A 110,745-nucleotide genomic window follows, 5' to 3' on the forward strand; every position below is an offset into this window, starting at 1 on the left:
GCGGTTGCCGAAGACCACGGGCTGCCGGTGATCGTCTCGACCCATCCTCGCACTCAAAAACGGATCGACGAGCGAAAGGTGACGTTTCATTCGGGCGTTCGATTGCTCAAGCCGCTTGGCTTTTCGGATTACGTCAAGCTGCAGGTCTCCGCGCGCGCGGTGATATCCGACAGCGGCACCATCAGCGAAGAATCATCGATCCTGAATTTTCCGGCGCTGAATCTGCGCGAGGCTCATGAGCGCCCCGAGGGCATGGAGGAGGCCGCGGTCATGATGGTCGGCCTTGATGCCGATCGTGTCCGCCAGGGGCTCGCCATTCTTGCCGATCAGCCGCGCGGCGAACGGCGCGGGCTCCGGCTAGTCGGGGATTACGCAGTTCCCAACGTCTCGGAGAAGGTTGTTCGAATCATTCATAGCTACACAGACTACGTCGATCGCGTGGTCTGGCGTAAGTACGACTGATACGATGCTAATCGGTGTTGAGGTCATTACTGTTGCAGCGTTTCCCTGCGTGCTAAGCTGAGTCTGATCCACATCCAAGGAATGCGAATACTGTTTATCACCCAATGGTTCGAACCCGAACCGACGGTTAAGGGCATCATGTTTGCGAAGGCTCTTGCCGAGCGCGGGCATCACATCGAGATCGTTACGGGCTTTCCCAATTATCCGGCCGGCAAGACCTATCCAGGATACCGTGTTGAATACTACAAACGAGAGATCATCGACGGAATTACCGTTCATCGGGTGCCGCTGTACCCGAGTCACAACAATTCCAGCGTTGGCCGTATTTTGAATTATTTGACCTTTATGGCGAGCGCCGCGCTGTTCTCTGCATTCCGCGCGCGCCGCTTTGATGTGGTCTATTGTTATCCGCCGATAACGGGCGGTCTTGCTGCGATCTTCGCCACTTTACTTTCGCGGCGCCCATTCCTGATCGATATACAGGACTTGTGGCCGGATTCCGTGGTGAAGTCCGGTATGGCAGGCACGCGGAAGATGGAGAAAATTCTCGCTCTGATGTGCGATTTTGTGTACCGCCGCGCGGCGGGAATCGTTGCGCAATCCAAAGGTATCAAGACCCGGCTAATTGAGCGAGATGTCCAGCCCGACAAGATATCCGTTGTCTATAACTGGGCGGATGAGCGGGCGGCAGCACCCGCCGGGCTGGCGGACCTTTCATCCTATGGATTCGATAACAAGTTCAATATCGTTTACGGCGGCAATCTCGGGCGTGTCCAGGGATTGGAGGTTATGGTACGGGCAGCACACTTTGCGCGGCGAAAGGTACCCCATTTACAGCTGCTGCTGATCGGAGATGGGATCGAAAGCGATAGTTTGAAGCAATTAGTGCAGCAGCTCGGCGCGGAAAATGTGCGAATAGCGCCGGGTGTTCCGCGAAGGATGATCGGCGACATCTTCGCGGCTGCGGATGTCCTGGCCATGCATTTGTGGAGCGATCCATTGTTCAGGATCACGATTCCTCAGAAAACCCAATTCTATATGGCAATGGGGAAGCCGATACTGATCGGAGTGGAGGGCGAAGCGGCCGACTTTGTTACCCAAGCTGGTGCCGGGGTCGCAGTGCCTTCCGATAATGTCCAGGCAATGGCGGATGCGATGATACGGCTGTCGCTGATGCCGAAGGAACTGTTGACGGACATGGGTCGGCGCGGGCACGAGGCATATTGGAGGATATTTTCGTTCTCGACCGCGATCGCAGAAACCGAATCAACTCTTCAGAAAGCCATTCAGGATATTCGCGGCAACGCTGCATAAGCGATTGGGCTAGACCGAACTTAATCACACACTCCAATACCCCCAACAATGGTCCGCTCAGACATGATGAAAGGAATTGCGTATGGACTCGCATTCAATCTCCAAGTCTGACGAACGCATGCTTGAAGATCGCGAGTTGGACTATTGGGGGATGTTTCTCGATCTTATTCCATCCTTCTTGCAAGCATGGAAACCTATTCTACTGACAACGATAGCTGCTGGTGCTATCGCTTTCTTCTTAAGTTCGTCCGATTCTCCTTACCCCGCGAAGAGTTATAGCAGCGTCGCTTACGTTGGTCCTCTGGATGAGACGAAGGCGAAATATGCCGAGTCGATTCTGCGCTCGGAGCCAATTTTGAAATCGGTTTTGGAGAAAGTTCCCGTTCATTCGCAGCTGGAGACGTCAGATCGAAATCGCCGCGAGCTCTTGGCGAAGAATGTTCGGCTCTTTCCTGCGTCGGGGGCCGACCCGCACCGACCCTCGCTTTATGTGTTGGAAGTTTCGGACTCCGAGCCTGCCCGGGCGCAGGCACTTGGATCGGCGCTTATCGAGGCGTGGCTTGCGACCACGAAACCCAAGCCGGATGCGGCGGCGCGGCTGAACCGTCTCCTTGAAGCCATCCAAATCCAAATATCGGACCTGTCGGCCGTGACCAGAGAACTGCTCAAGAATCCCGAACTGATTGTACCGAAGCCGGGATACTCTCCTCCAGACGTCGCAGGACTAATCGAGCTTCGAACAAACAGCATTGGCAAGGCGGAAGATATCAAAGGCGAGCTCTCGGGCATAAGTAAAGATATCATCTTTTCGCCACCCACGATGCCGGACAGATCGGTGCCAGACCCACCCAAGAGTTCGCCGTGGCGGGGAGTTGTCCGGGCCATGGGGGTTACTTTCATCTTATTGGCCGCGATCATTGTGCTTCGCCATATCTTGATCAAGAGTATGAGCAACCCGCTTTATAGAGCGAGGGTGCAGCGTATTCGTGAGGCCCTGCCATGGCAGTTCGCAACGAAGAACCCCCTTAACCAGTAGCTTCCAACCAAGCAGAGGGTCGCAAGGGGGGAGTGTTGACCTCGTAACTTTAGAGCGACAGCTAAAAGCTCCCGCACAAGCCCATGATGCGCCGCATAGTGCGTCGCTTTGCGGTTTCTGGCTCGTTTCCTATGTCACCAGTTTCCAATTTAGCATTTAGCCGGAAGATCCAGATGAAATCCGACTTGATCGAAAAGCTCGAATTGAAAAAGGCTGTCATCGGGATTGTTGGTCTTGGCTATGTCGGATTGCCGCTAACGCTGAGGTATTGTGAGGTCGGCTACAATGTAATTGGTTTCGATATTGACCAGAATAAGGTAGAGGCGCTGAAGCGCGGCGAATCCTATATCGAACATATATCGGCTACAGCTATCAGACAGGCGGTGGCGGATCGTTTCGATCCGACCTCAGATTTTTCGCGCGCTAGCTATGTCGATGCTCTGATTCTATGCGTGCCGACGCCGCTCAATCGATACCGCGAGCCTGACTTGAGCTTCGTCGTCAGTACCACGGAAGCGCTTGTTCCTTTTTTGCACAGAAACATGGTGATTTCGCTCGAAAGCACCACTTATCCGGGCACAACGGATGAAGAGCTGAAGCCGCGCATCGAGCGGCGTGGCCTGACGGTCGGCAAAGATCTCTTTCTCGTGTTCTCACCTGAGCGGGAAGATCCAGGCAATTCGGATTTCTCGACAAGAACTATTCCGAAAGTCTGCGGCGGTCACACGCCGGATTGTCTCGAGGTCGGTCTCGCACTCTACGGCAGTGTCATCGATAGGGTTGTTCCCGTCAGTTCGACGCGCGCCGCCGAACTGACCAAGCTTCTCGAGAACATTCATCGCTCGGTCAACATCGGGCTTGTCAATGAAATGAAGATGGTAGCGGATCGTATGGGAATTGATATCCACGAGGTGATCCGCGCGGCGGCAACCAAACCCTTCGGTTTCGTGCCGTACTATCCGGGCCCTGGCATTGGCGGTCACTGCATCCCGATTGATCCGTTCTATTTGACCTGGAAGGCACGGGAGTATGGCATGCATACCCGCTTCATCGAGCTTGCGGGTGAGATCAATTCATCCATGCACGATTACGTCGTCGCGAAGGTCGTTGATGGATTGAATTCACGACGAAAACCGGTGAATGGCAGCAAGGTTCTGGTCCTTGGCATCGCTTACAAAAAGAATGTGGACGACATGCGAGAATCTCCATCTGTCTTTCTGATGGAGAAGCTGCGCGATCTCGGCGCAGAAATTGCTTACAGCGATCCACATATTCCGATTTTCCCAAAAATGCGCCAGCACAGCTTTGCGCTGTCCAGCATTTCACTTACAGCGGAAGCACTGGAGAAATTTGATTGCGTTTTGCTGGCGACCGATCACGACAGGTTCGACTATGATTTTATCAAGGCGCACGCGCGGCTATTGGTTGACTGTCGAGGACGATTTCGTAAGGGCGCTCCCCACATCGTCAAGGCATGACCATGATCGAATATTCAGCCGGGATTACTGATCGCAAGATCAAGTTTGCGCTCGCAGGCTGCGGACGAATTGCGCAGAACCATTTGGCGGCCATCCAGCGGCATCATAACCAGGCAGAGCTTGTGAGCGTCTGCGACGTCAACGCGGCGGCACTTAAGGTGGCTGTTGAGACGACGGGTGCCAAGCCTTATGCGAATCTTGGTAATATGCTCGCGAAGACTGACGCTGACGTCGTGGTGCTAACCACCCCCAGCGGGTTGCACGCCGAGCAAGCGATTAGGGTTGCGGCATCGGGTCGCCACGTCATGACTGAAAAGCCCATGGCCACTAAGTGGGCAGACGGTCTGCGGATGGTGAGAGCCTGCGATGATGCCGGTGTCCGCTTATTCGTGGTGAAACAGAATCGCGCGAATGCGACGCTTCAGCTTTTGAGAAGGTCTGTGGAAAGCGGCCGCTTTGGCCGCATCTACATGGTCAATATCAACGTGTTCTGGACTCGCCCGCAAAATTATTACGACAGCGCGAAATGGCGAGGCACGTGGGAGTTCGACGGCGGCGCCCTGATGAATCAGGCGAGTCACTATGTCGACCTCCTAGAGTGGCTTATTGGCCCCATTGAAAGCCTACAAGCTTATACCGCAACTTTGGCACGCAATATTGAAGTCGAGGATACCGCCGTGGTCAATTTGCGTTGGCGCTCCGGTGCACTCGGCTCGATGAATGTGACCATGCTGACTTACCCGAAGAACTTTGAAGGAAGTATCACCATTCTCGGCGAGAGGGGAACGGTTCGGGTCGGCGGCGTTGCAGTCAACGCCATCCAGCATTGGGAGTTCGCGGAGCCGCACCCCGACGACGAGAAGATCAAATCGGCAAGCTACGAGACCACGTCCGTCTATGGTTTCGGCCACCCACTGTATTATGACAACGTCATCGGAGTTTTGCGCGGCGAAGCCGAACCCGTAACTGACGGCCGCGACGGCCTCAAGTCGCTCGAGGTTTTGATTGCCTCCTATCTTTCGGCGCGTGATGGCAAGCGGGTTTGTCTGCCGTTGGATTATTGATATGACGGTGACGATTCATCCCACTGCGATTGTCGATGAGGGCGCCAAAATCGGTGATGGCTCGCGTATCTGGCACTGGGTTCATGTCTGCGGCAAGGCTCGCATTGGGCGCGGCTGCTCGCTCGGCCAGAACGTTTTCGTCGGCAACGATGTGCTGATCGGTGATAACGTCAAGATCCAGAACAATGTTTCGATATATGACGCGGTTCGCCTGGAAGACGATGTGTTCTGCGGTCCGAGCATGGTCTTCACCAACGTCTACAATCCACGCTCTGCAATTATCCGCAAGGACGAATATTGCGAAACGATTATTCGCAAGGGGGCGACGCTCGGCGCCAACTGCACCATTATCTGCGGAACCACCGTAGGCCGTCATGCCTTCGTGGCCGCCGGTGCGGTTGTTAATCGCGATGTCGCTCCGTTTGCGCTGGTGGCGGGCGTTCCCGCAAAGCGGATAGGCTGGATGTGCCGATGCGGAACGAAACTTACTGGACCAGCGGGCGAGGTCGTCTGCGAGTCTTGTGGGGACGCCTATCGTATTGACCTGGAGTCGTGCGAGCCAACAGGATCGCAGAGATAGATTGGCGTCGAACGGGTAAGCGAGCAGAAAGATTGAAAAGCCGTGCCCGACGAGGTGAAGAGTTGGGACAGGAAGTTCTGACGGATTGAATCGGGCATAAGCATGTCTTTTCGGATACTCGTTACCGGCGCGTCCGGCTTTATTGGCTCCGCTCTCGTGCCCGCTCTGGCCTCCGCGGGACACCATGTGCGCGCGGCGTCACGCCAGCCGATCAGAGGCGGAGAAAGCATCGATCCCGTCGAGCTTCCCGACTTCGAGGATAATTTCGACTGGGGCCCGCTTCTTGCCGGTATCGACATTGTCATCCATCTCGCTGCCGTCGCCCATCGTCAGGGCGGTGATGCGGTCGACTACGATAAGGTCAACCGCGGTGCGGCGGTGAGCCTGTCGGAGGCTTGTTTGCGGCATCCCGTGCGGCGCTTGATTTTTCTGTCGTCAATTGGTGCGCAAACCGGATCGGCATCCGACCGCGTTCTGACGGAAGACGATGAGCCGCATCCGGTGACTGGATATGATCAAGCCAAACTTGCGGCGGAGGTCGCGATCCGCAAAAGCGGCGTTCCTCACACGATCCTGAGACCGGTAATCGTATATGGCCCGAACGCCAAGGCTAACATCGCTTTTCTGGTTCGTATTGCGGCGCTACCGCTTCCTCTTCCACTCGGTTCGTTTCACAATCGACGCTCGCTGCTGGCCATCGGAAATCTTGTCGAGGCGATCATGTTGAGCCTCGACAGCCCGTCGACTCTCAATGAGACATTCATCGCCGCTGATCCCGAGGCAATGTCAATTGCCGAGATATTCGGGTGTCTTCGTGAGGCAGATGGCGGTCGCGCACGGTTGGTTTCAGTTCCGCCGCGCTTGATCAAAGGATTGCTTGATCTTGCCGGTCGAGGTACGGTCTGGGACCGCATCGGCCGGGATCTCGTGGTAAATCCTGCGAAACTTCTGCAGGCTGGATGGGAGCCGTCCGTTACGACCCGCGAAGGCCTTCGCAAGATGATTAGTAAGGCAAGCGCATGAGGGTGCATAATCGGGCTGGTTTGCCCCGGTCTCTTGAAACCATAATCAGTCGGCTATTGCGTCGGCCGAGGCCGCGAAAACGTAAACAGGGCAAGGCCGACTAGCATCGCTCCTACGACTAGCGCCATGATCTTTGCGGCAGGCGAGATCACCAGCGTGGAAGTGATAGCCAACACCACCAGCGCAAGATTGAGGCAGAAAACAGTCCCCACGACATTCAGAACGGAAAACCCGTTGTTCGTTGCACGCTGATAGAAATGGGAGCGATGGGCCGTCCAGACTTTCTCGCCTGCAAACAAACGGTGCAGCATTGTTAACGTCGCATCGGCAAGATAATACAGCGGCAGCAGGAGGGCCGCGACCATATGGCCTTGATAGACGAGCATCAGAAGGCACCAGCCTAGTATTAGCCCGATTGGCAGGCTGCCGGCGTCGCCGAGAAACACCTTTGCGACCGGGCGATTGAATGGAGCGAAGCCGAGCAGAGCGCCGCCGAGCGTGGCGGCCACCATGGTAGCTCCAATCGACAGAACGCCGGTGTAGCCGAATATGACAAGTGCGATAGTGATGGGGACGGATTCCGCTACAGTCATCCAGTCGATGCCATCCATGAAATTGACGAGATTGACGAACCAGACGCCTGCAAGCAGCAGCACTCCACGTTCAATCCAGAAAGGGCAGGCGGGAATGATTCGAAGTTCGGCGGGCACTATCAGTACGATCGAGCCGACTGCCAATCCTTGACCGATCAGGCGAGGAAGCACGGAAATCGATTTAATATCATCGGCGGCGCCGAGAGCAGCCATGAAGAGCGTTGCCAGAACAACAGTCGTTGGAATCCGCGATTCGATTGAACCGCTCGGCGCAAGGAAGGCGATCGAAACCATCAGCGTAGCGGCGATAACAGCGATTCCTCCGCCCTGAGGCGTCGGAATGATGTGAGAGGAACGTGCGTTTGATTTTGCAAGCGCATAGCGTTGGAGCAAAGGCATCAGAAGCCACATCAAGCCAAATGAAAGGGTGGCCGAAACGATGCTAGCCAGTGCTAACGAAAAGAGAGCCAATTTAATTCCACCATCAGCGGTCAAGCTGCAATTTGCGATTGAGCCATATAAACCCTTGGAGGTTTCCGGTCGAGCCTTGGATGCGCATCGACCATTAGAATATCGATGGCTCTCTCTCTACATTCCGCCGCAGGACGCCTGTCGGAGTGAGGTACTGTAGCCGGATCTTGGGTGCAGATCGTGTTCGCCCAGATTATTCAACTATGCCTTGCTACCGCAGGCCTGACCGAAGCGGCGATCGCCGTAGAACTCGAACTCCTCGCAGTTCGGGAATGGCTTCGAGGATTGTGGTGTCGTCGGTCTTTCGAGATACGGATGCTCAATATGTTGGTAAAGGCGAAGCTGGCGAACTGCGAGCCTTGTTCGATGTTGAAGATATCCGGCTTCCCATTGCCGGGCATGGCTTCTACCGACTCCGCAACGCAGAAGGCTAAGACCCTTGCGGTTGGCTCAGTTCATGGTCGCGACCAGATATATGAATCCAGCCGCATGGGATATGCAGGAAGGTAAGGAGAAACGCGGCGCAATTGACTGGTGAAGTCCATCTCGGCTTTGCCGCAAATCGTCCCGGAAATCGGAACGACTCAGCTGCAACTGGGACAGATGGGTCTGAGGATCGCTCACGATGCCCCTCTTTCCCATCTGATCTACTGCTTTGTATTTTAGACTAGGGTCAGGACTTCTGTGGTTGCCACCCGTGATGCAAGAAGTTTCTGACCCTATGGATTGGTGATCGAGTGCGCTCTTCTGTAAGGCCTTTAAGTACGGCATTTCAGAAGCCGCTGGCCGGTATGGTGATCCGCGGATCAGATCCAAATCTCATTGGCGAGCTGTATCGCTCAGAGTCCTGAACTGGTTTTTCTGACCCAGATCTGTTCGATCATTTTGCCCATTCGGGTCATCGCCTTCTCACACCTCCCTCATCCGACGACAGGCTGACTTCGCGGCACCTTGTTCATGCTGCTGCCACCTGTGCCGGAACTCGGTAATCCTGATTCTTTGTGATCAGCGCCCAGATCGTCCGCGCCATCTTGTTGGCCAAAGCAATAGCTACAAGCATCCGTGGCTTTCGCGCGGCGATGCGCGCCAGCCACGAACCTTCCGGGATTGATTTACGGCCCAGCCAGCTCAGCCGCGACATCGCGCCGATGATCAGCAGTCTGCGGATATCAGTCTGCCCCGCCTTCGAAGTACGACCAAGGCGCTCTTTTCCGCCTGAGGAGAACTGGCGCGGAACGAGGCCGAGCCACGCAGCGAAGTCGCGACCGCACCGGAAGCTTTCCATGGACGGGGCAAAGGCTTCGACTGCCATGGCAGTCAATGAGCCCACCCCAGGGATCGTCTGCAGACGCCGCGCTGTGTCAGCTTCAGCCGCCAGTGCCTTAATTTTACCGGTCCGAACATTGATGTGCGCCGTCTTCTCGCCAATCTGCTCCATCAGATCGAGGCACTCTTCGCGCACCAAATCAGGCAAATCGCCGCTCGCCGCAGCTAGAATTTCTTCAATACGTTTGAGCTGATGAATTCCCTGTGGGACAACGTAGCCGTATTCATAGAGGCATGCCCTAAGTGCGTTGACCAATTCGGTGCGCTGGTGAACGAGGCGTTCTCGAGCGCGAAATAAAACCGCCCGGCTTTGTTGCTCCGCAGACTTCGGGTCGACGAAACGCATTTCCGCCCGCTGCGCCGCGATCACAATGGCCTCCGCGTCTGCAGCATCGTTCTTCTGTCGCTTTACAAACGGCTTCACGTAATGCGGAGCTATCAGCTTCACCTCATGACCGAGCCTGATCATCTCGCGGGCCCAGTAATGGGCGCTGCCACAAGCCTCCATCACGACTGCCGCTGGAGGCAGCTCGGCCATGAACTTCAGGAAGCTCTGCCGCGATAGCTTCTTGCGGAACTTCAGCTCTCCCGTCATCGACGCAGCGTGTAGTTGAAAAACAGACTTTGCCAGATCCACGCCAATCATCGTATCTTTCATCATGGTTGCCGTCCTTTCCGCTCAGTGGCTTCAACACCACTTTCTTGGCACATTGCGATACCGTCTGGGAGGGCGGCAACCACCCCATCTCATTGATCAGAGCCAAAAGATGACGGCTGCTGCGATGCAGATGGCGGACATGAAGGTGTGAGCGCATCGGTCGTAACGGGTATGGATGCGCCGCCAGTCCTTGAGCCTGCCGAACATGTTCTCGATCTTGTGCCGCTGACGATAGAGTTCGCGGTCATGTTCGATCGGCTTTTTACGGTTTGACTTCGACGGGATACATGGCGTGATGCCGCGCGCGGCGAGCGCCTGGCGGAGCCAGTCGGCATCGTAGCCCTTATCGGCGAGCAATTGCCTGGCGGGCGGCAGCGCATTGAGCATCAATGCAGCCCCCTTGTAATCGCTCATCTGGCCTTCGCTGAGCAGCATGATGACAGGGCGTCCCTGACCATCGCATACGGCGTGCAGCTTCGAGTTCAGGCCGCCCTTCGTGCGCCCGATACGTCGGGGAAGAGGCCCTTTTTTAAAAGGCTCGCGGCGGTGCGATGCGCCTTTAGATGGGTCGCATCGATCATCAGCCGGGATGGCTTGCCGGCCTTACGCGCCAATTCAGCAAAGATTTTGTTGAAGACGCCGAGGCGGCTCCAGCGCACGAACCGATTGTAGATGGTCTTATGCGGACCATACTCACGCGGCGCATCGCGCCAGCGCAATCCGTTCCTGATCACGAAGATGATCCCGCTGATCACCCGCCGGTCGTCAACCCTCGCAACTCCGTGCGACAAAGGAAAATAGGGTTCGATCCGGCGCATCTGCGCCTCGGTGAGCAAAAGCAAATCAGCCATGATGACGCCTCCTCGCGTCACCAATGAATCAGCCAATCATGCTGACCGCAAGAATTTAATAGGTCCTGATCCTAGGAAACTTTCGGGTGAATTGGGCTGTTATCCCAAAAATCTCGTGCGTTTGAGAGTGGATTGATTTTGAGATTGGTCCACCAGGATGCCTCGTTGCCGTGGCGGTGCAGTTCATCGTGATGCTCACGACAAAGCGGTACAGTATATTCGTCGCTGACCTTTAGTCCTAAGGCTTTCGGCTGGGCGAACCGCACATGATGAGCGTCGCAAGGTGTACGCCTACAAATGAGGCATGGCTGAGCAGCTACGAATGCGAGATGCGCCTTGCTTCGCTGTCGGACTGTTTTAGTGCGGGGAGTGACGGAAGGCGATGATTGTGATGCTTGGGTGGATGGAGCAATGTTCTCATTGTGCTCTTGCGAAGAATCATTTGCTTGTTCGGTAACTTGGTATGTTCGCAATAGTTTGCGACAGGCAGTATCGACGATACCCGCATCGTCTCTATTCAATGTATTTTTGTCTTTCATACGTCGGTGCGCCCATATCGCCAGAGCGTCCTCCCCGGTGACATCGTTTAGTTCCGCAAGCAATTGATCTCGCAGCTGAGCGGAGGAATCTCGATCCAGCTGGGGTGGTTTATGAACGATTTTGGTTTGTTTCTGCCTTCCTTCTGGAAGTCGTTGGCTAGATTTTGAATGTATGCGGTCAGTATTAGTCACCGGAGGTTCCGGTGCGTCGAGATCGTCCTCACCAGCTAAGCCGACTAACGCAAATAGGGCATATCGGCGAGCATAGGTGAGCGCAGCTCCCATTCGATGAGGCGTTGCCGTTTCGCTCACAGTGCAAACTGGCCATATCGATGAAATCCATTCACCGGACGCATGCGCCAACAGCGTAGTGAGATTGATCAGGCCCGCCTCTTGGTCAATCGCCGTAGTCTGAATGGTTGCAATCTCGTGAGCACCAAGGTTCTTGCGGATAATATCGAGGCCATTGGCCAACGATGCGTAGCGGAAGGTTTTGGCTTCTTCGCGCGGAAACGGCGAGCTAATAGTCGCAGTGAGGGTTTTTTCGGGGTTGACAAGCTCTGCTTGAGCTTTGGCTAAAGCGGCGGCGATGACGCCAATAGTTTCACTGGATCTGTGCATTGACAGCCTCCAGATCTGCTAACTCAAAACTAATCGCTCCGCTTTTGGATCGTTTTGCGCGGATGCCGTGGCCCACAGCTTCTTTGGCATCCTCCGGTACGAGCTTCTTGAGGTCGCTCTTGGCGCTCTCATGTTCGTGGTAAGCTGCTCGTGTTCGTTGATAGATCGAGGCGAGTTCGGCCCAGCTGTTGGACGCGCTCATATCCACTACCCTAACGGCTTCTAGGCGCACCCGAGGGGTTTCGACACCGAAGAGGCGAGGGGGCTCACCATTCTGTACGCAGCGCCAAAATTTTTTCTCTGCGGTCAAAAGGAGGTGCTGATAGAGAGGATCCGCAGGGATGGTCATTTCGACCCACTTTCCGCCACCAGTGATAATCGACAAGCTCGCGGCCTGGGCATTGGCGACCCACATATTATGCTGAAGCTGGGCCATGTGCTTTTCGGCTGCTGCTTCTTCCGAAAATGTCCACGGCAGCATGAACTTGGCTTCGAAAATGGCGTTCGTCTGTTGGATGCGACCATCCAGCGTTGCCCCCATCCATTTATGGATAGGATGATGAATTCGTCGCTGCACGTCCTTGATTGAGTGCCCAGTGCTCCGTTCAAACCAGCGGCGGTTGAGTTCTTCGGTTACGGTGCCTAACTGAACGACAAGAACTCCAGATAGATCCTCCGGCTCGACTTCTCCGCGTTTTTCCTGCCAAAGACGAACCAGCTTTGTGAGATCCTCACCCATGATGATTTTAGCATCTGATCCGCCGATGAAGTTTCTGCGGACATTTTCCGTAGGATGCTTTGGAGGTCTTGTGGCCATTGCATGCTCCTCGATATGATAAAGCGCAACAATCAACATTTTATGTTTATATGGTGGGGTTGTTATTGTGTCAACAGAAAATGTTGATGGAATTACTGGCGCCCAGTGTAGAGCAGCGAGAGCTCTTTTGGATCTAACTCAGCCGGAATTGGCAAGAAGCGCGAAGCTCGGATTATCTACAATCGTCGATTTCGAGAAATCGCGACGTCAGATATCCGACGGGGCTGTTAGTGCAATAAGGAAAACGCTCGAGCGGCTCGGAGCTCAATTTATCCAGGAGAATGGCGGGGGCGCTGGAGTAAGGTTGCGCAGACCTACAGCCCGGCGGTGAGCCGCTATTAAAATCAGCAAAAGTTAGATGTTGGTCCGATGCAAGTCTGCGCGGTGCAATTAAGGATATGGAGCGAGCAGCCGAGGAGTTCGCACGAGCCCGAGGTTCACCTATGGAAGATTCGCAAGGTCCAGTCGAAGGCCCTCGCAGAGTTGGCAAAGGCGCCCGAAGGCGATCAGGCGAAAGCCATCCGACGGCTGAGAGCATTGATCGCTACGAACGATATGCGTTCGCAATGCGGTAGCGAGCGCACAAGTTTTTGAAAATTGCAAAAACGACGAAATTTAATATTTTAACAGAAACAAGAAAAGAGCAATCGTGCGACTATATACCTCTCAACGCATTCAGGCTTACTGCCATCGCCGAGATCAGCGGCTTCATGAAGAACGCTTTGTTTGCAGGCGTGATGTCAGTCCGCAAGCCGTAGGTTTTCAATTCGTCAGAGACTACGGGGCCGACTGACGCGATCTTGGTGCGATCGAGCCCGGCGCGTAGCCGCTCCTCGCAGCGATGGATGCGCGCGACCTCCATAAGTCGGCGGACCTGCCCCGAACTCGTCAGTGCAATGGCATCGACACGGCCATCGGCCATTTCGTCGATTGCTCCGATGATGTTGGCCTCTGCAGCGCCTGCATCATAGACGTACGGCAGCACCGGATCGACACTCGCGCCTTGTCGTTTGATTTTTTCAAGCAGGGCGGTGTGGTCCCGATCTGGATAAAGCTGCAGGCCGACTCGATGGTCCTGGAGATCGAACCGAGCCAGGGTCTCAGAGATGCCTTCGGATGTCGGCTTGTCAGTGGTAATCGCCGCTTCCAGTCCGATCTCGCGCAGCGCCTTGCCCGGCTTTGGACCGCGCGCAAGCGTGCGGGATTTGCCAATGGCGGCGATAAGCGCCTGATCGAGACCGATCCGGCGCGCAGCAGTGATGAGACGCCTCAACCCTTCGCCGGTCGTCAGCACCAGATCGTCATGCGGGGTCTGGATGCAACGCCTGATCCAGTCCTCGACCGGCGCGGGATCTGGCGCGTCGCGGATGGTGAACATCGGGCATTGCAAGACCTCGGCGCCTTGCTCCGCGAGCAAGCGGGCAAACTGCGCTTCCTCTCGCGCCTCAAGGATCAGGATACGGAAACCGGACAGCCTGTCAGTCATGATCACCCAGGAGGTCAACCGTTAATCGCTTTGCAGTATTAATTGTCCCTCTCGCAGGGTGAGTGGCGCAAGGCCGATGTAGGTGATAGAGCAGGGTGCCTGTTCGATTTCCGTCCCGATCGTCCGGTCTAACCGCCGTTCCTCCCCCCATGTCCCACCATCAATATGTGCTGACGCTCTCCTGTCCCGACCGGCCGGGAATTGTGTCCGCGGTGTCGACGTTCCTGGCCCATAACGGCCAGAACATCATCGATGCCCAACAGTTCGACGATGCCGAGACCGGCCGCTTCTTCATGCGTGTGGTGTTCAATGCCGCCGATCTCGCCGTGACGCTGCCTGCGCTGCAGACCGGATTCGGTGCGATCGCCGAGCGCTTCCGCATGACCTGGCAGATGCGCGACCGCGCCGCCCGACGAAAGGTTATGCTGCTGGTGTCGAAGTCCGATCATTGTCTGGTCGATATTCTCTATCGCTGGCGGACCAGCGAACTGAAGATGATCCCGGCCGCCATCGTCTCCAACCATCCACGCGAGACCTTTGCGCATCTCGATTTCGACGAAATCCCATTTCATTATCTTCCAGTGACAGACAAGGCGTCGCAAGAAGCCGCGGTCCTGGAACTGGTATCGGAGACGGAAACCGACCTAGTGGTGTTGGCGCGCTACATGCAGATCCTGTCAAACGACATGAGCGCAAAGCTTTCTGGCCGATGCATCAATATCCATCATTCGTTTCTGCCGGGGTTCAAGGGCGCGAAAGCCTATCACCAGGCCCATGAGCGCGGCGTCAAGTTGATCGGTGCGACCGCACACTACGTCACCAGCGATCTTGATGAGGGGCCGATCATCGATCAGGACGTTGAGCGCATCAGCCATCGCGATACGCCCGAGGCGCTGGTCCGCAAGGGGCGCGACATCGAGCGGCGGGTCCTGGCGCGGGCGATCCGGCATCACTTGGATGACCGCGTGATTCTGAACGGCCGAAAAACCGTGGTATTCATGGATTGAGCGGAGCCGGGGCAATCGATGTTTTAGTGAATCGCGCCCAGCGCGTTATCCCCCGCTGATTGGGCAACCCCTGATTGGGCAACAGTGTTATCCGCTTTCGGCGTTTGACCCTCGCGTTCACGCTGCTTGATCATCTCATTGTATTTCGCGGTACCAGGCCGTGGTGGTGCGTCCGCCGGAAGCCCGCCGGCCCAGTGCGGGAGCCCATCCGCCATTCCAGCAGCCAAATGGGAATTGATGCTGCTGCATCCACCCAGGCTGGAGATGATCCACAGGGCGCAAAGCAGGATCGGAATTCGGCGCGCGCAGCATGTCATGGCTCTATTCGTAATATCCCGCTGTGGAGATTGCGGGGCAGCGCTGGCCTTTTTGAGCATGTGATTGTCGGTAACCCGCCGTTGCATGGACGACCCTCGTTAATGTCTAGTCCAACGTGCACTATATCGCTGCCGGTATCATGACACCGACCAGCGGCTATTAAGGCTTGAGCGCAAGAATCTCATAGGATGGTTTTTGTTGAGAGTCATTTCGTCGCCGAATTTTGAAATCCGCGGTGCTCGGTGGCTGGAGGTGAAAAAGACATGGGGCGTCCGTCTCGCAAGCTACCAATATCAGGAGCGGTTGGCAGTTCTCCGGAATTCTCCCTCTCGGATCCGGATTGGAAGCAGGTTGAGATCGCGTATGGCCAAGCGCTGCCGGCAGCGGTTCGCCAGAGCATTGTGGACACAACGAATAAATATCTCGAGTGGGAAATCTTTGAACGAAATGCCAGTGCATTGAAGCCGGCGGTGGATCGAGTGGAGGCGATCAAAACCGCATCCAACAATCTTCGGACCAAACTTTCGTCGGCGGGAGGCGTTGGGGGAGCCTTTGCGCAGTCTCTGATCAAAGAGCATTTTCATTCCGATCACCTCCGAATGGAATCCTACGACCAGCTGTTCCACGCCCTGGGTGAGGTGATGTCGTCGTTAAGCCTCGCCTGCCAAACTGCGCTCTCGGAAATGAATGACGAGGACGCTAAGGCTTTCCGGGAAGGCGCCAGCTGGGATGATTGGATTCGAGCGCTGACGAACATTGCGGAAGAACATGATCTGCCCACCGCCGCGTCCAAAGCCGGCAATCTGGATGCTGACGTCGGGCCTTTCGCTAGGTTGATCGCAGCGTTGCAGGCGCATTTGCCGAAAGAGGCCCGAAGGCACGCCAACACCAGATTGTCATCGGCGATCTATACCGCGCGGGCCAACCCCTTGAAGACAGCCGACGAGCCATAGTCGGGACGCATTAAACTGAAGGCGCCTTTAAAAAACGTCCTGTCTCCGGCGCGAGAATTCCGGGAAACCTCCACCGATATGTCAACACGAAAGGTGGAGAGCGAAACATGGCGAAAAGGAAACGGAGGACGGGCTACAGATCGGAAGCTTGCAACCAGGTGGTTACGCTGATGGGAAGCGGACTCTCTCTTACCGCCGCTGCTGGCGCGATGGGAGTTTCCCGTGCCACGATCAACCGCTGGATGGATGAGCACGAAGAATTCAAGGACGCTGTCGCGAGGGGGGAGGCCGCACGCGCGCTCGCCCTTGAAAGTCGTATGCTTGCCAGCGACAACACCGCCGTTATCAAGGCTTGCCACTTTGCTCTGATGAACGCTGCACCCGAGGAATGGCGTGAGAAACCCGTAGTGGAGACGGCGGTGGATCCGCTCCGTGTGCTTGCGGAGCAGATATCGGGCAGTGCAATTCGCCCGCGAATGCCGGAGCCCAAGATCGTCGAGCACCGGCCCGCCGCGTCGCGCGAAGTACGTCAGCAGTGCGTAACCACTGATGAAGCGGATGATGACGAGCCACGCATTCACACCGTTTCACCGGAAATCGCGGCCGGCAAATAGCTGGTCTTGCAAAGGAGGTGGTGGTCAGGACGCGCAACTTCCTGCTCAGTTCGGCGTTAAAGGTGACGCATGGATATCATCGAACCCGTCAAGCGGTTGGCCGAGAAGGCCACCGGCATCAGTATTCCGAGCCGGGAAGAGGCGCTCGCCTGCGTGCGGGACGTCCGCCCGTCGCGCCTGAAATTCCGCGACGATGGCTATATCCCGAACAATCCCAAGTTTCCGCTGCTGCACTACCGGAAAGTCCTCCGGTTCGGTCGCAAGTACGATCCCGCCGCTGTCCTGGAGAAGGTGTTCAAAGTCAACGGCTGGGGCGAAGCCTGGCGCAACGGGATTTACGATTACGTTCACTATCACTCGATGATCCACGAGGTGCTGGGGATTGCCCGCGGATCCGCTACGCTGCAGCTCGGCGGCAACAAGGGAAAGACCGTGAAAGTCAGCGCCGGCGACGTCATTGTTATCCCGGCCGGTGTCGGCCACGAATGTTTGAAGGCAAGTGCAACCTTCCTGGTGGTCGGCGCCTATCCGCCGACCGGCACCTACAATGAATATCGCGGCAGCTTTCAAGAGCGGGGCCAAGCGATCAAGGCCATTCGCCGTGTCGGTTTGCCAGGACGGCATCCGCTTTACGGCAGGCGCGAACCGCTTTGGTAGGAGTGTTTGGCTTCTTAGGTAGTTCCCTGATGCCCGCCCATGCGCTTTCATATCGAACGATACCGAAAGCGGGGCTGCGGTAGTATGAAGGCGATCTTGCCGCGTATCATAAGGAACTGGAACTCGCCCTAAATTTCCTCCATAGAGCCGCCGCTAGGCCGGATGGTAGAAAGCATCCACGAGATTTGGCACGAACATCGAGGACCAATTCCTAACCCCAAGCGGAGTGAAGTTCGAGAGGGTGGGGAATCTTCATCGAGCAGCGGGACCAATTTGGAGGTCCAGCAACGAACCTGCCGCGGCGCTATTGGAGGGGCAAGCTGGAACCGGAAGGCCAGCGGCATCGATGATCCCGGCGCTTCATTACATGCACATGCAATTACTTTGCCGGCGAGCGTCTGCTGGCCGTTTGCGAGCAAATGACCAGATAAAAAGGGCAGCCGAGCTGGCCCCGATAAAATTTTAGGAGCGGATGTTTATCGGCTGCTCCACCGGCCACCTGACAGTATTCCGCGCAGTTAAGCACCGTCGCCTTCACCACGAACCGCCAGCATCCTGCGGGCTGATGTCGATTCATTCGAGACGAGTTCACGTTTCATCGCGCGAACGGTCTCTATTTCTAGAGATAACCAGTACTGTTGAATCACAAGATGGTTGAGCGAAAGAGCGAGAACGGAGTGTCTGGCTTGATCAATCGAGCGGACGTACATAGAAGCCTCTTACTGCCCCGTTCGGGCTCACTTAACGTCGCGGATGAAAGATTGTTCCTCAAAGATAAAGGCTCCCGCGAGATGGGCTTCCTACGCTCCAGCGTTGCGGTTAGTTGTAGGTGATGCCGCCGGGGAGCTGGCCAGCGCCGGAGCATCTTTTTAGGGTCGTGCGAGAGCTCCGCACCGGCGGGGCCGCTCTTTACGTCATCCCTGCAAGGCTTGAGGTGGAGGTCCCTGATGTCCAGAATCAATCCCTTCGTTCCAATGCCTCGGAACTTTGTCTCCCTAACCTATGAGCGTGCTGACGTACCGCGCTTTTCGCGCAGCGCCGGTGAATCCGGGATATCAAGGTACGGATTCGCGTACTTGTTGGCACAATATTTACGTCACAAAATCACTGGTGACGCTTGGGATCGGAGGGCTACGAATGCTCGAGCAAAAGATTAGCTAGTCTGACGGGCGAGCGGCATCGAGCTATGGACCAGATTATCGTCCCGGTTTTGTTGTTCACCAGCGCCTCGATAGGTGCAGCTGCGGGCCTGCGCTTCAACGGCTATGTTCTCGTGCCCATCGCGGTATTCATTGCTCTCGTCTCGGCAGCCGTCCTACAATGGAACGGCTTCGGAACCGGGAGCGGCATTGCCACCATAACGGCCTGTCTGGTCGTGAACCAAGCTGCCTACATAATTGTCCAGATATTCACTCCCACCGCCGATCTACTTTCCGATGAGGTAGCCAACAGCGAACCAAGCCCCAGCCGCGAGCAGACTGTCCGCGGCAATGATGGCGCTCACGGCGATCAGAAGACACACCCATTTGCCACGTTCGATAGTGGATCGAGCGAATGAAGAAGCTAGCAGGACGCTTCTGGCCCGATAGATCAACATGATAGCTCGCAATTTTGCTTGGGACGGGATGAATAATAAAAGCACTTAATTAAATGTCAGCTGCCTTTTCCGCGATCGCGGAAAGCCTTTGCTCGACGATTCCTCCTCGCCAGCATGCCGACCGCCGGGTGAGGTCGCCACTTACGCCGGACGGCCGCAATGCTGGCAGTCTCAGCTATGCATCTTCATCTCTTACAGTTGTTCGCGCGACGCGCCGGCGCCTCACCAGCCAGTAGACGCCGTATCCTGCGGCAAGGATCGGAAGACCAGCCGCGCCGACAATTGGTCCAGGCGCTCCCCGCACCCCATGTTTAAGTTGGCCAGGCGCGTTTTCGCAATTTCCCCTGCCATTGCAGGCCAGCGCAGGAGAGGCAATCATGACAGCGAAGGCCGCTGCCGACAAAGCTTTAAGCGCCGTCTTCATTTGACTGCTCCAACTTTTCAAAGCACCGGGTTTGGTAAGCCATTAAATTTAAGTTTATAGTCATTTAATTCTTGGCGCTAATTAAATCGAAAGTGTGATACCCGGTTCCCTTCACGTTACGTTACAGAAATGGAGAGTTTTCCTTCGCCCCATCTCTGGTCTGTTTCCGCTTGCCGCATCCGGGCCTGCCTCCGTACGCGAGTTCTTTGTCGAGGGAATCTAGTGCGTCTCGATGCTCGGCAAAGAAGCCGCTTGCTTCGAAAGGCAATCGCGGTACGGCGGTCGTCTACTTACGGGGCGGCGACAGACCATCTAGCCAGTCTTGCTCCTCGGCAAGCGCGAGCCAAGCATCCTGCATTTCGCTTGTAGCGGTTCTTTGACGGCAGATCCTTTGCCTCATCGGCCAATTCACCGCAGTTGCGGGCATTCTCTCTACTCTTCCGATTTGGTCCGCATGATGGAACTCTGTCCGCTTGCTACCATGTTTCCCCCATTCCGAGCTAAGCTTTCGCTTCGAGCAAAGAAAAAGGCCGGCAAACTTGCCGGCCTTTTCCTCGTCAGTTCTGATTAGATCAATATCCGGGCGCCATCGGGGCAACCGGAGCACCCCAGTTGAAGCGGTAGTTCAGACCGACCTTGATGGTGTGCTGGTCGTTGCGGAAGTTAGCAACAACGGGCGCGACCAAGTTCACAGTGCCGAGATCGTAGTACTGGTACTCGACCTTGCCAGACCAATTCTGGGTGAACAGGTATTCCAGGCCGCCACCCACGGTATAGCCGTCGCGTCCGCCGTTGCCTCCGAAGCCGTTGGTGAAGCGCGAATCAGCCCAGCCGTAGCCGCCCTTGACGTACAGCAGCGCCGGACCCCAAGTGTATCCGAGCCGGCCGGTCACCGAGCCGAGGCCACGGTTAGCAAAGAAGCTTCCGGTGTCGAGGAAGCTGTAGTTGGCCTCCAAGCCGAACACCCAGTTCGGCGAGAACTGCGTGTCGTAGCCGACCTGCACACCGCCCATGAACACGCCGTCGTTGTTGTTGAAGGCAACACCGGGTGCGAAGATGTTATTCGCGCCGCCGAAGGCACCACCGATGTGACCACCGAGATAGAAACCGGTCCAGTTATAGATCGGCGCGGGCGGCGCATAGGGCGGAGCTTTGGTGTACGGACGTGCCGCCAAATCAGCGGCGGAAGCAGCCGATGCACTGATCAGCACAGCTGCAGTGGTTAGCAAAATCTTTTTCATGAGCGGACCCTTTAGGTTGGAATCGATACCTCGTATTCTAAAGACAAAACCTCAGCGGTTGCTGTAGCTACTCTGCCACACTTCGGGAAATGTCGACGGGGTGCGCGGTTGCAAAAAAAAGCCCCGCCATTCGTGGGCGGGGCTAAGGATGATTCGATTTCCTGGACCGGACGGTTGCCGGCTAAGACAAATAAACACAGATCCATTCGATTTCCAAGCAAATTTGGACCGGCGCGGACTGCCCTTCATCGATGCTCGTTCGTCCTCGTCGCAGTTCATAACTTTGAAAGCGTCTGTTCCACCGATCGTCTTGTTACTTCCAACCAGCCCGGTAGGTCCGTCTTGGCTGCGGCGCCAGTCGTCTATTGCTTTCTCGATTCCGGCTGATCTTCTAAAAAGGAACCGATGCCCTCAGTTTCGAGCACCCGATAAAACTCGGCATATGCCTCATTATCGGTAGCAAATCGATCTTCCCACACTGTCGATCCACCCTCGTGATCGGTCACTTCAAGCGTCCAGCTTTCGTCTCCTTCAACGAGCCGATAAATCTCGACGTGAACAGTCATGCCGTCGCGAACCACTATGCCACCCAGTGGCGAAACTTCAATTTCGGGGTCTTCCTTAATCATGCGTCGACTTCTATTGTTTGGCCCCGCTCCGCGAAGAGGCGGCGGGGTAGGCCGTCCTGACTGCCGATACATTGTAGTTGTTGGCGAGTCGCAGATGGAGCGCAAATAAAAGATATCGACAAACTTCCCATTGGCCCCGCGCTGATCACGGCTGGTGAGAACGCGTTCGCCCACGTAAAGAAGACGGCCCGGACGAGTCATTGGTAGTCACTTGGGTTAGAGCTCGGTGGAGCAGGTGAATAGCCTTGCTTAGACATTTTTGCTCTTGTTCCGGCCAATGCTCTCGTAAACGAAGCCGAGATCCTGCATGTCTTCGGCGCGATAGATATTGCGCAGATCGACCACGATCGGCTGCTTCATGATGCGTTTCAGCCGCGGCAGGTCGAGCGCGCGGAACTGGACCCATTCCGTCACGATCACCAGCGCATCGGCGCCGTCCGCGCAGGAATAGGCGTCATCGCAATAATCGATATCGGGGAGTTCGCGTCGCGCCTCCTTCATGCTGGCGGGATCGAAGGCGCGAACTTTCGCCCCCATGTCGCAAAGGCCCGTGATCAACGGGATTGACGGCGCCTCGCGCATGTCGTCGGTATCCGGCTTGAACGCCAGTCCCAGCACCGCGATGGTTTTGTTGCGAAGATTGTCGCCGAGCGCATGCGCCACCTTGCGTGCCATCGCGCGCTTGCGGTTATCGTTGACGGCGACCACCGATTCCACGACGCGAAGTTGGGCGTCGTGATCTTCTGCGATCTTGACCAGCGCGCGGGTGTCCTTGGGAAAACAGGAGCCGCCATAGCCGGGGCCGGCGTGCAGAAATTTGGTGCCGATGCGATTGTCGAGGCCGATCCCGCGTGCGACTTCCTGGATATCGGCTCCGACCTTTTCGGACAGGTCCGCGATTTCATTGATGAAGGTGATCTTGGTCGCGAGAAAGGCATTAGCCGCGTATTTGATCAGTTCGGCGGTGCGGCGTACGGTAAACATCAGCGGCGCCTGATTGAGTGATAGCGGCCGGTAGATATCGCCGAGCACCTTGCGTCCGCGCTCGTCGGATGTTCCGATCACAATCCGATCAGGGAATTTGAAATCGCGGATCGCGGCGCCTTCGCGCAGGAATTCCGGGTTAGAGGCCACGACGGCATCTGCCGATGGGTTGGCCTCAAAGATCAGCCGTTCCACTTCGTCGCCGGTGCCGACCGGCACGGTCGATTTGGTGATCACCACCGTGAAACCCCGGATCGCCGCCGCGATTTCGCGCGCTGCGGCATAGACGTAGCTAAGGTCGGCATGACCGTCGCCCCGGCGCGAGGGGGTGCCGACGGCGATGAACACCGCATCGGCCTCCGCCACCGGGCCGGTCAGATCGGTGGTGAAGTCGAGCCGCGACGCCTTGACATTGGTCGCGACCAGCGCGTCGAGGCCCGGCTCGAAGATCGGGATCTCGCCGCGGCAAAGAGCGGCGATCTTGACCGCATCCTTGTCGACGCAGGTCACCTGATGCCCGAAATCGGCGAAACAGGCTCCGGACACCAGACCCACATAGCCCGTGCCGATCATCGCGATGCGCATGGTTCAAACCTTTTCGCAGGGATGCTGAGGAGATTGAAATTCAGCCTTTTATAGCGTTTTCGAGCGGGTTGGGTACCGGTTCGCGTGAAGAAAATGTTCTCAATCAATAACTTGCGCGTATTACGCGGCGAAGACGATATCCCACGCTTGCGGAATACGCACAAGGCTGAAACGAAAAGGCCCGGTGGGGTGCCTTTGCGGGTTTCAATCGTGGGCAGATGGTGATAGGAGGATGGCTTCACGTTCAGCTGCCCATTGGTCTGGCCCCATTTCCACTGCGATGACAAACGAGGAACTGCTGAGCCAGATTTCCAGCTATTGCCGCCAGGCCGGGATGGCCGAATCGACCTTCGGCCGGCGTGCCGTCAATGACGGCAAGCTCGTGCACCGGCTGCGCGAGGGCAAGCGCATCACCATCGACACCCTGAACCGGATAGAGGCTTATATCGTCTCCGGTTCTCCGGATGGGGCGGTGCGGGTCCGCAAGCCGGAGCCGATCGAGCGGCGCGATCCCCGCGCCAATTTCCGCTTCTTCGAGAACCGGCAAAAATACCTGCTTTTCGTTCATACCTGCAGCGAAAAACGGGTGATCGCCGATCGGGTCGCGCTGGAGTTCGGCAGCATTCATCCGCGCCCACCGGCGCTGCGGGTTTTTGATGCGGGAGTCGGCGACGGTACCGTGCTGGCGCGCGTGATGCGGTCGATGCATGGCCGATTTCCCCACATGCCGTTCTATATCGCGGGCAAGGAGCTTAGTCTCGAAGATATCAAGCTGACGCTGGACAAGCTGCCGGACCGGTTGTTTGAGCATCCTGCGACGGTTATGGTGCTCACCAACATGAACTATGCGGAGGCGCCTTGGCTGGCGCCCCGGTCGTCCCAGGCCGCGGCCAGCATGGTGTGGCGCGAGGTGTCGCTGCGAGGGGCTTCCTCCGGCGAGTTCGAGGTCCAAATCCGCGACCTGTGGCCGTTTCTGGAGGAGAACTGGCGGGCGAGCGTCAGCCCGGTCACGGGGATGCCGGTCTATGAGCGCCCGGTGGTGCTGGTCATCTACCGTGAGGATCACCAGTTTCTGCTCGATTCCGCGATTCCACGGGCCGGACGGGTCGAAGCCAACTTCGATCTGGTGATTGCCTCGCAGCCTTACCGGGCTCGGTCTTCCCTGAATTTCAAGGCCAGAAGAATAATCGCTCCGCTGGCGCGGAGTTTACGATCTGGAGGGCGTTTAATAGGAATACATTCACACGGACAAGACCCCGGACTGGAGATCATCCAGGCCGTCTGGCCAGGAGAAAACCCTTTCGCCGTGAGCCGTCATGAGCTATTGCGCGCTGTGAAGTACGAGCTTGGCTCGGTGGGGCGCGACCTCAATTTCAACGCATATGCCGACCATCGTTCGATTTTTCGGTATGATATGGAAGCGCTGCCCAATGAGGTCACCGGGTCGATCGGGACTTCGACCCTGTTCGCGGCGTGGAACGCGGCGGTTTACGTCGCCCAAGTCGAAGATGACCGGCTGACGGAGATGACCCAAAGCGGCCGTTACCTCGACGCCACCAGAGCGGTTTTGCGCAAGCACAACGGTCTCTGGTTCTACGACGAATCCTACGTCATCTCGCGTCGCCGGGACTGACATTTCAGACAACAGCATGAAAGGACCGCCACCTCTGGCGGACGAAAGGTCGATTGATGCGCGGATCCTATTTATTCACGAGCGAGTCGGTTTCGGAGGGACATCCCGACAAGGTGTGCGACCGGATCTCCGATGAGATCGTCGATCTCTTTTTCAGCGAAGGCCCGAAAGCCGGCATCGACCCATGGGCGATCCGCGCCGCCTGCGAAACGCTCGCCACCACCAACAAGGTGGTGATCGCCGGCGAAACCCGGGGGCCGGAATCCGTCACCAGGGACAGGATTGAAAGCGTTGTGCGCGCCGCGATTAAGGACATCGGCTACGAGCAGGACGGCTTCCACTGGAAGACTGCCGATATCGAGATCCTTCTGCATCCGCAGTCGGCCGACATCGCGCAGGGCGTCGACGCGCTGCAGCCCGGCGCTAATAAGGAAGAAGGCGCAGGCGACCAGGGCATCATGTTCGGCTATGCTTGCAATGAGACGCCGGACCTGATGCCGGCGCCGATTTTCTACGCTCACAAAATCTTGCGATTGATCTCCGAGGCCCGGCACTGCGGCAAGGAAAAGGTGCTGGGACCAGACTCCAAGAGCCAGGTCACCGTGCAATACGAAAACGGCAAGCCGGTTGGCGTGCGCGAAATCGTGGTCTCGCACCAACATCTCATCGAGGACATGAGTTCCGATCAGGTGCGTGCGCGCGTCGAGCCCTATGTGCGCGAGGCGCTGCCGAAGGGATGGATCACCGACAAAACCATCTGGCACATCAACCCCACCGGCAAGTTCTTCATCGGCGGCCCCGACGGCGACGCCGGCCTGACCGGCCGGAAGATCATCGTCGATACGTATGGCGGCGCGGCGCCGCACGGCGGCGGCGCGTTCTCCGGCAAGGATCCGACCAAGGTCGACCGCTCGGCGGCCTATGCGGCGCGCTACCTTGCCAAGAACATCGTTGCAGCCGGTCTGGCCGATCGATGCACATTGCAACTTGCCTATGCCATCGGCGTGGCGCGTCCGCTGTCGATCTATATCGATACGCACGGCACCGGCAAGGCTCCCGAAGACACGCTCGAGCGGATCGTGTCCGAGGCGATGGATCTCACGCCGCGCGGCATCCGCAAGCATCTCGACCTCAACCGGCCGATCTATGCGCGCACGTCGTCCTACGGTCATTTCGGCCGCACGCCGGACAATGAGGGCGGCTTCTCCTGGGAGAAGACCGATCTCGCCGTGACGCTCAAGAACGCGGTCTGATATTTCCCTCTCCCTTGCGGGAGAGGGTGCCCGAGCAAAGCGAGGGCGGGCGAGGGGTTGATCCGGGATGAAGAACACCCCCTCACCCAGTTGAGTTTGTAGTGCCGTTGACGATGCCCTCTCTCGCAAGGGGAGAGAGCGCAGCAACGAGCGCTGCTTTTGCTAATTTCGTGCAATATTAGGGAATGCCATGACCACCGCCACCGCCACCGCCACCGCGACCAAGCAGACCGCAGATTTTACCGACTATATCGTCGCCGACATCGGCCTTGCCGGTTTCGGCCGCAAGGAAATCTCGCTCGCCGAGACCGAGATGCCGGGCCTGATGGCGACGCGTGAGGAGTACGGTCCCAAACAACCCTTGAAAGGCGCGCGTATCGCCGGCTCGCTGCACATGACGATTCAGACTGCCGTGTTGATCGAAACGCTGAAAGCGTTGGGCGCCGATATCCGCTGGGTCTCCTGCAACATCTATTCGACCCAGGATCACGCCGCCGCCGCGATCGCCGCAGCCGGCATTCCGGTGTTCGCTGTCAAGGGCGAGACGCTGAAAGACTACTGGGACTACACCGCGAAGCTGTTCGACTGGCACGGCGGTGGCCATCCCAACATGATCCTCGACGACGGCGGCGACGCGACGCTCTTGATCCATCTCGGCGTGCGCGCGGAGAAGGGCGACACCGCGTTTCTCGACAAGCCGGGTGCCGAGGAAGAGGAAGTGCTGTTCGCGTTGATCAAGCGCCTCTTGAAAGAGAAACCGAAGGGCTGGTTCGGCGAGGTGGCCAAGTCCATCCAGGGCGTCTCGGAGGAGACTACCACCGGCGTGCATCGCCTATACGAGATGCAGAGGAACGGTACGCTGCTGTGGCCGGCTATCAACGTCAACGACAGCGTCACCAAGTCCAAGTTCGACAACCTCTACGGCTGCCGTGAATCGCTGGTCGATGGCATCCGCCGCGGCACCGACGTGATGATGAGCGGCAAGGTCGCCATGGTCGCGGGTTTCGGCGACGTCGGCAAGGGCTCGGCGGCCTCGCTGCGCCAGGCCGGCTGCCGCGTCATGGTTTCCGAGATCGATCCGATCTGCGCGTTGCAGGCGGCGATGGAAGGCTATGAGGTCGTGACCATGGAGGACGCCGCGCCGCGCGCCGACATCTTCGTCACCGCCACCGGCAACAAGGACATCATCACCATCGAGCACATGCGCGCGATGAAGGATCGCGCCATCGTCTGCAATATCGGCCACTTCGACAACGAGATCCAGGTCGGAGCGTTGAAGAACCTGAAGTGGGACAATATCAAGCCGCAGGTGGACGAGATCACCTTCCCGGACGGCAAGCGCGTGATCCTGTTGTCGGAAGGCCGTCTGGTGAATCTCGGCAATGCCATGGGGCATCCGTCTTTCGTGATGTCGGCCTCGTTCACCAACCAGACGCTGGCGCAGATCGAACTGTTCGCCAACAACAAGGACGGCAAGTACAAAAAAGAAGTCTACGTGCTGCCGAAGTCGCTGGACGAGAAGGTGGCGCGGCTGCATCTCGCCAAGATCGGTGTCAGGCTCACCGAACTGCGCAAGGATCAGGCCGACTACATCGGCGTCAAGGTTGAAGGCCCGTTCAAGAGCGATCACTACCGGTATTGAGCATGATCCCGACCCGAACGGCCGCGCCAGCGCAAAGTGGGCACGGGTTTTCGGACCCGATCATGCTCGCCTGAAGCCTCCCGCGCATGACGGTGGAACGCTATAGCGTGTTCGAGCGAAGTGAATCTGGTTCGCGTGAAGAAAACGCGTCAAAACATAAAGATAGAGACTTTCACCGTTTCCATGAAGCGGTGAAAGTCTCTAAAAGCCCCGGAACGACCGGGGCTTTTTAGATTCTGTTTAATCTTTCGCAGGATCACGCGGCCCATCAAGTGGTTCGGCCGGTGCTTCTTTGCGAGGCAAGGAAATCCGAGAGCTTGGCGGTTTGTTTGGGCGCTGCCTTCCTGCCCCGGGCCGGCGCTTTCACCGGCTTAGGTTTCGCCGCCTCTTCGGCTTCCTTCGCAAGCCGCAGGGCGCGCAGGCGCTCCATGTTCTTGCGTATGGCGACATCGCGCGCTTCGATATCGGCGCGGGCCTTGGCGCCCTCGATGGCTGCCGTGCGCATCCGTTCGTTACGGGCCAGCTGTGCTGGACTCGGTGGAGACTTGCTCATGGAACTCATATAGGCATCATTCGCCGAAATGCCAGAGCAGATACGGGATTTGCCTTCTCCGCCGAGAAGTGTCATAGGGACGGGTATTCGATTGCCGGCATTGGTTTTGTTAGAGCGCCGCAGGTCTTTTCAAAGACAAAGGCTCCTTTCCAAAGACATCGCTGAGATTGGATGATTCGCGCAATCGTGCGCGGACAACGCGCATATGCGCGCTTTGGAATAAGGACGACTCCGATGACGACAGGTACAGTAAAGTGGTTCAACGGCCAGAAGGGTTTTGGCTTCATCCAGCCGAACAACGGCGGCAACGACGTGTTCGTGCATATCAGCGCGGTGGAGCGCGCGGGCCTCAGCGGCCTCAATGAGGGCCAGCAGGTCACCTTCGAGGTGAAGACCGACAAGATGCGCGGCAAGGTCAGCGCGGAAAATCTCTCGCTCGCATAGAGCAGGATGAGGAAAAGTGCGGAGCGGTTTTCCGCTCGCATCCCGCTCAACGTATAGAATCGATCATGGTCGCGCTGGCTGTCATCCCCTTGTGATGATGGCCGTGCATCATGCCGGGAATCGGAAAGCGTTGTCACCCGCGGATGAACCGGGACACGTTTTCTTCGCGCTTCGTTTCAATGAAACGGGCGTTCAGGGAGCCTCGTCAGCAATGACGGGGCTTTTTTGTTGGGGAGACTGCTATCGCGCGGCTCTCCTCCGGAACCCGGCTCCAGGCCCGGCGTTTTCTTCGTTCGATCCCGCTATCGCGTTTCGAGCGAAGTGGAATCCGGTTCGCGTGAAGAAAACGCGTCAGACTAAAGCTGGAGTCTTTCACCATTTTCTTTCCGGGAAGCAGTGAAAGACCCTGGCGATCCCCAGGCATTCCGCGAGGCTCCCGATGGAACATCTACGATATCCGAACGAGAGTGAAGGCTATCGAGACGCGCGCAACCGATTGCTGGAGGAGGAGATCAAGCTGCGCGCCCAAATCGAAGCGGTCGCGGCCCGGCGTCGCGCGCTGCCGTTGGGTGGCGAGGTGCCGTGGGATTATGTGTTCGAGCGCATCGGCGACAATCTGATGCCGCAGAAGGTGAGGATGTCAGAGCTGTTCGGGCCGCACGATACGATGATCCTTTACAGCTTCATGTACGGTCCCGAGCGCGACTCCCCATGCTCCGGTTGCGCGCATCTTCTCGATGGCATCGACGGCGCGGCGCGGCATCTCACCCAGCGCGCGGCGTTTCACGTCGTCGCCAAATCGCCGATCGCGCGGCTCACCGCCTTCGCGCGCCAGCGCGGCTGGCAGCACCTGTCGCTGCTCTCGACCGCGGGCAACTGCTACGACGGCGATTATTTCGGCGACACTACCAAGCTGTCAAAAGCCATGAGGCTTCAGCACAGGGTGCCGGTGGGCCAGAACTGGGACGAGACGATCTTCAACGTCTTCAAGAAGCGCAACGGGAAAATGCATCACTTCTGGGGCTCGGAGATGGCCTTCGCGCGGGCCGCGCCGGGCCAGCACCACCGCGCGGGCGACATGGCCGATCCCTTGTGGAATCTTCTCGACATGACGCCTGACGGGCGAGGGGAGACATGGTTTCCGAAGGTAGAATATTAGAGCATGATCCCGAAAAGTGGAAACCCGGTTTCGGAAAAAGATCATGCTCAAACAAAAAGATAAGCGACGAGCAAGTGATGGCCGAGGTTACACCACCCAAATGTCAACGGTGCTCTTATTTTTCTATGATACGAAAACTGTTGCGCGTTTTGCTTTCCTTCGGCGACCAGGCCACGCGCCACTTTGAGAATTGGCGCGACCGGACGCAAAACCGGTACCCACTTTTGTTGTCGCGCCCTGCGTCCGGCGTTTCGCGCGTCCTCTTTTGGGCGTGGCGCGAACGAAGCAAGCCTCGCGCGCGCTACGGTAGCGGCGCGGTCGCGGCGTCGAGCCAGACTTTCGTGGCCTCGTCGAGATGCGGGCGCACCTCACGGCGGACGCGGGCGTGGTAGTCGTTGAGCCACATCAGCTCTTTCTTGCTGATGTGGTGATCGATCAGGCGGCGGTCGATCGGAGCCAGGGTCAGGGTCTCGAAGCTGTTCATGGACTTCTCTGCCTGGGCGATCTCCGCGGCCGTGACCAGCACCAGATTTTCGGTCCGGATGCCGAACGCGCCACGTTTATAATAGCCCGGCTCGTTGGACAGGATCATGCCGCGCTTCAATGGCGTGGTTCCGAGCTTCGAGATCCGCGCCGGACCTTCATGCACCGACAGATAGCTGCCGACGCCGTGGCCGGTGCCGTGCTCGAAGTCGACGCCCGCCTGCCAGAGAAATTGCCGCGCCAGCGTGTCGAGCTGTGCGCCGGTGGTGCCGTCGGGAAACACCGCGCGGGCGATGGCGATGTGGCCGCGCAGCACGCGGGTGAAGCGGTCGCGCATCTCGTCGGTGGGCGAGCCGATGGCGATGGTGCGGGTGACGTCGGTGGTGCCGTCCTCGTATTGTCCGCCGGAATCGATCAGCAGCAGATCGCCGGGCACGATACGGCGGTTGCTCATGCGGGTGACGCGGTAATGGACGATGGCCCCGTTCGGCCCGGTGCCTGCGATGGTCGGGAAGGAAACGTCCTTCAGTGCGCCGGTCTCCCGGCGGAAGGTTTCCAGCGCCTCGACTGCGTCGATTTCGGTCAGCGTGCCCTTCGGCGCCTCGCGATCGATCCAGGCGAGAAACCGCACCAGCGCTACGGCGTCGCGCCGATGCGCGGCGCGGGCGCCTTCGATCTCGGTCGGGTTCTTCACCGCCTTCAAAAGCGCGACGGGATCGTTACCGCACACCGGCTTTCCGCCGGCGGAAGTGATCAGGCGGTTCAGCGCGTCGGCGGCGGTGGCTTTGTCGAGCGCGATCGCCGCGCCGGATTGCGCCGCCCGCGCCAGCGCGCCGGTTAGCTCGTCAGGCTCGCGCACATCGGCGTTGCGTTCAAGATGATCGCGTGTGCTGTTGGAGAGTTTGCGGGGATCGATGAAGATGGTGGGGCGGCCGTCCTTCGGCACCAAGGCGTAGGACAGCGGCAGCGGCGTATGCGAGACATCGGCGCCGCGAATGTTGAAGGTCCAGGCCACCGCGTGGGAATCCGACAGCACCAGCGCATCGACGCCGAGCTTTGTCATCTCGGCGCGGATGCGCGTCAGCTTGTCGGTCTCGGCTTCACCCGCGAACGTCGCGCCATGGATCGTCACCGGGCCGAGCGGCGGCGCGGGACGGTCGGTCCAGATGCCGTCGATGGGATTGCTCTGCACCGGAACGAGTTCGGCGCCCGCCTTCGTGCAAGCCGCCGAGAGGCGTTCGACCGCCGCCGAGGTGTGCAGCCATGGATCGTAGCCGAGGCGGTCGCTGGCTGTGAGATGCTCCGCCAGCCAGCTTTCCGGCGGCGGATCGGCTAGCGAGGCGATGCTCCAGGCCCGGACATCCACCTGTTGCGTCGCTTGCAAAGTGTAGCGCCCGTCGACAAATACGGCGGCTTTCGTCGGCAGCACGACGGCAAGGCCAGCCGATCCTGTGAAACCGGTGAGCCAGGCCAGCCGCTCCTCGGAAGGCGGGACATACTCGTTCTGCTGCTGGTCCGCGCGCGGGATCACGAACCCGGTCAGTTGCCGCCGCACCAGTTCCTCGCGAAACGCGGCCAGACGGGCGGTCAGCGCGACGCCGCCTTCGGGGTCCTCGAATGTCTGGAAATGGGCCTCGAACATTGTTTCGGCATCATATAGCGTTTTCAAGCGAAGTGGACACCGGTTCGCGTGAAGAAAACGCCTCCACTAAAGGAACGTCGCTTCTGATTGAATCAGAAGCGAGAATGCTCCGGAATCGGGGGCAGGGCTGCGCAACGCGGCCCGGGAGTCACCCCCTGTTCTGCATCAGCAGGCTGCACCATCCGTCGATCCGGATCTGCCGGATCAACACCAGCCCCTGCGCGCGGTACGCCGCGATGACGCCGCGGGTTTGTTGTGGCAGCAGCCCCGAGAGGATCACCATGGCTTCGGGCGCGAGGTGACGCGCCATTGCCGGGGCCATCTGCCGCAGCGGATTGGCGAGGATATTCGCCAGCACCAGATCGAACGGCGCGCGTGTGCGAAACGGCGGCGCGGAAAAGCCGGTCGCGCGGATCGACTGGACAAGATTGCCGACGCCGTTCGATGCGGCATTCTCTCTCGCCACGGCCGCCGAACGCGGGTCGATGTCGCTCGCCAGCACATTCCGGCGCGAAGCCTTGGCCGCGGCGATGGCCAGGACGCCGGTGCCCGCGCCGAGATCGAGGATGCGCCTCGGCATTTTGCCGCGCAGCACCTGATCGAGCAGCAGCAGGCAGCCCCGGGTGGTGCCGTGGTGGCCGGTGCCGAACGCCAGCGCGGCCTCGATCTCGATGCCGAGCTTGTTGGGCGGAACGCGGGCGCGGTCGTGCCGGCCGTGGACGACGAAGCGGCCGGCGGGGACCGGCGCCAGCCCTTCAAGGCTGGCCTCGACCCAGTCCCTGGCGGCGATGCTATCGAAGGTAACAGCCTGGGCGACCTCATCGCCGGCGATCAAGGCGACCAGCGCGCGGATTCGCGCTTCATCCGGGGGATCGGCGAAGTGAACCGCGACATTCCAGCAACCGTCGGGACGTTCGAATGCGGCAATGGCAGCCTCGCCGTCCTTCAGACTCTCGGACAGAAAGTCGACGGTCCGCCGCGCGACCTGCTCCGCCCCGATGGCGAAGGCGGCGCGGCTTGTTGCCGGCGAAATCTCATTGGTCATCGGCAGTCCAAAGCTTATCCCGGGGGGAAGGATCCCGGAGGACCTCAGCTCACGTATATTTGGCAATGAGATAGCCGATGCCATAGGCTGGTCCGGCGACCAGGAGAATGGCGAACACCATCACAAGCCAGCCCTTTAGAATCGCAATGATGCCGCCGCTCGCCCAAAGCTGTTGCGGTCCGGGCTGCGCATAGGCCCACAGCGACCAGGAAGCGGCCACGAGCAAGTAGATATCGAAAATATTCAATGATGCGCCGACATAACCCAGATATGTCGGGACTAAAATCGCCAGAAAGACCCGGCCGAGAATTTGCAGCACCTCAACCCCCAGAACTTGCCTGCTTTCGCCAAGCCTTTGCTTTAGTGTAAATTGGACACTTAGACGATGGAAAATGCACGAGCGAAAACCGGCGGCGGGATGCGGTGACAGGGGGCGCGTTTACCACGAAGGCGGCGTGCGGGACGCGGAAGAAGCTTCACTCACTTTTCCACAGGGATATCCACAGGATTTCCCCAGTATGATCCCAGGCTTCGCACGGGGTTTTCAACAACCGTAACTCTCCACTCCATAACTCCTCCACTCGACGCCAAAGCGGGTTTTGCTCGGAATTGGCATCGCGGGCGACAGTCCATGTGCTGCCAATCGTCAGCGGCGAGCGAACAGCGCCCGGTGATCCCGTAAAATGGCGCGCGCGGCGTTATGGCCGGGTGCGCCCGTGACGCCGCCGCCGGGATGCGCGCCGGAGCCGCAGTGATAGAGCCCTTTCAGCGGTCCCCGGTAGTCGGCGTAGCCCAGCATCGGCCGGGCCGAGAACAACTGGTTCAGCGTCAGCGCGCCATGGAAGATGTCGCCGCCCAGCAATCCGAATTCACGTTCGAGGTCGAGCGGTGACAGGATCTGCCGGCCGATCACGCTGGCGGCAAAGCCCGGCGCGTAGCGGTCGACGGTCGCGATCATGAGGTCGGCGACCTCGTCGCGATGGTCGTCCCAGGACGCGCCCTGGGGCAATTGCGGCGCGACGTGCTGGCAGAACAGGCTGGCCACATGGCGGCCGGGCGGCGCGAGCGTGTCGTCGATCACCGAGGGGATCAGAACTTCGATCACCGGTTCGCGGCTCCAGCCGAACGTGCGCGCGTCCTGCCAGGCGCGGTCCATGTAGTCGAGACCGGGTGCGATGATGATCCCGGCGCTGAGATGGTCGCCCGCGCCCGGCAAGGCCAAAAACGAGGGCAGGCCGGAAAGCGCGACGTTCATGCGAAAGGTGCCGGAGCCGTTGCGCCAGTTCTTGATGCGGTTGAGAAAGGCGGGCGGGAGCGTGTCGGCGGACAAAAGCCGTGTATAGAGCAGCTTCGGGTTGACGTTCGCCGCCACATATCTTGCGCGGATTGTTCGTCCGTCGTCGAGCACGGCGCCGGTTGCATGCTTCCCTTCGACGATGATCTCGCGCACGCCCGCGTTTGTTTCGATTTCCACGCCATGCGCGCGGGCGGCCGCCGCCATCGCCCGGGTGATCGCGCCCATGCCGCCGATGGCGTGTCCCCAGACGCCCTTCTTGCCATTCACTTCTCCGAAGGCATGGTGCAGCATCACGTAAGCCGAACCGGCGGCGTAGGGGCTCGCATAGTTGCCGACGATGGCGTCGAAGCCGAACAGGGATTTGATGAGATCGGTTTCGAAGCGGTCGTCGAGCATGTCGCCTGCCGATCGGGTAAAGAGATCGAACAGGCTGCGTTGTTGCTCCAGCGAAAGCCCGCGCAGGATTTCAGCGGAGCCGATTGCGTTGACGAGTTCGCCCGCTGCCTTGAGGCCAAATCCCTCGGTGAGGTTTGGCGGCGCGCGGAGTACGAACTGGCGGACGACATCGGCGATCTCTTCGAGTTCGCGCATGAAGTCGTCGAATTCGGCGGCGTCCCGTTCGCTCAAGCGAGCCGCCGATGCCCTGGTGCGACCTTCACCTGTGAGTAGGTAGCGGCCGTCGGGAGCGGGCAGGAAGTTCTGGGCGCGGCGTTCGACGATCTGCAGGCCGTGGTGATGCAACTGCAGGTCGGCAATGACTTTCGGATTGAGCAGGCTGACGGTGTAGGCTGCAACCGAATTGCGGAAACCGGGATGGAATTCCTCGGTCACGGCCGCGCCGCCCACCACCTTGCGCCGCTCCACGACCCTGACGCGTAGCCCGGCCATCGCGAGATAGGTTGCGCATGTCAAACCGTTGTGGCCTGCGCCGATGATGACCACGTCAGTGTCTGACATATCTGTTTCAAGGTTCTCAGACGGGTTGACTGTCGCTTTTCAGGCTTTTTATCCGATGAGCGGAGCCGATTTCAGCCTGCTGACAGGCTTTGCGTTGGCGGCCTGTGTCCGGTCGAAACCGGTTGTCGTGCATTTTGTTTGCCGGATCCCGGATGACTGTTCGCTTTTTTGGGACTGGACAATGATGATTTCAGTATCTTCAAAGATAACGGCTATAGCAGCGTAATAATGGAAGATTAGTAGCCGTCAGTCGTCGAAGTCCGAAAACAGGCCGCGCGAGCGATAGGGTCGCGGTGCATGGACCTGGGGTTGGTAAGGCTGCGCATACCCGTAATCTCTTTGATCGCCGTAGTAGTATTGCTGTCGTGGGGGGACGTTCTGCGCGCCGTATCGAGGACGATAACCGCGCGGAGCGGGATAGCGCTGATCGTGCGAACTGCCGTCCGCCGGATAGATATAGCCGTCGTCGTCGCGAGTCGCAGCTTGCGGCTGCCAGCCAGGTGCGATCTGCCGAGGCGTCAGATCCACGGGATTTCCCGCGGCATCGTAGGATTGATAGTTCGGCACCTGGTCGCGACGGGCGACATCAGTTTTCAGCTTGCCGCGTGGATGTCGCGCCAGCGCCACGCGCGACGATCCGGTCAGTGTGACGGTGGTGTTGAGGACGCCTTCTTTCTTCACAAGAGAGAACAGGGTGCTGGCGTTGACGCGCGATATACGTACGCAACCGTGCGAGACGGGGATGCCGAGGCTACCTTCGGAGAACGTGCCGTGGATGGCATGACCTATCTTGGTAAAGAAGATCGAGTGCGGCATCGGCGCGTCGTCAAACTCCTTCGAGAAATGGTTAGCTTCCATCCGGAAAGTCTGGAATTTACCGTTCGGAGTTTCGTGCGACGGATTACCGGTCGAGACCGGCCATTGATAGCGCTCGACGCCATTGACGGAAACGATCATCTGCTGATTGTCCTTGTCCACCAGAATGGACACCTTTGCCTGGGCAACGCTACCAGCAATGAGAAACAGCAGAGTAGCAGCAGGAATAAAAATTTTACGCATTACCTAGGGCCTCGACTCCAGCCTACCGTTCCCGAGCTAATATAAATATGCGCTCAAAAAATAATATGCGCTCAAGAAGATGTGCTTCCAATAGTGGGTTTGCGTCATCGTTAACTTACGAAGCGGCACAACCAAGGCGGGGAGGAAACGTCGGATGAAATAGGCTTGAAAAGCGCCGTGCGACGTCTGAGGAACTTCCGATAGGATAATGCGTTATATTTACCGCAAATCCAGCGATCACGGCCCGTTCAACGTTCCCCTTCAACCATGAGGATAAAGATACCGATGAGGACCAAAACCCTAGCATTGCCGATCGAATCGTCTTTCCGGTTGCGGATCGCGGTGGTCGCTGCTGCCGCAGCGCTGGCCCTGCTTTCCCTTCCGCATCAAGCGCATGCGCAGGGCGTCTTCGGCGGTATGGAGCGCGGTGCCAACCAGGGCGCGTACGAGGGTCATCGCGCGGCGGGGCCGGTGGGTGGCGCAATTGGCGGCGCGATTGGCGCTGGCGTCGGCGGTGCGGTCGGCGGAGTCAGAGGCGTGCTCGGCATTCCGGATCGGGGTCCCTATCGGGGGCATCGATGCCGGGGCTATTGGAAGCGTGGGCATTTCCACTGCTATCGGCGTTGATTAAGAGTTTCCCTACGCGCAGACCGCGAGCCGGGTGAAACCCGGCGCGGTCTGTGATTTGCAGAGGGGAGATTAATTTTTGAGTCGATAGCCGCTTCGGAATATCCACGATACGACCAGCATGCAGGCTGCAAGAAAACCGACTGTCATCCCAATACTCACGGACACGCTGACGTCAGCGATCTCGTAAAAACTCCACCGGAATCCGCTGATGAGGTAGACGACGGGATTGAACAGCGCGAGGGTTTGCCAAGTCTGCGGCAGCATGTTGATCGAATAAAAACTTCCTCCGAGAAATGTCAGCGGCGTGATGATCAACATCGGAATCATCTGCAATTTTTCGAAACCATCGGCCCAAATCCCGATGATGAAGCCGAACAGGCTGAAAGTCACCGAGGTAAGTAACAGAAAGGTCAGCATCCATATCGGGTGATGAATGTGCAATGGCACGAACAGGCCCGCGGTGGCCAGAATGATCAAACCCAGAATAATCGATTTGGTGGCGGCGGCTCCAACATAACCCAGCACGATCTCGAAATAGGAGACCGGCGCCGACAATATCTCGTAAATGGTGCCGATGAACTTCGGAAAGTAGATGCCGAACGATGCATTGGTAATGCTTTGAGTCAGTACCGACAGCATTATAAGTCCCGGCACGATGAAAGTACCGTAACTGATGCCCTCGACCTCGGTGATGCGCGATCCGATCGCCGCGCCGAACACCACGAAATAAAGCGAGGTCGAGACCACCGGTGATACGATGCTTTGCAGCAGCGTGCGCCAGGTGCGCGCCATCTCAAATTTGTAGATCGCCTGCACGGCTCCGAAATTCATGTCAGGTCCTTACAAGGCTGACGAAGATCTCTTCCAGAGAACTTTGTGTAGTGTCGAGGTCGGAAAACCTGATACCCGCGGCACGAAGATCGCCCAGCAGGCTGGTGATTCCGGTGTGTTCGCTTCGGGTGTCATAGGTGTAGATGAGTTCGCCGCCATCTGCGGCGAGTTCGAGGTTGTAAGCTGCCAGCGTTGCTGGGACGATGTCGATCCTGCTTTGCAAATGGAGTTTCAATCGCTTTTTGCCGAGTTTCTGCATCAGTGCGGCTTTTTTCTCGACGAGAATGATCTCGCCTTTGTTGATGACGCCGACCCGGTCCGCCATTTCTTCAGCCTCTTCGATGTAATGCGTCGTCAAGATGATCGTGACGCCGGAGGCTCGCAGCGCGCGCACCACGTCCCACATCGCTTTTCGCAATTCGACATCGACGCCGGCCGTGGGCTCGTCGAGAAACAGTACCTGCGGCTCGTGCGAAAGCGCCTTCGCAATCATCACGCGCCGCTTCATGCCGCCCGACAACGTGACGATCTTGTTGTCTTTTTTGTCCCACAAGGAGAGATCCTTCAGGACCTTTTCAATATAAGCCGGGTTTCTGGGCTTTCCGAACAGCCCGCGGCTGAAACTGACGGTCGCCCAGACCGTTTCGAACGCATCGGTATGCAGCTCCTGCGGAACCAGGCCGATCATCGCGCGGGTCGCCCGATAGTCGCGGCGGATGTCCCGACCGTCGACCAGCACCTGACCGGCGGACGGATTGGTGATGCCGCAGATGATGCTGATGAGCGTTGTCTTGCCGGCGCCGTTGGGGCCGAGCAGCGCGAAGATTTCGCCCCGCTTGATATCGAGGTCGATACCCTTCAGTGCCTTGAATCCGGACGCGTAAGCCTTCGACAAACCGGAAATGGATATCATGGACGACATGCGAGGCTTGATGCGCTGTAAGCGGGTGGAGAGGAACGAAGAGAGAGATGATATCGAGGCCGAATGGCGGGACGATGGTGAATGCAGGTCAACAGATAGGAGTGCAGGCGGCGGTTCGCAATTCGGTCACACCCGCTCGACGAAGCTATCGACTACCTTTTTCTCGCCGGCTTTTTCAAAGGCGATGGTCAGCTTGTTTCCATCGATCCTTGCGACTTGCCCGTAGCCGAATTTTTGATGAAAGACCCGGTCGCCCAATGAGAATTCGGAGTCCGAGCCCGTGGATCTCGCGATCAATTCTCCTTCGATGATCAACGGCGCACGCTTCGACTGCGATCGGTTCGCATTGTAGGGCATGCCTGCCTCATTGAACCCGCCCCGGCCGCGATTGGCCTGCGCGCGTTGCCAGCCGGGCGTCGCATAGCTCGATCCGAACGACTCGACGTTGTCGAAACGAGAGGGGCCGTAACCGCCCGATCCGCCCCAGCCCGACCCGCCTTTCGATTCCATGATCTCGACATTCTGCGCCGGCAGTTCGTCGAGAAAGCGGGACGGGATCGTGGTCGACCACGAGCCGTGGATGCGGCGATTGGTGGCGAAGTAAAGTTTTGCGCGTCGGCGCGCCCGTGTCAGCCCCACGTGTGCGAGGCGGCGCTCCTCTTCGAGACCGGCGCGTCCTTGCTCGTCCAGCGCACGTTGATGGGGAAACAGACCTTCTTCCCAGCCTGGGAGGAAGACAGTATCGAATTCGAGCCCCTTGGCGGAATGCAGAGTCATCACCGAGACGGCATCCTCGTCCGCGGCGCCGTCGCGATCCATCACCAGAGAGATATGTTCGAGGAAGCCTTGCAGGTTCTCGAACTCTTCCATCGAGCGTATCAGCTCTTTCAGGTTCTCCAGGCGGCCCGCGGCGTCGGCCGAGCGGTCCTTTTGCCACATCTCGGTGTAGCCGCTCTCGTCCAGCACGATTTCGGCAAGTTCGGTATGCCGCATGGACTCCCGCTGCAAGCGCCAGCGGTCGAAGCTCTCGAGCAAGGCGCGCAGCGATCCGCGCGCTTTCGGTTTCATCTCGTCGGTTTCGACAACGGCGCGGGCGGCTTCGCTGAGCGGGATCTGCCGCTTTCGCGCGATCCCATGCAGCATCTGGACGGTGGCGTCGCCCAGACCACGTTTCGGCACATTGACGATGCGTTCGAAGGCAAGATCATCGGCCGGCGAGTTGATGAGGCGCAGATAAGCAAGCGCGTCACGGATTTCGGCGCGCTCGTAGAAGCGCGGACCGCCGATGACGCGATAGGGCAGGCCAAGCGTGACGAAGCGGTCTTCAAACTCGCGCATCTGGAATGAGGCGCGCACCAGAATTGCAATCTCGTTCAGTTTTTCGCCGGCGCGCTGGAGCTGTTCGATTTCCTCGCCGATGGCACGGGCTTCCTCCTCGGAATCCCAGGAGCCGGTGACGGTGACCTTCTCGCCGTCGATATCCTCGGTGCGCAACGTCTTGCCGAGCCTGCCTTCATTATGCGCGATCAGGTGGGAGGCGGCGGCGAGGATATGGCCGGTCGAGCGATAGTTGCGCTCCAGCCGGATCACCTTGGCGCCTGAAAAATCGTGCTCGAAGCGCAGGATGTTATCCACCTCGGCGCCGCGCCAGCCGTAGATCGACTGGTCGTCGTCGCCGACGCAGCAGATGTTTTTGGACCGGGCCGTGCGCGCGTCCGGACCCTCTTCCGCAGAGGGAACCGGAAAAAGCGCGGGTGCTGAAGGAGGCGTCTGCGACAGCAATCGCAGCCACAGATATTGAGCGACGTTTGTATCTTGATACTCGTCGACAAGGATGAATTTGAAGCGATTCTGGTATTGCCGCAGCACGTCCGGATGCTCACGGAACAGCCGGATGTTCTCAAGCAGCAGATCGCCGAAGTCCGCTGCATTGAGGATTTTCAACCGTGCCTGGTAGGCGGCGTAAAGTTTGCCGCCACGACCATTGCCGAATACGGAGGCTTCGCCCGGCGGCACCTGCGCGGGCGTCAGTCCACGGTTCTTCCAGCCGTCGATCAATCCGGCCAGCATCCGCGCGGGCCAGCGTTTGTCGTCGATGTTGTCGGCCTGCAGAAGCTGTTTGAGCAGACGGATCTGGTCGTCGACATCGAGAATCGTGAAGTTGGATTTGAGTTGCACCAGCTCGGCATGAACACGCAGGATCCGGCCCGCAATGGAATGAAAGGTGCCGAGCCACGGCATACCTTCGACTGATTGTCCGAGCATCTGGCCGAGACGGTGCTTCATCTCGCGCGCAGCCTTATTGGTGAAGGTGACCGACAGGACTTCGCCGGGGCGGGCGCGGCCCTGGCTGAGGATATGCGCAATGCGGGTCGTCAGCACGCGGGTCTTGCCGGTGCCCGCGCCGGCCAGCACCAGAACCGGTCCGTCCAGCGTTTCCACGGCCTCGCGCTGCTCCGGATTGAGCCCGCTCAGATAGCGTGGCGCTGCCGCGGCCCGCGCGGCGATGCCGCCGGCGGCAGGCCGGTGCTCGGAAACGTGGCTATGGATCAGTCTGCTCGGCTCGGTCATGCGAATCGTCTCTCCCCACGATGACACCACTGGTCGGCGAAGGGGAGCCCTCTTAGGCGGATTAGGAATATATAGTGCGACGCGCTTCGTAACGTTTTTTCTGCGTCCTGGCCAAGAATGATCGCCGTAGCGCTCGGCGTTTTGTTCCCAGAAACCCGTTCATTTTCAGAACTTTCTCGCACAGAGCTGCGGGGAACCATTGTTCCGGTGACGGATTGTTTTTTTGAAGTCACGCGCTAAGCGCGCAGGAAAAGCGGAGGCCAAGCCATGTTCAACTGGGTAGTGACGTTCCTGGTCATTGCATTGATTGCTGGCGTTTTGGGCTTTGGAGGTATCGCTGGCGCCTCCATCGAAATCGCCAAGATCATCTTCTTCGTTGCTCTTATCCTGTTGTTGGTCTCGGCAGTGATCGGGTTGTTGCGCGGCAGGCCCCGCGTATAGCGCGCGGGGTTATGAAGGGCATCACGATTTTCTGACAGATGCCCTCTGGATGCGGGATGGAGCTTTTGGAGCGTTGACCGGCTTATGGAACGGGTTCAGTGGACTCCCATGCCATCCTTTCGCAAGGGCGCTGCCGTTTCAGGGGTGACGCCTGACCGCCGTCCCGCTGCGACTTTTGCCACAGTTGATATTACTATAACGATGCTGGCACTCGTTTAGTGTGCTCGCCACGTCCCGGGACCGAAGCTGCAATCTTTGGAACCCGGTCGTGACTTGCTGAACACGCACGCGGAAGCGGAACTCAAATTTGCGAGTCAGAGGGGGACACCGTGCAGACGACGCTGCTCGGCCTGGCGATCACACTCATCGTTGCGCTCATCGCCGCGCTGATCGGGCCGCATTTCATCGACTGGAACCATTTTCGCTCCCAGTTCGAGACAGAGGCGGCGCGCGTGATCGGCGCGCCGGTGCGAGTCGCAGGTGGGATCGACGCCCGGATGCTGCCGTCGCCATCCTTGCGGCTTGAGTCGGTACTGGTTGGAAGTCCGAACGATCCGGGGAAGGTTCACGCGGACGTTCTCGCCGTCGAGTTCAGCCTGGGTTCGCTGATGCGCGGCGAGTGGCGCGCAACCGAATTGACGATTAACGGCGTTGCGCTCGACCTTGGCCTCAATGAGAGAGGACAGTTGGAGTGGCCCCTGTCGTTCAATTTCGGCTCGCTTTCCGTTGATCAGTTAAATCTCACGGGCCGCGTAGCGTTTCATGATGCTGCCAGCCGCAGTACTTTAGAATTGAACGACGTCGCTTTCAGCGGTGGGGTGCGGCCATCGGGAGCGTCCGTGCGCGGTGACGGCAATTTCGTGTTGTCAGGAACGCGCTATCCTTTCCAAATTTCGTTCGCACAGGCGGGTGTGGGAAACGCCAGCCGTGTTCATGTCGCGATCGATCCGGGAACGCATGCCGAGTTCACCGGTGTCGATGGCATGTTGTCATTCGACGAGCAGACTCCGCGTTTCGACGGCACCGTGAAACTCGCAGGAGCGGGAGAACCCGCCAATAAAAACCCTTCGGGCTTCCCCGCTCAAAGACCATGGCGTGTATCGGCCAAGGTCAAGGCCGATCCGAAAGGTGCGCGGCTTGGGCAGATCGATGTCAGTTACGGTAAGGACGATTCTGCACTGAGGCTTACAGGTGAAGGAGACATTCGTTTTGGCTCGTTGCCCCGGCTCCGCGCTACATTGTCCGCACCTCAACTCGACGCCGATCGCCTGCGTGCCAAGGATCGCAACCCGCCCGCAAAGCTGTTGCAGGCATTGCAACGTTATCTAACAAAAATCCCGAAACCACGGCTCGCCGCCGACATCAAGATCGGGGTCGACCGGATCATGCTGGGCGACCGCCCGATACAAGATTTCGGCGCTGACTTGCGCAGCGACGCTACCTCATGGGCGATCAGCCGGCTGGAATTCGACGCTCCCGGCGCCACACGTGTGGCCGTTGACGGTGAAATCCTGAAGCCCGGATCTTCGCCGCGGCTCAACGGGACAGTCGATCTTGACTCGTCCGATCCCGATACTTTCATGGCATGGCTGCGAGGCCGTGGCGAAGTCGCCCATCCACATCGAAAGCCGCTGCGTGTGCAGGGCAAATTGACAGTCGAGCCAGGCCAGATTGTCTTCGAACAGCTCAAGGCAGATATCGAGGGTGGCAGCGTCGAAGGGCGGCTGGCGTTTGTCGATTTGACGGCGGAGAACGGTGGGCGGGCCGAAGCTGAACTCAAGGCGGATCGTCTCGATCTCGATGCGGCGGCGAGCTTGGTGCGCGCGGCGACACCGCAAGGCGGTTGGTCCGGGGAAGGACGACTGTCCTTGAATGTTGCGCACGCTATGTCGACGGCACAGGAACTGGGTCCGTTTCTCGCTGAGCTGAGTTACGGGCCAGTGGCGATCTCTCTCGAACAATTGAAAATCGGCTCTTCCGGCGGCCTCATGATCGATGGCTCCGGTGCATTCGACCGTGTCAATACGACCGGGAAGTTATCGTTGAATGCGACATCAGAGTCGGTTGCGCCGATGGCGAGCTTGATTGCTCCGCTCGCACCGAGTGTCGCGGCGCGCCTCAATGCGATACCCGCGACTGCGGGGGCTGCCCAGCTTCATCTCGCGCTCAACGTTGCTAAGAGCCCTGTCGATAAAAAGAAGGCAGATGCCAGCGCGAAACTCAACGTCGATCTTCCGCAACTTAAAGGCTCACTGTCGCTGGATGCAGCGCCTTTGCTTGCGGCAGTGCGCGCCGCCGACTTTGATGCATTGTCACACAGCGAGCTGACGCTTCGGACGAAGCTGACGTCGGAGCGCGGCGGGGGCGTGCCGATGTTGCTGGGTCTCGACCGCGTCATCGCGATTGCGAACCAGTCCGTACTGGAAGCTACAGCGACGGGAGCATGGCGTGCTCCGGTCCGGCTGAATGCGAGAATGTCGGGACCCGATCTCGATGCCGCAATAAAAGGAACGGCGGAGCCGTGGTCTTCGGATCGAAAGGCCGATCTCAATCTCACAGTTCATCGCGTCGGTTTCAAGCTGCTCTCGAAACTTCAGTCGTCTGGCTCCGATGCTCAGGGGGCCAGGCTGTCGTCGCGTGTCACGCTGGCTGGCGACAAGTTGATCTTCAGCGATCTCGATAGCGCGATCGGTGATTCCCGTATGCGCGGGCATGTTACGGTCGTTCTGGGCAATGAGAATCACCTCGAAGGTGAACTCGGAATCAACACGCTCGATCTGGCGACGGCGTTCGGCCTCGCAGTCGGCGCTGCCGGGCGTGATCCGGCCGAGCCGTTGAGCGTCGGCCTGCCGGAAGGTTGGCGCGTTCAGCTCGCTTTTGCAGCGCTACGCGGGACGCTGCCGGGAAACGTTGAATTGAGACCCGTCAGCGGCGTTGTCAAAGGGGACGGTCATTCCCTGACGTTTGATGCGATGAAAGCGAAAATCGGAGATGGCGACGCCACGGCAAACCTCCATGTTCGGCAGACCGTCGAAGGCGTTGCCTTGAATGCGGCCGTTCAGTTCACCAACGTCGAGGGTTCAGCATTGCAATACGGCGCACTTGCGATGCCTGCCGGTCGTACCTCGGCGCGCATCACACTCGCCAGTCAGGGTCGCAGCGCCTCGGCGATGGTGGGAGCGCTATCCGGCGACGGGGTGGTCACGCTCGATCATGCGCGAATTTCAGGGCTTGATCCTCACCTGTTCGGCGTCGCGATCAATAGCGCCGTCGAGGCGGGATTCAGCGACGCTAAATTGCAGGGGATCGTAGAGCGGTCTCTGTCCGCTGGCCCACTGTCAGTCGCATCGGCGCAAATTCCGTTCACGGTGAGGAATGGCCGTTTGCGCGTCAGTCCAACCTCGCTGGATGGGGACGGCGCGCAGGCGATCGTCTCCGGCGGTTATGACATCACGGCGGATCAAGTCGATATCCGCGCCGGGCTTACTTCGACCTCGGCCGGGTCTGCCAACGATCGTCCGGAAGTTCAGATATTCGCAGCTGGACCGCCCCAGGACATACACCGGACTATTGACGTCGCGGCGTTGTCCTCATGGCTTGCGGTGAGGTCGATCGATCGCGAAACCCGCAAACTCGACTCGATCGAGCAAAGCCTGGAGCGGCCAGCGGTCGTTTCGCCGGCGCCGGCGTCATTTCAGGCCAGGCCGTCGGATCTTTCTGCTGATATACCGGCGACGGACGCCGCGCTCGTCACTCATGCTCCACTACCAAGGCGAAATCCTCGGCGGTTCGCGGCAAGATATCGGATGACTATCCCGCTACCGTCTTCGCGTCCGGCGGCCGCCCACGCATCCCGTGCACCGCCGGCGCTGCCGGTTGCGCGCTTGCCGGTGGAGACCCAGCTCGTAGCACCCGGGCCTGTCCGCCGCCGCTAAGGCCGCATGCGCCGGAGGAATGAACCGGGTGTCTCCTCGTGAGGAGCTGAAAGTACCGAAACTATTTCGAGCCAAACGGAGCAAGCTGCGTTGAAGGTGCTTGCCGCTCGCCGATGAACATGGTGCGTGCCGCTCGCGTGCGAAAATGCTCGAGGACGTACAGACGGATCGCCGAAGACAAGTTGCCGGTTCTGCGATTGGTATCGATTGTAGCAATTTGTGTGGAAAGGCTTATGCCCCGCCGTGTCGCGATATCCTTCAGACTTGTCCAGAATGCATCTTCGAGGCTGACGCTGGTCTTGTGACCACCGACGACCACTGATCGTTTAACAACTGCATATTCGCGTAATAGACCCGGCTCTCCGCGGCGGTCACCGCTTTCGTCGTTCTGCATGTGTGCCTCCATTTGTATTCCGGCAGGGGTCATCATCGGCGCACGATGAGATCTCACCGGACGTCTGTTCGGTTTAACTGTGAAAGCGGTACTGCGGATCATCGGCGGAACGCGCCGGTTTACCTGATCGGCGCGACGCGGATCGTCGATGTGCAGGTAAATAGTAGCTGAAAGTATCGGCCGCCGGTATTCGGGAAATAACCTATAGCGTTTTCGAGCGAAGTGGATACCGGTTCGCGTCAAGAAAACGCGTCAAAACAAAAAGCTGGAGCCCGGCTTTGATTCCGTCAAAGCCGGAATAGCTCTAAGCCCAACCACTATCGTGACGCCGATGTGCGCAGACATACAGATGAGAACTGTATCGGCGCTCTGCGGAGAATCGATACCTGCTGTCAGAGGCTAGGATTGCTTTCGGATCTGGCCGTCGCCGCTCGGCTTCGAAAGTAATCCAGCACGAAGAGACGGATTGCCGAGGAGAGGTTGCCCTGTTGGCGGTTGCTATCGATCTCCCCGACGAGTTCGGACAGGGTCATGTCGCGATGACTCGAAATTTCCTTCATCCCGTTCCAGAAGGCTTCCTCGAGGCTTACGCTCGTCTTGTGGCCGGCAACTACGATCGATCGTTTCACTACCGGCGATTTCATGACGCGTCCTCACCGTCGATGCGGTGTTGATCGAGCAAGCGCATGTCTCGCATTATCTTCTGTTTGGAAAGATCGCGCTCGGCTTTGGTGCGGCCGAAGCGTGTTCGATTAACGTCAGCGATGGCGGCCGCCTGTTTACGCTCGGCGTGCTTCCTGCGCTTGTTCAAATTAATCACATCCCCCATGACCGATTCCGCTGTCTCAAATACCGGGAACGCGTAACTGCAAATATCGACGCCGCCATAAGCGGCTATAATTTTGTGATGTATCATGATGCATCGCAACAGGATAGAAAATTTTGTCCAAAATGCTCAATAATATGGGATAGATCAGTTCACGAAGCGCTGATCGCTAGAATATCATCCTGACGGGATTTATAGAGGCATTGAACGTTCGACCGATTGTATCATCCCGGTCGCGTCATTTTATGGGGTTGCACCAATCGGTCGAATTCCGCGGCCGTGACAAAGCCGAGCCGCTGAGCCTCCTCCTTCAATGTTGTTCCGCGAGCGTGGGCGGCTTTAGCGACCTTCGCCGCGTTATCGTAGCCGATCCTCGGCGCGAGCGCCGTGACCAGCATGAGCGAACGTTGCATCAATTCGCGGATCCGCTGCTCGTCGGCATGGATGCCCTTGATGCAGTGTTCGGTGAATGAGCGCACGACGTCGGCGAGCAGTTGTATGGAATCGATCATGCAGTAGGCCATAACCGGCTTGTAAACGTTGAGTTCGAAATGCCCCTGACTACCAGCTACAGTCACTGTCGTATGGTTTCCGAACACCCGGCAACAGACCATGGTCACCGCCTCGCACTGAGTGGGGTTGACCTTCCCCGGCATAATGGACGATCCAGGTTCGTTCTCGGGAAGGATCAGCTCTCCGAGGCCGGAACGAGGTCCAGAACCGAGAAGGCGGATGTCGTTCGCGATCTTGAACAGACCTGTTGCGACGGCATTGATCGCGCCGTGAACGAAAACATAGGCGTCGTTTGAGGCCAGCGCTTCAAATTTGTTGGGAGCGCTCGTGAAGGGGAGTTTCGCAAGCAGCGCTGTATTTTTCGCAAACAGTTTGGCGAATTTTGGCTTCGAGTTGAGTCCTGTTCCCACGGCGGTTCCACCTTGCGCCAGCGGATAGAGGTCCTTCAGTGCTGTGCGAAGCCGGGCCAGACCGCTCTCGATCTGCGCCGCATAGCCGGAGAATTCCTGTCCGAGCGTCAGCGGAGTTGCATCCTGGGTATGGGTCCGTCCTATCTTGACGATATGCGCGAACGCCTTTTCCTTTTCGCGCAGCGTCTTGAGCAGGGCGGCCAGCGCGGGCACGAGATCAGACACGATGCCATGAGCCGCCGCGATATGCATCGCTGTCGGAAATGTATCGTTCGACGACTGGCTCATGTTGACGTGGTCGTTGGGGTGAACGGGCTTCTTGTCGCCGCGTTTGCCACCGAGCAGCTCGTTGGCACGGTTGGAGATGACCTCATTGAGGTTCATGTTGGTCTGCGTGCCGGAACCCGTCTGCCAGACCACCAGCGGAAAATGATCGTCGAGCTTGCCGTCGATCACTTCGCGCGCCGCACGAAGGATTGCGGTCGCGCGCCGGCGGTCGAGCAGGCCAAGCTCCCGATTGGTCTGTGCTGCTGCGAATTTGACGATGCCGAGCGCTCGAATCAGCGGCATCGGCATCCGGTTCTCTCCAATGCGGAAGTTTTGTCGACTGCGTTCGGTCTGGGCCCCCCAATAGCGGTCGGCCTGAACTTCTATGGGACCGAAGCTGTCGGTTTCGGTGCGCGTTTTCGCCGTGCGTGATGACGCAACCATGTTTCAGTCCGTTATGTTGAATGTTCGGTGCCGCTATCGGGCGCAGCCCGATCGTCAGTCCCACGAAAAGGCGCTCCGGCAAATGCAACAACCCGGCTACTTCTTGCGGAAGCGGTCCAGTCTGACAACCTCGGCGCCCTGGCCAGGTTTAGGTTTGTCCTCGGTTTCCGCCGCTGTAGGCTGGGAATGGTCGGCCGGAGCGGCCAGCGCCGTCGGGGAGGGCGCGGTCGATGGTTCGCTCGCATTTGTCTCGATCTCAGCCTTCTCTGTTTCGGCTTTTTCTGTCTCAGCGGGCTCAAACTGCAATCCGAACTGGACCGATGGATCGAAGAAGCTCTTGATCGCGCTGAAAGGAACCACGAGGCGCTCAGGCACGCCGCCGAACGATAGACCGACCTCGAAGTGATCCTCGGTCACCGTCAGATCCCAGAACTGATGTTGGAGAATGATGGTCATCTCCTCGGGATACTGCGCCAGAAGGCGGGACGATATCGTCACGCCGTCGGCCTTCGACATGAAGGTGATGAAAAAGTGGTGCTCGCCCGGCAGCCCGTGCTCGGCGGCGTCCGTCAGCACGCGGCGCAGGACACCGCGCATTGCGTCGCTCGTGAGCAAATCGTAGCGAATATGATCGGTTGGCATCGATTAGGTCTCGTCGCCTCGGCAGTATAGCGCAAATCGCCGCGAGCATTTGGGGCCGACTCGCACCGTCTCGCGATGATACTCCTGCGATTTTGCCGGGTCAGCAGCGATTGGGGTCGGCCGGTAAGTTTCTTGTCGCCAGGTTGGCTGGAGCGGTGAACGGATTAAGAGTGGAGGCTTCTGTTGCCAGGTGCCTCCGAACCCCGCCTGACGGAGCTTAACCCATCAGGACTTCAGAGTGGTCTTTCAAACTGCGTTACGCAGCCTGAGCAACCGGAGCATAGTTGTCGTTTGCAACTATTGCATAGCCCGATAACGGCGGAACCATACCGGGAAAAAGCGAGCCCTTTACGCCCTCGTCGATCCTGTTTCGCCCCCGCCAGAACCCAAATCTGCCGAGTCGGGCTCTGGTGGAGGCGCCGGGTACTGCCCCCGGGTCCGAATGGTTTATTGCGGCGGCCATTTATTTCCATAGCCGGCGAACCGGCGCTTTCAATATAGTCTGCAAAACGTGAGGAAAAAAGGGTGCTGGACGGCACATTTTTTGCCGCCTCGCCGATCCATTTTCCGGGGCGGGGTATAATGGGAATGTGGTGAGACCCACCGACCCGACGCTTAAGTTCATCGCCCGGAAAGCGCCACTGGCATGAATCAATATCACGATCTGCTCGAACGAATCCTCCGCGAAGGCGCGGAGAAACATGACCGTACCGGCACCGGCACGCTGTCTGTCTTTGGACATCAGATGCGCTTCGATCTCGCATCCGGCTTTCCGATGCTGACCACCAAGAAACTTCCCCTCCGGTCGATCGTGCATGAACTGCTCTGGTTCTTGAGGGGTGAGACCAACATCAAATATCTGAAAGACAACGGCGTTTCGATCTGGGACGAGTGGGCCGATGAAAATGGTGATCTCGGTCCGGTGTACGGCTCGCAATGGCGTTCATGGCCCGCGCCGGACGGCGGCAGTATCGACCAGATCGCCAACGTCATTGACATGATCCGGCGCAACCCCGATTCGCGGCGGCTGATCGTCAGTGCTTGGAATCCGGCCGATGTCGATAAAATGGCGCTACCGCCGTGCCATTGCCTGTTTCAGTTCTATGTCGCCGATGGAAAACTGTCATGCCAGCTTTATCAGCGCTCGGCCGATGTATTCCTCGGCGTGCCCTTCAATATTGCGTCCTACGCGCTGCTGACGATGATGGTTGCGCAGGTCACGGGGCTCAGTCCAGGCGACTTCGTCCATAGTCTGGGTGACGCGCACCTCTATTCGAATCATCTTGAGCAGGCTCGGCTTCAACTGTCGCGGCCGGCGCGGCCGCTGCCGACGATGACGATCAACCCCGAGGTGAAGGATATCTTCGCGTTCTGCTACGGGGATTTCAAACTGGAGAACTATGATCCTCATCCGCACATCAAGGCCGAGGTCGCGGTATGACCGGGACCGTCCCCCAGCGTCCGGAAATCGTCCTGGTGGTTGCGGTCGCCGAAAACGGCATCATTGGTCAGCGCAATGAAATCCCTTGGCGGCTGAAAGCCGATCTGCAACGTTTCAAGGCGATCACCATCGGCAAGCCGATCGTAATGGGCCGCAAAACCTTCGACTCATTGCGCCGACCGCTGTCGGGACGAACCAACATCGTCATCACCCGCGATCCGGGCTTTACCGCGGCCGGAGCGTTGGTGACGCGATCGCTGGCAGACGCGCTTGCCATCGCAAAAGGAGATGCCCTGCGGCGCTCGGTCACTGAGATTGCGGTGATCGGCGGAGCCGAGATCTATAATGCTTCTATGCCCGTAGCCGATCGGCTCGAAGTGACCGAGGTTCATGCCACAGTCGATGGCGATACCGTCTTCCCGCCGATCGATCTTTTGATCTGGCATGAAATCGCCCGCTGCCGAAACAAGGCCGCCGCCGGCGACACTGCTGACCACTCTTATGTGACATATCGCCGTCGGACGCAGCATTAACCGCATTCCCTGATGTTTGCATTGACATTTGTCTGATCGAATATAGCTCCTTCAATCAACAAGCCGCGTTGTAAGGGCGAAGAGCGTCCCCTATAAGGTCGAATGGACAGAGCGAGGTTAGGCTTTAAAAGGCCCATCCGCGCGGAGGAGAGTATCGATGCCGTGGAAGAATCAAACCGGAGGTCCATGGGGTCAGGGTCCAAAAGGGCCTTGGGGGGCCGGCCCGCAGCCGACCGGGCCCAAGCCGCCGGATCTTGAGGATCTGCTGCGTCGGGCCCAGGAGCGCATCCGGCAACTGTTGCCGGGGGGGCATCTGAGCACCATGGGCGTTTTGCTGATCTTGATCGGCGCGGTCGTAATCTGGGGCATGTCCGGCTTTTTCCGCGTGCAGTCCGAAGAACTCGGCGTGGTGCTGCGGTTCGGCAAGCATGTGCGAACCGTCCAGCCCGGCCTCAACTATCACCTGCCATATCCTATCGAGAGCGTGTTGCTGCCCAAGGCGCTGCGCGTCTCAACCCTCAATATCGGTTTGACGCTGGCTCAGGACCCGGCTCGGAACACCAGCACGATGCGCGATGTGCCGGAGGAAAGTCTGATGCTGACGGGCGACGAAAACATCGTCGACGTCGATTTCACCGTGTTGTGGCGGATCAAGCCGGGCGGGGTCGGTGACTTCCTCTTCAACATCCAAAATCCGGAAGGCACCGTGAAAGCGGTGGCCGAAAGTGCGATGCGCGAGTGGGTCGGACGTTCGGATATTCAACCGATTCTAACGTCCGAGCGAACCAAAATTGAAGCTTCGGTGCACGAACTCATGCAGAAGACCCTGGACCAATATGGTGCCGGTGTTCTGATTCAGCAGGTGCAGATGCAGAAGGTCGATCCACCGGCTCAGGTCATCGATTCATTTCGCGATGTGCAGGCGGCGCGTGCCGACCTCGAGCGGCTGCAGAACGAAGCCCAGACCTATGCCAATCGAGTCATTCCCGATGCGCGTGGTCGGGCGGCGCAGATCGTACAGAATGCCGAAGGCTACAAGGAACAGGCGATCGCCGAAGCCAAGGGTCAGAGTTCGCGTTTCTTGCAGGTCTACCAGGCCTACAAGGCGGCGCCGGACGTGACACGCGAGCGCATCTACCTGGAGACCATGGAACATGTGCTAGGGGAGGCGGACAAGCTCGTGTATGATCCGGGTTCATCGTCCTCGGGTATCGTGCCTTACCTGCCGCTGAGCGAATTGACATCGCGGCGCGGTGGCTCGACGACGAACCAGCCTGCCAAGACGAATGGGGGTGCCCGATGAAAATCGGAGTTTTAGGGATTGCCGCGCTCCTGCTCGGAATGGCTCTGCTGGTGGTGGGATACAGCTCTGTTTTCACGGTGAGCCAGACCGAACAGGTGTTGCTCGTGCGACTGGGCGAGCCGATACGCGTCGCCACTGAGCCGGGATTGCATTTCAAGGCGCCGTTCGTGGATTCTGTAATCGCGATCGACAAACGAATTCTGGACCTCGAGCAGGCGTCGCAGGAGGTCATTGCGTCGGATCAGAAGCGGCTCGTTGTCGATGCATTCGCGCGATACCGCATCAAGGATGCGCTGCGTTTCTATCAAAGCGTGGGCTCCATTCAGGTCGCTAATATCCAGTTGACGACGCTGCTCAACGCATCGCTACGCCGGGTTCTCGGTGAGGTGACATTCATTCAGGTCGTGCGGGATGAGCGCGAACAACTGATGGCCCGCATTCGCGACCAGCTCGACAGAGAGGCTGGCGGATACGGCATCTCCGTGGTCGATGTCCGGATTCGGCGGGCCGATCTGCCGGAACAGAATAGTCAGGCGATCTACCAGCGTATGCAGACCGAGCGGCAACGCGAAGCTGCGGAATTCCGCGCTCAGGGTGGGCAAAAGGCGCAGGAAATCCGGGCCAAGGCCGATCGGGAAGCGACCGTTATCATCGCCGAGGCCAATTCATCGGCCGAGCAGATTCGCGGTCAGGGTGACGGCGAACGCAACAGGCTCTTTGCCCACGCCTACAATCAGGACCCGGCATTCTTCGCGTTCTATCGGTCGATGGGCGCCTATCAAACCGGACTGAAAAGCAGTGGTACGCGTTTTCTGCTGAAGCCGGATTCCGACTTTTTCCGCTTCTTCGGACATATTCGTGGCCAGTCGGCGGCCTCCGCACCGAGGCCGTGAAATCGACATCGCGAGGGTTGGGAGACGCCATCGATGGGTTCCATCGCCTTCGCCGATTTTCTTGTCGGTCTCGGTGTTCTGTTCATGCTTGAAGGCCTTCTGTTCGCCGCGGCGCCGGATTGGACGCGGCGAGCGATGGAAAGCGCGCTGGCAGTACCGGAACACATTTTACGGCTGGTGGGTATAGGGTCGGCAATCGCGGGCCTTATCCTGATCTGGCTGGTCAGGCACTAGAGTTGTTTCAACTGCGTTGAATCAGACTCGCCGCTTATCTTTTTGTTTGAGCATGATCTTTTCCGAAAACCGGTTTCCACTTTTCGGATCATGCTCTGGAGCACGGACTCCGCAACGGTACCTCGTGAACGGAGTGCCGGCTTTTTGCCGCAATCGGGAGCCCGATGGATTGGCGAACGCTGTTTTCGCGGCTTGCGCAGGTACGGCGTCCGGCGCAGTGTATGTCCGGCAATATGTTTCTCCAGGAGAGACTCGCAACATGATCCGAGCGATTCACGCGTTGAGCCTTCGCCGGCGTTCCCTGCTGACCGCGCTTTGCCTCAGCATCGCAAGCGCCATGATATCAGCGCCGGCGCTGGCCCGAGGTCCCGATGGCATCGCCGATGTGGCGGAAAAGGTGATCGACGCGGTGGTCAACATCTCGACGACCCAAAAGGTCGACGTCAAGAACGGCGAGGGCCGCCGCCTGATTCCACAACTTCCGCCGGGATCGCCGTTCGAGGAGTTCTTCGACGACTTCTTCAAGAATCGCCGCGGCGGCAAGAATGGCGGCCTGCAAACGCATAAGACAAACTCGCTCGGCTCCGGATTCATCGTCGATGCCGCCGGAATTGTGGTCACCAATAATCACGTCATCGCCGATTCCGACGAGATCAACGTCATTCTGAATGATGGCACCAAGGTCAAGGCTGAAACCATAGGGGTCGACAAGAAGACCGATCTTGCGGTGCTGAAGTTCAAGCCGCCGCATCCGCTGACGGCCGTCAAATTCGGCGATTCCGACAAGTTGCGGCTTGGTGAGTGGGTGATTGCCATCGGCAATCCGTTCAGTCTTGGCGGCTCCGTGACCGCCGGCATTGTCTCGGCGCGCAATCGCGACATCAACAACGGCCCGTATGACAGCTACATCCAGACCGACGCCTCCATTAACCGTGGTAACTCCGGTGGTCCGCTGTTCAATCTTGAGGGCGAGATTGTGGGAGTGAATACACTGATCATCTCGCCGTCTGGCGGTTCTATCGGTATCGGCTTCGCGGTGCCGTCGAAGACGGTCGCAGGCGTTGTTGATCAGTTGCGGCAGTTCGGTGAGTTGCGCCGAGGTTGGCTTGGCGTTCGTATCCAGCAAGTCACCGATGAAATCGCCGACAGCCTCAATATCAAACCGGCCCGCGGGGCGCTGGTTGCCGGCGTGGAGGACAAGGGGCCCGCTAAACCTGCCGGCATCGAACCCGGCGATGTCATCATCGCTTTCGATGGAAAGGACATTAAGGAGCCGAAAGATTTATCGCGCATCGTCGCCGACACGGCAGTGGGCAAGACAGTCAAGGTCGTGATCATTCGCAAAGGCAAGGAAGACACCAAGAAGGTTACGTTGGGACGTCTGGATGACAGCGACAAGCCCCTGCCGGTCTCGGTCAAGACCAAGCCGGGGGACGACGACAAGCCCGTCACGCAAAAGGCGCTCGGCCTTGATCTCGCCGCGCTCAGCAAGGACCTGCGGGCGCGCTACAAGATTAAAGACAGTGTCAAGGGCGTCATCATCACCGATGTCGAGGCCGATTCCGACGCGGCCGAGAAGCGGCTCAGCGCCGGCGACGTCATCGTCGAGGTGGCGCAGGAAGCCGTGGGCAGCGCGTCCGATATCCGCAAACGTATCGATCAATTGAAGAAGGACGGCAAAAAGGCGGTGCTGCTGATGGTCTCGAACGGCGCCGGCGAATTGCGGTTCGTGGCGCTGAGCTTGAAGTAAGGCGCGACCGCCCTTTGTCATTCCGGACGGCTTGCAACGCAAGCCGATCCGGAAGCCGCTTTCCGCAGAGCAAGTTTACAAATCTACGCGAAACTCGTCGCGCCGGTACCCTTGCGCATACAACAGCGCGGTGAGATCACCATGATCGATCTGCGCGGCTGCGGCTGTGGCAACCACCGGCTTGGCATGATAGGCGACACCGAGGCCTGCATTCTGGATCATGCCGAGGTCATTAGCGCCGTCGCCGACCGCCAGCGTATCCTGATTGTCGAGGCCGAAGGTCTCGCGCAGTTCGATCAGCGTCGCAAGTTTTGCCTCGCGGCCGACGATCGGTTCGGCGGCCTGTCCTGACAATTTTCCGTCTTCGACCAGCAGCGTGTTGCCGCGATTTTCTTGAAAGCCGATCAGGGCGGCCACCGCTTTGGTGAACAGCGTGAAGCCGCCGGAGATCAGGCAGGTGTAGGCGCCGTTGGCGCGCATGGTCATGACCAGTTCGCGCCCGCCGGGCGTGGGCGTGATGCGTTTTGCCAGCACCTCGTCGACCACGGATACGGGAAGCCCTTTGAGTAACGCTACGCGCTCGCGCAGAGCGGCTTCAAATTGCATTTCGCCGCGCATGGCGCGCTCGGTGATTGCGGCGACATGCGCCTTGAGGCCGGCAAAATCGGCGAGTTCGTCGATGCACTCCTGGCCGATCATGGTGGAATCCATGTCGGCCAGAAACAGCTTCTTGCGCCGGCCGAGCTGCGGCTGGATCACCACATCGATCGGTAGATCGCCGCGCGCCTCGCGCAGGCGCTGCGAAATGGTCTGAATGGGTTCTTCGCTCTCGAAGGGAATGTCGGCCGCGATCTCGTCCCATAGCCAGTGCGCCGGGCCGGCATTGTTCAGAATTGCGCGCGCCCCGTCGAGCACCGTGCTATCGAGCGCGGGGTTAGCCGGATTGCAGATCAGCGTGGCGACGAGTGACATGGATGGGGAGAACTCTGGCGAGGTAAACGGGCGGGCGACGAATGCCGTGCTTATCGCAGGGCCGACCGCGAGCGGCAAGTCTGCGCTGGCGCTGTCGCTTGCCGAACGGACTGGCGGCATCGTCATCAATACCGACTCCATGCAGGTCTATCGCGATCTCCGCATCATCACGGCGCGGCCGACGCCTGAGGAGGAGGTGCGCGTGCCGCACCGGCTCTACGGTCATGTCGATGCCGGCGTGAACTGCTCCGCCGGGATGTGGGTCGCCGATGCAGGGACCGCTCTCGCCGAGGCGCGCGCGCAAAACCGGCTTTCGATCTTCGTCGGCGGCTCCGGCCTATATTTCAAAGCGTTGACCCGCGGCCTGTCGGCGGTGCCGCCGATTCCGCCTCAAGTGCGCGACGACGTCCGCGCGCGCCTCGAACGTGACGGGGCCGAAGCGCTTCATGCTGTTCTCGCGCGGTGCGATCCGGCGGCGGCGCAACGCCTGAAGCCGCGCGACCGCGTTCGCATCGCCCGCGCGCTCGAAGTCATCGAGGCGACGGGGCGCTCATTGACCGATTGGCATCGCGATGGCTTGCCGCCGTTGCTGCCGCCTCGATGCGTGAAGGCGGTTTTCCTTGCTCCGGATCGTGACGCGCTCTATGCGCGGATCGACGCGCGGTTTGGCGCGATGCTGACGGCCGGGGCGTTGGAGGAGGTCGCGGCGCTGGCCCAACGGCGCCTCGATCCGCTGCTGCCGGCGATGAAGGCGCACGGCGTGCCCGCGCTGATCCGGCACCTGCGCGGCGAGATTTCGCTGGCGGAGGCTGCCGAGATCGGCCGCGCCGACACGCGTCACTACGCAAAACGGCAGTTCACTTGGTTTCGTCACCAGTTGCCAGAGTTCGCTTGGGTGAGGCCAGAAGAGGCAAGAAAGGTGCTGGACACATCTGAGTTGTGATATGCGGGACGATCCGCCGTATCTCGGCGTTCCCCTCCCAAACCCACGAAATCGGCATATTTCCCTCGAAACACTTGTTGACGGGCACAAATCCACCTCGTATAACCCGCGCAACCTTTGGGAAAGTTGACGAAGAAATGCGCAATTTTGTTATCAAGAACCTTGTTCTGATCCTCGTAACTCGGAACACCGCCCAGGATGGCTAAGCCGTCCGAAGGGAAAGGCGGTGTGCCGGGGCCCTTCAGGCCCTTTTTTATTGTTTGCGACGCTGGCGGACATGAGGGAAGCCTGCGCGAATCCGGAGTCGGCCATGAGTCCAAGCGAACGCCAAGATTCTAATCAGATGACCGGTGCGGCCATGATTGTGCGGGCCCTCGTTGATCATGGCGTCAAAAGCATTTTCGGTTATCCGGGCGGGGCGGTGCTCCCGATCTATGACGAAATTTTTCAGCAGAGCGATATCGAGCACGTCCTCGTGCGACATGAGCAGGGCGCCGGTCACGCGGCCGAAGGTTACGCCCGTTCTACCGGCAAGCCGGGCGTGGTGCTTGTGACCTCGGGGCCGGGTGCCACCAACATGGTGACGCCACTGACCGATGCCCTGATGGACTCGATCCCGCTGGTCTGCATCACCGGCCAGGTGCCGACGCATCTGATCGGCAACGATGCGTTTCAGGAATGCGACACCGTCGGTATCACCAGGCCCTGCACGAAGCACAACTGGCTGGTGCGCGATATTAAGGACCTGCCAAAAGTGCTGCACGAGGCGTTTTACGTCGCCACCTCCGGCCGTCCCGGCCCGGTTGTGGTCGACGTGCCGAAGGATCTGCAGTTCGCGACCGGCACCTACACGCCGCCACGTAAATCGGACGTCCACGCGTCCTACAAGCCGCAGATCAAAGGCGATGCCGGACAGATTCGCAAGGCGGTGTCGCTGCTGGTCAACGCCAAGCGTCCGGTGATCTATACCGGCGGCGGCATCATCAATTCGGGCCGCGAGGCATCGAAGACGCTGCGCGCGCTGGTCGAAGCCGCCGGCTTTCCGATTACGTCGACTTTGATGGGACTGGGAGCCTATCCGGCCTCCGGCAAGAACTGGCTTGGAATGCTCGGCATGCACGGCACTTACGAGGCCAATATGGCGATGCATGATTGCGACGTCATGCTGTGCATCGGGGCGCGCTTCGACGATCGTATCACGGGTCGCACTGACGCGTTCTCGCCGGGCTCGAAGAAGATTCACATCGATATTGATCCCTCATCGATCAACAAGAACATCCGCGTCGACGTGCCGATCATCGGCGATGCCGGCAGCGTGATGGCCGACCTGTTGCAGGCGTTCAAAGCGGAAGGCAAGACGCCGAAGATCGATCCGTGGTGGTTCGAGATCGGACGCTGGCGTGCGCGCAACTCGCTGGCCTACAAGAAGAACGACGACGTGATCCTGCCGCAGTTCGCGATTCAGCGTCTGTTCGAGGCGACGCGAGGCTGCGACACCTACATCACGACCGAGGTCGGTCAGCATCAGATGTGGGCCGCTCAATTCTTCGGCTTCGAGGAGCCGCATCGCTTGATGACCTCGGGTGGCCTCGGCACCATGGGTTACGGTCTACCGGCCGCGCTCGGAGTGCAGGTGGCCCATCGTGACAGCCTCGTAATCGATATCGCTGGCGATGCCTCTGTGCAGATGACGATGCAGGAGATGTCGACGGCGGTTCAGCACGATCTTCCGGTCAAGATATTCATCCTCAACAACCAGTACATGGGCATGGTGAGGCAATGGCAGCAATTGCTGCATGGCAATCGGCTGTCGCACTCATATTCCGAGGCGCTTCCCGATTTCGTCAAGCTCGCCGATGCCTTCGGCTGCGTCGGACTGCAGGCGACCAAGCCCTCCGATCTCGACGGCGCCATCAGGGAGATGATCTCGGTGAGAAAGCCCGTTTTGTTCGACTGCCGCGTCGCAGCGCTTGAAAACTGCTTTCCGATGATCCCGTCCGGCAAGGCGCATAACGAGATGCTTTTGCCGGCGGAAGCCAATGACGATGCGGCCACGGCCGCCTTTGCCGGCGGCAAGGCGCTGGTGTGAAACGTCCGTGGAAAACATGGTCCTATTAAACAACACGACGTCATCGTCCCGCCCGACCGGAGAATCCAGTATGCCGCGACGGTTGCGCTTGGCTGCTGGCGCGGACGCATACCGGATGCCCGCCTTCGCGGGCATGACCAATTGAGAGACTGCAATGAACCAGCCCGCTTCCGCCTACTTTCTCGAAGAGCGCCACGATCCGAACGAGACGCACACGCTGTCGGTGCTGGTCGCCAATGAGCCGGGCGTGCTGGCGCGGGTGATCGGGTTGTTCTCAGGTCGCGGCTACAATATCGAAAGCCTCACTGTATCCGAGACCGAGAGCAAGAAGCACGTCTCCCGAATCACCATCGTCACCACTGGCACCCCGATGGTGATCCAGCAGATCAAGCATCAGCTTGACCGCATGATTCCGGTCTATCAGGTCGTTGACATGACCCTGACCGGACGTTCCATCGAGCGCGAACTCGCCATGGTCAAGGTGAAGGGTTCGGGCGATCAGCGCATCGAGGCGATGCGGCTTGCGGAGGTGTTTCGTGCTCGTGTGGTGGATGCCACCAATGAGAGTTTCGTGTTCGAGATTACGGGCGGCACCTCGAAGATTAATCAGTTTGTCGACCTGATGCGGCCGATCGGTCTGGTGGAGGTGTCGCGAACCGGTGTCGCTGCGATTGGGCGCGGACCGGAAGGGATGTAAGGTCATGCTGGCGCGCGACTGGTTTTACAGTGAACGTGGGCGGATGGGATTGGATTCGCTCATTGCCGCGCGCTCCGCGATCTATGATCACGACGATAGCGGCAGCCGCGCCCGCGCAACCCTCGCCAGGCTGGGCGTGCGTCCGGGCTGGCTGATCGCAGATATCGGCTGCGGCGCCGGCTCGCTCGCTTGTGAAGCCGCCAGAATGGGCGCGGAGGTCTATGCCGTCGATATTGCGCCGGCAGCGCTGGCTCTGGCCGAGGCCCAGGCGCGCGACGGCAACGTCGCGATCAGGACTCAGGGGGCTGGCTTGCTCAGTTTTGCTCTCGCATCGGATTCCCTGGATCTGGTCGTGAGCGAGTTCACGCTGCATCACCTGCCGGATTTTTGGAAGGCGGTCGCGCTGTCGCGCATGTTCCGTGTCGTCAAGCCCGGAGGACAGCTGTTTCTGCGCGACATCGTGTTCATCCGCGAGCCGGATGGCTCCGACCGTACGGTCGAGCAGTGGGCTGAATTCAACATCAACAATCACGACTTCCCGCGTGGCGAGGTCGTCAGCCATATGCGCGATGAACATTCGACCTTCGGCTGGGTGATTGAGCGGATGCTGAAGGACGTTGGCTTCACGCTGGAATCCGCTGACTATCATGCGCCGCTCCATGGCGCTTATCTCTGCCGCAAACCAGCCGTCGGCGACGCTCCCGCATAGTCTTCTGTTCGTCACTTGGCGCTGTCCACCTTCGTTACCGGACGACTAATGAAGTTTTTCCATTATCCAAAACATTGCAGCGGACTTGTTTCCGGGCATCCGTAGCCCTAAAAACCGGACGCAACTCTTTCGGGCTGCGTGCTCGCGCCATCCGCAAAATGTGATCTGGCCGATTGTGGCCGCAGAAGAGGAACAACCATGCGTGTTTATTACGATCGTGACGCCGACCTGAACCTGATCAAGGGAAAGAAGGTGGTCATCGTCGGCTATGGCAGCCAAGGCCACGCCCACGCGCTGAACTTGAAGGATTCCGGCGTCAAGGAGATCGCGATCGCGCTGCGCAAGGGCTCTGCGTCCGCCAAGAAGGCCGAGGGCGCTGGCTTCAAGGTGATGGACGTCGCCGAAGCCGCGAAGTGGGGCGACCTTGTCATGATGCTGACGCCTGACGAGCTGCAGGGCGACATCTACCGCGAGCATCTGCACGACAATATGAAGAAGGGCGCGGCGCTCATCTTTGCGCATGGGCTCAACGTGCATTTCAACCTGCTGGATCCGCGCGCCGATCTCGACGTCCTGATGATCGCGCCGAAGGGTCCCGGCCACACCGTGCGCGCGGAGTATCAACGCGGCGGCGGTGTTCCCTGCCTGATCGCGGTTGCCAAGGATATGTCGGGTAACGCGCATGATCTCGGTCTCAGCTACGCCTCGGCGATCGGCGGCGGACGCGCGGGCATCATCGAGACCACCTTCAGGGAGGAGTGCGAGACCGATCTGTTCGGCGAACAGGCGGTGCTTTGCGGCGGTCTCGTCGAGCTGATCAAGAACGGCTTCGAGACGCTGGTGGAAGCCGGCTATGCACCGGAGATGGCCTATTTCGAGTGCCTGCACGAGGTGAAGCTGATCGTGGATCTGATTTACGAGGGCGGTATCGCCAACATGAATTACTCGATCTCAAACACCGCTGAATACGGCGAATACGTCACCGGCCCGCGTATCGTGACCGCGGAGACGAAGAAAGAGATGAAGCGCGTGCTCGACGATATTCAGTCCGGCAAATTTGCCCGCGACTGGATGCTGGAGAACAAGGTCAACCAGACCTCGTTCAAGGCGACCCGCGCGCGGCTTGCCGCTCATCCGATCGAGGAGGTCGGTGCAAAGCTCCGCGACATGATGCCGTGGATCAAGAAGGCCGCCATGGTCGACAAGGCGAAGAACTGATCTGCCGGCTTGCGGGTAGTGCTTTTCCCTCTCCCGCAAGGGGAGAGGGAAAGAAGAGACAGTGCTGCGCCGCGATGCGCGCCGTCGTCATTACCCCTTATTTTTCACCCCTTATTTCTCGTTGATTGTCGCCCACAACCAGCGAGCCACCGTTGCCGGTGAGCTGTCCGCGCCATTGCCGGTGGCGCGCAGGTTAGCCTCGCGCATGACAGCGATATCGATTTTGCCAAGCAGAGGCTGAAGCGCAGCGCGGAGCTTCGCGTCATTGGCGCGCTGCGGCGCCAGCAGCACGATCGCGTCATAGGACGGAATGGCGTGTCTGTCATCGTCAAGCGCGGTCAGGCCGTATTTCGCGATCAGGCCGTCGCTGGTGTAGCCCGCGATCACGTCGACTTCGCCGGAAGCGACGGCGGCATACATGAAGTCCGACTGCATTTGCCGCCGCTCGCGAAACGATAACCCGTAAGCCTTTTTCAGAGCCGTCCATTCAGGCCGGGCGAAGAATTCGTAGTCGCCTGCGATCGACATTTTGCCGGCATGGGCTGCGAGATCGGAGATCGAATGAATGCCCAGCGCGTCGGCTCGTGTTTTCGGCATGAGCAGCGCATAGGCATTTTCGAATCCGAGTTCGCCAAGCAGCGTGATATTCCGTCGCGCCAGCGTCGCCTTGAGCTCGCTGAGCAGTTCCTGGCGCGGCTTGAGCTCTGGCATATGGAACTGGTTAGCCCACAGCGTGCCGGAATAATCGACGTAGACATCGATGTCGTCGTTCGCCAGCGCGTCGAAAATGACGTTGGAGCCGAGACCCTCGCGGGTCGTCGCCGGAAGGTCTGCTGCTTGCAGCCGGTGCGAGATCAGCGCGGCGAGCACATATTGTTCGGTGAAGGTTTTGGCGCCGACGATGGTGGTGGATTTCGTGCGGGTCAGAGATGGCGCCAATGTGGCCGCGGCGAGAACTGCGATACCGAGAAGACCGATTGATACATGGATGCGGCGGCGTATCCGCAAGCCGGATTCGATCAGCGCCAGCAACTGGTCGACGACCAGCGCGAGGACCGCCGCGGCGATGCAGCCGAAGAGCACGAACACCCAGTTCTGGGTCTGTAGCCCGGCGAAGATGTAGTTGCCGAGACTGGTCTGGCCGATCGGCGTGGAGAGCGTCGCGGTGCCGATCACCCACACAGCGGCGGTGCGGATGCCCGCCATGATCACCGGTAGCGCCAGCGGAAGTTCGACCATGGCGAGGGATTGCCGCGCCGTCATGCCGGCGCCTCGGGCCGCTTCCGTCAATGCAGGGTCAATCCCTTGAAGGCCCGTAATGGTGTTGCGCAGCACCGGGAGCATCGAATAGAGCGTCAGCGCCAACACCGAAGGCAAGAAACCGAACGCTGAGAATCCGACGCCGAACCATTGCGACGTTAATGTCGCCAGCGCCAGGAGGAGCGGATAGAACAACGCCAGCAGCGCCAGCCCCGGCATGGTCTGAACGATGCTTGCAAAACCGAGAAGCGTGCTGCGCAGCATCGGCCGGTTGTGCGAGCGGCCAGCGCCAGCGGGAAGCTGATCACGAGCCCCAGCGTCAGCGCCGTTATGCTGACGCGGACATGGTTGCCGAGATAATCGGGCAGGTGACCGAGTGCTTCGCTCCAGCGCGGATCGAAAAGCAAGCTCATAGCCGGATGCTCTGCGAGAGCGTTGCTTGAAGCCGCTCGGCTTGGCGGCGTGGCGTGCCGAGCAGTTCACCGACATAAGGGTTGTCGAGACGGGACAATTCGTCCGCCGCACCCAGGGCAATCAGACGGCCTTCGTGCATGACAGCGACGCGATCTGCGAGCAACAGCGCTTCGGTCATGTCATGGGTGATCATGACGGTGGTGAGGCCAAGTCTGGCGTGCAGCGCGCGATAGTCGCTGCCCAGCGCGTCACGCGTCACCGGGTCGAGGGCGCCGAAGGGCTCGTCCATCAGGACGATGCGCGGTTTCGCGGCGAGTGCCCGCGCGACGCCAACCCGCTGGCGCTGGCCGCCGGAAAGTTCGTGCGGAAATCGATCGCGGTGCTGCGCGCGGTCGAGCTGCACGAGATCGAGCAGTTCGTCGACCCGCGCGGCGATTTCAGATTTCGGCGTCCCGAGCAGGCGGGGCGTGATGCCGATGTTGGCGGCGATATTCATATGCGGAAACAGACCGCCGCTCTGGAAGACATAGCCGATCCGGCGGCGCAGCCCGATCGGGTCGATTCCGGCGATGTCCTCTCCCGCAACTGTGATCGTGCCGGCGTCGGGGTCGATCAGGCGATTGGCGAGCCGCAGCAGCGTGGTCTTGCCGGAACCGGAACCGCCGACCACGGCAAGGAATTCGCCCGCCGCGATGTCGAACGAGACGTCGTCCACAGCTCTGACATTGCCGCCTCTTGCGCGGCCGCCATTGAAGCTTTTGACGACATGCGAAAACGCGACCAGCGGTGAGGTTTCACTCATGCCTTGCGGGGGGTATCACACGCTCGCCATCCCACCAAGCCCGCTCCGAAACGCGTTTCGATTGCGGGGCGCCGTGCCGGAAAGCGAGACCGGCGGTAGCGTTGACCGAATTTGGGCATTGCGATGTCAGGTCATCCTCGGCTAAAATCCGTCCAGGAAGGGTCGGCAACGAAACCAATCGTCAATGGTTCTCGTTGAAAATGTCCCCCGAAGGATCCGGTAATGCTGGTTTGCAGCGAAATGGCAGGAATTCACGGACACGCGGCGTTGACCGCGGGTTCCGAAGCGATTCCGGCTGCGTCCATGCCCGGCCTGCTGATTGGCGGGCTTCTGCTTCTTATCAGCCCCTGAGCGCCGGCTGGGCAGTTGTTGCCTGGGCACTCAGGGGAACGCAGAAACACCAGCCCCTTCGAGCGCCCGATACGGCGCACCGACCAGAGGATCATTTTCATGATTACCGCGAACAAGTCCGACAAGGACCGCGTTGTTATTTTCGACACTACCTTGCGCGATGGCGAGCAATGCCCCGGCGCGACCATGACGTTCGAGGAAAAACTCGAGGTCGCCGAGATGCTCGACGACATGGGAGTCGATATCATCGAAGCCGGCTTCCCGATCGCTTCGGTCGGCGACTTCGAGGCCGTTACGGAGATCGCCAAGAACGCCAGGAAGGCGGTCATCGCGGGTCTGGCGCGCGCGATTCCCGGCGATATCGCCCGCGCCGGTGAAGCGGTGCGACACGCGCGCCGGGGCCGCATCCATACCTTCGTTTCCACGTCGCCGATCCATCTGGCGCATCAGATGCGCAAGAGCGAGGCGGAGGTGCTGGAGATCATCACCGCCACGGTGAAGCAGGCCCGCAACCTGGTCGAGGATGTCGAGTGGTCGGCGATGGACGCGACCCGCACCCCGATCGATTACCTGTGCAAATGCGTGGAGGCCGCGATCGCGGCCGGCGCCACCACCATCAACCTGCCGGACACTGTTGGCTATGCGGTGCCGGACGAGTACCGGCGCATGTTCATCACCGTTCGCGAGCGGGTGCCGAACGCGGATAAAGCGATCTTCTCGGTGCACTGCCATGACGATCTGGGGCTCGCCGTCGCCAACTCGCTGGCCGGCGTCGAGGGGGGCGCGCGCCAGGTTGAGTCCACCATCAACGGCATCGGAGAGCGAGCAGGCAACGCCGCGCTGGAAGAAGTCGTGATGGCGATCAAGACCCGCGCCGACGTCATGCCGTATTGGTGCAACGTCGAGAGCACGATGCTGACCCGCGCCTCCAAGATGGTGTCGGCGGCCACCTCCTTTCCGGTGCAGTACAACAAGGCGATCGTCGGCCGCAACGCGTTCGCGCACGAGAGCGGCATTCATCAGGACGGCATGTTGAAGAACGCGCAGACCTACGAGATCATGACGCCGGAGAGCGTCGGCGTGAAGCAGACCTCGCTGGTGATGGGGAAGCATTCCGGCCGCCATGCCTTCCAGCACAAGCTTGAGGAGCTGGGCTACAGGCTGGCCGAGAACCAGTTGCAGGATGCGTTCGTACGCTTCAAGGCGCTGGCGGATCGCAAGAAGGACATCTACGACGAGGACATCATTGCGCTGGTGGACGAGGAAATGGCTGCGACGCACGATCGCATCAAGCTGTCGTCGCTGACGGTGATCGCAGGTACTCATGGTCCGCAGCGCGCGACCATGAAATTGACGATCAGCGGTCAGACCCGGATCGAGGAGGCCGAAGGCAACGGTCCGGTCGATGCGGTGTTCAACTGCATCAAGAGACTGGTGCCGCACGAGGCCAAGCTCGAACTCTATCAGGTTCATGCGGTGACCCAGGGCACGGACGCGCAGGCGGAAGTGTCGGTGCGTCTCAGCCAGGACGGGCGCGCGATGACATCGAAGGCCGCCGATCCTGATACGCTTGTTGCATCCGCCAAGGCCTATCTCGGCGCGCTGAACAAGATCGTGATGAAACATCAGCGCGACTTGCCTTCAGCCGCCGCGAGCTGAACTCCTCATTTCCTATGCAAAGCGGACGCTGTGAGGTGCCGTCGGTCTTGTGGGCTGCGACGTATCTACGCATCGATACGCGACATATTATCGCGACGCGGCGTGACTGAACGGAAACAGCCGTTCCGGTTGGGAGAAGCGACATAACATCTTCGTAAGAGATCCTATCCTTGCGAAGATGTAATTTGCTTGGCTCGCTGCGTACACCCATCTTGGTTGGACCTTACAAAGGAGAGTTCCAATGAAGAAGGCCATTCTCGCCGGTGTAGCAGCGCTGTCCATCGTCGGTTCCACCGCGGTGTTCGCTCATCAGCATCACCCGTGGTCCCATCATCGCGTGCAACTCAGTCAGCAGGACCGGACGGCCATCGCCGATGCGCGGATCGCGGCGATCCATGCCGGTCTTACTCTGACGCCGGATCAGGAGAAGCTGTGGCCGCCGGTGGAAAAGGCGATCCGCGATTTCGCCAAGCTCCGGATCGACCGCGCCAACGCAAAGATGCAGGACAAGAAGGAGGGCAAGGACGATAACGCGCGAAAGCAGCAGGCGGCCGTTGATCAGGTGGCGCGGCTCCGCGCACACGCGGATCGCATGGCCGAGACAGCTGCAGCTTTGAAGAAGATCGCTGATGCCGCCGACCCGCTTTACAAGACCCTCGACGATGGCCAAAAGCGGCGCCTGATGGTTCTCACCCGCATGAATCACGCCTTCGGAATGGGAAGCCGGTGGCACCATCATCACTTTGACCGAAGCGGCGATCGGTTCGATCACGATGAGGACCGTGACGGGGATTCCGATCGCTCCGACCAGCAGAAGCCCGGACGCCTCTGATCCGCCGATATACTGATAACAAGACAGCCAGCCATGAGAAGGCCGCCGGAAATCGGCGGCTTTCTCGTCTCTTCGAAGGTTGTGGTGCGACAGGAGAAAGCGCTGCTACCTTGCTGGACATCGCGGGTCCGCTTTGCTAAACGACCCGCTCCTGTGAGGGAATTTCTGACAGTTCGGGCGATTAGCTCAGTTGGTAGAGCAGCTGACTCTTAATCAGCGGGTCGTAGGTTCGAGCCCTACATCGCCCACCACCCAGTTCGCAGGAACCGAGCTCGGTGGCACATCCGTCGATTTGTCGCGCAAATTGCGGGGTTTTGGCGATCCGTTCAGTCTCAGCGCGCGTCTCTGGTCTCAAAAATCTTGCCAAAATGCGCTTTGTCTCTGCATCGAAAATTCCCGTTCCTGGCCGAGCAGCAGAGACGGGTTCGCTGACTGGGTCAGTTCGGCCGCTGCAACCAATCGGTTCAAAGGGACATAGCCGGCATCATGCTACTTTTATTGCGGGTTTGAACCGCGACGGGTCTGCCCATCTGTGCGAAAGCCTGCTTTCTCGGGGAGGCCGGAAGTGCTTCTTTCGCGACATCGAAATGGCGAAAAATCAAGAGCGCGGTGTCGCTGGTCAGATCGGATCGAGACCTAGCGCTTCGAACTGACGATCCCATTCAAGCGGGAGCTCGCGCAGCTGTTCGAGACCGATGCCACGAGGTAACCGACCTTCAACGGCAGCCTTGGTGAGTGCGGGAGAGAGGAAGGCCAACGACAGTGTCATGTTGACGTGTCGCAGGCTGCATCGCTCGCGCGTTGCGATTGCTTGGGCATCTGTCGCCGAATCCGTAATGAGTTCATCAAGCCAGCGCCGGCCGAGGGCAATCGCTGCGACCAGCGTGGCCCGTCGCTCTAGCTTCATCGGGCGGAGCGGAACTTTTGCGGAGGTCGGGCGCAGGATTGACCGCGCTCGTTTGGATGGTGGCTTGATCCAGGGGATGATGATGGTGGAGTGGTCTTCGTCGGCGGAATTGTCCGGATCCTGCTTCAGCTGCACAACGAGACGGTTTTGCTGGACCTCGATCCGTTCGATCAGCAAGGAGGCGTAGGTGTTGTCGATCGGGTTCGTGCTTTTGTTTCGCGGCTCCAGGACAACCTTGCGAATCTGATCGTCGACATCATGGGCAGGCACTCGAGAGACTGAACCAACTGCGGCTGTCGCTGCATTTCCGAACAGAAGCGGTCGCGAGACATAGTAGCTGTAGTGCCGACCCTTCTTCTGAGCCTGGGTCGGCGCCATGCGATGGCCGGCGTCGTCAAACATCAGACCGATCAGGAGATGGCTGAAGGAGGTCCGGGTTCTGGTCTGATGGCTTCGCTGCACGGAGAGCATGGTCTGGACGCGGTCGAACAGGTCGCGATCAAGGATAGGTTGTTGTTCGCCAGGGCAGATCTGCCCCTTGTAGTTGACCTCGCCGACGTAAAAGCGGTTGCGCAGCAGGTGGAATAAGGCACCACAGCCGAACGGAACTCCACCTCGAATTACTCCGGTCTTGAGATGACGCCGCCTGCTGACGATGTTGCGGTCCTTAAGGTCCCGCATCAGGGCACGGACACTGCCAAGTTCGAGATAGCGGCTGAAGATGTGGCGTACCCGTTCGGCTTCTTCGGGGACGACGGCCACCTTGCCGTTCTCCATGACGTAGCCAAGGGGGAGGGGGCCTCCAACCCAGATACCCTTCTTCTTGGAGGCTGCCACCTTGTCCCGGATGCGCTCCGAGGTGACCTCTCGTTCGAACTGGGCAAAGGACAAGAGAACGTTGAGGGTCAGGCGTCCCATGGACGTTGTGGTATTGAACTGCTGGGTGACCGAGACAAACGACACTCGATGGGCATCAAACAGCTCGACCAGCTTGGCGAAGTCGGCGAGCGAGCGGGTCAGACGATCGACCTTGTAGACCACAATGACGTCAATCTTGCGGGTTCGGATATCCTCCAGCAGATTTTGCAGCGCCGGCCGGTCGGTTGATCCGCCGGAGAAGCCGCCATCGTCATAGCGGGTCTTGACCCGCACCCAACCGGCATGGGCCTGGCTTTTGATATAGGCACTGGAAGCCTCATACTGGGCATCCAGCGAGTTGAACTCCTGGTCGAGGCCATTGTCGGTCGAGACCCGGGTATAGATACCGCACCGGACGATCTCTCGGGACAATGCTTTTCCCGCCCTCACGGCCCATCCTCCCTACCGACCGTGTTATCCCGTAGGCCAAAGAAGCGGGGGCCGTTCCAGCGGGTACCGGTGATGGCGAAGGCGATCGCCGAAAGGCTGTCATATCGTGTCCCGTCCCACAGGAAGCCATCATCAACGATGATCGCTCGCTGAGTGATGCCGTTCCATTCCCGGGACAGGATGGTGCCGGCTTTCAGCTCGACCTGGCCGCGGTCGAAGGCGACCAACTTGGCCATGACGGATTCGGGTGTCTCCTTCTCGACGATACGATCAAGGAACTGGCGAATCGCCGGATCGAGGTCGCCCGACTGATCTGCCTGTCGCCGATAGCTGATGATGGCTGTCTGGAGATGTTTCGGAAGATGCGCCAGCGTGGACCAGCTTGACCGACGCCCCCGCGATTGCGGTCGCCGACCACCGAGATCGCGACGACGTGCGAGCTCGCCCTGCGAAGCTTTAGCCATCGTCAGGCCTGCTTCGCTGGAACGACGCGGTAGGTGCGCTGATCTGCTTCAAAGCTCGAGACCAACTCGAGCCCGAGCCTCTTGCGAACCACGCCGGCCAAAAATCCGCGCACGGAATGTTGCTGCCAACCGGAGGCGTCGGAGAGGGCGGCAATGGTCGCACCAGCCGGGTGCCTCAGAAGATCCAGCAGTTTGGCTTGCTTGTTCGTCCGTTTGCCCGCCTTTGCAGCCACGCTGACGACACCGCCTCCTACAGCTGGGCTTGAAGGAAGCGTTGCACGTTTCGTCGGCTCTCTCACCGGACGAGGTGCTGTTTTTGTCGCCTTCATTGTAGTGAGGGCCTTACCGCGTCCGCGGCGGGTCGATAGTGGCTTCCGATTGCGGGATGACTTCTGCATGGGACCCTCCGACAATAATGCGACATCAGCGTCGCACCACCCGAGGCCCCGTCAGCGATGTTGCGCTGCGGGGCCGATCCAAGGGCCATCTCACGCTACAGCAATGCTCGCTTCGCCCACGAAAGCCAGTCCTTTCTGCAGAATTTGAACGATGCGAATGTCGGCACATCAACGATAGCACTCCAGCGCGCGCCCTCGCTCCCCTCCGAAGGGTGCATCCGCTCGCCGCCGAACTCCTTTCGGAATGCCTCGGCGTGCTCCTCTTCGGCGAACATGAAGACCTGGTACCGCTTACGCGCGCGCGCCACGGAATGCCGCGAGCGGACAGCGACAGGCCGCGCTCGCGGCAGAAGTCCCGCAGCATCTTGTAGTTGGGGCCCGTGCACTTCCATTCTTCGAGGGCGACCCAATAGGGGTGAGCCTCATCCGTGCGACCGAATATGCCTTGAAGATGCTCACCCGAAGTGCCGCCCTGCAAACCCTGCGGCGGTGCGGCAGAGATGTGCCATGAATTGATCCGCGCTCAGCGGTAAGTAGCCGCTGGGCGCGAAAAGGTTTCATCGAAGCGAAAATCATCTCTCTCTCCCGCCTGAGCGGGCCTTTAAGCCTCAAACGCAGTCCCCCGCGGGTAGGAAGTTTCGGGCCTTAGAACGCATTTTAGGGCGTCTGGGGAGCCGTTCTAGACCTTGCTCTCGAAACGCTGGATTACGAACGTGTAGAAGACGCCGGCGATGACGAGCACGCGGGCGACCGTCTCCCAGTAGCGGCGGTGACCAGCGCGCAGTACAGCCCAGCAGCGCCTAGGCTAATGGCGAGAAGGATGAGGAGCGTCTCGACCTGGCTTGCCGACCTCTGCTTGATCGCTTGTTCCACTTCACGAGCAGCAATGCCGCCGCGCCGATGATAATTGTCATGATGAAAATTCGATGATGGGTAATCGAAGCGCGGAGCGCCTCTACGGAAAGCCTAGCACGGCCTAGAGGCCGGTCAGGTGGTACTTGGCGAGCCGAAGGCCGTTTGAAACGAGCAGGGAAGCGGCCGCCTTGTCGATCGCGTATTCCCTCGCGAAGAAGGGAGCGGGGTCGGTGCTGCCTGTCGCGTCATTGCTTTCGAGCGCGTAGCAAAGCATTCATAAAATCTATGCAAGCGACTGGCCATCGGCGCTGTGGACTTCTGCGGCTCCGGCGTCGGCGACGAGACGGGATTGAGGTCCATGCCGGGCTGCGCCGCGGCCGGCTGCGGGAACGCCTGCGGGTTCTCGCGCTTGTGCATCATTATCTTCTTGACCGTCGGTGACGGGGGCCATCACGCCGGCGCTCCTATCGAACTCGTTGAGGAGCAGGAGGCCGCGGCCGAAGAAGCAGGCGTCCTATTTCCACTCGTAGTCCGCCTCGTCCTTCTGCATGACGCGGTAGTCGTGCTCGGCGAGGTCGGTGAGGTTCCGTGTCCTGGTCGCCCTCGTCGTTGCAATCGAGGACGGCGGAGAGGCGGTCGTCGTAGAGCGAGGCGAACACGGTCGGGAACGCGGTGAAGAGCAGTGGGTCGCCCACCTTGCTCTCGTCGCGCGTCTAGTTGTTGTAGAGCCTGAGGCGCCTGAGCCACTTCGCGCGCTTGGGCGCCATGAAATCGTAGCAAAGAGCTCGGCTTCGATCTGGCGAAGCAGCTTGTCGAGGCGCTCGGCCTCGGCTTTGATCTCTTCCTCGGTAGCAATCGTGTCTTCGGCGCGCTCTTCGGTGGCGGCTGTCATGCCGTAAGTGTAGCACCTTTTTGCAAAGTCAAGCTTTCGGCTGTGGTTAAGCCCGCTTATCGCAGCAGGTTATCGCTGGAATCTGCCTGCGCCGTCCTGCACGCCTTCATGGCCTGCATCCCCGTCTCCGCTTCCGACCGCGTCTTGAAATAAATTTCGTCATCAACGGTGCGGGCCGCGCTCTTGGGCCTATGATCGACAATCGCGCACTTGTTAGTGGCCGTGTCGAGCACGACGTAGTACTGGGCCGCCGCCGCAGCCTGCGCGAAGGATGCCGAAGCTGCGCATGCTAGCGCGCATAAGGCCAGCTTCTTCATGATTGCTCTCCGGTGTTGAACAGGTCAAGGGGCGAACGCGGCGGCCATGCGTTCGTTCCGGTTCACAAAAGCGCATGAAAAGCCCCGCCGGAGCGAACCGGCGGGGAATCTACGGGAGCAGTCCCAATGAGTGTCCGTGCACACCTTCAAGGTCTTCATGCCGGTTTCTGCTTCGGCCCTTGTTTTGAAAATTCCATTGTCGACAATGGTTGTCGTGGTCGTCGGCTTCTGGTCCACAATCCTGCACTTCTTTGTCGCCGGGTCGCGGACCACGTAGTATTCCTTTCCTCCGTTGAACGACAGGAAACAAAATCGTTCGTTGATTAGCCCCCTCCAGTATGAGCGAGATGTTGGTCCCGTCCTTGCGGTACATCTTCATGATGTGCGCACCGCATTGATGCTCTGCCCGGCTTGCCTACCAGAAGCGGTATGTCGGATTTAGACAGGCTGATGCGGAAGAGGATGCCGCGCGCGTCCTCGGAGCGTGCCAAGCGCATCTGCTCCGGCTGGAGCACGATACCGCTTGAGTATATTGCGCAAGGATGCTTCGTCCGCACCCATGTAAAAACTTTACCAAGCCATCGATCCGTGCGGAGTCGAACCGCAGCCGCCCCTGATAAGTCGCCAGACTGAAGTCGTTGCGGATTTGCCGCGTGTCAGGGGATCGAACTCGTCTTACCGTTTGCCCGCATTCAAAGATGGACGGGCGGCGAACCTTCCTGCTCTTACTGAGCCCGCGTGCGGAGAAGTTGCTGTTCCTAAACGGAGCGCAGCATGGTAGTCCGAATGCCTTTCACTCGAGAGGAGAACCATGAGCAGCATCCGGAAAGGCTGGATTATCGGAGGCGCGGTCATCGTGCTGCTGGTTATCCTTTCCACCTTGTACTATGGACGCGGCACGCATTATAAGCCGGCCGCCAATGCGCCGGCTACCGCACCGCAGACGCAGTCCTAGGCCCACGCAAAAACGAAAGCCGCCAACCCCTCGCGGGCGCTGACGGCTTCCTTCGGCACTTAACAGTTCAGCTTACGGCAGGATATCGCTCTTTGTCCTGCAGTACGAACTCACTGCCCCCGGACGACGGGTGCCATCTTAACCGGCCTCGCGGCTGTCCTCGGTCCCGCGTCCGGCCTGCGGCGGCGCGGTGCCTTTTTTTCCTTGAATTGAGAACGTGCCGCCCGTTGCGTCTAGATCGGGGCGTTGCCGGATGCTCGGCCCGTGCCGTCGCGTTGCTCGAGCACGCGCCAGCGTTGCGCACGCGGGCCTGTGACCCGCCAACCTCCGCTCATTGCCGCATGGCTAGTCGGTTTGGCTCGGATTCATATTGTAAATAAGCCCGCATTCGCTGCGAGCTTTCTCATTTACCAACCACTGCCGAAGCCAACCGAGATGCCCGGCCCGTAGCCATAGCCGCCGCCGTAATACGGATTGCCGAAGCCAACCGAAATGCCCGGCCCGTAGCCATAGCCGCCGCCGTAATACGGATTGCCGAAGCCAACCGAAATGCCCGGCCCGTAGCCATAGCCGCCGCCGTAATACGGATTGCCGATACCAACCGAGATGCCCGGCCCATAGCCGTAGCCGCCGCCGTAATACGGACCGCCGTAGTACCTCGGAGCGTATCCCGAACTTCTGTAATACGGGTAATGCTGATGATAGCCATAGTGATGATGATGCCCATGTCCATAGTGGTGATAATGCCGATGTCCATAGTGGCGATAGTCTGCGTTTGCACTGGAAACACTGAGTAACGCGGCCGCGCCCACCGCCATCGCCAAAGACAACTTTTTCATCTGAATACTCCGTAATGTGCCGAGTACTAATTAACGAGGACGCTCTATGTTCCTTGTCGCTATGTGTATGAACAGCCGTTCATATTCCCTCCGGCGGCTTCGGCTCCCGCCTGTCGTGAGGCTGCGTCGTTACCTGTCCCTGTCGCAATCGCCATCCGGCTGCCGCTTGATCGAGAATTGGGCGATGCTGCTGTTCGATGTTGGATTTGGTCAGACTGATCTTTGGAATGGTGATCGACCTGCTGCGGTCGCGAGTTGGGCTTGAGGCAGAAGTTCTGATCTTCGGGCAACAAATCAATGTGCTGCGGCGAACTCGTCCCAGGAGAGACCTGCCTTCATCCCGATTGATCGACTGATATTGGAAGGTGTCTGCCGACTGTTTCCCAAGATGTATGGTGCACTGGCGATCGTCCGACCGACGTGCCCAGCTTGAGCAACTCGCCATGGATCCGCGGCGCTCCCCACAGCGGGTTGGCGACGCTCATCTCGAGGATCGGCCGGCGAATTTCTAACGGCACAGTCGGTCGACCGTCATAGGCTCGGATTGCCGGCATTTCAACAGCCTACGAACTTTGTAAGCGTGGTAAGTCGAGACAACGTCCTTTGCCTGCTTATCGGTGCGCAGACCAAGATACACAGGATGCGCATTTCGCCAGGGCTGGTCCATTCTGTGAATTTGACCTCTGCTACAAGCTGCGGCTTCACCCCGTTGTGATCGCCTCATTTCCGGCCCGAGCTTGTCGATGTTCATCGATCCACAGCGCTCGTAATATCGCCACCCCATGCCGGCGCTCTGGCAACGATCGCATCAATAAGGAACGATGGCATCGTCACCCGGTTACCCAAGACGGCTCGTCTCTAGCCCAAGAGGCGCGATTTGCGAGGCGCGATTTGCCCCCCTCAATTCGAAAGCAACCAGCAACTGAGGAGGAACTTAAATGAGGAGTAGAATGAAGAACAGGTTTCTCGTCACGACGGCAGCATTGCTTGCCAGTGTGAGCTTTGCGTCCGCGCAAAGCATGAGCGGCGATGTTGGCGGCGCGGCGAGTGAAAGGGGAACATCGGCGGGTAGTCATTCCAGAAGCGGAACGGGCGGCGGGGAGGGTACTTCCCGTAGCGACGGAATGTCAGAAAGACATGGGTCCGAATCGCGCGAGAGCGGTCGGGCCGAAGGGTACTCCGCACGCGGTAGCGAATCCAGCCGCGCGCAGCGCGAGGACTCTGGCAGGCACGAGCGTGGCCGAGCCGAAGGCCACCGCGACAGTAGCAAGGGTCAGACAGTTGGCCAGGGGCGGTCAGAGCGTGACTCCGATCGCGACAATACGCACCGTTCGGAGGAGTCGCGCAGTAAACAGCGTGACCCGAGCAAGGACCGGGCGCAGCAGCGCGACCGAAAGGACAAGGATCAGACGGTCGGTCAGAGCAAGCCCGAGCGCGACAATGCAAAGCAGTCGGAAGATCGCACGCATGATACGGGCAAGGCCGACGCCAAGGCTGACAATAAGTCCAACGGCCATCAAAGCGGATCGTCCGGCATGCAGGGGCAGAGCGCCCAGGACCGGAATTTGAATTCTGGCGTCGATCAAAACGCGGCGCAGGGCCAGACCAATACCCAGGGGGGCCAGAGCCAGACCACTGCTGGAATTCAGACCCAGAGCGGCAAGAACGTGACGGCACAACAGCAGACGACGCTTCAGCAGTCGGTGCTGCGCGCAAGCAACGCCCCGCGCGTCAACGCGAACTCGATCAATTTTCAGGTTCGCTCCGGTATTGTGGTCCCGTCTAGCGTAACCGTCGCCTCGGTCTCCACCTATCCGGCGCTGATTGACGTGTTTCCGGCCTACCGCGACAATAGCTTCTTCGTTATGGAGGACGACGTCGTGATTGTCGATCGCGATCGCCGTATCGTCGATGTGGTTCCCGTCGGCCCGCGCGCGCGCTTCGCCGGCGGTGGTAGCAGCGGTCAAAGTGGCGGGCCCGTCGCCGCAGTTGACCTGCCGCCCGAGGACATCCGTGTGATCCAGCGCGTGTTGATCGATCGTGGTCTTCTGCACGGAGATGCCGACGGCGTCTGGGGTCCGGCAACCCGCGAAGCCATCACAGTGTACCAACGTCAACAAGGTATTGCCGTGACAGGCACGATCGACATGCGCACGGTGTCGTCGCTTGGCATTTCCAGTCGGCTGAGCCAGCAGGCAAACCAGAGCATCCAGTCGCAGTCTTCATCGACCGGCTCTCAAACCTCAACCGGTACCCAGACCACGGCGGGTCAGGGACAAAGCGGTCAGATGGGCCAGCCCTCGAACCAGCAGACCGATCAGACGTCGAACCAGAATGCTGGGCAAACGCAAAATCGGGCGTCTTCGACAACGGGCCAGAGCGCGCCCAATCAGTCGAACACGACGGGTCAGGCTAAGCAACCTTCGCCGAGCGGAACGACGCCCAATCAACCGGGCGCGAACCAGAGCACGTCTCCGAACTCCTCATCAGGCTCCGGTTCGAGCGAGAAATAGTTCGGCCATGGCTGTGGGGCTCGAATTGATAGTCATAAAGAGCTCCGCTTCGGCGGGCTCTTTTTTGTGCGGTCTTTCTTGCCTGTTTGGGCGGACGACCTGTGCGCGGATGGATTGTCGACGAGCCCGAAAATTGCTGACTCCCTGGGCTTTCCGAAGAGGAGAGTGGGGCCATGGATTGCGTATGCCGCGTCCGCCGTTCGAAAGCTCCGCCAGACACAGACCGCGCAGCGTGGCGCGGCCTGCTCCGACAGTGTCACGTCGTAGCCTAGCGATTTGGTGTCGTTACCTCATGGCTCTGAAGATCCCTGGTGTTGCCCGAAAGGACGAATTGGCTTCGCAAGGGCAGAAACCGGAGCAAATCGCGCAGCCATCTCGCCTTCTCGACCGTACCAGCCCCCACCAGCTCAACTCCCGTCCACACTCTTTGCGCGACTATAGGTAGATGACTCGCCTCTTTCGAGCCCGATCGCTTAGGAAAATGGCATAATCCCCGCACACGCTAGACGACCGAGTCGGGTCGCCGGCGAACGGCATCGTGGTGGGAAATGCAGAACGTCGGTGGGAAAGCTCCGCAATCTGTTTCAAGGATGCCGGCAAACAGGTTCAGCATTTCAAGTCATGCGCCGTTGCGGGTGGAGGGAGAGGATTAGGCTCAGGACCCATTAATGTTCTTGGGGAGATGCGTTTGGACTGATTCATTGGCGTTGCTGGGAGACGCCGTGATGTCTGATTTGTTTTTGCTCACCGATGCGCAGATGCGCCGGATCGCACCGTATTTTCCCTTGTCGCACGGAGTTGCGAGGGTTGATGACCGGCGGGTGATCAGCGGCATCATTTTTGTCATCAGGAACGGGCTGCGCTGGCGCGATGCGCCGCGTGAGTATGGTCCGCACAAGACCGTCTACAATCGGTTCGTGCGCTGGAGCCGTCTTGGTGTGTTCAACAAGATATTTGCCGAATTGGCTCGCAAGGGCGGCGCTCCGAAGCGCTTAATGATCGACGCCACCCATTTGAAGGCGCATCGTACCGCCGCAAGCCTTTTAAAAAAGGGCCTGTTCCCCGACGTATCGGACGCACCAAGAGCGGTCTGAACTCGAAGCTGCACGCCGTATGCGATGGCCAGGGACGTCCCATCATCATGCTGATCAGCGAAGGTCAGATGAGCGATTACACGGGTGCGGCGTCGATGCTCGATGCGCTGCCGCCCGCGAAGCAGTTGCTCGGCGACAAGGGCTACGACGCCGACTGGTTCCGCCAGGCGCTCGCGGTCCGGGGTATCACGGCCTGCATCCCATCAAGGTCTAACCGCGCAAAGCCGATCGAACATGACCGCGTTCTCTATCGCCAGCGGCACAAGATCGAAAACATGTTCGGCAGGATCAAGGACTGGCGACGCATCCATACCCGCTACGATCGATGCGCTCATACCTTCATGTCCGCAATCTGCATCGCAGCCGCAGTCATTTTCTGGCTCTAATCGATGAGTCCCTTCCTAGGGAACCTCTGAGCAACTCACCTTTTCTGACAAAGGGTGACAGTCGCAACAGGTTTGCGCTTGTGGTGAAGGGTTCTTTGTTTGCACCTGCCGCGGGCGGCATTCGCCCGGCAACTTCGTCAAGCGGACGCAAGTGTCCTGCGGGCAAGGAATAGGTTTGCGAGCGCGAGCAACGCGAAGACCTGTGCGCCGTTTTTGGCGATGCCGCGATAGCGAACCTTGCGATAGCCGAACTGGCATTTCACCACCCGGAACACGTGCTCGACCTTGGCGCGGATTTTTCCGACGCGGCGATTGCGGCGCCGTTGCGATATCGACAGGGCGCGCCCGGGCTTCGCTTTCGCCTTCACGGCCCACAGAACGCCCGCTGCTTCCGCCTGTCGTTGTTTGCGGTCGTTGGCATAGCCCTTGTCGCCATATACCGCACGATCATCCTCGCGGATCAGATTGTCCATGACCTTGGCGTCATGCACACTGCCTGTGGTCACGCCCGCGGTGTGCACGAGCCCGCTTGTCGCATCGACACCGATGTGGGCCTTCATGCCAAAGTACCACTGGTTGCCCTTCTTCGATGAGCGCATCTCGGGGTCGCGCTTCTGTGCCCTGTTCTTAGTCGATGGCGATGCCGCGATCAGCGTCGCGTCGATGATGGTGCCGCCACGCAGCAGAGCACCGCGGTTCTCCAGAAACTCTGCAATCGCGACGAATATCACTTCGTCAACTCGTGACGCTCCAGCAGATGCCGGAAGTTCAAGATGGTCGTCTCATCGGGAATTGTGTCGCGTCCGAGCTCCAGACCCGCGAACGTGCGCATCGAGCAAATGTCGTACAGAACTTCTTCCGCGCCGGGATCAGAGAGGTTATACCACTGCTGCAAGCAATAAATCCGTAGCATCACGGCCAATGGAAATGGTCGCCGACCGCCGCTCGGACCAGCCTTGGGATAATGCGGCTCGATCAAAGCTTCGAGCGCGACCCAAGGCACCACGACTGCCATCTCAGCTAAAAACACATCTCGCTTCGTGCGCTTCTTCTTGGCCGCATAACCGAGCGACGCGAAACTCAGCTGGTCCATCCGAGCGTCTCCCCGAATCAATGATCGAAGAGTGCCATAGTCGCCAAGTTGTTCAGAGCTTCCCTAGGAAGGTTTGAACCTCGTCGATGCCTTCGTCTGCAAATTCAAACACTGGGTCGGCGATCGACTGCACGGCATAGATGTCGTTACCGGTGCCGCCCTGCAGAGTATTTGTCCCTGCGCCGTCCAACAACACGTCGTTTCCCTCCTGGCCGATCAGATAGTCATTTCCGAGTCCCCCGTCGATACGATCGATACCGCTACCGCCGATCAGTATGTCGTCACCGCCACCCCCCTTCCAGATAGTCATTACCTTCCAATCCGTAGAGGCAATCATTGCCACCGGCACCGCGGAGTGAGTTCGCGGCCAGATTGCCCAGGATTTGATCGTTACCGGCGCCACCCACAGCGTTCTCGATCAGAGATCGAGGGTCTGCATCAAACAGCAATGCGTTGGCGATGTTACCAGTGGCAAGTTGCGACCCGTCGTAATGCAAGCGGGCGAGCTGTGCTGATGAGGTCGTAGTCCAGCTCCCTGGCCGCAGATCGACGCTGAGATTTGTCGCGTAGTTGCTGAAATCGTAAGTGTCGCTACCCCCACCGTCCCAGATCGTGAGCAGAATTCTGTTGCCAGTTGGACGGCCCTGCGCCACACCGTTAACGAACATCTCGCCGGTCGCGCTCCAGGAGTAGACCGTCGCTCCGGAATTGGTGTTGAAGTTCGCGCCATAAAGGTGCTGAAGCGCCGCAATGTCAAACATCATTAGCGACTCGAGGTTGTCGACGCTCCAACGAAGGACCGGTAGCTCATTACTGTGTATTCAATTGAATCCCGGCTGACTGGTACCGCAGGATCTTCATGAGCGTGATCGAGCCCGTGCGCGTGCCCAATCTCGTGGATGATTGTAAAGTGCGCGTAGTTGCCCCTGACCGGGGCACTATAATAGCCGCTGGAGTTGTTGAACCATGCGTCACCCCCCCCCTCTGGAGCCGGATGTGGGAGGTATGCCCAGGCCGTGCTAGGTGCATCCGACAATGCAAAGCGGAGATCGGCATGTTGCACAGCCGTTTCTGTAAGCTCCAGGTAATTCAGGTTCGCCACGGAAGAGAACATTCCCAACGCGATCCGAACAGCGTCCTGCTGTTGGTTGTTCAGAGTTTCGAAGTTGTCCGATGGCTCGCCAATGCCGTAGCCGGAACCGTAATAGGACGCACTTGTAGGAAAGCTGTAGGTGAGATTGGCGGTCGCCCATTTCACATCGCTAAGAATCCCGTCGATGTAGGCGCTCCGGTTTTCATCGCAGTCGCAACGGTAGGCATCAAAGTTCCTCCGAGGTTGGGGGCGCGCGTGTGCGGCCTCGACCCGCTCATCGCTGCGCCATCGCGTGGCAGACGGGCGCCTTCGCGACGAAGTCGTACGGGCGCGGAGCTGTCCAAAGCGGCACCCGAGGGCAGCCGGCGGCAGGATTTCGGGGTGTACTAGCGGTTCCGCAGAGGAACAAACCGCTGGCAAGCGGCGTTTTGTTCTTGTTGTTCAACGGAGGAAGTGCCTTATGAAAAAATTCGCCTTAAGCGCGCTCATTGCTCTTGCCGCCACTTCGGCGCTGGCGCAGACGACCACCGTTCACGAGGAATACTACGTGGTCCGCGACCCAGCGACAAAGAAGTGCAGGATCGTGGACCAGAAGCCGACCACAACGACAACCATTGTTGACAATGGAATTTTCAAAACTAGGGCCGAAGCAGAAACCGGCATGAAGACCCTGAAGGTGTGCACGGACACGCACTGAGATTGCTCCCGTAGATATGTTCCCCGCCGGTTCGCTCCGGCGGGGCTTTTCATGCGCTTTGTGAACCGGAACGAACGCATGGCCGCAGCGTTCGCTCCTAACCTGCTCAAAACCGGAGAGCAATCATGAAGAAGCTGGCCTTATGTACGCTAGCAAGCGCAGCCGCGGTATCCTTCGCACAGGCTGCGGCTGCGTCAGAGGCCCATTACTACGTCGTCCTCGACACCGCGACGAATAAGTGTGCGATCGCCGACCAGCGGCCGAGCAGCGCGGGCCACACTGTCGACGACAAAATATACTTCAAGACGCGGGCGGAGGCAGAGACGGGCATGCAGGCCATGAAGGCGTGCAGGGCGGCGCAGGCAAATTCCAGCGAAAACCGGCTGCGCTAAGCGGGCTTAACCACAGCAATAAAGCTTGAGGCGGCGGAAAGGTGCTACACTTACCGCATGCCAGCCGCACCGAAGAGCGCGCCGACGACACGACTGCTACTGAGGAAGAGACCAAAGCCGAGAGCACGCTATCTCGATCTCACCACGGTTAGGGTCAATCTCGTGAAAAAAACAAGGGTGGCCGTTCCGGTGATCGCTATGAAATTCAGTTGAAGCTTTCCCACTGCTGTCCCGCGGTGATCGCAGACTAGTGCCTTTCGACAACCCGCGGCGTTGACGCAGCTGCCAAGCTGGAGCTGGAATAGGTTCAATTTGCCGGACTAGCTCACCCGTGTCAAACCGCGCCATCTACATCGGCAGCGATCAGCATGACCCATCCGACGGTGACGGCGAAGACAAAGACCTCTCGCGTGCGCACTAACGCGGGCGCGGCCGTTTCGTTTCTATGCAGCTTCGGCGGCAATGTCGCATTCCTATCGCGATGAACTGCGCGCTCAATCGATAACCCGGTCGGCGGCCCGCCCGGCCTTTTTATCGGTCAGATAGACCGCCCTTTCGCTGATCTTTTCATTCTTAGCCAGGCGCTCGCACCTGCTTCGAATATCGTCGAGCTCTTCGTCGGTCAGACGCTCAATCCCGACGAACGAATTTCGCGCCTTGCCCACGCGGATCAGCTCATCCAGCTTGGCCTGAATGGCGGCGCGTGCGGCGGTGCAGATCGCTTCAGCGGCGTTGCCGTCGTTCTTCTGCCGGAGCACAAAGAGCTTAACATACTGCGGGCTGATGATCTTCACCCGTTGGCCAAGTGCTTCAAACTTACGAGCCCCGCAGAACGGGCCCGTGCAGGCGTCGACCACGATCGTGCAGCGCTCGACCTGTGCAACAATGTCGAGAAGCTGATCACGCATCACCCGCCGCTCTAGCACGATGCCATGATGATTGACCCTCTCGACGGTCATTGCAGTTCTCCTTCCTCTTGCAGGCTCTCAGCCTGAATGGTGGAGGGAGAACGTCCATCCCAATAGATGGTACGATCGCTATCGCGCGGGCGGGCATTGAGGCGTTGTCAGATCACCGCTCTCGACCGGATCGAGTCTGGAATCGCATCCCGGATGAGGTCCACGGCCAGATCATTGGACTGGCGTTGGAACTTCCGGAACTTTCCCTGCGAGAGCTGCGGTGCGCTTTAGCGATGAGAGAAAGTACTTTGTCTCCGAGGCTTCGGTTTATCGGCTGCTGAAGGCGCACAACCTCATCACTAGTCCGGCCTATGTGGTGATCAAAGCGGCGAATGAGTTCAAGGATAAGACCACTGCCATCAATCAGCTCTGGCAGACCGACTTCACCTATCGTCGATAGATTCCGGCGTGCTACCTCAGTCGCAAACTTGTACGTGGCGGATCCGATAGCCGTAATCATCCCAATATCGTTTGCGGACCAGTCTGCATTCCATCTCTTCTACGTAGACCGGTTCCGGTGCGTAGTAGACAGGAGGGGGCGGAGCGACATAAACGCGCGGACCGGCGAGAGCACTGCCGAGAAGCACCCCGCCGAGGAGTCCGCCAGCTACACCAGCGGCAATTTGGCCGCCGTCGGCCTTTGCTTCAGGAGCGGTTGCGACGAGCGAGCCAACGAGGAAGCTGGTCGCAAGGACCGCCGCAGCTAACTTCCTCATTTATATCTCCGTCTGCTGTGGGCAAATAACAAGGATGACCATCTTTTAAAACACTTAAAAAACCTTTAGGAAAACAACCTACTCGAGGCTGCTTTTGCCTACCCCTACCAGCATTACACGGTTGTCTTGTGGTTTACTTTGTCGCCGCCATGCATAGGCCTGCAGGCATGCCGGATGGCTCCGACGTGCGACATAGACCCGCCTCGTGCTGGGGGCTGCTCGGTCAGGAATCGATTGCCGTGCTGTGCCGCTGCGAAGGCATCGCCGATACAGCTGGTCGAAGGAATTCATTGAAGCGGGCAAGAAGCGGCGGTTGGCGACACGACCCGCGCGGCGACTAGCGACGAAATGAAGATACTTCGTTGATCAACGCCTCTCACCATGAGGCGCTCGCATTCCGCTTGATAGATTGATTACCTCGCCAGTGGAGGATTTGCGAAGCAGGGAATGCCGCTTTTTTAGTTCGAGCCTGCTTTATAGAGCGTTTTCAAGCGAAGAAGATCCTCGGGCTTGACCCGAGGGTGGGTGCCGGTCGCGTGAAGAAAACGCGCCAGATCAATATATCGAGACTTTTCCGTGAAGTTTGAATGGTTCCATGTAGTTTTCAAAATGCCCACTGGGTGCGCATCGCGAAGGCATCATACTTGGTGCCGAGATCCTGATTGGCAAGGTGGCACCGTCGACTTCGGCACTCAGCAACCGCACGTCATCGACATTACCAATGTTATGGGTGTCGAGCACCCGTGGGATCGATGCGAAGTTCGATGCGTTCGCGCAAAGGAGCGGCAGCGATCACCGCTGTTCGCGAAAGAGCCTCTTCTGAATGGGTTGGCCTCTGCTCGCCGCCCCGGCTGAAGGGTTAAGTGACGAAGCCAGTTCATTTTCAACGATGGCGCAACCCTTATCGATCGCAAGTATGAAGATGTCTTTTAAGCCGGTGTCCCTCATTATCGCATCGGCGGCATTGAATGAGGACACCACTTTCCACTCCAGGTTTTCGCCTGGTGGCGGTAATCTCTCAGGGGCGAACGCGTAGGCAGCGCGTTTCGAGCTGTCGTCAGTCACATTATACTCGACGAACTTTTGCAGCCGGTTCATTTCATGCCGCCTTACCGTTTTGCCCAAAAATAAAAGACCAAGCGCAACCGCAACGTAGGGCAAGTAATGAGCGTCTAGTCCAAAGGGCGTCCAAGGACCTAGCGCCAAACAGTGATCTACGGCTGATTCGTGACGTTTAGATTTCACGCGCAGAAATGGATTAGAACGATCGTCGTTCCAGTCCGACCGGCACGGACCGAGCCGTTCCTTTGCCCAAGCCAACGACGTTGGCGATAATCAGCGAACAACTCCCGTCACAAGCATTGGCAGTAGGTTTTCACCGGAGCGTGGGTCAGCCTGCTTGTTGTCGAAGTCTTCGGCGTCCTTTTGCGATTGGGATGCTTTTTGAATTTTCTCTAGGGCAGTCATTGGAAACCTTTCTCGGCAGCCAGCTGAGCCGTGCGTTGCTCACGAAAAACAAGGTGCTCGATGATCGAGCGCGCTCACCGCAATGTTTAAACGCAAAGCGATTCAAAATTGTTAGAACTTACCGAAGAGAATGTTGTGTCTATGCGGTGAAAGCGCGATCGAAAAGTTAGAACCGCTGTAATTGAGATCGAATGGTCTTGTTCGCTGCGCAAGGTTCTCATAAAGGAGCAGGCGCGCCGCTCGCTCGTCAAACTTCGAAGCGTTCGCGAGTGTCGATGTGACCCCTCTGGCCTTAACGCCAAACCCTAACTGTTAATTCAAAGGAGCTCCCATGCGCGTAGACGCTATTTGCGTATCAGTGCCGGAATTTCCATCGTCTGGCGCCAGATTTGCCGTTTTTCGAGAAGTGATAAGCATCAACACACCCGCAATTCATTCGTGAAGGGTGATCTCATGATTTATCACAGCATTCTCGAAGGCACCGGGAATACGCCGATCGTTCGTCTTTCTCGCTTGTTTCGTGATTGGCCGTGCGAGGTGCTCGCCAAACTGGAGATGTTCAATCCGGGCGGCAGCGTTAAGGATCGGCCGGCGCGTTATATCATCGAACGCGGTCTGGCGGACGGGTCTATCCGGCCGAACTCACACATCATCGAAAGTTCGTCGGGCAATCTCGCTATCGCGCTAGCCATGGCTTGCCGCATTTATGGTCTGCGCTTTACGGCAGTGGTCGACCCGAAGATCTCGCCGCTCAATCTGAAAATCATTCAATGCTATGGCGGCAATATCGAGCTCGTCACCGAGAAGGATAGCCAGGGCGGTTATCTGGGAACGCGCATAGAGCGCATCAAATGCCTGCTGCGCGAGTGGCCCGATGCCGTATGGGTCAACCAGTATGCCAACGAGCGCAATTGGCAAAGCCACTACCATGGGGAAGGTGAGGAGATCCTGCGGCATCTGGATCGTCCGGTGGATTACCTGGTGCTGGGCGTCAGTACTTCAGGCACCGTGCATGGCATCTCGCGCCGGCTGCGCGAAGCATGGCCCGAGTTGAAGGTAGTGGGAGTGGATGCAGTCGGCTCGATCCTGTTCGGCACGCCTCCCTATCCTCGCGACCTGCCGGGAATCGGCGCCAGCCGTGTGCCGGAGTTGTTCCAGCGCGATGAGATCGATCAGGCAATTCATATCGACGACTACGAATCCGCCGTCGCCTGCCGTGAATTGGTCAACCACGAAGGTATTTTCGCCGGCGGATCGTCCGGTTCGGTGATCGCGGCCATTCAACAGCTCTGTGCAGACCTGCCACGCGATACTCGTATCCTGACCATTCTGCCGGATCGGGGCGAACGCTACCTGGATACGATCTACGACGACGAATGGCTGTCGCGCATGAAGGATCGTCACCTGGTGCGCACGGCAAAAAATTCCGTCAATTTGTCTATGGAACACACAGCATGACTTCGCCAACCATCACACCGAACCTGCTTTATCTCAACCGTAACGACCTGATCGTGTTGGGCGGCGATCATTCACAACCGTATGTCGACGCCATTGTCGACGGATTGGCCGCGCATGCGCGCGGCGAATACGTGCAGCCGCTCAAACCCTACCTGCGCTGGCCGAGCGCGGACCATATCGCCGACCGCATCATCGCGATGCCCTGCTACCTGGGAGGCGAGCGGCCTATCGCGGGCGTGAAGTGGGTCGGCAGCCGGCAGCATAACCCGTCCCTTTTCGGGCTGGAGCGTGCCAGCGCGGTCGTGGTGCTGAACGACGCGGAAACAAATTACCCGATTGCGCTCATGGAGGGGGGGCTGCTTAGCGGCATGCGTACCGCAGCAATCACAGCCGTGGCCACTCGTTATCTGGCGCGCGCCGACTTTACCGACGTGGCCGGCATCGGCTGCGGCCCAATTGCGCGCATGCAGGTACAAACCCTGCTGGAACAATTCCCGTCGATCGAGCGCCTTCACCTGTTTGATCTCTCGCATGCCGCTGCTGACGCCTTCATCACCGAGTTTGCGGCGCGTTTTCCGAACAAGGAGTTTGTCCTGGCTTCTTCGGCGGAAGCGGCGGTGCGTGCCGCCGATGTGATCGTGACCTGCACGGTGGCCGATGCACCTTATCTGCATTTCGGCTGGCTTAAGCGGGGCGCCTTTGTCAGCAACGTATCGATCATGGATGTGTGCAAGGAGGTCTACGAAAAGGCCGACAAAGTGGTGGTGGACGATTGGGATCAATCGAATCGCGAGAAAAAGATCATCAACCAGTTGGTGCTGGAAGGGCGGTTTAGCCGCGAGCGGTTGCACGCCGAACTCGGTCAAATCGTCGTGGGCGGCAGGCCCGGCCGGGAAAGCGAGGAAGAGATCATTCTCCTCAATCCGATGGGTATGGCGCTCGACGACATAGTATGCGCCCGGCATTTCTATCATCTGGCGCGCGAGCGCGGCGTCGGCGTGCAATTGCCGCTATACGGTTGAAATGCATGCAATCTGAAACATCTCATCCGTACGCGCGGCGGCTGGCTCAGGATCTGTTCGATGCGCTTTGGTTGGAGGATCTGTACGGCTTTCGCAAGCACTGCAGGTTTCATTCGCTCGACGTCGGCGACACGATGCTGGAAGTCGCGCTTGATGAAGCGCGATCATTGCTTTGGTACGGCCGCCGGGCCGGTGGTTTGCGTCCATTCCGGGTATCGGACCGGCCCATCGTATTGCATATCGCTCACCGTACGGAAAACAGAGCGCTCATCGGAGTCGTCGAGGCCTTGCAAACCGCCGATTGGTGGGACGACCGGACCGGCCGTTTTGCCCGCTTCTTTGCGTTAGCCTACGACCAGGCCGCATTGGCTGCGGTGTATGAACCGGCCATCATGGCGCGGGCTGCGGTCGCGCCAGACGATCTGCTGTCCTGGGAGGCAGTGAGTTGTCTGAAAGATCGCCCGTTTCATCCGCTGGCGCGCGCCAAGGATTGGGATGAAAGCGACGGTGCCGCCTACTTGCCGGAAACGGGCGCCTCGTTTGCCCTGCATTGGGTGGCGTTGCCGCGGGATCGGGTGCTGGAGCGCACCAGTTCCGGCCGCCCCTTATCGGACCTCCTGCTGGATCGCATCCAGCGGGAAGCCCTCGCCGAGACGGCGCGCGTGTGCGGCGCCGATGGCGATGCTTACTTATGGTTGCCTGTGCATCCGTGGCAGTGGGAGCGGCTTAACCGCACCGGATTGTCAAACCTAGCGGACTGCATCGACTTGGGCACGGGGCCGGGATCAGTTATTCCGACCGCCTCGCTGCGCTCCCTTGCCGTCATCGGCCGCCCCGGCTTACACCTTAAGCTTGCGCTTTCCGTCAATGCGTTGGGAGCGGTGCGCACGCTGCCACCGCGCTATCTACACAACGGCATGCTCGCCAGTGCTTGCCTTGAGCGCCTGAAACAGCGGGATGACTGGCTGGCGGCGCTGTTGCGGTTGTGCGACGAGAATGATTGGTGCGTGTTGCGCCAGCGCGATACATTGCAGGCAGAGCCAGGAGAACTGGCGTGTATGATCCGCCGCTATCCGACGGTGGCTGGTGCGACGTTCATTCCGATGGCGGCATTGCCGGCGACGAGCGCCGGAAAAACGCTGCCGGCTTTCGACCATCTGATCGGTCGTGCCGGACCGGAGAGCAAGGTTTGGGCATTGTTCGCCGATATCGCCGGCGCCTTGTTGGAATTGGGCCTGCGCTGCTTTGCGTACGGTGTCATGCCGGAGTTGCACGGACAGAATGTGGTGCTGGCATTTCAAGGGCAGCGCATCGCCGCGCTGGTCCTGCGCGACCACGACACCTTGCGCATCTGCCCGCCGCTGATGCGGGCCCAGGGTGTAGCGGCGCCGGACTATGTGATTGATCGCAGCACGCCGAACACGCTCGAACTGAATACCCCGCGCGAGTTGCTGGCGTATCTGCAAACACTGGCCATCGAGGTCAACCTGTATGCCATCCTAGCCGCGTTGGCGGAGCGCTACCGCCGGGAAGAGTCGCATGGCTGGCATATCGTGCGCACGGTGTTGGAAGACTGCCTGGCGCGTGTGCCGCTGCCGAACGACATCGCCAATGAGACCAGGAGCCTGTTGCTGGATGAACCTTATTGGCCGTTCAAGCAGGTACTGGCACCGCTGCTCGGCCGAGCGAGCTTCGGCACCGGCATGCCCAGCGCGATGGGACGATTGAGCAACCCGTTATTACCTGTCGAATGTATTGAATGTCTGGCGTAACATCATGTTCCCGCAACCTTGTCTTGTTGCTGGCATGCCAAGCCGTGACAACGCTCGGGCTGATGGTGTTGGTGCCTATACTGCCTTTGTATATGGCGACGCTTACCGGCATTGATACGCTTGGCGCCGCTCGCTGGAGCAGTCTCGCGCTGGCAGCACCGGGGCTCGGTACTTTGTGCTTCGCGCCTCTTGCCGGTCAGTGGTGCGACCGCTTCGGCTATCGGCGCATGCTGCTGGTGTCGCTGGCGGTGTTCATCGCAAGCATGCTGCTGATGGCGCTGAGCACAAGCGTATTGAGCTTCATGTTGGGTCGGCTGCTGCAAGGCATAAGCACCATTAGCGTCGTACTAACTGCCTTCGTCGGCCATGCCAGCAGCGACGCGTCGCGCGGACGCTCGCTGGGCTTGCAGGAAAGCGCGATTGCTTGCGGCGCGCTGGCCGGTCCGGTGCTGGGTGGCATGATGCTGGACCAATGGTCGCTGAAGCCACTTTTGATAGCGAGTGCGCTGCTTACGGGCATTGCGGGCGGCGTGCTATGGAGCCAGCTCAGAGAACCGCCCAAGTCGGCGCCGGATAAAAACCTTCCACAGTTCGCCGGCTTGCAAACCGTGCTTGCCCGCGCCGATTTGCGCAATTGGATGTTGGCCGCCTGCCTGACCCAAGCCGCTGCATTCGCACTGGTCAATGTCTTCCCGCTCTATTTGATGGCGCATTTCCCCGCGGCGGATGCGATTGCCAGCAAAACCGGGGCGCTGCATGCATTGGGCTGGCTGGCAACTATGCTGGCGAGCCCGCTGTGGGGACATCTGAACGATCGTGGCGACCCGCGCCGCCACTTCGTGCTGGCCGCGATCGGTTGCGCATTGTCCATCGGATTGTTGATAAAGGCCGATCAACTCTGGCTGGTCGCCTTGCTCAGGGTAGTTCAGGGGATCTGCTATGCCGCATTGGCGCAATCGATGTTGCTCGCCTGCAGCCGTCAACTGCCGGCAGCGGTTTATGGGCATGTGACTGGGTTGAGCCGTAGTTTCATGGTCGTCGGCCAAATGCTGGGGCCGCTCATCGTCATGCTTCTGATGCCGTTTCTTGCGCCTGCCAACTTGGTATGGCCGATCACCGCACTGTTTCTGATGGCCGGTTTACTCGTGCTCGGCAGTAGCATGCAGCGCTCATACCCTGTTTGCAGGATTGAAAACCAAGGGAAGGATGTCGCATGACAATGCATTTTCCGCGGCTCGCTCCCTTGGAGCGGCGCCTGGTGGAGCAGTACCTCAACACGTATTGCCGTGAGACCGCTTGTTTCGATCCTCGCTTAGCACCGACTGACGCGGGACCAGCCGAATTGCAAGCGCAGATAACCGGCTGGCGGGCTGCCGGACTGATGCCGTATCTCGTGTCGTTCGCGCAGACGGGATATCAACTGGTTGGCGCGCTGAACTACTTCTCCCCGATCGGTTACCACCGCGTGACGCCTTTTGCATGGATAGGGTATAACGGCGACTGGTGTCCCCTGACGAACGCGACGCCACTGGTCGACCGGATTGTGGACACACTCGCCGATGCCAGCGGCCAGCCCGCCAAGACGGCGCAACAATGCCGTGATCGCTTGAAGACCTTGATGCGCAACAGCGTGGACAAGGTGCGCCGTTTCCACCAGCACCATGCCGCCGGAGGTCGATCGGCTTTTGTTGCGGCGGAACAAGGCTTGCGGTTCGGGCATATTTTTCATGTCACCTCCAAGGCTTCGGAAGGGTTCAGCGAGGAAGATATGCAGCGTTACGCTCCCGAACTGGGAGCCTCGTTTCGCTTGCACTACTTCGCAGTCGCCGCCAACTTGCTGGATACACGTGTCGTAAATGCCGAACAGTTGCCTATCGATCCGGAAGCGGCGCGTTTCGCCGTGGAACTCTTGGCCGATGACGGGTATCACCTGCTGCCCTGCCATCCATGGCAAGCCAATCATCTGTTGAGTATGTCTGAGATCACCGAGCTGGTGAAAAACCGCTCGCTGATTTCGCTCGGGCCTCTAGGAGAAGTGGTTTGGCCGACGTCTTCGGTACGTACGGTCTGGTTGCCTGCTCAGCAGCTGTTCCTCAAGTTATCGCTTAATATCCGCATCACCAACTTCGTGCGCAACAATCCGCCCGAACATGTCGAGCGGGCGCTGGATGCAAGCCTCGCACTGTCCCAATTGCCGCAAGAGGTATTGGAACAGCCGACGTTCCATATCTTGGCGGAGTTAGGCAGCCAGAGCTTGAAGCTGCCGAGCGAGGCGCTGCGCGCCGCCTGCACGGTGGTGTACCGAAAGGCCATCCCAGGCGCCGAGGTCGAGCATGCGCAAGTGGTCGCGTCAGTACTGGAAGAACCGGCGGAGGGTGAGATTCCGCTATGGGCGCTGCTGCGCCAAGCTGCAGGGCGGAACGCGCCCGACGCCGCCTTGGTTCAGCGTTGGTGGGCACGCTACTTGGATGCGAGCCTGATGCCCTTGCTGCGCTTGTTTTCCGAATACGGCATCAGTCTGGAGGCACATCTGCAGAACGCGATGATGGCGTTCCAGGATGGCTGGCCGGCGCGGGGTTATGCGCGCGACATGGAGGGCACCAGTATCAGCCGCACGCGCTACCCGTTCCTCGATCGCCTGAAGCCCGACAGTCCCGTTTTATATGACGAGCAGCAGGCGTGGCATCGTTTCCAGTATTACGTGCTGGTCAATCATATCGGCCATGTGATTGCCTGCCTGGCCCGAACCGGCCTGACAACGGAAGCCGCGTTATGGCGCGATACGGCCGGCCGGATCGCGGCGACAGGCAATCCGCTGGTGCGGCAGTTGCTCGCGCAGCCGACGCTGCCGGCCAAAGCCAACATGCTCAGCAGTTTCCAGCAACGCGGTGAACGCCCGTCGTGGGTGGAGATTCCCAATCCACTGCTTCAGAGATAAGCCATGCATCCGCACGATTATCAGAACCTGATCGACAGCCCGGCCTACCGGCAGGCCAGCCGCCGCGTGCTGCGCCAACTGCTGGAAGCCTTGCTGTTCGAAGAGGCTTTGCCGCATTGCGTGTGGCGCGGAGAAACTCTGACGATACCCGGCTGCGCTGCCGGCGACACGGCAGTCAGCTATCAATGCCAGGCACGACGCAGCTTTAGCTTCGGCCGTGTCCGCATCACCGCGCCCCTGTTGCGCCGGGCGGACGATGTAACGGAAGAAGCGAGTGATCCCGCACTGTTCTTGGCGGAAATCGCACCCTGGCTGACCGCAGACGAAACGCGGCTCAGCCAGTTTGCTGCGGAACTGCTGGCAACCCAGATCAAGGATGCTCAAACCTTGCATGTGCGCGGCGACAAGATATTGCGGGGTGCCGATTACGACACGGTGGAAGCTAGGCTGACCGATAGCCACCCTTATCACCCCAGCTACAAATCGCGTCTCGGGTTTACGCTCGATGACAACAGCGCCTATGCGCCGGAGATGACGTCGGCAGTGACGCCGCTGTTGCTGGCCGGGCGCCGCGACCGCAGCCGTTGCTCGGTCAGCGCCACGATCGACCGGGAACATGCGGCGCGCACCCTGCTGGGGGACACCGACTGGAAGCGCTTTCACGACAAACTGAGCCAACGCGGTGTGCGTTCCGACGATTACGTGCCGCTGCCGGTTCATCCGTGGCAGTGGGAAGAAGTGATTCTTCCCGCTTTCCATCAAGCGCTGGCGCGCGGCGAACTGCTGCTCATCGGGCCGCTGACGAAGCGCTATCTGCCGCAGCAATCCATCCGTACGCTCGGTAATATGGATGACCGGAAAGGCTTATCGCTCAAGCTGGCGATGAGCCTCGTCAATACCTCCACCTCGCGCGTGCTGGCGCCACACACCGTGCAAAACGCCGCGGTCATCAGCGACTGGTTGCAAGCCCTGGTGGAACAGTCGTGCTGGCCGGCGCCGATGGTGCGTCCGGTGCTGCTGCGCGAAGTGGCTGGCGTGAGCTTCACCGCGCTGGCGCCAGCGCACGGTCAATACGGGGCATTGGCGTGCATTTGGCGTGAAAGCGTGCACCGGCATATGCAGCTGGGCGAAGCCGCGGTGCCGATGACCGCCTTGATGCATGTGGATGCCGATGGCCGGCCGTTTGTCGATGCGTGGGTCAGGCGCCATGGCCCCGAACCATGGCTGAAGCGCTTGGTTGAGCGGGCCTGGCTGCCGGTACTGCATCTGCTTTGGGAACATGGCACGGCACTCGAATCGCATGCGCAGAACATGATCCTCCTGCACGAAGACGGGCTGCCGGCACGGGTGGCGCTCAAGGACTTTCACGACGGCGTGCGGTTTTCCAAGGCACTGCTGTCCGGCTCCGCACCCGCGCTCATCGCGCCGCCGGCCGAACATGCGCGCGTCAATCCGAATTCTTTCCTGGAAACCGACGATGCCGACGAGCTGCGCGATTTCACCTTCGATGCCCTGTTCTTCGTCAACATGGCTGAACTGGCGTGGCTGTTCCAGCGTTTCTACGACGTGAAGGAGGCGCGATTCTGGGAGATCGTGCGCGACGTACTGCAGTCATATCAATCGCGTCACCCTGAACGCGCGGCACGCTACCTATTGTTCGATTGCTTTGCCGAGCAGGTCTCGATCGAACTACTTGCAAGCCGCCGCTTTCGGCAGGAAATCCGTTTGCGCACTCGGCTCGCGCCGAACCCGCTGGCGCCGGAAGGGAAGCCGTCATGTCTCTGAAAGTGCGCCTGCAACAGAAAGCCTCGTCGCATCCATTGTATGGACTATTTTGCTCTACGCCGGCTGCGCTTTCGGTCGAATTGATCGCGGCGGCCGGATACGACTTCCTGTTGATCGATCTGGAACATACACTGATCGGCCCAGACCAGTTAGCCAGTATGTTGCTGGCGGCGCGTGCCGCTGCGATCACCGCGCTGGTCCGGGTGGCTGCGCCGCATCAGGCCGCGCAAGCGTTAGACGCCGGCGCCGAAGGCATCGTGTTTCCGCGCATTCGCTCGGAGCAGGCCGCTCGGGATGCGGTGCGGCTTTGCCATTTCGCACCGCTCGGCGAGCGTGGCTTGAACGCCACTTGGCATAGCGGCTATGGGCGCGATGATCTGGTATCCGCCTTGGAGGCCGCGCGTGAGCGCACGCTGGTCGTGGCGATGATCGAAGACACCGAAGGCATCGATCAAGCCGATGCGATTGCCGCAGTTGACGGAGTGGATGTGCTTTTGGAGGGCGCCGCCGATCTCTCGCAATGTCTCGGAGTTCCGTGGCAGACACGCCACCCGGAGGTGCGCGCGGCGGTGTCGCGCATTCGCACGGCGGCTTTGCAGCATGGCAAGACGTTCTGCGCGTTGCCGCGCGCTCCGGAGGATTGCGAGGCCTGGCATCGGGACCAGGTGCGCATGTTCATCCTGGGCGATGATCGCGGCATCAGCCGCCGCGCCATGGCGGCCCATCTGACACGGCATCAGATGAAAGACGGCGGGCAATGAACCTGCAACACTTACGCAATTACCTGGATGGCCGCACCGAACCAGTGTGCGCCTACCTCTACGATCTGGCGCATTTGCGCCGGCGCGCCGACACGCTGCGCCGTTGCCTGCCTGCGCAGTGCAAGCTGTTCTACGCCATCAAGGCTAATAGCGACGCGCCGATCCTGCGAGCGCTGTTGCATCGTACCGACGGCTTTGAAGTGGCATCACTGGGGGAAATCCAGGCCGTGCGCGGGATCAACGATGCGGTGCCGGTTGTGTTCGGCGGCCCTGGCAAGACCGATGCCGAGCTTGAAGGCGCCCTTGATCAGGGTGTCCTGCTGATCCATGTCGAAAGCGAGCATCAGTTGCGGCGCCTGGACTGGATCGCGCGCCGCCGCAATCAGCGGGCGGATATCCTGCTGCGGGTCAATCCGGCGTCCGTGCCGCAGCAAGCCACACTGCGCATGGGAGGACAGGCGACCCAGTTCGGCATCGAAGAGGCGCAGATACCTGCCTTGATCGAACTGGCGCTCGGCCTGCCCGGCGTGCGTCTGAGGGGTCTGCATATCCATTCCATCTCCAACAATCTGGACGCACAAACACATCTCGCCCTGCTCGAACATTACTTCGATCTGACGAGCACTTGGCAGCGGCGCTATCAACTGGAATTCGATTGGCTCAACGCCGGCGGCGGCATCGGCATCAACTATGCCAACCCGCAGGCCTCATTCGATTGGGAAGGTTTTTGCGCCGGCCTGGCGGCGTTGATCGCCGCGCGCCAGCCGCGCTTCCAGCTCGTCTTCGAATGCGGACGATTTCTGACCGCGGACTGCGGTTATTACCTTGCCGACGTCACCGACCTCAAGCACACTCATGGCAAGCACTTCGCGATACTGCGCGGCGGATCTCACCATTTTCGGCTGCCGGCATCATGGCAGCACAATCATCCTTTCGTGGTGCTGCCGCGCGAAGCCTGGCCATACCCGTTCTCGCGCCCGGCCGTGCATGAGACTCCGGTGACCTTGTGCGGCGAACTATGCACGCCGAAAGACACGCTTGCCTGCGACGTCCGGGTCGAGCGCCTGCGCGCGGGCGACTGCATCGCCTTCCTGCTGGCGGGCGCCTATGGCTGGCACATTTCACATCATGACTTTTTAAGTCATCCGCATCCGGAACGGGTTTATCTGGATTAGGAAGGAGCCAGCCGTGCTCTGTGCGCTGCCCGTTCACTTCGTTCGTTCCGACGCGATCCTGCCGAACGAGTGCCACTATCCGGAACATGCCGCAAGCCTGGCGGAAACGCTCCGGCGCGAGCAACTCTGGCGCATCCCGATTGTGCTGGAATGCAACAGCTTAGCTGTCATGGATGGTCATCATCGGTTGCAAGCCGCATTGCAACTCAAGCTGGCCTATGTGCCTTGCCTGTTGCTTGGCTACGGCGACGTGGAGGTGATCGCCACGCGAGAGGGTTACCTCGTCACGCCGCAAGAGATCGTGCGCCGCGCCAGGGCGCAGGATCTCTACCCGCCGAAAACCACGCGCCATCGGTTTCCATCGGCACTGCCAACGTGCAATGTTTCGGTATGTTTGCTGTGAAGAACCTCCAATCGCGGCCAGTGTGATAGCCGGATGGAAAACCCTCTTAGCTAGCGCTTTCCGAAGCGCTGATTGGCTATTCTAGACAATTGCGCATGTTCGGTTCTTTGCCGCGCGCCTCCACCGCCAAATCTGAAAGCTTGTGACGAAGAGAATGAGCGGCACGAAGCCAGTAGCAAAGATTAGAAGGCGGCCGAGCAAGCCGAAGGTCGATCCGTTATGCAACCAGAGCTGTCCGGTCATATAGCGGTCGCCCGGCGATAGCGAATCAGGCGTGCGGTCGTGAGCGAGTGCGCCCGTCCAGGGATCGAGCCAGACGGCACCACGACTGCGAAGGGCTGGATCGGAGCCCGGCGGGCGCAACAGGACTCGCCAAGTGTTGCGAGTCTCATTCGGAGGTGACAATTGCGCTAGCTCGTAGCCGGGTTTGGCGGTGCGTGCCGCGAGAACAATCGCATCAGCAGACGATCGTGCGGATTCGTTGGGAGGAGGCTTGACGGTCGGTGATGCGTCGAGGTTGGTCGTTGAGACAAAGCCGACCAAAGGGCGGATGACACTTGGAAATACGATACCGATACCCGTAACGGCGATCAGAGCAAGCAACGGTAGACTCCATAAGCCCGCCGTATTGTGCAGATCGCGCATGAGACGTTGCGCGGACATGTGCCGACGGATCGAGACGGAGCGCCAGAACCGGACTCGTTCCCGCCACCATAGATACAGGCCCGAGCAAGCCATCCCAAGCAGCAGGAATCCGATCGCTCCGACAAGTTCGTGACCCCACCAGTCATAGAGCAGAAGATTATGGTGCATGCGATAGACGGTGAACGCAAAGCAGTTGGTGTAGTCGCGGCGGCCTAACACCTTCCCATTCGAGGGATCGATCATGGTGGTCCAGAGATTCGGATACTTACCTTTCTCCGTCGCGTGGGAGTGCATCACGACCCAGACCGGCCAGGTCCGGTCAGGAGCGATGACCGATCGGATCGGCGCCGGATCGGCGACGGCCGCAATCCGCATAACCTCGGCGGCCTTGAGACGGTGCTGAGGCCCGGCCGGAGTGTATAAGCCCGGATTCAAGGCTGCATCGATCTCGCGATAAAAGACAATGAAGCTGCCCGTGAGCCCGATCACCACGAGGAGAATGCCCACGCTCAGGCCAAGCCAACGATGTAGCCGGACAAGTGCAAGGCGCAGCCTTGTGGAACTCGTGGGAGTCCAGGCTGCTGCTGCCCCCGAACGGTCGTTCACAATGTCACTGTCTCATGCAGCTTCAAAAGTCGATACTCGCCGAGATACGATAAGTGCGCGGTATACCCGGGGTGAGGAAGCCACGTCCTGTCGTTGCCCAGTAGTCTAAGCCGAAGACGTTTTCGACTGCCGCACGCAAGGTCAGCAACCTACCATCGACTTTGGTGACGTAGCGTGCTCCGATGTCAGCCCGGGTCCAGTCCGGTATCTGCTGCGTGTTCGCCTGATCGTAAAATTGCCGCGAGGTGTAAATGACCCTCCCGGTCAGGGTCGCCACTCCCGAGGTTCGCCAGAAGGGCAGATCGTATTCGCCATAGAGGTTGAACTGAATATCCGGAACGCCAACCGCGGCCCTGCCGTCGAATTGGCCACCAACCGTCTTGGTCTGCACGCCGTCGATGAGGGACACGCCACCGAGCAGGCGCAACCCCGGAGTGACCTCACCGAAGGTGTTGAACTCCAATCCGCGATTACGCTGCTCGCCGTCAACCGAGAAGATGTTGGTCGTCGGATTCGTGAACCCGTTGGGCTGCGTAATCTCAAACGCCGCTAGACTCACGCCCACAGCCCCGAAGTCATACTTAGCGCCGACTTCAATCTGCTTGGCCACAATCGCAGGAAGGACTTGACCAGCATTGACAGTTCCAACTGGGGCCGTTCCAGCCGACGTTAGGCCCTCGATGTAGTTGCCGTAGAGCGACAGGTTATTGATTGGCTTTACCACGAGAGCCACAGCAGGAGTGATCGCCTCGTTCTGCGGACGCGAGGTCACCGCACCCGTCGTCCTGTCGAAGTTAGCAACATCGATACCCTGCCAGCGCCCACCCACGGTGAGTAGCACGCGATCATCGAGGACCGACATCGTATCCGCGATTGCGACGCTTTGATTGATCCGCCGCGAAATAAGTGGCGCATTGTGCGACAGGCCCGTCGCGCTGCGCGGAGCTACATAGACCGGGTTATAGAGGTTCGACGTGATCAATGGCCCGACATTGGTATTGGCATTTCCGTTGTCTTGCCACAGCCCAGTGGCCGAAATTACGGTTGAATGTTTGACTGCTCCGGTAGCGAAACGACCGCGCACTCCAACCTCTCCGGTTTCACGATCGGCATCTTGTACAGTGAGGGCCGGTTGTGACGTGAACCCGCCCAGTGCGTTCGTGACATTGAGAATTCCACCGAAGAAAGTCTCATCAGATTTGCTGTGACCGTAAGCTCCGTACAGCGTCCAGAAATCATTGAGGTCATATTCGGCGCGTAGCGCCGCGTATTGATGGTTCGATTTATAGTATTCCCAGGGTTGCTGCTGGTTGATCGAGAGTGAGGGCGAATCCGGGATGGGAAAGCCCGGGCTCACTCGGCGTACGCGCGTTGGTGCCTTCAGGTTCTGCTTCTGAAAACCAAGATCGACCGTGGCCCGGAACCGCTCGCCACGGTAGTCGAGAGCCGCCGCGCCGACACCGAATCCGTCCGTCTGGAAGGCAATCGGCGTCCGGCCATCGCGGTAGGCACCATTGAGGCGAACGCCCCATTCCTTGTACTCGCCAAAGCGGCGGCCGAAATCGATGGCCGTCCCGACATTTCCGTTGGACACGAAGCCCGTCGTTAATCGTGTGATTGGATCGTCGGTGGCACGCTTCGGAATGAGGTTGACTGTGCCGCCGACATTTCCGAACGGCGAAATCCCATACAGCAAGGCGCTTGGACCCTTGAGGATCTCCACCCGCTCGATAGGCTCCATAGCAGGGCGGCGCGAATCGGAAACCCCGTAAAGGCCGTCGAACGCAAAGTCGCTCGAAAATACCGGGAAGCCGCGAATCAGAAAACCATCGATTCCGCTATAGCGCGGTGAGTTTGTGCGCACCGAGGGATCGTTGTCGGCGACATCGCTGATGGTGTTGGCCTGCTGGTCGCGAATAAGCTTGCTGGTGTAACCCGTCGTGTTGAACGGCGTATCGAAGACATTGCGATTGCCTAACATGCCGACACGCGTGGTGGTTCCAACCTGACCGCCGGCATAGGGAGCCGGCGGCTGACCGATCGTGCCGGTCGAAGGCGTGAGGTACGGCACAGCCGGCGATCTCACCGGAGCGGCAACGCGCGAAGCAACAGTCGATCTCACCGGAGCGGTCGCGCGACGAGCAACAGTGCGCGGCTTCTTGTTCCTGGCCTTCGGCGCGGTGACCGTCACGGTTGGCAAGGAAGTAGAGGCTCCTTGTGCGTACGCATCCTCTGCGAATTGATAGGACAATGGGAGGTAACTTACTGCACCGCAACAAACCGCCCAATAGAATTTTTTCGTCAAAGGATTCATCGTCGCCCCAAGTCTGATCATCCACCCCAACCCCCTCTTACAGCATCGTTTCGTGTGACGATAGGATACAAGCCTAGAACCCTTACAAATTAGAGCCGTTGATGTGGAAATGTGTTCGGTCGCGCATCCGGCACGGAGCCGTGTGCGCGGATGGGATCACACATCGCCTCGTGCGCGTCATCCGGTATACAGACGCTCGTCAGCTCGCCGGCCCCGATGCAGCTTAGCCAGCATGACCGCATCGCGTCGTCCGTCTTCACCCGATCACCCGCCTTCATCGGAATGAGCGACGGGGCAACCACGATGCAGTCGTGTCCGAGTTTGGTAAGCTGGCGCTGGAGACCATAGCCGCAGGGGCCGGCCTCATAGCAGAAGCTCAACTGCGGCTCATTCCTGCCGAGCCGCTCGGCCAACCTGGCGATATGATCCGGCCGGTTCGGAAAGACGCCGCCGTGCCGCATCTTGCCCCCGCGCTGGCCTTTGGCGATGGCGGCCGAGACCGTCGCCTTGTGTGCATCCAGTCTACGTACGTGATAGAGTCATCAGGCCCGTCCCCCATGCTTGAGGCTCGGCACCGGTCCTTCCGGAGCTTCCCTCGATAGGAGCTTGCCGTGGGCGGGCCGCTAGCCCAGCCTAGAACATGGAGTCTAGCGGCGTTGGCTGAAGCGGATGCTAAATCGGCCGCGTACTGGTATCTGTAGTGGCAATGGTGTTGATTTAGCTTGCCACTCTGAATTGGCCATCAACTGGCTTGATCTACAGGAATTCAGGTTGGGCGCGGGGGCGGGCATGACAAAGGAGCGGCGGAGGCTCGGTGTTCACCAAGGACAGATCATTCTCGATGGAATATTGATGCGCTGCAAGGTTCGTCATCTGACGGCCACGTCGGCGACGATACAAACGCTAGACGCGCCTTCGATTCCAGCAGCGTTTGCATTGCGTATCCCAAGCGCAGATATCGATGCACGTTGTCAGGTCGTTTGGCGTGACGAACGTCGCCTTGGCGTAACTATCGTCTAAGCGCCGCGCCTCGCCCAGGGTATTGGACCGTATTCTATTGAAGGCCACAACGATTCGTGGATTAGCGTGCACCGTCCTCTATCGAAGCCGCAACGCCATCGAGCGCATGTTCTGTCGCCTGAAGGACTGCCGTCGCATCGCCACCAGATATGATGCGTCTCGCAAGCAATTTCGTCGCAGCCGTCTGCATCGCTGCGGTGGTCAGTTATTGGTTATTATGAGTCGACCCTAATTCAGGGCGCCTTGCTGCGTTAGCTCAACGTGACGCCGAGGCGGGTGACCTGCCGAAGGCCTGTAGGTGGTAGGTGCCGGAGTCGTTGTTTGACGATCTGGCGAATCTGGTGCTCTGCGCGATCGTAGACCGCGGGCTCGGCAAGGCGGCAGCGAGCGTTAGAGAATTTTTCGCCTCGGGCGCGGTACTCGTGGATCTTGTGTCGGGTGGAGTGAGCGGAGGCGTTTCCGCGAGCGGCGTGGGCTTCTGAAAAGTCTCGACTTAATCTGACAATTTGATTTGGATCGGGGGGGCCAGTGAGCCGGCTGGACGAGCGGGAGCGCTCGCACGACGGTGCCTGGTTACCATTCCCGTGGTTTCACTGAGCGCATCATTGACGAGTTGCGAGGTTCGCGAGCTGCGTGAACTCGGGTCTTCATCGTTCTGCGCTCCCCCACCGGGATTCGGCGCGAAAAACTCTAACCAAAAACGATCCAGTTTGGCGAACTCAGACCAAAGTCCTCCAGCTTGCTTCAAGGACCTGGACGACGAACAGATAATGGCGGCCCACATACCCGCTTTTCCGGCGAATAGAGTGCACGCATAAACCCAATTCGAGCGAAGTCCATCCACGGTCCGTATTCAAGCGCGGCGCGTTTGATATCGTCGTTAATGTCGTTCCACGGTGCGCAAACCCGCTCCGATTCCGATAACTTTAGGATGTAGTCTCGAGCCTCGATTAATGTGGCAATTTCTCCGCCGCCGGGAAGCGGAATGGGATGACGAAAACGATCTGACCACGGCATTTCTGGGATCCACGCACCGCTACTCAACTATGATCGGAACAACAGCCAGGTGGGTCACAAACTTCAGGGTTCAAGCTGAATCCGCATCTGAGCGACGGCCAATAACGAGGTGCCCGCCTATCGCCATAATCCCAAGGCATCAAAGGATGCAAGTCTGGTTTGATCATGTGGATGGCACGAGTGTTGAACGGTTGGATTGGGAAGGAAGGAGCTGCCCCGAACGATACAGTGAGCGAGGCGGGATTGATCGCCCTGCTGATCGGATACACGATTGCTGAAGTTGAACGGGATCTTATTATTGAGACACTATGCGCGTGCAATGGCAATCGGACGCGGGCAGCAAAGACACTTGCTATTTCGGTTCGCACCCTGCGCAACAAGATCAATGAATATGAAGCCAAGGGCTTCCATATTCCCACTCCGGTTCACAGCGGATCAGAACTAGTTGGGTGGCGCTAGCTAGCCGCTTACTATCTCTGTCAGTTCTGCCAACCGATTCCAACCTTGGTGAATAGCGGGAGAGTCGACGGCTTTTCTTGATTAAGCAATCGGCCTTCTTCATCTTTATGGAGGCGTTTTCTGGCTGAGGAGCTCTCTCCCTTTAGCCTCCTGTCGTAAAACGCCCGATCATTCTTAAATCATCTGACGAAGGACAAGCCCGAAGTCCTCTTCGGAAAGCTCCTCAATCTGTCTCAAGGATGCCGGCAAACAGGTTCAGCGTTTCAGGTCATGCGCCGTTGCTGGCGGAGGGAGAGGATGAGATCGGCGAGGCCGACTTTCCTTGACCAAACGGAAACGAGTGGGTTGGGATTTCCAGTCGAATGGGATGCTCACGGAAGGAATACACTTCGTGAGAAGCCTTTCTCCTTGTTCATTAATGATCTGGAAGAGAATCCCCGCCTGCTCCATGTGCGCACATTCTGACCATCGGTCAAAAGATATCCATTCACTCATTGTGCGCCTCGTTAACCGAACAGGAAGTCCGCACCGTTCACGCTCGTAATCCCCACATTCAATAGCGAGATTGTATCTCCGCCGAAGCTAACCATGGTCCCAGCACCCTGCGCTTTTATAGTGAGGTCGTCGAAGTTCAGGCCTCTGCCAGTGAGATCGATCTGGTCATGCCCAGAGGAGGCATCCGCAGCATCGAAGTCGGTGATCACGTCATAGCCGTTCACGGCGTTGCGATAGTCGAAGATGTCAGCACCGCCGCCTCCGGTAAGGTGGTCATTGTACGACGCGCCAGTCAGACGATTGTCCTCGGATGTGCCGACCCCGGTGTGCGCCGTATGACCAACAAAAATCAAGTCTTCGACATGGGACCGCAGCTCGTATTGCGCCAAAAATGTCTGGATTTGATCGGTGCCCTCATTTGCAAATTCAACGATGGTATCGTCACGCGACTGCACAGCATAGATGTCGTTCCCGCGCCCGCCCTGCAACGTGTTGAGACCCTGACCGTCGATCAACACATCATTGCCGTCGCCGCCGACTAAATAGTCGTTGCCGGCTCCGCCGATAAGGCGATTGCTATGCGCAGTGCCGATGCCGGTGTGATCCGCGCTACCCACAAAGACCAGATTCTCTACATTTGCAGGTAGAGCATAGCGGCCTAGGAAGGTTTGGACCTCGTCGATGCCTTCGTCTGCGAATTCAAACACTGTGTCGGCGATCGACTGCACGGCATAGATGTCGTTACCGGTGCCGCCCTGCAGAGTATTTGTCCCTGCGCCGTCCAACAACACGTCGTTTCCCTCCTGGCCGATCAGATAGTCATTTCCGAGTCCCCCGTCGATACGATCGATACCGCTACCGCCGATCAGTATGTCGTCACCGCCACCCCCCTTCCAGATAGTCATTACCTTCCAATCCGTAGAGGCAATCATTGCCACCGGCACCGCGGAGTGAGTTCGCGGCCAGATTGCCCAGGATTTGATCGTTACCGGCGCCACCCACAGCGTTCTCGATCAGAGATCGAGGGTCTGCATCAAACAGCAATGCGTTGGCGATGTTACCAGTGGCAAGTTGCGACCCGTCGTAATGCAAGCGGGCGAGCTGTGCTGATGAGGTCGTAGTCCAGCTCCCTGGCCGCAGATCGACGCTGAGATTTGTCGCGTAGTTGCTGAAATCGTAAGTGTCGCTACCCCCACCGTCCCAGATCGTGAGCAGAATTCTGTTGCCAGTTGGACGGCCCTGCGCCACACCGTTAACGAACATCTCGCCGGTCGCGCTCCAGGAGTAGACCGTCGCTCCGGAATTGGTGTTGAAGTTCGCGCCATAAAGGTGCTGAAGCGCCGCAATGTCAAACATCATTAGCGACTCGAGGTTGTCGACGCTCCAACGAAGGACCGGTAGCTCATTACTGTGTATTCAATTGAATCCCGGCTGACTGGTACCGCAGGATCTTCATGAGCGTGATCGAGCCCGTGCGCGTGCCCAATCTCGTGGATGATTGTAAAGTGCGCGTAGTTGCCCCTGACCGGGGCACTATAATAGCCGCTGGAGTTGTTGAACCATGCGTCACCCCCCCCCCTCTGGAGCCGGATGTGGGAGGTATGCCCAGGCCGTGCTAGGTGCATCCGACAATGCAAAGCGGAGATCGGCATGTTGCACAGCCGTTTCTGTAAGCTCCAGGTAATTCAGGTTCGCCACGGAAGAGAACATTCCCAACGCGATCCGAACAGCGTCCTGCTGTTGGTTGTTCAGAGTTTCGAAGTTGTCCGATGGCTCGCCAATGCCGTAGCCGGAACCGTAATAGGACGCACTTGTAGGAAAGCTGTAGGTGAGATTGGCGGTCGCCCATTTCACATCGCTAAGAATCCCGTCGATGTAGGCGCTCCGGTTTTCATCGCGGTTGCAACGGCAGGCATCAAAGTTCCTCCGAGGTTGGGCGAGCGCACATGGTCGCTCAGGGTCCCTGAGCAGCTCCGATGGGCGACCGTTACTAAGCCAACTCGCCGGCGGCCTGTTCCGACTTTGTAGGAGCCAACAGAAATCCAGTAAATGAGCGGTGAATCATTTGCCGAAAACTGCGAGCACCAGCTATGCAACAATGATCGTTACGTATGACGACAAAAAGCGACGGGTTGGCAACGACCACACGTTGTGCTCAAAGGCGGATCATTCCATAGGGGCAGGCCAGCTGCGCAAAGAAAAAGAAACGCCGCGGCCTAAGCGTCACGTCATGAGACGGTTGATAATGCTGCTCGTCGAATTGCGTCATCTGATTTTTGCAAGGCGCTGGACATGAAGTATCAGGTCGCGACACAGGATGACGCAAAAGGGATGGCTCTTAGCAAAGCTCGATTTGGAATTACGGATGTTCGCTCCACCATGCTGGCCATCGGACCTTGTGCGGGGTGCGGGTGGCCTTCACGATGACCTGCTGATCGGCGGGAGTGAGTGGCTGCGGGAGACGGGCGAGCGCGGCCTCGACGAGCCATGGTTCCAGGACGACCCGCGCGGTCGTGCGATAAGGATCGAGTGTCCTGGCCATTCGCAGCGGCTCCAATGCAGAGGTGACGCTTCCGGGAGCCACGCTTTTCCAGACGATGTGCAGGGGACTGAGGGCAACTTGCCGGAGCCTGGCGTCTTCGATGAGGGAAAGCGATGCACGGGCTGCGGCTCCGTCGCCTTCGACCCCGCGCTTTGCGAGCTGGAGCAGAAACGCCTCGGCCGCCGTGACACGGCGCGTCCTCCCACCCTCCCGGATGGTCACCATTCGGCCTAGCACACTCTGATAGGGAGCTTCCCGGTGACGGCCGCGGGGACGGCCTGCCGGATTGCCACTCTTGCCTTTGGTAAAGCGCGTGGTCCGCGGCGGTCGGCGATACCCGACAAAATCCTCCTCCGTTTCATCCGATGGACCGCCTGACGTCATTCGCCGGTCCCCCGTGGCCAGCGCAGACTCTTTGGATCTCGCGTGCAGCGTCGGATCTCGTCACATTCCTTGTCGGTCAGGCGTTGGCCACCCCGCCTGCGGCGCAGCGCCGCCTGAACAGCCCATGGCTCGAGGAGAAGCTGTGCGCGATCCGCACCGATGTTCGCGCGCTCGGGGTTGTGCGCGGCGATTTCGAGAAGCAGCAGGGCGGCATCCGCATTGTCGGGATCGTGCGCAGTGTCACGCCAGATCACCTGCCGGGAAGGCATTGGGGCATTCTTTTCCAGCCAAGCCTCGCGCTTGATGATCCATTTCACGACCTCGCGCATGGCCATGCGTTTGCCTGCCAGAGCGTCCTGATAGGTCCGCTGCTGAAGTGCTTCCTCCACGGTGATCTCGCGGGTGCCCCCTTGGCCGTCTACTGTGAGGGTCTTCTCTACCAAGACCTCGAACGCCGAGGCCTTTGAACGAGAAGAGGTTGGGCGTCCTTTAAGATTGCCGCTGCGCCCCTTCGGAAACCAGCCGGGATTCCGAGCAGGTTTGCGGGAGGACGACTTCTTGTTCATGTTACAGGCTTCTCAAGCCGCGGCGCGAGGCCCGTCCGCGCTGACCAGCGTTCGATCGCAACATCGACATAGGCCGGATCGATGTCGAGCCCACGAAAGCACCGCCCGGTCCGCTCGGCGGCGATGAGCGTCGTTCCGGAGCCCAGAAAAAGATCAAGCACGAGATCGCCATGGCGCGTGACATCCTTGAGGGCGTCGGCAACAAGCCCTGTCGGCTTGACCGTAGGATGGAGGGTCAGATCCTCCCGTCGGCTGCCCCGCATGGAGTTTACCGAGGCATAATCCCACACATTGGTGCGGTTGCGGCCGTACTTGCCGAGTTCGACCATATTGAGATGGGGGGCCATTCCCACGCGATAGACGAAAACCAATTCGTGCTTGGATCGGTAAAGCGATCCCATCCCGGCATTGGATTTGTTCCAGACGCAGAGGTTTAGACACGCGCCATAGACGGTGGCGCCGACCGCCGAGACGCTGTCCATGTGCCGCCAGTCCATGCAGACGAAGTGGACAGCACCGTCGCGGGAGACAGACGCGGCGGCGCCAAGCGTATCAGCGAGGAAGGACCGGAACTCGGCTTCGTTCATCTCGCCGGAAGCCATCGCGAACTCGCGATGACTCCCGGCGGACACCGCATGTCCCCCGATCCGCACATTGTAGGGAGGATCGAGGAAAGCCGCATCGACGCGCTTTCTGTCGCCGATGACCCGCTGCAAGAATTCGGCATCGCGGCTGTCGCCACATCCCACCCGATGCTCCCCGAGAATCCAGATATCGCCGAGCTTGGTTCTTGGCGTCGCCAAAACCGGAGGGATCACTTCGTCATCGGGATCGGGAGCTGACGCGAGGATGACGTCGATCTCGCCGGTCGAGAAGCCGGTCAGTGTGGGATCAATATCGACATCGATCGAAGCGAGCTCGCCCAGTTCCTGCTGCAGGATTTCCAGATCCCAGCCAGCATTGAGGGCGATCTTGTTGTCGGCGATTCGTAGCGCGCGCTTCTGAGGCTCGGATAAGCCGGCGAGGGCGATCGTCGGGACCTCGGCAATCCCCATGGCGCGAGCTGCCTGAAGTCGGCCATGGCCCGCGATGATGTGGCCTTCGGGGTCAATCAGTATCGGATTGGTGAAGCCGAATTCCTTGATGGATGCCCGAAGCTGGTCGATTTGGCGCTTCGGATGGGTGCGGGCATTGCGCGGATCGGGAGTGAGATCGTTCACTGGCCGGTAAACGACGGCCAGCCGCGACGAGGGTGCGACAGAGACTGGATCGTTCATGGCGAGGAGGACCCAGCACTGGACGTGATCAATGGGAGCATGCTCGATTTTCCAAGGTTTGACCGCAACAGGCATGTCGCTGCTCAAGCTATGCGCGATTCCGCTCCGGACCGCTGCCTGTTCGGAGCTTTCAAATGCCTGATGCTGCTTTCAAATTGCCTGTTTGCCCGTAATTAGCGCCTGTTATGCAGAATAACAGGAAAGTGCTTGGACTACAGCGCATCAAGCGGAATTCACAGGATAATTCCGATCGCTTCGTGATTATAAGCCGATCAGAAGCCTGTTTTGTCCCGCAATTTGTAAGAAATTCCCTGTTATGGGCTCTTGGAGACTCGTTCGCATCCGACTGCTTCCGCCACCACCCAGTTCGCAGGAACCGAGCTCGGTGGCACATCCGTCGATTTGTCGCGCAAATTGCGGGGTTTTGGCGATCCGTTCAGTCTCAGCGCGCGTCTCTGGTCTCAAAAATCTTGCCAAAGTGCGCTTTGTCTCTGCATCGAAAATTCCCGTTCCTGGCCGAGCAGCAGAGACGGGTTCGCTGACTGGGTCAGTTCGGCCGCTGCAACCAATCGGTTCAAAGGGACATAGCCGGCATCATGCTACTTTTATTGCGGGTTTGAACCGCGACGGGTCTGCCCATCTGTGCGAAAGCCTGCTTTCTCGGGGAGGCCGGAAGTGCTTCTTTCGCGACATCGAAATGGCGAAAAATCAAGAGCGCGGTGTCGCTGGTCAGATCGGATCGAGACCTAGCGCTTCGAACTGACGATCCCATTCAAGCGGGAGCTCGCGCAGCTGTTCGAGACCGATGCCACGAGGTAACCGACCTTCAACGGCAGCCTTGGTGAGTGCGGGAGAGAGGAAGGCCAACGACAGTGTCATGTTGACGTGTCGCAGGCTGCATCGCTCGCGCGTTGCGATTGCTTGGGCATCTGTCGCCGAATCCGTAATGAGTTCATCAAGCCAGCGCCGGCCGCGGGCAATCGCTGCGACCAGCGTAGCGCGTTGCTCCAGCTTCATCGGGCGGAGCGGAAGTTTTGCGGAGGTCGGGCGTAGGATGGACCGCGCTCGTTTGGAGGGTGGCTTGGTCCAGGGGATGACGATGGTGGAGTGGTCGTCTTCGGCGGGATTGTCCGGATCCTGCTTCAGCTGCACGACGAGACGATTTTGCTGAACCTCGATCCGTTCGATCAGCAAGGAGGCGTAGGTGTTGTCGATCGTGCCCGTGCTTTTGTTTCGCGGCTCCAGGACAACCTTGCGGACCTGGTCATCGATGTCAGGGGCTGGCACCCGAGAGACCGAACCAACTGGGGCGGTCGCTGCATTCCCGAACAGAAGCGGTCGCGAGACATAGTAGCTGTAGTGCCGGCCCTTCTTCTGGGCCTGGGTCGGCGCCATGCGATGGCCGGCGTCGTCAAACATCAGACCAGTCAGGAGATGGCTGAAGGAGGTCCGGGTTCTGGTCTGATGACTGCGCTGGTCCGAGAGCATGGTCTGGACACGATCGAACAGATCCCGATCCAGGATCGGGGGCTGCTCGCCCGGATAGATTTGCCCCTTGTAGTTGACCTCGCCAATGTAGAAGCGGTTGCGCAGCAGATGGAATAAGGCGCCACAGCCGAATGCAACTCCGCCCCGGGTTACGCCGGTCTTGAGAACGCGCCGTCTGCTGACGACGTTGCGGTCCTTGAGGTCTCGCATCAAGGCACGGACACTGCCAAGCTCGAGATAGCGGGTGAAGATGTGACGGACCCGTTCGGCTTCTTCGGGGACGACGGCCACCTTGCCATTTTCCATGGCGTAGCCGAGGGGGAGGGGACCTCCGACCCAGATGCCCTTCTTCTTGGAGGCTGCCACCTTGTCCCGGATGCGCTCCGAGGTGACCTCCCGTTCGAACTGGGCAAAGGACAGGAGAACGTTGAGGGTCAGGCGTCCCATGGACGTTGTGGTATTGAACTGCTGGGTCACCGAGACAAACGACACCCGATGGGCATCGAACAGCTCGACCAGTTTGGCGAAGTCGGCGAGCGAGCGGGTCAGACGATCGACCTTGTAGACCACAATGACATCGATCTTGCGGGCCCGGATATCCTCCAGCAGGCTCTGCAGTGCCGGTCGGTCGGTTGATCCTCCGGAGAAACCGCCATCGTCATAACGGGTCTTGACCTGCACCCAACCGGCATGGGCCTGGCTTTTGATATAGGCACTGGAAGCCTCATACTGAGCATCCAGCGAGTTGAATTGTCGGTCGAGACCCGGGTATAGATCGCGCACCGGACGATCTCTCGGGCCACCGCTTTTCCCGCCCTCACGGCCCGTCCTCCTTACCGACCGTGTTATCCCGTAGGCCAAAGAAGCGGGGCCCGCTCCAGCGGGTACCGGTGATGGCGAAGGCGATGGCTGAGAGGCTGTCGTACAGTGTCCCCTCCCACAGGAAGCCATCCTCAACGACGATCGCCCGCTGGGTGATGCCGTTCCATTCGCGCGACAGGATGGTGCCGGCCTTCAACTCGACCTGTCCTCGGTCGAAGGCCACGAGCTTGGCCATGACGGAATCGGACGTCTCTTTCTCGCCGATCCGATCAAGGAACTGGCGAACCGTCGGATCAAGATCGTCCGACTGATCGACCTGTCGCCGATAGCTTACGATGGCTGTCTGCAGATGCTTCGGAAGATGCGCCAGCGCGGACCAGCTTGAGCGACGACCACGAGACTGCGGTCGCCGACCACCGAGATCGTGACAACGCGCGAGCTCGTTCTTCGCGGCCTTAGCCATCGTCAGGCCTGCTTCGCTGCAACGATGCGGTAGATGCGCTGATCTGCTTCAACGATTGAGACCAACTCGAGCCCGAGCTTCTTGCGGACAACGCCGGCCAAAAATCCTCGCACGGAATGCTGCTGCCAACCGGAGGCGTTTGAGAGCGCGGCAATGGTCGCACCAGCCGGGCGCCTCAAAAGATCAAGCAGTTTTGTTTGCTTGTTCGGCCGTTTGTTTGCTTCAGCACCTGCGCTGAATACACTGCCCCCTACAGCCGGACTTGAAGGAAGCGTTGGACGTCGTTTCGTCGGCTCTCTCACAGAACGAGGTGCTGTTTTTGCTGCCTTCGTTGTGGTGAGGGCCTTACCGCGTCCGCGGCGGTTCGATGGTGGCTTACGTTTGCGGGATGACTTCTGCATGGGACCCTCCGAAATTGATGCGACATCAGCGTCGCACCATCCAAGGCCCCGTCAGCGATGTTGCGCTGCGGGGCCGATCCGAGGGGCCACCTCACGTCACAGCAATGCTCGCTTCGCCCAAGAATGCCAGTCCTTTCTGCACGAATATGGGCAGTACGAATGTCAA

The 110,745-nt window shown here is 59.1% G+C and carries 99 protein-coding genes, 1 tRNA gene, 1 other RNA gene and 7 pseudogenes (1 of these 108 only partly in view); 54 read left to right on the forward strand and 54 right to left on the reverse strand.

The genetic code is table 11. The annotated features are described in order from the left end of the window. The 7 genes from wecB to NB311A_RS02290 all read left to right on the forward strand — a co-directional run. Positions 1 to 462: the end of a non-hydrolyzing UDP-N-acetylglucosamine 2-epimerase gene (gene wecB / locus NB311A_RS02260; RefSeq protein ID WP_009796806.1), read on the forward strand. Its footprint begins 672 nt before the window's first position; 462 of the gene's 1,134 nt are visible here — the last part of the coding sequence; its start codon lies beyond the left edge, outside the window; it ends in the stop codon at positions 460 to 462. Between the two features lie 138 nt (positions 463 to 600). Then, complete coding sequence (locus tag NB311A_RS02265) at positions 601 to 1,776, forward strand: glycosyltransferase family 4 protein (protein WP_207382334.1); 1,176 nt, start codon at positions 601 to 603, stop codon at positions 1,774 to 1,776. Positions 1,777 to 1,858: 82 nt separating this feature from the next. Further along, positions 1,859 to 2,812, forward strand: coding sequence for a hypothetical protein (locus NB311A_RS02270; protein WP_009796808.1), 954 nt, complete (start codon positions 1,859 to 1,861; stop codon positions 2,810 to 2,812). A gap of 173 nt (positions 2,813 to 2,985) precedes the next feature. After that, a complete protein-coding gene (locus tag NB311A_RS02275) occupies positions 2,986 to 4,290 on the forward strand; it encodes a nucleotide sugar dehydrogenase (RefSeq protein WP_009796809.1) in 1,305 nt (434 codons plus the stop codon). Between the two features lie 2 nt (positions 4,291 to 4,292). After that, positions 4,293 to 5,354 (forward strand): Gfo/Idh/MocA family protein, encoded by a 1,062-nt coding sequence (locus NB311A_RS02280; RefSeq protein WP_040673791.1) that lies wholly within the window; start codon positions 4,293 to 4,295, stop codon positions 5,352 to 5,354. Then, positions 5,320 to 5,934, forward strand: coding sequence for an acyltransferase (locus NB311A_RS02285; RefSeq protein WP_305807333.1), 615 nt, complete (start codon positions 5,320 to 5,322; stop codon positions 5,932 to 5,934). The genes NB311A_RS02280 and NB311A_RS02285 overlap by 35 nt, the downstream gene beginning before the upstream one ends. Before the next feature lie 102 nt (positions 5,935 to 6,036). Beyond that, complete coding sequence (locus NB311A_RS02290; protein ID WP_009796812.1) at positions 6,037 to 6,957, forward strand: NAD-dependent epimerase/dehydratase family protein; 921 nt, start codon at positions 6,037 to 6,039, stop codon at positions 6,955 to 6,957. A 53-nt stretch (positions 6,958 to 7,010) separates the two neighbouring features. Here NB311A_RS02290 and NB311A_RS02295 read toward each other — a convergent pair whose 3' ends face one another. Continuing rightward, entirely contained in the window at positions 7,011 to 7,961 is a 951-nt protein-coding gene (locus NB311A_RS02295; RefSeq protein ID WP_009796813.1) for a glycosyltransferase family 4 protein, read from the reverse strand. A 231-nt stretch (positions 7,962 to 8,192) separates the two neighbouring features. Between NB311A_RS02295 and NB311A_RS02300 the strand changes: the two genes are divergently transcribed. Next, positions 8,193 to 8,531 (forward strand): hypothetical protein, encoded by a 339-nt coding sequence (locus NB311A_RS02300; RefSeq protein WP_009796814.1) that lies wholly within the window; start codon positions 8,193 to 8,195, stop codon positions 8,529 to 8,531. A 445-nt stretch (positions 8,532 to 8,976) separates the two neighbouring features. Here NB311A_RS02300 and NB311A_RS02305 read toward each other — a convergent pair whose 3' ends face one another. The 5 genes from NB311A_RS02305 to NB311A_RS02340 all read right to left on the reverse strand — a co-directional run bounded on the left by NB311A_RS02305 (position 8,977) and on the right by NB311A_RS02340 (position 14,319). Then, positions 8,977 to 10,008, reverse strand: coding sequence for an IS110 family transposase (locus NB311A_RS02305; RefSeq protein WP_009796815.1), 1,032 nt, complete (start codon positions 10,006 to 10,008; stop codon positions 8,977 to 8,979). A gap of 93 nt (positions 10,009 to 10,101) precedes the next feature. Next, positions 10,102 to 10,856, reverse strand: a protein-coding gene (locus tag NB311A_RS19915; RefSeq protein WP_086008663.1) for an IS5 family transposase whose coding sequence is annotated in 2 segments (ribosomal slippage) — positions 10,102 to 10,523 and positions 10,523 to 10,856 — 756 coding nt in all. Because the reading frame shifts where the segments join, the coding sequence is not laid out codon by codon here. A gap of 71 nt (positions 10,857 to 10,927) precedes the next feature. After that, on the reverse strand, positions 10,928 to 12,016 hold the full coding sequence (locus tag NB311A_RS19920) for an ERF family protein (RefSeq protein ID WP_083780355.1): 1,089 nt from the start codon (positions 12,014 to 12,016) through the stop codon (positions 10,928 to 10,930). After that, on the reverse strand, positions 12,000 to 12,833 hold the full coding sequence (locus NB311A_RS02325; RefSeq protein ID WP_040673793.1) for a YqaJ viral recombinase family protein: 834 nt from the start codon (positions 12,831 to 12,833) through the stop codon (positions 12,000 to 12,002). Before NB311A_RS02325 ends, NB311A_RS19920 begins: the two co-directional genes overlap by 17 nt. A 655-nt stretch (positions 12,834 to 13,488) precedes the next feature. Beyond that, on the reverse strand, positions 13,489 to 14,319 hold the full coding sequence (locus tag NB311A_RS02340) for a uroporphyrinogen-III synthase (RefSeq protein WP_040673761.1): 831 nt from the start codon (positions 14,317 to 14,319) through the stop codon (positions 13,489 to 13,491). Positions 14,320 to 14,468: 149 nt separating this feature from the next. Between NB311A_RS02340 and purU the strand changes: the two genes are divergently transcribed. The 5 genes from purU to NB311A_RS02370 all read left to right on the forward strand — a co-directional run bounded on the left by purU (position 14,469) and on the right by NB311A_RS02370 (position 19,426). Next, entirely contained in the window at positions 14,469 to 15,326 is an 858-nt protein-coding gene (purU, locus tag NB311A_RS02345) for a formyltetrahydrofolate deformylase (RefSeq protein ID WP_009796822.1), read from the forward strand. 560 nt (positions 15,327 to 15,886) lie between these two features. Beyond that, on the forward strand, positions 15,887 to 16,597 hold the full coding sequence (locus NB311A_RS02355; protein ID WP_131522868.1) for a hypothetical protein: 711 nt from the start codon (positions 15,887 to 15,889) through the stop codon (positions 16,595 to 16,597). A gap of 158 nt (positions 16,598 to 16,755) precedes the next feature. After that, positions 16,756 to 17,211, forward strand: a complete 456-nt coding sequence (locus tag NB311A_RS19525) for a hypothetical protein (protein WP_131522869.1) — start codon at positions 16,756 to 16,758, stop codon at positions 17,209 to 17,211. A 69-nt stretch (positions 17,212 to 17,280) separates the two neighbouring features. After that, a complete protein-coding gene (locus tag NB311A_RS02365; protein ID WP_009796826.1) occupies positions 17,281 to 17,868 on the forward strand; it encodes a cupin domain-containing protein in 588 nt (195 codons plus the stop codon). A gap of 1,186 nt (positions 17,869 to 19,054) precedes the next feature. Continuing rightward, positions 19,055 to 19,426, forward strand: coding sequence for a hypothetical protein (locus NB311A_RS02370; RefSeq protein ID WP_009796827.1), 372 nt, complete (start codon positions 19,055 to 19,057; stop codon positions 19,424 to 19,426). Positions 19,427 to 20,461: 1,035 nt separating this feature from the next. Here NB311A_RS02370 and NB311A_RS02375 read toward each other — a convergent pair. From NB311A_RS02375 to NB311A_RS02385, 3 genes are all read right to left on the reverse strand, one after another. Further along, positions 20,462 to 21,130: an outer membrane protein gene (locus NB311A_RS02375; RefSeq protein WP_009796828.1), complete on the reverse strand. Its 669-nt coding sequence runs from the start codon at positions 21,128 to 21,130 to the stop codon at positions 20,462 to 20,464. Between the two features lie 362 nt (positions 21,131 to 21,492). Further along, complete coding sequence (locus tag NB311A_RS02380; protein WP_009796829.1) at positions 21,493 to 21,759, reverse strand: hypothetical protein; 267 nt, start codon at positions 21,757 to 21,759, stop codon at positions 21,493 to 21,495. Between the two features lie 249 nt (positions 21,760 to 22,008). After that, positions 22,009 to 23,328 (reverse strand): UDP-glucose/GDP-mannose dehydrogenase family protein, encoded by a 1,320-nt coding sequence (locus NB311A_RS02385; RefSeq protein WP_009796830.1) that lies wholly within the window; start codon positions 23,326 to 23,328, stop codon positions 22,009 to 22,011. A gap of 280 nt (positions 23,329 to 23,608) precedes the next feature. Between NB311A_RS02385 and NB311A_RS02390 the strand changes: the two genes are divergently transcribed. From NB311A_RS02390 to ahcY, 3 genes are all read left to right on the forward strand, one after another. Next, on the forward strand, positions 23,609 to 24,961 hold the full coding sequence (locus NB311A_RS02390) for a hypothetical protein (RefSeq protein WP_009796831.1): 1,353 nt from the start codon (positions 23,609 to 23,611) through the stop codon (positions 24,959 to 24,961). Between the two features lie 56 nt (positions 24,962 to 25,017). After that, on the forward strand, positions 25,018 to 26,214 hold the full coding sequence (gene metK, locus NB311A_RS02395; RefSeq protein ID WP_009796832.1) for a methionine adenosyltransferase: 1,197 nt from the start codon (positions 25,018 to 25,020) through the stop codon (positions 26,212 to 26,214). Between the two features lie 190 nt (positions 26,215 to 26,404). Continuing rightward, positions 26,405 to 27,856, forward strand: coding sequence for an adenosylhomocysteinase (gene ahcY / locus NB311A_RS02400; RefSeq protein WP_009796833.1), 1,452 nt, complete (start codon positions 26,405 to 26,407; stop codon positions 27,854 to 27,856). 268 nt (positions 27,857 to 28,124) lie between these two features. Here the strand turns inward: ahcY and NB311A_RS02405 are convergent, their stop codons facing one another. Next, positions 28,125 to 28,409, reverse strand: coding sequence for a hypothetical protein (locus tag NB311A_RS02405; RefSeq protein ID WP_040673796.1), 285 nt, complete (start codon positions 28,407 to 28,409; stop codon positions 28,125 to 28,127). Between the two features lie 234 nt (positions 28,410 to 28,643). Here NB311A_RS02405 and NB311A_RS02410 point away from each other — a divergent pair, with 234 nt between their 5' ends. Together NB311A_RS02410 and NB311A_RS02415 are read left to right on the forward strand one after the other, a co-directional pair. Next, positions 28,644 to 28,853 carry a cold-shock protein gene (locus NB311A_RS02410; protein ID WP_040673797.1) on the forward strand — a complete coding sequence of 70 codons (210 nt, stop codon included), beginning with the start codon at positions 28,644 to 28,646 and terminating at the stop codon, positions 28,851 to 28,853. Between the two features lie 439 nt (positions 28,854 to 29,292). Next, positions 29,293 to 30,012 carry a DUF899 family protein gene (locus NB311A_RS02415; RefSeq protein ID WP_009796837.1) on the forward strand — a complete coding sequence of 240 codons (720 nt, stop codon included), beginning with the start codon at positions 29,293 to 29,295 and terminating at the stop codon, positions 30,010 to 30,012. 301 nt (positions 30,013 to 30,313) lie between these two features. Here NB311A_RS02415 and NB311A_RS02420 read toward each other — a convergent pair whose 3' ends face one another. The 5 genes from NB311A_RS02420 to NB311A_RS02440 form a co-directional block, all read right to left on the reverse strand. Further along, positions 30,314 to 32,137, reverse strand: coding sequence for an aminopeptidase P family protein (locus NB311A_RS02420; protein WP_009796838.1), 1,824 nt, complete (start codon positions 32,135 to 32,137; stop codon positions 30,314 to 30,316). Positions 32,138 to 32,285: 148 nt separating this feature from the next. Beyond that, a complete protein-coding gene (locus NB311A_RS02425; RefSeq protein WP_009796839.1) occupies positions 32,286 to 33,182 on the reverse strand; it encodes a 50S ribosomal protein L11 methyltransferase in 897 nt (298 codons plus the stop codon). Positions 33,183 to 33,231: 49 nt separating this feature from the next. Then, a complete protein-coding gene (locus NB311A_RS02430) occupies positions 33,232 to 33,501 on the reverse strand; it encodes a hypothetical protein (protein WP_009796840.1) in 270 nt (89 codons plus the stop codon). A 327-nt stretch (positions 33,502 to 33,828) separates the two neighbouring features. Next, positions 33,829 to 35,436 carry an NAD(P)/FAD-dependent oxidoreductase gene (locus NB311A_RS02435; RefSeq protein WP_009796841.1) on the reverse strand — a complete coding sequence of 536 codons (1,608 nt, stop codon included), beginning with the start codon at positions 35,434 to 35,436 and terminating at the stop codon, positions 33,829 to 33,831. A gap of 246 nt (positions 35,437 to 35,682) precedes the next feature. Next, positions 35,683 to 36,495, reverse strand: coding sequence for a L,D-transpeptidase (locus tag NB311A_RS02440; protein ID WP_009796842.1), 813 nt, complete (start codon positions 36,493 to 36,495; stop codon positions 35,683 to 35,685). A 285-nt stretch (positions 36,496 to 36,780) separates the two neighbouring features. Here NB311A_RS02440 and NB311A_RS02445 point away from each other — a divergent pair, with 285 nt between their 5' ends. Further along, positions 36,781 to 37,122: a hypothetical protein gene (locus tag NB311A_RS02445; RefSeq protein ID WP_009796843.1), complete on the forward strand. Its 342-nt coding sequence runs from the start codon at positions 36,781 to 36,783 to the stop codon at positions 37,120 to 37,122. Between the two features lie 72 nt (positions 37,123 to 37,194). Here NB311A_RS02445 and NB311A_RS02450 read toward each other — a convergent pair whose 3' ends face one another. The 3 genes from NB311A_RS02450 to NB311A_RS02460 form a co-directional block, all read right to left on the reverse strand. Continuing rightward, entirely contained in the window at positions 37,195 to 37,956 is a 762-nt protein-coding gene (locus tag NB311A_RS02450; RefSeq protein WP_009796844.1) for an ABC transporter permease, read from the reverse strand. A 1-nt stretch (position 37,957) separates the two neighbouring features. Then, entirely contained in the window at positions 37,958 to 38,878 is a 921-nt protein-coding gene (locus NB311A_RS02455) for an ABC transporter ATP-binding protein (RefSeq protein WP_009796845.1), read from the reverse strand. A 126-nt stretch (positions 38,879 to 39,004) separates the two neighbouring features. Next, the gene (locus NB311A_RS02460; RefSeq protein ID WP_009796846.1) at positions 39,005 to 41,449 is read right to left on the reverse strand and encodes an ATP-dependent helicase; all 2,445 of its coding nucleotides are present in this window, start codon (positions 41,447 to 41,449) and stop codon (positions 39,005 to 39,007) included. A 267-nt stretch (positions 41,450 to 41,716) separates the two neighbouring features. Between NB311A_RS02460 and NB311A_RS19930 the strand changes: the two genes are divergently transcribed. Both NB311A_RS19930 and NB311A_RS02470 read left to right on the forward strand, forming a co-directional pair. Beyond that, positions 41,717 to 41,890 (forward strand): DUF1328 domain-containing protein, encoded by a 174-nt coding sequence (locus NB311A_RS19930; protein ID WP_009796847.1) that lies wholly within the window; start codon positions 41,717 to 41,719, stop codon positions 41,888 to 41,890. Between the two features lie 329 nt (positions 41,891 to 42,219). Next, on the forward strand, positions 42,220 to 45,825 hold the full coding sequence (locus tag NB311A_RS02470) for an AsmA family protein (RefSeq protein ID WP_009796848.1): 3,606 nt from the start codon (positions 42,220 to 42,222) through the stop codon (positions 45,823 to 45,825). A 61-nt stretch (positions 45,826 to 45,886) separates the two neighbouring features. Here NB311A_RS02470 and NB311A_RS02475 read toward each other — a convergent pair whose 3' ends face one another. The 6 genes from NB311A_RS02475 to ssrA form a co-directional block, all read right to left on the reverse strand. Beyond that, on the reverse strand, positions 45,887 to 46,219 hold the full coding sequence (locus tag NB311A_RS02475; RefSeq protein WP_040673799.1) for a ribbon-helix-helix domain-containing protein: 333 nt from the start codon (positions 46,217 to 46,219) through the stop codon (positions 45,887 to 45,889). Positions 46,220 to 46,611: 392 nt separating this feature from the next. After that, the gene (locus NB311A_RS02480; RefSeq protein WP_009796850.1) at positions 46,612 to 46,863 is read right to left on the reverse strand and encodes a ribbon-helix-helix domain-containing protein; all 252 of its coding nucleotides are present in this window, start codon (positions 46,861 to 46,863) and stop codon (positions 46,612 to 46,614) included. Further along, positions 46,860 to 47,048, reverse strand: a complete 189-nt coding sequence (locus NB311A_RS02485; protein WP_040673800.1) for a DUF4169 family protein — start codon at positions 47,046 to 47,048, stop codon at positions 46,860 to 46,862. Before NB311A_RS02485 ends, NB311A_RS02480 begins: the two co-directional genes overlap by 4 nt. Positions 47,049 to 47,269: 221 nt before the next feature. Next, on the reverse strand, positions 47,270 to 48,679 hold the full coding sequence (gene fumC / locus NB311A_RS02490; protein WP_009796852.1) for a class II fumarate hydratase: 1,410 nt from the start codon (positions 48,677 to 48,679) through the stop codon (positions 47,270 to 47,272). Between the two features lie 96 nt (positions 48,680 to 48,775). Further along, on the reverse strand, positions 48,776 to 49,321 hold the full coding sequence (locus NB311A_RS02495; RefSeq protein WP_009796853.1) for an SspB family protein: 546 nt from the start codon (positions 49,319 to 49,321) through the stop codon (positions 48,776 to 48,778). A gap of 169 nt (positions 49,322 to 49,490) precedes the next feature. Further along, positions 49,491 to 49,848: a transfer-messenger RNA gene (ssrA, locus tag NB311A_RS19935) on the reverse strand. A gap of 119 nt (positions 49,849 to 49,967) precedes the next feature. Here ssrA and NB311A_RS02500 point away from each other — a divergent pair. The 6 genes from NB311A_RS02500 (at position 49,968) to NB311A_RS02525 (ending at position 55,475) form a co-directional block, all read left to right on the forward strand. Continuing rightward, positions 49,968 to 50,762: a thymidylate synthase gene (locus tag NB311A_RS02500; protein ID WP_009796854.1), complete on the forward strand. Its 795-nt coding sequence runs from the start codon at positions 49,968 to 49,970 to the stop codon at positions 50,760 to 50,762. Beyond that, on the forward strand, positions 50,759 to 51,295 hold the full coding sequence (locus tag NB311A_RS02505; RefSeq protein WP_009796855.1) for a dihydrofolate reductase: 537 nt from the start codon (positions 50,759 to 50,761) through the stop codon (positions 51,293 to 51,295). Before NB311A_RS02500 ends, NB311A_RS02505 begins: the two co-directional genes overlap by 4 nt. Positions 51,296 to 51,452: 157 nt before the next feature. Next, positions 51,453 to 52,598: an FtsH protease activity modulator HflK gene (gene hflK, locus NB311A_RS02510; protein WP_009796856.1), complete on the forward strand. Its 1,146-nt coding sequence runs from the start codon at positions 51,453 to 51,455 to the stop codon at positions 52,596 to 52,598. After that, a complete protein-coding gene (gene hflC, locus NB311A_RS02515; RefSeq protein WP_009796857.1) occupies positions 52,595 to 53,491 on the forward strand; it encodes a protease modulator HflC in 897 nt (298 codons plus the stop codon). The genes hflK and hflC overlap by 4 nt, the downstream gene beginning before the upstream one ends. Positions 53,492 to 53,524: 33 nt before the next feature. After that, positions 53,525 to 53,725, forward strand: a complete 201-nt coding sequence (locus NB311A_RS02520) for a DUF2065 domain-containing protein (protein WP_009796858.1) — start codon at positions 53,525 to 53,527, stop codon at positions 53,723 to 53,725. A gap of 259 nt (positions 53,726 to 53,984) precedes the next feature. Continuing rightward, positions 53,985 to 55,475 (forward strand): Do family serine endopeptidase, encoded by a 1,491-nt coding sequence (locus NB311A_RS02525; RefSeq protein WP_009796859.1) that lies wholly within the window; start codon positions 53,985 to 53,987, stop codon positions 55,473 to 55,475. A 75-nt stretch (positions 55,476 to 55,550) separates the two neighbouring features. Here NB311A_RS02525 and serB read toward each other — a convergent pair whose 3' ends face one another. After that, on the reverse strand, positions 55,551 to 56,447 hold the full coding sequence (serB, locus tag NB311A_RS02530; protein ID WP_009796860.1) for a phosphoserine phosphatase SerB: 897 nt from the start codon (positions 56,445 to 56,447) through the stop codon (positions 55,551 to 55,553). On the opposite strand from serB, the gene miaA reads away from it, so the two are divergent. The 5 genes from miaA to ilvC all read left to right on the forward strand — a co-directional run bounded on the left by miaA (position 56,446) and on the right by ilvC (position 62,103). Next, complete coding sequence (miaA, locus tag NB311A_RS02535; RefSeq protein WP_009796861.1) at positions 56,446 to 57,390, forward strand: tRNA (adenosine(37)-N6)-dimethylallyltransferase MiaA; 945 nt, start codon at positions 56,446 to 56,448, stop codon at positions 57,388 to 57,390. The genes serB and miaA overlap by 2 nt on opposite strands. A gap of 310 nt (positions 57,391 to 57,700) precedes the next feature. Next, positions 57,701 to 59,479, forward strand: coding sequence for an acetolactate synthase 3 large subunit (locus NB311A_RS02540; RefSeq protein WP_040673801.1), 1,779 nt, complete (start codon positions 57,701 to 57,703; stop codon positions 59,477 to 59,479). Positions 59,480 to 59,633: 154 nt separating this feature from the next. Then, a complete protein-coding gene (gene ilvN / locus NB311A_RS02545) occupies positions 59,634 to 60,176 on the forward strand; it encodes an acetolactate synthase small subunit (RefSeq protein ID WP_009796863.1) in 543 nt (180 codons plus the stop codon). Positions 60,177 to 60,180: 4 nt separating this feature from the next. Beyond that, entirely contained in the window at positions 60,181 to 60,885 is a 705-nt protein-coding gene (locus NB311A_RS02550; protein ID WP_009796864.1) for a class I SAM-dependent methyltransferase, read from the forward strand. A 198-nt stretch (positions 60,886 to 61,083) separates the two neighbouring features. Beyond that, the gene (gene ilvC, locus NB311A_RS02555) at positions 61,084 to 62,103 is read left to right on the forward strand and encodes a ketol-acid reductoisomerase (RefSeq protein WP_009796865.1); all 1,020 of its coding nucleotides are present in this window, start codon (positions 61,084 to 61,086) and stop codon (positions 62,101 to 62,103) included. A gap of 111 nt (positions 62,104 to 62,214) precedes the next feature. Here ilvC and NB311A_RS02560 read toward each other — a convergent pair. After that, positions 62,215 to 63,776 (reverse strand): annotated as a pseudogene (locus tag NB311A_RS02560) (ABC transporter permease/substrate-binding protein). Further along, the gene (locus tag NB311A_RS02565) at positions 63,773 to 64,579 is read right to left on the reverse strand and encodes an ATP-binding cassette domain-containing protein (protein WP_009796867.1); all 807 of its coding nucleotides are present in this window, start codon (positions 64,577 to 64,579) and stop codon (positions 63,773 to 63,775) included. Before NB311A_RS02565 ends, NB311A_RS02560 begins: the two are co-directional and overlap by 4 nt. A 450-nt stretch (positions 64,580 to 65,029) precedes the next feature. Here NB311A_RS02565 and NB311A_RS02570 point away from each other — a divergent pair, with 450 nt between their 5' ends. From NB311A_RS02570 to NB311A_RS02580, 3 genes are all read left to right on the forward strand, one after another. Beyond that, positions 65,030 to 66,589, forward strand: coding sequence for a 2-isopropylmalate synthase (locus tag NB311A_RS02570; RefSeq protein ID WP_009796869.1), 1,560 nt, complete (start codon positions 65,030 to 65,032; stop codon positions 66,587 to 66,589). Between the two features lie 241 nt (positions 66,590 to 66,830). Next, entirely contained in the window at positions 66,831 to 67,421 is a 591-nt protein-coding gene (locus NB311A_RS02575; RefSeq protein ID WP_009796870.1) for a Spy/CpxP family protein refolding chaperone, read from the forward strand. A gap of 175 nt (positions 67,422 to 67,596) precedes the next feature. Continuing rightward, positions 67,597 to 67,672: transfer RNA gene (locus NB311A_RS02580), tRNA-Lys, on the forward strand. A 368-nt stretch (positions 67,673 to 68,040) separates the two neighbouring features. Here the strand turns inward: NB311A_RS02580 and NB311A_RS02585 are convergent. The 6 genes from NB311A_RS02585 to NB311A_RS02610 all read right to left on the reverse strand — a co-directional run bounded on the left by NB311A_RS02585 (position 68,041) and on the right by NB311A_RS02610 (position 72,562). Next, complete coding sequence (locus NB311A_RS02585; RefSeq protein WP_165475213.1) at positions 68,041 to 69,618, reverse strand: recombinase family protein; 1,578 nt, start codon at positions 69,616 to 69,618, stop codon at positions 68,041 to 68,043. A gap of 14 nt (positions 69,619 to 69,632) precedes the next feature. Continuing rightward, on the reverse strand, positions 69,633 to 70,100 hold the full coding sequence (locus NB311A_RS02590) for a DUF2924 domain-containing protein (RefSeq protein WP_009796872.1): 468 nt from the start codon (positions 70,098 to 70,100) through the stop codon (positions 69,633 to 69,635). A gap of 2 nt (positions 70,101 to 70,102) precedes the next feature. Beyond that, entirely contained in the window at positions 70,103 to 70,333 is a 231-nt protein-coding gene (locus NB311A_RS02595) for a DUF3489 domain-containing protein (RefSeq protein ID WP_009796873.1), read from the reverse strand. A 1,141-nt stretch (positions 70,334 to 71,474) separates the two neighbouring features. Further along, positions 71,475 to 71,627: a hypothetical protein gene (locus tag NB311A_RS21720; RefSeq protein ID WP_009796876.1), complete on the reverse strand. Its 153-nt coding sequence runs from the start codon at positions 71,625 to 71,627 to the stop codon at positions 71,475 to 71,477. Positions 71,628 to 71,867: 240 nt separating this feature from the next. After that, positions 71,868 to 72,245 carry a hypothetical protein gene (locus NB311A_RS02605; protein ID WP_009796878.1) on the reverse strand — a complete coding sequence of 126 codons (378 nt, stop codon included), beginning with the start codon at positions 72,243 to 72,245 and terminating at the stop codon, positions 71,868 to 71,870. Between the two features lie 56 nt (positions 72,246 to 72,301). Then, positions 72,302 to 72,562, reverse strand: a complete 261-nt coding sequence (locus NB311A_RS02610) for a hypothetical protein (protein WP_009796879.1) — start codon at positions 72,560 to 72,562, stop codon at positions 72,302 to 72,304. Between the two features lie 811 nt (positions 72,563 to 73,373). Here NB311A_RS02610 and NB311A_RS21725 point away from each other — a divergent pair. Next, the gene (locus tag NB311A_RS21725; protein ID WP_009796881.1) at positions 73,374 to 73,517 is read left to right on the forward strand and encodes a hypothetical protein; all 144 of its coding nucleotides are present in this window, start codon (positions 73,374 to 73,376) and stop codon (positions 73,515 to 73,517) included. Between the two features lie 407 nt (positions 73,518 to 73,924). Here the strand turns inward: NB311A_RS21725 and NB311A_RS02620 are convergent, their stop codons facing one another. Together NB311A_RS02620 and NB311A_RS22370 are read right to left on the reverse strand one after the other, a co-directional pair. Next, positions 73,925 to 74,356 (reverse strand): hypothetical protein, encoded by a 432-nt coding sequence (locus NB311A_RS02620; RefSeq protein ID WP_009796882.1) that lies wholly within the window; start codon positions 74,354 to 74,356, stop codon positions 73,925 to 73,927. Positions 74,357 to 74,948: 592 nt separating this feature from the next. Then, positions 74,949 to 75,061, reverse strand: a pseudogene (locus tag NB311A_RS22370) (DNA ligase); the annotation flags it as partial. A gap of 233 nt (positions 75,062 to 75,294) precedes the next feature. On the opposite strand from NB311A_RS22370, the gene NB311A_RS02625 reads away from it, so the two are divergent. Together NB311A_RS02625 and NB311A_RS19940 are read left to right on the forward strand one after the other, a co-directional pair. Further along, positions 75,295 to 76,869 (forward strand): peptidoglycan-binding protein, encoded by a 1,575-nt coding sequence (locus tag NB311A_RS02625; RefSeq protein WP_040673763.1) that lies wholly within the window; start codon positions 75,295 to 75,297, stop codon positions 76,867 to 76,869. Between the two features lie 725 nt (positions 76,870 to 77,594). Then, positions 77,595 to 78,349 (forward strand): IS5 family transposase gene (locus tag NB311A_RS19940; protein WP_086008666.1). Its coding sequence is split into 2 segments (ribosomal slippage): positions 77,595 to 77,928 and positions 77,928 to 78,349, totalling 756 coding nucleotides; the frame shifts between segments, so codons are not numbered across the junction. 137 nt (positions 78,350 to 78,486) lie between these two features. Here the strand turns inward: NB311A_RS19940 and NB311A_RS02640 are convergent. The 4 genes from NB311A_RS02640 to NB311A_RS23015 form a co-directional block, all read right to left on the reverse strand. Beyond that, a protein-coding gene (locus tag NB311A_RS02640; protein WP_371256452.1) for an IS5 family transposase occupies positions 78,487 to 79,442 on the reverse strand; the annotation gives its coding sequence in 2 pieces (ribosomal slippage) (positions 78,487 to 79,079 and positions 79,079 to 79,442; 957 coding nt in all). A gap of 52 nt (positions 79,443 to 79,494) precedes the next feature. Beyond that, entirely contained in the window at positions 79,495 to 79,752 is a 258-nt protein-coding gene (locus NB311A_RS22375) for an outer membrane secretion protein (protein ID WP_009796888.1), read from the reverse strand. Next, entirely contained in the window at positions 79,724 to 80,206 is a 483-nt protein-coding gene (locus NB311A_RS22380; protein WP_009796889.1) for a M10 family metallopeptidase C-terminal domain-containing protein, read from the reverse strand. Before NB311A_RS22380 ends, NB311A_RS22375 begins: the two co-directional genes overlap by 29 nt. After that, positions 80,206 to 80,556, reverse strand: a complete 351-nt coding sequence (locus tag NB311A_RS23015) for a hypothetical protein (RefSeq protein WP_371256454.1) — start codon at positions 80,554 to 80,556, stop codon at positions 80,206 to 80,208. The genes NB311A_RS22380 and NB311A_RS23015 overlap by 1 nt, the downstream gene beginning before the upstream one ends. Before the next feature lie 439 nt (positions 80,557 to 80,995). On the opposite strand from NB311A_RS23015, the gene NB311A_RS02650 reads away from it, so the two are divergent. Beyond that, positions 80,996 to 81,232 (forward strand): hypothetical protein, encoded by a 237-nt coding sequence (locus NB311A_RS02650; protein ID WP_009796891.1) that lies wholly within the window; start codon positions 80,996 to 80,998, stop codon positions 81,230 to 81,232. A 125-nt stretch (positions 81,233 to 81,357) separates the two neighbouring features. Then, a complete protein-coding gene (locus tag NB311A_RS02655) occupies positions 81,358 to 81,624 on the forward strand; it encodes a hypothetical protein (protein ID WP_009796892.1) in 267 nt (88 codons plus the stop codon). A 494-nt stretch (positions 81,625 to 82,118) separates the two neighbouring features. On the opposite strand, the gene NB311A_RS19950 is transcribed toward NB311A_RS02655, so the two are convergent. Beyond that, complete coding sequence (locus tag NB311A_RS19950) at positions 82,119 to 82,583, reverse strand: low affinity iron permease family protein (protein ID WP_009796894.1); 465 nt, start codon at positions 82,581 to 82,583, stop codon at positions 82,119 to 82,121. 64 nt (positions 82,584 to 82,647) lie between these two features. On the opposite strand from NB311A_RS19950, the pseudogene NB311A_RS22385 reads away from it, so the two are divergent. Next, positions 82,648 to 82,974, forward strand: a pseudogene (locus tag NB311A_RS22385) (helix-turn-helix domain-containing protein); the annotation flags it as partial. A 25-nt stretch (positions 82,975 to 82,999) separates the two neighbouring features. On the opposite strand, the gene NB311A_RS19955 reads toward NB311A_RS22385, so the two are convergent. Next, on the reverse strand, positions 83,000 to 83,299 hold the full coding sequence (locus tag NB311A_RS19955; RefSeq protein WP_083780358.1) for a hypothetical protein: 300 nt from the start codon (positions 83,297 to 83,299) through the stop codon (positions 83,000 to 83,002). A gap of 212 nt (positions 83,300 to 83,511) precedes the next feature. Between NB311A_RS19955 and NB311A_RS23020 the strand changes: the two are divergent. Then, positions 83,512 to 83,662: pseudogene (locus tag NB311A_RS23020) on the forward strand (IS3 family transposase); the annotation flags it as partial. 429 nt (positions 83,663 to 84,091) lie between these two features. Here the strand turns inward: NB311A_RS23020 and NB311A_RS02675 are convergent. Next, positions 84,092 to 84,397, reverse strand: coding sequence for a hypothetical protein (locus tag NB311A_RS02675; RefSeq protein ID WP_009796897.1), 306 nt, complete (start codon positions 84,395 to 84,397; stop codon positions 84,092 to 84,094). A 717-nt stretch (positions 84,398 to 85,114) separates the two neighbouring features. Here NB311A_RS02675 and sbnA point away from each other — a divergent pair. Genes sbnA through NB311A_RS02720 form a run of 9 tightly spaced genes read left to right on the forward strand, consistent with a single transcriptional unit; the run spans position 85,115 to position 96,080 of the window. Then, a complete protein-coding gene (sbnA, locus tag NB311A_RS02680; protein WP_245256905.1) occupies positions 85,115 to 86,224 on the forward strand; it encodes a 2,3-diaminopropionate biosynthesis protein SbnA in 1,110 nt (369 codons plus the stop codon). After that, a complete protein-coding gene (gene sbnB, locus NB311A_RS02685; protein WP_009796900.1) occupies positions 86,221 to 87,246 on the forward strand; it encodes a 2,3-diaminopropionate biosynthesis protein SbnB in 1,026 nt (341 codons plus the stop codon). Before sbnA ends, sbnB begins: the two co-directional genes overlap by 4 nt. 5 nt (positions 87,247 to 87,251) lie before the next feature. Then, positions 87,252 to 89,018 (forward strand): IucA/IucC family protein, encoded by a 1,767-nt coding sequence (locus NB311A_RS02690; protein WP_009796901.1) that lies wholly within the window; start codon positions 87,252 to 87,254, stop codon positions 89,016 to 89,018. Beyond that, positions 89,006 to 90,235: an MFS transporter gene (locus tag NB311A_RS02695; RefSeq protein WP_050752048.1), complete on the forward strand. Its 1,230-nt coding sequence runs from the start codon at positions 89,006 to 89,008 to the stop codon at positions 90,233 to 90,235. Before NB311A_RS02690 ends, NB311A_RS02695 begins: the two co-directional genes overlap by 13 nt. Further along, positions 90,232 to 91,956, forward strand: coding sequence for an IucA/IucC family siderophore biosynthesis protein (locus NB311A_RS02700; protein WP_009796903.1), 1,725 nt, complete (start codon positions 90,232 to 90,234; stop codon positions 91,954 to 91,956). The genes NB311A_RS02695 and NB311A_RS02700 overlap by 4 nt, the downstream gene beginning before the upstream one ends. Before the next feature lie 3 nt (positions 91,957 to 91,959). Beyond that, positions 91,960 to 93,741 carry an IucA/IucC family siderophore biosynthesis protein gene (locus NB311A_RS02705; protein ID WP_009796904.1) on the forward strand — a complete coding sequence of 594 codons (1,782 nt, stop codon included), beginning with the start codon at positions 91,960 to 91,962 and terminating at the stop codon, positions 93,739 to 93,741. Continuing rightward, the gene (locus NB311A_RS02710) at positions 93,732 to 94,502 is read left to right on the forward strand and encodes an HpcH/HpaI aldolase/citrate lyase family protein (RefSeq protein ID WP_009796905.1); all 771 of its coding nucleotides are present in this window, start codon (positions 93,732 to 93,734) and stop codon (positions 94,500 to 94,502) included. The genes NB311A_RS02705 and NB311A_RS02710 overlap by 10 nt, the downstream gene beginning before the upstream one ends. Then, entirely contained in the window at positions 94,499 to 95,677 is a 1,179-nt protein-coding gene (locus NB311A_RS02715; RefSeq protein ID WP_009796906.1) for a type III PLP-dependent enzyme, read from the forward strand. Before NB311A_RS02710 ends, NB311A_RS02715 begins: the two co-directional genes overlap by 4 nt. Before the next feature lie 13 nt (positions 95,678 to 95,690). Beyond that, positions 95,691 to 96,080, forward strand: coding sequence for a ParB N-terminal domain-containing protein (locus NB311A_RS02720; protein WP_009796908.1), 390 nt, complete (start codon positions 95,691 to 95,693; stop codon positions 96,078 to 96,080). 81 nt (positions 96,081 to 96,161) lie between these two features. On the opposite strand, the gene NB311A_RS02725 is transcribed toward NB311A_RS02720, so the two are convergent. The 3 genes and pseudogenes from NB311A_RS02725 to NB311A_RS23025 form a co-directional block, all read right to left on the reverse strand. Continuing rightward, positions 96,162 to 97,331 carry a PepSY domain-containing protein gene (locus NB311A_RS02725; RefSeq protein ID WP_116394696.1) on the reverse strand — a complete coding sequence of 390 codons (1,170 nt, stop codon included), beginning with the start codon at positions 97,329 to 97,331 and terminating at the stop codon, positions 96,162 to 96,164. 22 nt (positions 97,332 to 97,353) lie between these two features. Further along, positions 97,354 to 99,666, reverse strand: coding sequence for a TonB-dependent siderophore receptor (locus NB311A_RS02730; protein ID WP_245256906.1), 2,313 nt, complete (start codon positions 99,664 to 99,666; stop codon positions 97,354 to 97,356). 122 nt (positions 99,667 to 99,788) lie between these two features. Next, positions 99,789 to 100,025 (reverse strand): annotated as a pseudogene (locus tag NB311A_RS23025) (IS110 family transposase); the annotation flags it as partial. Between the two features lie 713 nt (positions 100,026 to 100,738). Here NB311A_RS23025 and NB311A_RS19960 point away from each other — a divergent pair. The 3 genes and pseudogenes from NB311A_RS19960 to NB311A_RS02745 form a co-directional block, all read left to right on the forward strand. Further along, positions 100,739 to 100,886, forward strand: a pseudogene (locus NB311A_RS19960) (transposase); the annotation flags it as partial. Between the two features lie 96 nt (positions 100,887 to 100,982). After that, positions 100,983 to 101,147 (forward strand): hypothetical protein, encoded by a 165-nt coding sequence (locus NB311A_RS21730; RefSeq protein ID WP_165475210.1) that lies wholly within the window; start codon positions 100,983 to 100,985, stop codon positions 101,145 to 101,147. 706 nt (positions 101,148 to 101,853) lie between these two features. Next, entirely contained in the window at positions 101,854 to 102,141 is a 288-nt protein-coding gene (locus tag NB311A_RS02745) for a helix-turn-helix domain-containing protein (RefSeq protein ID WP_050752051.1), read from the forward strand. 506 nt (positions 102,142 to 102,647) lie between these two features. Here NB311A_RS02745 and NB311A_RS21025 read toward each other — a convergent pair. The 9 genes and pseudogenes from NB311A_RS21025 to NB311A_RS19975 form a co-directional block, all read right to left on the reverse strand. Next, on the reverse strand, positions 102,648 to 103,568 hold the full coding sequence (locus NB311A_RS21025; RefSeq protein WP_086008668.1) for a calcium-binding protein: 921 nt from the start codon (positions 103,566 to 103,568) through the stop codon (positions 102,648 to 102,650). Beyond that, complete coding sequence (locus NB311A_RS21030; RefSeq protein ID WP_009796889.1) at positions 103,513 to 103,995, reverse strand: M10 family metallopeptidase C-terminal domain-containing protein; 483 nt, start codon at positions 103,993 to 103,995, stop codon at positions 103,513 to 103,515. Before NB311A_RS21030 ends, NB311A_RS21025 begins: the two co-directional genes overlap by 56 nt. Then, on the reverse strand, positions 103,995 to 104,288 hold the full coding sequence (locus NB311A_RS21205) for a reprolysin-like metallopeptidase (protein ID WP_116394697.1): 294 nt from the start codon (positions 104,286 to 104,288) through the stop codon (positions 103,995 to 103,997). The genes NB311A_RS21030 and NB311A_RS21205 overlap by 1 nt, the downstream gene beginning before the upstream one ends. 707 nt (positions 104,289 to 104,995) lie before the next feature. Beyond that, positions 104,996 to 105,562, reverse strand: coding sequence for a DUF5681 domain-containing protein (locus NB311A_RS02760; protein ID WP_009796916.1), 567 nt, complete (start codon positions 105,560 to 105,562; stop codon positions 104,996 to 104,998). Further along, positions 105,559 to 106,128: a DUF5681 domain-containing protein gene (locus NB311A_RS02765; protein WP_009796917.1), complete on the reverse strand. Its 570-nt coding sequence runs from the start codon at positions 106,126 to 106,128 to the stop codon at positions 105,559 to 105,561. The genes NB311A_RS02760 and NB311A_RS02765 overlap by 4 nt, the downstream gene beginning before the upstream one ends. Continuing rightward, positions 106,125 to 107,405, reverse strand: coding sequence for a DNA methyltransferase (locus tag NB311A_RS02770; protein ID WP_040673809.1), 1,281 nt, complete (start codon positions 107,403 to 107,405; stop codon positions 106,125 to 106,127). The genes NB311A_RS02765 and NB311A_RS02770 overlap by 4 nt, the downstream gene beginning before the upstream one ends. Positions 107,406 to 108,134: 729 nt before the next feature. Further along, a pseudogene (locus tag NB311A_RS02775) lies at positions 108,135 to 109,714 on the reverse strand (recombinase family protein). Further along, the gene (locus NB311A_RS02780; RefSeq protein ID WP_009796920.1) at positions 109,711 to 110,178 is read right to left on the reverse strand and encodes a DUF2924 domain-containing protein; all 468 of its coding nucleotides are present in this window, start codon (positions 110,176 to 110,178) and stop codon (positions 109,711 to 109,713) included. The pseudogene NB311A_RS02775 and the gene NB311A_RS02780 overlap by 4 nt, the downstream one beginning before the upstream one ends. Positions 110,179 to 110,180: 2 nt before the next feature. Continuing rightward, positions 110,181 to 110,579, reverse strand: a complete 399-nt coding sequence (locus NB311A_RS19975; protein ID WP_083780361.1) for a DUF3489 domain-containing protein — start codon at positions 110,577 to 110,579, stop codon at positions 110,181 to 110,183. Positions 110,580 to 110,745: the final 166 nt, after the last annotated feature.

Source organism: Nitrobacter sp. Nb-311A, assembly GCF_000152905.1.
GTDB lineage: Bacteria > Pseudomonadota > Alphaproteobacteria > Rhizobiales > Xanthobacteraceae > Nitrobacter.

Excerpts from the sequence above, each read along its gene's own strand:
- NB311A_RS02265 (WP_207382334.1), top strand. The coding sequence starts at position 601 with ATGTTTGCGAAGGCTCTTGCCGAGCGCGGGCATCACATCGAGATCGTT.
- NB311A_RS02270 (WP_009796808.1), top strand. The coding sequence starts at position 1,859 with ATGGACTCGCATTCAATCTCCAAGTCTGACGAACGCATGCTTGAAGAT.
- NB311A_RS02275 (WP_009796809.1), top strand. The coding sequence starts at position 2,986 with ATGAAATCCGACTTGATCGAAAAGCTCGAATTGAAAAAGGCTGTCATC.
- NB311A_RS02280 (WP_040673791.1), top strand. The coding sequence starts at position 4,293 with ATGATCGAATATTCAGCCGGGATTACTGATCGCAAGATCAAGTTTGCG.
- NB311A_RS02285 (WP_305807333.1), top strand. The coding sequence starts at position 5,320 with ATGGCAAGCGGGTTTGTCTGCCGTTGGATTATTGATATGACGGTGACG.
- NB311A_RS02290 (WP_009796812.1), top strand. The coding sequence starts at position 6,037 with ATGTCTTTTCGGATACTCGTTACCGGCGCGTCCGGCTTTATTGGCTCC.
- NB311A_RS02295 (WP_009796813.1), bottom strand. The coding sequence starts at position 7,961 with ATGTGGCTTCTGATGCCTTTGCTCCAACGCTATGCGCTTGCAAAATCA.
- NB311A_RS02305 (WP_009796815.1), bottom strand. The coding sequence starts at position 10,008 with ATGATGAAAGATACGATGATTGGCGTGGATCTGGCAAAGTCTGTTTTT.
- NB311A_RS19920 (WP_083780355.1), bottom strand. The coding sequence starts at position 12,016 with ATGCACAGATCCAGTGAAACTATTGGCGTCATCGCCGCCGCTTTAGCC.
- NB311A_RS02325 (WP_040673793.1), bottom strand. The coding sequence starts at position 12,833 with ATGGCCACAAGACCTCCAAAGCATCCTACGGAAAATGTCCGCAGAAAC.
- NB311A_RS02340 (WP_040673761.1), bottom strand. The coding sequence starts at position 14,319 with ATGACTGACAGGCTGTCCGGTTTCCGTATCCTGATCCTTGAGGCGCGA.
- purU (WP_009796822.1), top strand. The coding sequence starts at position 14,469 with ATGTCCCACCATCAATATGTGCTGACGCTCTCCTGTCCCGACCGGCCG.
- NB311A_RS02365 (WP_009796826.1), top strand. The coding sequence starts at position 17,281 with ATGGATATCATCGAACCCGTCAAGCGGTTGGCCGAGAAGGCCACCGGC.
- NB311A_RS02370 (WP_009796827.1), top strand. The coding sequence starts at position 19,055 with ATGGACCAGATTATCGTCCCGGTTTTGTTGTTCACCAGCGCCTCGATA.
- NB311A_RS02375 (WP_009796828.1), bottom strand. The coding sequence starts at position 21,130 with ATGAAAAAGATTTTGCTAACCACTGCAGCTGTGCTGATCAGTGCATCG.
- NB311A_RS02380 (WP_009796829.1), bottom strand. The coding sequence starts at position 21,759 with ATGATTAAGGAAGACCCCGAAATTGAAGTTTCGCCACTGGGTGGCATA.
- NB311A_RS02385 (WP_009796830.1), bottom strand. The coding sequence starts at position 23,328 with ATGCGCATCGCGATGATCGGCACGGGCTATGTGGGTCTGGTGTCCGGA.
- NB311A_RS02390 (WP_009796831.1), top strand. The coding sequence starts at position 23,609 with ATGACAAACGAGGAACTGCTGAGCCAGATTTCCAGCTATTGCCGCCAG.
- metK (WP_009796832.1), top strand. The coding sequence starts at position 25,018 with ATGCGCGGATCCTATTTATTCACGAGCGAGTCGGTTTCGGAGGGACAT.
- ahcY (WP_009796833.1), top strand. The coding sequence starts at position 26,405 with ATGACCACCGCCACCGCCACCGCCACCGCGACCAAGCAGACCGCAGAT.
- NB311A_RS02405 (WP_040673796.1), bottom strand. The coding sequence starts at position 28,409 with ATGAGCAAGTCTCCACCGAGTCCAGCACAGCTGGCCCGTAACGAACGG.
- NB311A_RS02410 (WP_040673797.1), top strand. The coding sequence starts at position 28,644 with ATGACGACAGGTACAGTAAAGTGGTTCAACGGCCAGAAGGGTTTTGGC.
- NB311A_RS02415 (WP_009796837.1), top strand. The coding sequence starts at position 29,293 with ATGGAACATCTACGATATCCGAACGAGAGTGAAGGCTATCGAGACGCG.
- NB311A_RS02420 (WP_009796838.1), bottom strand. The coding sequence starts at position 32,137 with ATGTTCGAGGCCCATTTCCAGACATTCGAGGACCCCGAAGGCGGCGTC.
- NB311A_RS02425 (WP_009796839.1), bottom strand. The coding sequence starts at position 33,182 with ATGACCAATGAGATTTCGCCGGCAACAAGCCGCGCCGCCTTCGCCATC.
- NB311A_RS02435 (WP_009796841.1), bottom strand. The coding sequence starts at position 35,436 with ATGTCAGACACTGACGTGGTCATCATCGGCGCAGGCCACAACGGTTTG.
- NB311A_RS02440 (WP_009796842.1), bottom strand. The coding sequence starts at position 36,495 with ATGCGTAAAATTTTTATTCCTGCTGCTACTCTGCTGTTTCTCATTGCT.
- NB311A_RS02445 (WP_009796843.1), top strand. The coding sequence starts at position 36,781 with ATGAGGACCAAAACCCTAGCATTGCCGATCGAATCGTCTTTCCGGTTG.
- NB311A_RS02450 (WP_009796844.1), bottom strand. The coding sequence starts at position 37,956 with ATGAATTTCGGAGCCGTGCAGGCGATCTACAAATTTGAGATGGCGCGC.
- NB311A_RS02455 (WP_009796845.1), bottom strand. The coding sequence starts at position 38,878 with ATGTCGTCCATGATATCCATTTCCGGTTTGTCGAAGGCTTACGCGTCC.
- NB311A_RS02460 (WP_009796846.1), bottom strand. The coding sequence starts at position 41,449 with ATGACCGAGCCGAGCAGACTGATCCATAGCCACGTTTCCGAGCACCGG.
- NB311A_RS19930 (WP_009796847.1), top strand. The coding sequence starts at position 41,717 with ATGTTCAACTGGGTAGTGACGTTCCTGGTCATTGCATTGATTGCTGGC.
- NB311A_RS02475 (WP_040673799.1), bottom strand. The coding sequence starts at position 46,219 with ATGCAGAACGACGAAAGCGGTGACCGCCGCGGAGAGCCGGGTCTATTA.
- NB311A_RS02480 (WP_009796850.1), bottom strand. The coding sequence starts at position 46,863 with ATGAAATCGCCGGTAGTGAAACGATCGATCGTAGTTGCCGGCCACAAG.
- NB311A_RS02485 (WP_040673800.1), bottom strand. The coding sequence starts at position 47,048 with ATGGGGGATGTGATTAATTTGAACAAGCGCAGGAAGCACGCCGAGCGT.
- fumC (WP_009796852.1), bottom strand. The coding sequence starts at position 48,679 with ATGGTTGCGTCATCACGCACGGCGAAAACGCGCACCGAAACCGACAGC.
- NB311A_RS02495 (WP_009796853.1), bottom strand. The coding sequence starts at position 49,321 with ATGCCAACCGATCATATTCGCTACGATTTGCTCACGAGCGACGCAATG.
- NB311A_RS02500 (WP_009796854.1), top strand. The coding sequence starts at position 49,968 with ATGAATCAATATCACGATCTGCTCGAACGAATCCTCCGCGAAGGCGCG.
- NB311A_RS02505 (WP_009796855.1), top strand. The coding sequence starts at position 50,759 with ATGACCGGGACCGTCCCCCAGCGTCCGGAAATCGTCCTGGTGGTTGCG.
- hflK (WP_009796856.1), top strand. The coding sequence starts at position 51,453 with ATGCCGTGGAAGAATCAAACCGGAGGTCCATGGGGTCAGGGTCCAAAA.
- hflC (WP_009796857.1), top strand. The coding sequence starts at position 52,595 with ATGAAAATCGGAGTTTTAGGGATTGCCGCGCTCCTGCTCGGAATGGCT.
- NB311A_RS02520 (WP_009796858.1), top strand. The coding sequence starts at position 53,525 with ATGGGTTCCATCGCCTTCGCCGATTTTCTTGTCGGTCTCGGTGTTCTG.
- NB311A_RS02525 (WP_009796859.1), top strand. The coding sequence starts at position 53,985 with ATGATCCGAGCGATTCACGCGTTGAGCCTTCGCCGGCGTTCCCTGCTG.
- miaA (WP_009796861.1), top strand. The coding sequence starts at position 56,446 with ATGGATGGGGAGAACTCTGGCGAGGTAAACGGGCGGGCGACGAATGCC.
- serB (WP_009796860.1), bottom strand. The coding sequence starts at position 56,447 with ATGTCACTCGTCGCCACGCTGATCTGCAATCCGGCTAACCCCGCGCTC.
- NB311A_RS02540 (WP_040673801.1), top strand. The coding sequence starts at position 57,701 with ATGAGTCCAAGCGAACGCCAAGATTCTAATCAGATGACCGGTGCGGCC.
- ilvN (WP_009796863.1), top strand. The coding sequence starts at position 59,634 with ATGAACCAGCCCGCTTCCGCCTACTTTCTCGAAGAGCGCCACGATCCG.
- NB311A_RS02550 (WP_009796864.1), top strand. The coding sequence starts at position 60,181 with ATGCTGGCGCGCGACTGGTTTTACAGTGAACGTGGGCGGATGGGATTG.
- ilvC (WP_009796865.1), top strand. The coding sequence starts at position 61,084 with ATGCGTGTTTATTACGATCGTGACGCCGACCTGAACCTGATCAAGGGA.
- NB311A_RS02565 (WP_009796867.1), bottom strand. The coding sequence starts at position 64,579 with ATGAGTGAAACCTCACCGCTGGTCGCGTTTTCGCATGTCGTCAAAAGC.
- NB311A_RS02570 (WP_009796869.1), top strand. The coding sequence starts at position 65,030 with ATGATTACCGCGAACAAGTCCGACAAGGACCGCGTTGTTATTTTCGAC.
- NB311A_RS02575 (WP_009796870.1), top strand. The coding sequence starts at position 66,831 with ATGAAGAAGGCCATTCTCGCCGGTGTAGCAGCGCTGTCCATCGTCGGT.
- NB311A_RS02590 (WP_009796872.1), bottom strand. The coding sequence starts at position 70,100 with ATGGCTAAAGCTTCGCAGGGCGAGCTCGCACGTCGTCGCGATCTCGGT.
- NB311A_RS21720 (WP_009796876.1), bottom strand. The coding sequence starts at position 71,627 with ATGCTTTGCTACGCGCTCGAAAGCAATGACGCGACAGGCAGCACCGAC.
- NB311A_RS02605 (WP_009796878.1), bottom strand. The coding sequence starts at position 72,245 with ATGACAGCCGCCACCGAAGAGCGCGCCGAAGACACGATTGCTACCGAG.
- NB311A_RS02610 (WP_009796879.1), bottom strand. The coding sequence starts at position 72,562 with ATGAAGAAGCTGGCCTTATGCGCGCTAGCATGCGCAGCTTCGGCATCC.
- NB311A_RS21725 (WP_009796881.1), top strand. The coding sequence starts at position 73,374 with ATGAGCAGCATCCGGAAAGGCTGGATTATCGGAGGCGCGGTCATCGTG.
- NB311A_RS02620 (WP_009796882.1), bottom strand. The coding sequence starts at position 74,356 with ATGAAAAAGTTGTCTTTGGCGATGGCGGTGGGCGCGGCCGCGTTACTC.
- NB311A_RS02625 (WP_040673763.1), top strand. The coding sequence starts at position 75,295 with ATGAGGAGTAGAATGAAGAACAGGTTTCTCGTCACGACGGCAGCATTG.
- NB311A_RS22375 (WP_009796888.1), bottom strand. The coding sequence starts at position 79,752 with ATGACTATCTGGAAGGGGGGTGGCGGTGACGACATACTGATCGGCGGT.
- NB311A_RS22380 (WP_009796889.1), bottom strand. The coding sequence starts at position 80,206 with ATGATGTTTGACATTGCGGCGCTTCAGCACCTTTATGGCGCGAACTTC.
- NB311A_RS23015 (WP_371256454.1), bottom strand. The coding sequence starts at position 80,556 with ATGTTCTCTTCCGTGGCGAACCTGAATTACCTGGAGCTTACAGAAACG.
- NB311A_RS02650 (WP_009796891.1), top strand. The coding sequence starts at position 80,996 with ATGAAAAAATTCGCCTTAAGCGCGCTCATTGCTCTTGCCGCCACTTCG.
- NB311A_RS02655 (WP_009796892.1), top strand. The coding sequence starts at position 81,358 with ATGAAGAAGCTGGCCTTATGTACGCTAGCAAGCGCAGCCGCGGTATCC.
- NB311A_RS19950 (WP_009796894.1), bottom strand. The coding sequence starts at position 82,583 with ATGACCGTCGAGAGGGTCAATCATCATGGCATCGTGCTAGAGCGGCGG.
- NB311A_RS19955 (WP_083780358.1), bottom strand. The coding sequence starts at position 83,299 with ATGAGGAAGTTAGCTGCGGCGGTCCTTGCGACCAGCTTCCTCGTTGGC.
- NB311A_RS02675 (WP_009796897.1), bottom strand. The coding sequence starts at position 84,397 with ATGAACCGGCTGCAAAAGTTCGTCGAGTATAATGTGACTGACGACAGC.
- sbnB (WP_009796900.1), top strand. The coding sequence starts at position 86,221 with ATGACTTCGCCAACCATCACACCGAACCTGCTTTATCTCAACCGTAAC.
- NB311A_RS02690 (WP_009796901.1), top strand. The coding sequence starts at position 87,252 with ATGCAATCTGAAACATCTCATCCGTACGCGCGGCGGCTGGCTCAGGAT.
- NB311A_RS02695 (WP_050752048.1), top strand. The coding sequence starts at position 89,006 with ATGTCTGGCGTAACATCATGTTCCCGCAACCTTGTCTTGTTGCTGGCA.
- NB311A_RS02700 (WP_009796903.1), top strand. The coding sequence starts at position 90,232 with ATGACAATGCATTTTCCGCGGCTCGCTCCCTTGGAGCGGCGCCTGGTG.
- NB311A_RS02705 (WP_009796904.1), top strand. The coding sequence starts at position 91,960 with ATGCATCCGCACGATTATCAGAACCTGATCGACAGCCCGGCCTACCGG.
- NB311A_RS02710 (WP_009796905.1), top strand. The coding sequence starts at position 93,732 with ATGTCTCTGAAAGTGCGCCTGCAACAGAAAGCCTCGTCGCATCCATTG.
- NB311A_RS02715 (WP_009796906.1), top strand. The coding sequence starts at position 94,499 with ATGAACCTGCAACACTTACGCAATTACCTGGATGGCCGCACCGAACCA.
- NB311A_RS02730 (WP_245256906.1), bottom strand. The coding sequence starts at position 99,666 with ATGATCAGACTTGGGGCGACGATGAATCCTTTGACGAAAAAATTCTAT.
- NB311A_RS02745 (WP_050752051.1), top strand. The coding sequence starts at position 101,854 with ATGGCACGAGTGTTGAACGGTTGGATTGGGAAGGAAGGAGCTGCCCCG.
- NB311A_RS21025 (WP_086008668.1), bottom strand. The coding sequence starts at position 103,568 with ATGATTGCCTCTACGGATTGGAAGGTAATGACTATCTGGAAGGGGGGT.
- NB311A_RS21030 (WP_009796889.1), bottom strand. The coding sequence starts at position 103,995 with ATGATGTTTGACATTGCGGCGCTTCAGCACCTTTATGGCGCGAACTTC.
- NB311A_RS21205 (WP_116394697.1), bottom strand. The coding sequence starts at position 104,288 with ATGCCGATCTCCGCTTTGCATTGTCGGATGCACCTAGCACGGCCTGGG.
- NB311A_RS02760 (WP_009796916.1), bottom strand. The coding sequence starts at position 105,562 with ATGACGTCAGGCGGTCCATCGGATGAAACGGAGGAGGATTTTGTCGGG.
- NB311A_RS02765 (WP_009796917.1), bottom strand. The coding sequence starts at position 106,128 with ATGAACAAGAAGTCGTCCTCCCGCAAACCTGCTCGGAATCCCGGCTGG.
- NB311A_RS02770 (WP_040673809.1), bottom strand. The coding sequence starts at position 107,405 with ATGAACGATCCAGTCTCTGTCGCACCCTCGTCGCGGCTGGCCGTCGTT.
- NB311A_RS02780 (WP_009796920.1), bottom strand. The coding sequence starts at position 110,178 with ATGGCTAAGGCCGCGAAGAACGAGCTCGCGCGTTGTCACGATCTCGGT.
- NB311A_RS19975 (WP_083780361.1), bottom strand. The coding sequence starts at position 110,579 with ATGCAGAAGTCATCCCGCAAACGTAAGCCACCATCGAACCGCCGCGGA.